112 protein-coding genes and 1 tRNA gene (2 of these 113 running past the window's edge) are annotated in these 111851 nt (G+C 70.8%); 64 read left to right on the top strand and 49 right to left on the bottom strand.

Going from position 1 to position 111851, the window contains the following annotated elements; translation table 11 throughout:
* Positions 1–1108 carry the 3' portion of an MFS transporter gene (locus FHS29_RS15205; RefSeq protein WP_184691283.1) on the top strand. Its footprint begins 179 nt before the window's first position, so only the last 1108 of its 1287 coding nucleotides appear in the window; the start codon falls outside the window, past its left edge; its stop codon occupies positions 1106–1108.
* On the opposite strand, the gene FHS29_RS15200 is transcribed toward FHS29_RS15205, so the two are convergent.
* From FHS29_RS15200 to FHS29_RS15190, 3 genes are read right to left on the bottom strand one after another with little or no spacing between them, the layout of a single operon-like run.
* Positions 1056–1295 carry a DUF397 domain-containing protein gene (locus tag FHS29_RS15200; RefSeq protein WP_221455990.1) on the bottom strand — a complete coding sequence of 80 codons (240 nt, stop codon included), beginning with the start codon at positions 1293–1295 and terminating at the stop codon, positions 1056–1058. The genes FHS29_RS15205 and FHS29_RS15200 overlap by 53 nt on opposite strands.
* Before the next feature lie 44 nt (positions 1296–1339).
* A complete protein-coding gene (locus tag FHS29_RS15195) occupies positions 1340–1504 on the bottom strand; it encodes a DUF397 domain-containing protein (protein WP_184691281.1) in 165 nt (54 codons plus the stop codon).
* Positions 1505–1516: 12 nt separating this feature from the next.
* Positions 1517–2359 (bottom strand): helix-turn-helix domain-containing protein, encoded by an 843-nt coding sequence (locus FHS29_RS15190; RefSeq protein WP_184691280.1) that lies wholly within the window; start codon positions 2357–2359, stop codon positions 1517–1519.
* A 93-nt stretch (positions 2360–2452) separates the two neighbouring features.
* Here FHS29_RS15190 and FHS29_RS15185 point away from each other — a divergent pair, with 93 nt between their 5' ends.
* Positions 2453–2695: a hypothetical protein gene (locus FHS29_RS15185; protein ID WP_184691279.1), complete on the top strand. Its 243-nt coding sequence runs from the start codon at positions 2453–2455 to the stop codon at positions 2693–2695.
* A gap of 91 nt (positions 2696–2786) precedes the next feature.
* A complete protein-coding gene (locus FHS29_RS15180) occupies positions 2787–4175 on the top strand; it encodes an APC family permease (protein ID WP_184691278.1) in 1389 nt (462 codons plus the stop codon).
* A gap of 32 nt (positions 4176–4207) precedes the next feature.
* Here the strand turns inward: FHS29_RS15180 and FHS29_RS15175 are convergent, their stop codons facing one another.
* Both FHS29_RS15175 and FHS29_RS15170 read right to left on the bottom strand, forming a co-directional pair.
* Entirely contained in the window at positions 4208–5008 is an 801-nt protein-coding gene (locus FHS29_RS15175) for an MBL fold metallo-hydrolase (RefSeq protein WP_184691277.1), read from the bottom strand.
* Entirely contained in the window at positions 5005–5643 is a 639-nt protein-coding gene (locus tag FHS29_RS15170; RefSeq protein WP_184691276.1) for a TetR/AcrR family transcriptional regulator, read from the bottom strand. Before FHS29_RS15170 ends, FHS29_RS15175 begins: the two co-directional genes overlap by 4 nt.
* A 132-nt stretch (positions 5644–5775) precedes the next feature.
* Between FHS29_RS15170 and FHS29_RS15165 the strand changes: the two genes are divergently transcribed.
* Positions 5776–6648, top strand: a complete 873-nt coding sequence (locus FHS29_RS15165) for an aldose 1-epimerase family protein (protein WP_184691275.1) — start codon at positions 5776–5778, stop codon at positions 6646–6648.
* Between the two features lie 18 nt (positions 6649–6666).
* Complete coding sequence (locus tag FHS29_RS15160; protein WP_184691274.1) at positions 6667–7860, top strand: amidohydrolase; 1194 nt, start codon at positions 6667–6669, stop codon at positions 7858–7860.
* 87 nt (positions 7861–7947) lie between these two features.
* Here FHS29_RS15160 and FHS29_RS15155 read toward each other — a convergent pair whose 3' ends face one another.
* Positions 7948–9090, bottom strand: a complete 1143-nt coding sequence (locus tag FHS29_RS15155; RefSeq protein ID WP_184691273.1) for an acyl-CoA dehydrogenase family protein — start codon at positions 9088–9090, stop codon at positions 7948–7950.
* Positions 9091–9198: 108 nt separating this feature from the next.
* Here FHS29_RS15155 and FHS29_RS15150 point away from each other — a divergent pair, with 108 nt between their 5' ends.
* From FHS29_RS15150 to FHS29_RS15135, 4 genes are all read left to right on the top strand, one after another.
* The gene (locus FHS29_RS15150; RefSeq protein ID WP_184691272.1) at positions 9199–9795 is read left to right on the top strand and encodes a TetR/AcrR family transcriptional regulator; all 597 of its coding nucleotides are present in this window, start codon (positions 9199–9201) and stop codon (positions 9793–9795) included.
* On the top strand, positions 9792–10730 hold the full coding sequence (locus tag FHS29_RS15145; RefSeq protein WP_184691271.1) for a carbohydrate kinase family protein: 939 nt from the start codon (positions 9792–9794) through the stop codon (positions 10728–10730). Before FHS29_RS15150 ends, FHS29_RS15145 begins: the two co-directional genes overlap by 4 nt.
* Positions 10731–10996: 266 nt before the next feature.
* Positions 10997–12310: a citrate synthase gene (locus FHS29_RS15140; protein WP_184691270.1), complete on the top strand. Its 1314-nt coding sequence runs from the start codon at positions 10997–10999 to the stop codon at positions 12308–12310.
* Positions 12311–12431: 121 nt separating this feature from the next.
* Positions 12432–13703: a cryptochrome/photolyase family protein gene (locus FHS29_RS15135; protein ID WP_184691269.1), complete on the top strand. Its 1272-nt coding sequence runs from the start codon at positions 12432–12434 to the stop codon at positions 13701–13703.
* A 598-nt stretch (positions 13704–14301) separates the two neighbouring features.
* On the opposite strand, the gene FHS29_RS15130 is transcribed toward FHS29_RS15135, so the two are convergent.
* Genes FHS29_RS15130 through FHS29_RS15120 form a run of 3 tightly spaced genes read right to left on the bottom strand, consistent with a single transcriptional unit; the run spans position 14302 to position 16678 of the window.
* On the bottom strand, positions 14302–15489 hold the full coding sequence (locus FHS29_RS15130; protein ID WP_184691268.1) for an ABC transporter permease: 1188 nt from the start codon (positions 15487–15489) through the stop codon (positions 14302–14304).
* Positions 15486–16397, bottom strand: a complete 912-nt coding sequence (locus FHS29_RS15125) for an ABC transporter ATP-binding protein (protein ID WP_184691267.1) — start codon at positions 16395–16397, stop codon at positions 15486–15488. Before FHS29_RS15125 ends, FHS29_RS15130 begins: the two co-directional genes overlap by 4 nt.
* 20 nt (positions 16398–16417) lie before the next feature.
* Positions 16418–16678 carry a helix-turn-helix transcriptional regulator gene (locus tag FHS29_RS15120; RefSeq protein WP_184691266.1) on the bottom strand — a complete coding sequence of 87 codons (261 nt, stop codon included), beginning with the start codon at positions 16676–16678 and terminating at the stop codon, positions 16418–16420.
* Positions 16679–16873: 195 nt separating this feature from the next.
* Between FHS29_RS15120 and FHS29_RS15115 the strand changes: the two genes are divergently transcribed.
* Genes FHS29_RS15115 through FHS29_RS15105 form a run of 3 tightly spaced genes read left to right on the top strand, consistent with a single transcriptional unit; the run spans position 16874 to position 19328 of the window.
* Positions 16874–17326 carry a YbaB/EbfC family nucleoid-associated protein gene (locus FHS29_RS15115; RefSeq protein ID WP_184691265.1) on the top strand — a complete coding sequence of 151 codons (453 nt, stop codon included), beginning with the start codon at positions 16874–16876 and terminating at the stop codon, positions 17324–17326.
* A gap of 11 nt (positions 17327–17337) precedes the next feature.
* A complete protein-coding gene (locus tag FHS29_RS15110) occupies positions 17338–17652 on the top strand; it encodes a type VII secretion target (protein WP_184691264.1) in 315 nt (104 codons plus the stop codon).
* Positions 17649–19328 carry a WXG100 family type VII secretion target gene (locus FHS29_RS15105; protein ID WP_184691263.1) on the top strand — a complete coding sequence of 560 codons (1680 nt, stop codon included), beginning with the start codon at positions 17649–17651 and terminating at the stop codon, positions 19326–19328. Before FHS29_RS15110 ends, FHS29_RS15105 begins: the two co-directional genes overlap by 4 nt.
* A 70-nt stretch (positions 19329–19398) precedes the next feature.
* On the opposite strand, the gene FHS29_RS15100 is transcribed toward FHS29_RS15105, so the two are convergent.
* Both FHS29_RS15100 and FHS29_RS15095 read right to left on the bottom strand, forming a co-directional pair.
* A complete protein-coding gene (locus tag FHS29_RS15100; RefSeq protein WP_184691262.1) occupies positions 19399–20868 on the bottom strand; it encodes a glycerol-3-phosphate dehydrogenase/oxidase in 1470 nt (489 codons plus the stop codon).
* Positions 20865–21440: a TetR/AcrR family transcriptional regulator gene (locus FHS29_RS15095; RefSeq protein ID WP_184691261.1), complete on the bottom strand. Its 576-nt coding sequence runs from the start codon at positions 21438–21440 to the stop codon at positions 20865–20867. The genes FHS29_RS15100 and FHS29_RS15095 overlap by 4 nt, the downstream gene beginning before the upstream one ends.
* A 16-nt stretch (positions 21441–21456) precedes the next feature.
* On the opposite strand from FHS29_RS15095, the gene FHS29_RS15090 reads away from it, so the two are divergent.
* Positions 21457–23073 carry an FAD-binding oxidoreductase gene (locus FHS29_RS15090; protein ID WP_184691260.1) on the top strand — a complete coding sequence of 539 codons (1617 nt, stop codon included), beginning with the start codon at positions 21457–21459 and terminating at the stop codon, positions 23071–23073.
* A complete protein-coding gene (locus tag FHS29_RS15085; RefSeq protein ID WP_184691259.1) occupies positions 23070–24269 on the top strand; it encodes an amidohydrolase in 1200 nt (399 codons plus the stop codon). The genes FHS29_RS15090 and FHS29_RS15085 overlap by 4 nt, the downstream gene beginning before the upstream one ends.
* Positions 24270–24668: 399 nt before the next feature.
* Here FHS29_RS15085 and FHS29_RS15080 read toward each other — a convergent pair whose 3' ends face one another.
* Positions 24669–25688, bottom strand: a complete 1020-nt coding sequence (locus FHS29_RS15080) for an NADP-dependent oxidoreductase (RefSeq protein WP_184691258.1) — start codon at positions 25686–25688, stop codon at positions 24669–24671.
* Between the two features lie 209 nt (positions 25689–25897).
* The gene (locus tag FHS29_RS15075) at positions 25898–26605 is read right to left on the bottom strand and encodes a GNAT family N-acetyltransferase (protein ID WP_184691257.1); all 708 of its coding nucleotides are present in this window, start codon (positions 26603–26605) and stop codon (positions 25898–25900) included.
* A 35-nt stretch (positions 26606–26640) separates the two neighbouring features.
* On the opposite strand from FHS29_RS15075, the gene FHS29_RS15070 reads away from it, so the two are divergent.
* Positions 26641–27045 carry a GNAT family N-acetyltransferase gene (locus tag FHS29_RS15070; protein ID WP_184691256.1) on the top strand — a complete coding sequence of 135 codons (405 nt, stop codon included), beginning with the start codon at positions 26641–26643 and terminating at the stop codon, positions 27043–27045.
* A gap of 70 nt (positions 27046–27115) precedes the next feature.
* On the opposite strand, the gene FHS29_RS15065 is transcribed toward FHS29_RS15070, so the two are convergent.
* The 5 genes from FHS29_RS15065 to FHS29_RS15045 all read right to left on the bottom strand — a co-directional run bounded on the left by FHS29_RS15065 (position 27116) and on the right by FHS29_RS15045 (position 31778).
* Positions 27116–27544 carry a hypothetical protein gene (locus tag FHS29_RS15065; RefSeq protein ID WP_184691255.1) on the bottom strand — a complete coding sequence of 143 codons (429 nt, stop codon included), beginning with the start codon at positions 27542–27544 and terminating at the stop codon, positions 27116–27118.
* Positions 27541–30306: an FtsK/SpoIIIE domain-containing protein gene (locus tag FHS29_RS38120; RefSeq protein ID WP_184691254.1), complete on the bottom strand. Its 2766-nt coding sequence runs from the start codon at positions 30304–30306 to the stop codon at positions 27541–27543. Before FHS29_RS38120 ends, FHS29_RS15065 begins: the two co-directional genes overlap by 4 nt.
* 1 nt (position 30307) lies before the next feature.
* Positions 30308–30559: a hypothetical protein gene (locus FHS29_RS15055; protein WP_184691253.1), complete on the bottom strand. Its 252-nt coding sequence runs from the start codon at positions 30557–30559 to the stop codon at positions 30308–30310.
* 16 nt (positions 30560–30575) lie between these two features.
* Positions 30576–30836, bottom strand: a complete 261-nt coding sequence (locus FHS29_RS15050) for a hypothetical protein (RefSeq protein ID WP_184691252.1) — start codon at positions 30834–30836, stop codon at positions 30576–30578.
* Between the two features lie 135 nt (positions 30837–30971).
* Positions 30972–31778, bottom strand: a complete 807-nt coding sequence (locus tag FHS29_RS15045; RefSeq protein WP_184691251.1) for a hypothetical protein — start codon at positions 31776–31778, stop codon at positions 30972–30974.
* 164 nt (positions 31779–31942) lie between these two features.
* Between FHS29_RS15045 and FHS29_RS15040 the strand changes: the two genes are divergently transcribed.
* Complete coding sequence (locus FHS29_RS15040) at positions 31943–32689, top strand: SDR family NAD(P)-dependent oxidoreductase (RefSeq protein WP_184691250.1); 747 nt, start codon at positions 31943–31945, stop codon at positions 32687–32689.
* A 63-nt stretch (positions 32690–32752) separates the two neighbouring features.
* On the opposite strand, the gene FHS29_RS15035 is transcribed toward FHS29_RS15040, so the two are convergent.
* From FHS29_RS15035 to FHS29_RS15015, 5 genes are all read right to left on the bottom strand, one after another.
* On the bottom strand, positions 32753–33598 hold the full coding sequence (locus FHS29_RS15035; protein WP_184691249.1) for a helix-turn-helix domain-containing protein: 846 nt from the start codon (positions 33596–33598) through the stop codon (positions 32753–32755).
* Between the two features lie 91 nt (positions 33599–33689).
* Positions 33690–34475: an alpha/beta hydrolase gene (locus FHS29_RS15030; protein WP_184691248.1), complete on the bottom strand. Its 786-nt coding sequence runs from the start codon at positions 34473–34475 to the stop codon at positions 33690–33692.
* Positions 34476–35084 (bottom strand): DUF4232 domain-containing protein, encoded by a 609-nt coding sequence (locus FHS29_RS15025; protein ID WP_184691247.1) that lies wholly within the window; start codon positions 35082–35084, stop codon positions 34476–34478. It abuts the gene before it with no gap.
* Between the two features lie 92 nt (positions 35085–35176).
* Positions 35177–36238: a gamma-glutamylcyclotransferase gene (locus FHS29_RS15020; protein WP_184691246.1), complete on the bottom strand. Its 1062-nt coding sequence runs from the start codon at positions 36236–36238 to the stop codon at positions 35177–35179.
* A 425-nt stretch (positions 36239–36663) separates the two neighbouring features.
* Positions 36664–37653: a LysR family transcriptional regulator gene (locus FHS29_RS15015; protein ID WP_184691245.1), complete on the bottom strand. Its 990-nt coding sequence runs from the start codon at positions 37651–37653 to the stop codon at positions 36664–36666.
* 341 nt (positions 37654–37994) lie between these two features.
* Between FHS29_RS15015 and FHS29_RS15010 the strand changes: the two genes are divergently transcribed.
* A complete protein-coding gene (locus FHS29_RS15010; protein ID WP_184691244.1) occupies positions 37995–38420 on the top strand; it encodes a nitroreductase family deazaflavin-dependent oxidoreductase in 426 nt (141 codons plus the stop codon).
* Here FHS29_RS15010 and FHS29_RS15005 read toward each other — a convergent pair.
* Positions 38417–39232: a PhzF family protein gene (locus FHS29_RS15005; protein ID WP_184691243.1), complete on the bottom strand. Its 816-nt coding sequence runs from the start codon at positions 39230–39232 to the stop codon at positions 38417–38419. The genes FHS29_RS15010 and FHS29_RS15005 overlap by 4 nt on opposite strands.
* Positions 39233–39307: 75 nt before the next feature.
* Between FHS29_RS15005 and FHS29_RS15000 the strand changes: the two genes are divergently transcribed.
* Positions 39308–40123, top strand: coding sequence for a LysR family transcriptional regulator (locus FHS29_RS15000; RefSeq protein ID WP_184691242.1), 816 nt, complete (start codon positions 39308–39310; stop codon positions 40121–40123).
* Here FHS29_RS15000 and FHS29_RS14995 read toward each other — a convergent pair.
* The 3 genes from FHS29_RS14995 to FHS29_RS14985 all read right to left on the bottom strand — a co-directional run bounded on the left by FHS29_RS14995 (position 40116) and on the right by FHS29_RS14985 (position 44365).
* Entirely contained in the window at positions 40116–41486 is a 1371-nt protein-coding gene (locus FHS29_RS14995) for a GTPase domain-containing protein (RefSeq protein WP_184691241.1), read from the bottom strand. The two genes, FHS29_RS15000 and FHS29_RS14995, sit on opposite strands and share 8 nt — an antisense overlap.
* Positions 41483–43276: a dynamin family protein gene (locus tag FHS29_RS14990; RefSeq protein ID WP_184691240.1), complete on the bottom strand. Its 1794-nt coding sequence runs from the start codon at positions 43274–43276 to the stop codon at positions 41483–41485. Before FHS29_RS14990 ends, FHS29_RS14995 begins: the two co-directional genes overlap by 4 nt.
* 96 nt (positions 43277–43372) lie before the next feature.
* Positions 43373–44365, bottom strand: a complete 993-nt coding sequence (locus FHS29_RS14985) for an IniB N-terminal domain-containing protein (RefSeq protein WP_184691239.1) — start codon at positions 44363–44365, stop codon at positions 43373–43375.
* 186 nt (positions 44366–44551) lie between these two features.
* Between FHS29_RS14985 and FHS29_RS14980 the strand changes: the two genes are divergently transcribed.
* A complete protein-coding gene (locus tag FHS29_RS14980) occupies positions 44552–45799 on the top strand; it encodes an Hsp70 family protein (protein ID WP_184691238.1) in 1248 nt (415 codons plus the stop codon).
* 8 nt (positions 45800–45807) lie between these two features.
* The gene (locus FHS29_RS14975; protein WP_184691237.1) at positions 45808–48180 is read left to right on the top strand and encodes a helix-turn-helix transcriptional regulator; all 2373 of its coding nucleotides are present in this window, start codon (positions 45808–45810) and stop codon (positions 48178–48180) included.
* Positions 48181–48241: 61 nt separating this feature from the next.
* Here FHS29_RS14975 and FHS29_RS14970 read toward each other — a convergent pair whose 3' ends face one another.
* Positions 48242–49135 carry a VOC family protein gene (locus FHS29_RS14970; protein WP_184691236.1) on the bottom strand — a complete coding sequence of 298 codons (894 nt, stop codon included), beginning with the start codon at positions 49133–49135 and terminating at the stop codon, positions 48242–48244.
* 713 nt (positions 49136–49848) lie between these two features.
* Complete coding sequence (locus FHS29_RS14965; RefSeq protein WP_184691235.1) at positions 49849–50361, bottom strand: RNA polymerase sigma factor; 513 nt, start codon at positions 50359–50361, stop codon at positions 49849–49851.
* Positions 50362–50433: 72 nt separating this feature from the next.
* Here FHS29_RS14965 and FHS29_RS14960 point away from each other — a divergent pair, with 72 nt between their 5' ends.
* Together FHS29_RS14960 and FHS29_RS14955 are read left to right on the top strand one after the other, a co-directional pair.
* A complete protein-coding gene (locus FHS29_RS14960; RefSeq protein WP_184691234.1) occupies positions 50434–51012 on the top strand; it encodes a TetR/AcrR family transcriptional regulator in 579 nt (192 codons plus the stop codon).
* A 100-nt stretch (positions 51013–51112) separates the two neighbouring features.
* Entirely contained in the window at positions 51113–52552 is a 1440-nt protein-coding gene (locus FHS29_RS14955) for a carboxylesterase/lipase family protein (protein ID WP_246440302.1), read from the top strand.
* A 22-nt stretch (positions 52553–52574) separates the two neighbouring features.
* Here the strand turns inward: FHS29_RS14955 and FHS29_RS14950 are convergent, their stop codons facing one another.
* Both FHS29_RS14950 and FHS29_RS14945 read right to left on the bottom strand, forming a co-directional pair.
* Positions 52575–53102 (bottom strand): DUF2165 domain-containing protein, encoded by a 528-nt coding sequence (locus tag FHS29_RS14950; RefSeq protein WP_184691232.1) that lies wholly within the window; start codon positions 53100–53102, stop codon positions 52575–52577.
* Between the two features lie 146 nt (positions 53103–53248).
* Entirely contained in the window at positions 53249–57304 is a 4056-nt protein-coding gene (locus FHS29_RS14945; RefSeq protein ID WP_184691231.1) for an nSTAND1 domain-containing NTPase, read from the bottom strand.
* Between the two features lie 293 nt (positions 57305–57597).
* Between FHS29_RS14945 and FHS29_RS14940 the strand changes: the two genes are divergently transcribed.
* From FHS29_RS14940 to FHS29_RS14930, 3 genes are all read left to right on the top strand, one after another.
* Positions 57598–57783 carry a hypothetical protein gene (locus FHS29_RS14940; RefSeq protein WP_184691230.1) on the top strand — a complete coding sequence of 62 codons (186 nt, stop codon included), beginning with the start codon at positions 57598–57600 and terminating at the stop codon, positions 57781–57783.
* A gap of 115 nt (positions 57784–57898) precedes the next feature.
* On the top strand, positions 57899–59470 hold the full coding sequence (locus tag FHS29_RS14935) for a DNA-3-methyladenine glycosylase 2 family protein (protein ID WP_184691229.1): 1572 nt from the start codon (positions 57899–57901) through the stop codon (positions 59468–59470).
* Positions 59471–59480: 10 nt separating this feature from the next.
* The gene (locus tag FHS29_RS14930; RefSeq protein WP_184691228.1) at positions 59481–59972 is read left to right on the top strand and encodes a methylated-DNA--[protein]-cysteine S-methyltransferase; all 492 of its coding nucleotides are present in this window, start codon (positions 59481–59483) and stop codon (positions 59970–59972) included.
* Here the strand turns inward: FHS29_RS14930 and FHS29_RS14925 are convergent.
* Positions 59942–60661: a DUF2306 domain-containing protein gene (locus tag FHS29_RS14925; RefSeq protein ID WP_184691227.1), complete on the bottom strand. Its 720-nt coding sequence runs from the start codon at positions 60659–60661 to the stop codon at positions 59942–59944. The genes FHS29_RS14930 and FHS29_RS14925 overlap by 31 nt on opposite strands.
* 118 nt (positions 60662–60779) lie before the next feature.
* Between FHS29_RS14925 and FHS29_RS14920 the strand changes: the two genes are divergently transcribed.
* From FHS29_RS14920 to FHS29_RS14905, 4 genes are read left to right on the top strand one after another with little or no spacing between them, the layout of a single operon-like run.
* On the top strand, positions 60780–61367 hold the full coding sequence (locus FHS29_RS14920; protein ID WP_184691226.1) for an ArsR/SmtB family transcription factor: 588 nt from the start codon (positions 60780–60782) through the stop codon (positions 61365–61367).
* Positions 61367–62083, top strand: a complete 717-nt coding sequence (locus FHS29_RS14915; protein ID WP_184691225.1) for an SRPBCC family protein — start codon at positions 61367–61369, stop codon at positions 62081–62083. The genes FHS29_RS14920 and FHS29_RS14915 overlap by 1 nt, the downstream gene beginning before the upstream one ends.
* The gene (locus FHS29_RS14910; protein WP_184691224.1) at positions 62080–62706 is read left to right on the top strand and encodes a DUF998 domain-containing protein; all 627 of its coding nucleotides are present in this window, start codon (positions 62080–62082) and stop codon (positions 62704–62706) included. The genes FHS29_RS14915 and FHS29_RS14910 overlap by 4 nt, the downstream gene beginning before the upstream one ends.
* 14 nt (positions 62707–62720) lie before the next feature.
* Complete coding sequence (locus FHS29_RS14905; RefSeq protein WP_184691223.1) at positions 62721–63515, top strand: alpha/beta fold hydrolase; 795 nt, start codon at positions 62721–62723, stop codon at positions 63513–63515.
* 116 nt (positions 63516–63631) lie between these two features.
* Here FHS29_RS14905 and FHS29_RS14900 read toward each other — a convergent pair whose 3' ends face one another.
* Complete coding sequence (locus tag FHS29_RS14900; RefSeq protein ID WP_184691222.1) at positions 63632–64465, bottom strand: SAM-dependent methyltransferase; 834 nt, start codon at positions 64463–64465, stop codon at positions 63632–63634.
* A 225-nt stretch (positions 64466–64690) separates the two neighbouring features.
* Here FHS29_RS14900 and FHS29_RS14895 point away from each other — a divergent pair, with 225 nt between their 5' ends.
* The 3 genes from FHS29_RS14895 to FHS29_RS14885 all read left to right on the top strand — a co-directional run bounded on the left by FHS29_RS14895 (position 64691) and on the right by FHS29_RS14885 (position 66238).
* Complete coding sequence (locus FHS29_RS14895; protein WP_184691221.1) at positions 64691–65575, top strand: Sco1979 family transcriptional regulator; 885 nt, start codon at positions 64691–64693, stop codon at positions 65573–65575.
* A 134-nt stretch (positions 65576–65709) separates the two neighbouring features.
* Positions 65710–65949 carry a DUF397 domain-containing protein gene (locus tag FHS29_RS14890; protein ID WP_246440301.1) on the top strand — a complete coding sequence of 80 codons (240 nt, stop codon included), beginning with the start codon at positions 65710–65712 and terminating at the stop codon, positions 65947–65949.
* A complete protein-coding gene (locus tag FHS29_RS14885) occupies positions 65933–66238 on the top strand; it encodes a hypothetical protein (RefSeq protein WP_184691219.1) in 306 nt (101 codons plus the stop codon). Before FHS29_RS14890 ends, FHS29_RS14885 begins: the two co-directional genes overlap by 17 nt.
* A gap of 179 nt (positions 66239–66417) precedes the next feature.
* Here the strand turns inward: FHS29_RS14885 and FHS29_RS14880 are convergent, their stop codons facing one another.
* Entirely contained in the window at positions 66418–67017 is a 600-nt protein-coding gene (locus tag FHS29_RS14880; RefSeq protein ID WP_184691218.1) for a TetR/AcrR family transcriptional regulator, read from the bottom strand.
* A 102-nt stretch (positions 67018–67119) separates the two neighbouring features.
* On the opposite strand from FHS29_RS14880, the gene FHS29_RS14875 reads away from it, so the two are divergent.
* Positions 67120–67641: a peroxiredoxin-like family protein gene (locus tag FHS29_RS14875; RefSeq protein WP_184691217.1), complete on the top strand. Its 522-nt coding sequence runs from the start codon at positions 67120–67122 to the stop codon at positions 67639–67641.
* A 234-nt stretch (positions 67642–67875) separates the two neighbouring features.
* Here the strand turns inward: FHS29_RS14875 and FHS29_RS14870 are convergent, their stop codons facing one another.
* The 5 genes from FHS29_RS14870 to FHS29_RS14850 form a co-directional block, all read right to left on the bottom strand.
* Positions 67876–68253, bottom strand: a complete 378-nt coding sequence (locus FHS29_RS14870; RefSeq protein ID WP_184691216.1) for a hypothetical protein — start codon at positions 68251–68253, stop codon at positions 67876–67878.
* 394 nt (positions 68254–68647) lie between these two features.
* On the bottom strand, positions 68648–69589 hold the full coding sequence (locus FHS29_RS14865; RefSeq protein ID WP_184691215.1) for a hypothetical protein: 942 nt from the start codon (positions 69587–69589) through the stop codon (positions 68648–68650).
* 159 nt (positions 69590–69748) lie between these two features.
* The gene (locus FHS29_RS14860; RefSeq protein ID WP_184691214.1) at positions 69749–72538 is read right to left on the bottom strand and encodes a helix-turn-helix transcriptional regulator; all 2790 of its coding nucleotides are present in this window, start codon (positions 72536–72538) and stop codon (positions 69749–69751) included.
* On the bottom strand, positions 72535–73164 hold the full coding sequence (locus tag FHS29_RS14855) for an MBL fold metallo-hydrolase (protein WP_184691213.1): 630 nt from the start codon (positions 73162–73164) through the stop codon (positions 72535–72537). The genes FHS29_RS14860 and FHS29_RS14855 overlap by 4 nt, the downstream gene beginning before the upstream one ends.
* Before the next feature lie 76 nt (positions 73165–73240).
* Entirely contained in the window at positions 73241–75502 is a 2262-nt protein-coding gene (locus tag FHS29_RS14850; RefSeq protein WP_184691212.1) for a PQQ-dependent sugar dehydrogenase, read from the bottom strand.
* 399 nt (positions 75503–75901) lie between these two features.
* Here FHS29_RS14850 and FHS29_RS37675 point away from each other — a divergent pair, with 399 nt between their 5' ends.
* On the top strand, positions 75902–77080 hold the full coding sequence (locus tag FHS29_RS37675; protein WP_184691211.1) for a Fic family protein: 1179 nt from the start codon (positions 75902–75904) through the stop codon (positions 77078–77080).
* A 147-nt stretch (positions 77081–77227) separates the two neighbouring features.
* Here the strand turns inward: FHS29_RS37675 and FHS29_RS14840 are convergent, their stop codons facing one another.
* Together FHS29_RS14840 and FHS29_RS14835 are read right to left on the bottom strand one after the other, a co-directional pair.
* On the bottom strand, positions 77228–78091 hold the full coding sequence (locus FHS29_RS14840; RefSeq protein WP_184691210.1) for a tetratricopeptide repeat protein: 864 nt from the start codon (positions 78089–78091) through the stop codon (positions 77228–77230).
* Between the two features lie 165 nt (positions 78092–78256).
* On the bottom strand, positions 78257–78496 hold the full coding sequence (locus tag FHS29_RS14835; protein WP_184691209.1) for a transcriptional regulator: 240 nt from the start codon (positions 78494–78496) through the stop codon (positions 78257–78259).
* Positions 78497–78654: 158 nt separating this feature from the next.
* On the opposite strand from FHS29_RS14835, the gene FHS29_RS14830 reads away from it, so the two are divergent.
* From FHS29_RS14830 to FHS29_RS14780, 11 genes are all read left to right on the top strand, one after another.
* Positions 78655–78978 (top strand): helix-turn-helix domain-containing protein, encoded by a 324-nt coding sequence (locus FHS29_RS14830; RefSeq protein ID WP_184691208.1) that lies wholly within the window; start codon positions 78655–78657, stop codon positions 78976–78978.
* A gap of 148 nt (positions 78979–79126) precedes the next feature.
* Positions 79127–80128 carry an AraC family transcriptional regulator gene (locus FHS29_RS14825; protein WP_184691207.1) on the top strand — a complete coding sequence of 334 codons (1002 nt, stop codon included), beginning with the start codon at positions 79127–79129 and terminating at the stop codon, positions 80126–80128.
* Between the two features lie 34 nt (positions 80129–80162).
* Entirely contained in the window at positions 80163–81053 is an 891-nt protein-coding gene (locus FHS29_RS14820; protein WP_184691206.1) for a dioxygenase family protein, read from the top strand.
* Positions 81054–81319: 266 nt separating this feature from the next.
* Positions 81320–82252, top strand: a complete 933-nt coding sequence (locus FHS29_RS14815) for a hypothetical protein (RefSeq protein WP_184691551.1) — start codon at positions 81320–81322, stop codon at positions 82250–82252.
* Positions 82253–82514: 262 nt separating this feature from the next.
* On the top strand, positions 82515–82745 hold the full coding sequence (locus FHS29_RS14810) for a hypothetical protein (RefSeq protein ID WP_184691205.1): 231 nt from the start codon (positions 82515–82517) through the stop codon (positions 82743–82745).
* 292 nt (positions 82746–83037) lie between these two features.
* Entirely contained in the window at positions 83038–83802 is a 765-nt protein-coding gene (locus FHS29_RS14805; RefSeq protein ID WP_184691204.1) for a DddA-like double-stranded DNA deaminase toxin, read from the top strand.
* 2 nt (positions 83803–83804) lie between these two features.
* Positions 83805–84206: an Imm1 family immunity protein gene (locus tag FHS29_RS14800; protein WP_184691203.1), complete on the top strand. Its 402-nt coding sequence runs from the start codon at positions 83805–83807 to the stop codon at positions 84204–84206.
* A gap of 3 nt (positions 84207–84209) precedes the next feature.
* On the top strand, positions 84210–85217 hold the full coding sequence (locus tag FHS29_RS36285; RefSeq protein ID WP_221455985.1) for a site-specific integrase: 1008 nt from the start codon (positions 84210–84212) through the stop codon (positions 85215–85217).
* Between the two features lie 230 nt (positions 85218–85447).
* On the top strand, positions 85448–86059 hold the full coding sequence (locus FHS29_RS14790; protein WP_184691202.1) for a hypothetical protein: 612 nt from the start codon (positions 85448–85450) through the stop codon (positions 86057–86059).
* Positions 86060–86547: 488 nt separating this feature from the next.
* Entirely contained in the window at positions 86548–87039 is a 492-nt protein-coding gene (locus FHS29_RS14785) for a hypothetical protein (RefSeq protein ID WP_184691201.1), read from the top strand.
* A 179-nt stretch (positions 87040–87218) separates the two neighbouring features.
* Positions 87219–87563 carry a hypothetical protein gene (locus tag FHS29_RS14780; RefSeq protein WP_184691200.1) on the top strand — a complete coding sequence of 115 codons (345 nt, stop codon included), beginning with the start codon at positions 87219–87221 and terminating at the stop codon, positions 87561–87563.
* 185 nt (positions 87564–87748) lie between these two features.
* Here FHS29_RS14780 and FHS29_RS14775 read toward each other — a convergent pair.
* Positions 87749–87821, bottom strand: a tRNA-Arg gene (locus tag FHS29_RS14775).
* Positions 87822–88043: 222 nt separating this feature from the next.
* Here FHS29_RS14775 and FHS29_RS14770 point away from each other — a divergent pair.
* Both FHS29_RS14770 and FHS29_RS14765 read left to right on the top strand, forming a co-directional pair.
* The gene (locus FHS29_RS14770; RefSeq protein ID WP_184691199.1) at positions 88044–88880 is read left to right on the top strand and encodes a hypothetical protein; all 837 of its coding nucleotides are present in this window, start codon (positions 88044–88046) and stop codon (positions 88878–88880) included.
* Between the two features lie 19 nt (positions 88881–88899).
* The gene (locus FHS29_RS14765; RefSeq protein WP_221455984.1) at positions 88900–89643 is read left to right on the top strand and encodes an FkbM family methyltransferase; all 744 of its coding nucleotides are present in this window, start codon (positions 88900–88902) and stop codon (positions 89641–89643) included.
* 58 nt (positions 89644–89701) lie between these two features.
* Here FHS29_RS14765 and FHS29_RS14760 read toward each other — a convergent pair whose 3' ends face one another.
* A complete protein-coding gene (locus FHS29_RS14760; RefSeq protein WP_184691197.1) occupies positions 89702–92881 on the bottom strand; it encodes a penicillin acylase family protein in 3180 nt (1059 codons plus the stop codon).
* Positions 92882–93051: 170 nt separating this feature from the next.
* Here FHS29_RS14760 and FHS29_RS14755 point away from each other — a divergent pair, with 170 nt between their 5' ends.
* Together FHS29_RS14755 and FHS29_RS14750 are read left to right on the top strand one after the other, a co-directional pair.
* Entirely contained in the window at positions 93052–93672 is a 621-nt protein-coding gene (locus tag FHS29_RS14755) for a peptidoglycan recognition protein family protein (protein ID WP_184691196.1), read from the top strand.
* Positions 93673–93813: 141 nt separating this feature from the next.
* On the top strand, positions 93814–94461 hold the full coding sequence (locus FHS29_RS14750) for a response regulator (protein WP_184691195.1): 648 nt from the start codon (positions 93814–93816) through the stop codon (positions 94459–94461).
* Between the two features lie 64 nt (positions 94462–94525).
* Here the strand turns inward: FHS29_RS14750 and FHS29_RS14745 are convergent, their stop codons facing one another.
* Both FHS29_RS14745 and bluB read right to left on the bottom strand, forming a co-directional pair.
* A complete protein-coding gene (locus FHS29_RS14745) occupies positions 94526–95992 on the bottom strand; it encodes a GGDEF domain-containing protein (protein ID WP_312864917.1) in 1467 nt (488 codons plus the stop codon).
* Between the two features lie 101 nt (positions 95993–96093).
* Positions 96094–96726, bottom strand: coding sequence for a 5,6-dimethylbenzimidazole synthase (bluB, locus tag FHS29_RS14740; RefSeq protein WP_184691193.1), 633 nt, complete (start codon positions 96724–96726; stop codon positions 96094–96096).
* Between the two features lie 84 nt (positions 96727–96810).
* On the opposite strand from bluB, the gene FHS29_RS14735 reads away from it, so the two are divergent.
* Positions 96811–97134 (top strand): hypothetical protein, encoded by a 324-nt coding sequence (locus FHS29_RS14735; protein ID WP_184691192.1) that lies wholly within the window; start codon positions 96811–96813, stop codon positions 97132–97134.
* On the opposite strand, the gene rpsR is transcribed toward FHS29_RS14735, so the two are convergent.
* Positions 97082–97348 carry a 30S ribosomal protein S18 gene (gene rpsR / locus FHS29_RS14730; RefSeq protein WP_184691191.1) on the bottom strand — a complete coding sequence of 89 codons (267 nt, stop codon included), beginning with the start codon at positions 97346–97348 and terminating at the stop codon, positions 97082–97084. The two genes, FHS29_RS14735 and rpsR, sit on opposite strands and share 53 nt — an antisense overlap.
* A gap of 291 nt (positions 97349–97639) precedes the next feature.
* On the opposite strand from rpsR, the gene FHS29_RS14720 reads away from it, so the two are divergent.
* Positions 97640–98467, top strand: coding sequence for a hypothetical protein (locus FHS29_RS14720; protein WP_184691189.1), 828 nt, complete (start codon positions 97640–97642; stop codon positions 98465–98467).
* Positions 98468–98536: 69 nt separating this feature from the next.
* Here the strand turns inward: FHS29_RS14720 and FHS29_RS14715 are convergent, their stop codons facing one another.
* Positions 98537–99181: a histidine phosphatase family protein gene (locus FHS29_RS14715; protein ID WP_184691188.1), complete on the bottom strand. Its 645-nt coding sequence runs from the start codon at positions 99179–99181 to the stop codon at positions 98537–98539.
* A 55-nt stretch (positions 99182–99236) separates the two neighbouring features.
* Here FHS29_RS14715 and FHS29_RS14710 point away from each other — a divergent pair, with 55 nt between their 5' ends.
* The 8 genes from FHS29_RS14710 to galT all read left to right on the top strand — a co-directional run bounded on the left by FHS29_RS14710 (position 99237) and on the right by galT (position 106458).
* The gene (locus FHS29_RS14710) at positions 99237–99557 is read left to right on the top strand and encodes an EthD family reductase (RefSeq protein ID WP_184691187.1); all 321 of its coding nucleotides are present in this window, start codon (positions 99237–99239) and stop codon (positions 99555–99557) included.
* Entirely contained in the window at positions 99554–100378 is an 825-nt protein-coding gene (locus tag FHS29_RS14705) for a 3-hydroxyacyl-CoA dehydrogenase family protein (protein WP_184691186.1), read from the top strand. Before FHS29_RS14710 ends, FHS29_RS14705 begins: the two co-directional genes overlap by 4 nt.
* Before the next feature lie 28 nt (positions 100379–100406).
* Positions 100407–101540: a GNAT family N-acetyltransferase gene (locus FHS29_RS14700; RefSeq protein ID WP_184691185.1), complete on the top strand. Its 1134-nt coding sequence runs from the start codon at positions 100407–100409 to the stop codon at positions 101538–101540.
* Between the two features lie 9 nt (positions 101541–101549).
* A complete protein-coding gene (locus FHS29_RS14695; protein WP_184691184.1) occupies positions 101550–102158 on the top strand; it encodes a trimeric intracellular cation channel family protein in 609 nt (202 codons plus the stop codon).
* Between the two features lie 52 nt (positions 102159–102210).
* Positions 102211–102900 (top strand): response regulator transcription factor, encoded by a 690-nt coding sequence (locus FHS29_RS14690; protein ID WP_184691183.1) that lies wholly within the window; start codon positions 102211–102213, stop codon positions 102898–102900.
* Positions 102897–104276, top strand: coding sequence for a HAMP domain-containing sensor histidine kinase (locus FHS29_RS14685; RefSeq protein WP_184691182.1), 1380 nt, complete (start codon positions 102897–102899; stop codon positions 104274–104276). The genes FHS29_RS14690 and FHS29_RS14685 overlap by 4 nt, the downstream gene beginning before the upstream one ends.
* 299 nt (positions 104277–104575) lie before the next feature.
* A complete protein-coding gene (locus FHS29_RS14680) occupies positions 104576–105376 on the top strand; it encodes a DeoR/GlpR family DNA-binding transcription regulator (RefSeq protein WP_184691529.1) in 801 nt (266 codons plus the stop codon).
* Positions 105373–106458: a galactose-1-phosphate uridylyltransferase gene (gene galT / locus FHS29_RS14675; RefSeq protein WP_184691181.1), complete on the top strand. Its 1086-nt coding sequence runs from the start codon at positions 105373–105375 to the stop codon at positions 106456–106458. The genes FHS29_RS14680 and galT overlap by 4 nt, the downstream gene beginning before the upstream one ends.
* A gap of 173 nt (positions 106459–106631) precedes the next feature.
* On the opposite strand, the gene FHS29_RS36805 is transcribed toward galT, so the two are convergent.
* On the bottom strand, positions 106632–106793 hold the full coding sequence (locus FHS29_RS36805) for a hypothetical protein (protein ID WP_246440300.1): 162 nt from the start codon (positions 106791–106793) through the stop codon (positions 106632–106634).
* Positions 106794–107252: 459 nt separating this feature from the next.
* On the opposite strand from FHS29_RS36805, the gene FHS29_RS36800 reads away from it, so the two are divergent.
* From FHS29_RS36800 to FHS29_RS14650, 5 genes are all read left to right on the top strand, one after another.
* Complete coding sequence (locus FHS29_RS36800) at positions 107253–108278, top strand: S1C family serine protease (protein WP_376774431.1); 1026 nt, start codon at positions 107253–107255, stop codon at positions 108276–108278.
* 223 nt (positions 108279–108501) lie between these two features.
* Positions 108502–109194, top strand: a complete 693-nt coding sequence (locus FHS29_RS14665) for a response regulator transcription factor (RefSeq protein ID WP_184691179.1) — start codon at positions 108502–108504, stop codon at positions 109192–109194.
* On the top strand, positions 109194–110213 hold the full coding sequence (locus FHS29_RS14660) for a sensor histidine kinase (RefSeq protein WP_184691178.1): 1020 nt from the start codon (positions 109194–109196) through the stop codon (positions 110211–110213). Before FHS29_RS14665 ends, FHS29_RS14660 begins: the two co-directional genes overlap by 1 nt.
* 108 nt (positions 110214–110321) lie before the next feature.
* Positions 110322–110822: a MogA/MoaB family molybdenum cofactor biosynthesis protein gene (locus tag FHS29_RS14655; protein WP_015098113.1), complete on the top strand. Its 501-nt coding sequence runs from the start codon at positions 110322–110324 to the stop codon at positions 110820–110822.
* Positions 110819–111007, top strand: a complete 189-nt coding sequence (locus FHS29_RS14650) for a hypothetical protein (protein ID WP_184691177.1) — start codon at positions 110819–110821, stop codon at positions 111005–111007. The genes FHS29_RS14655 and FHS29_RS14650 overlap by 4 nt, the downstream gene beginning before the upstream one ends.
* A 470-nt stretch (positions 111008–111477) precedes the next feature.
* Here the strand turns inward: FHS29_RS14650 and mscL are convergent, their stop codons facing one another.
* Positions 111478–111851, bottom strand: the 3' portion of a protein-coding gene (gene mscL, locus FHS29_RS14645) for a large-conductance mechanosensitive channel protein MscL (RefSeq protein WP_184691176.1). Its footprint extends 31 nt past the window's final position; 374 of the gene's 405 nt are visible here — the last part of the coding sequence; its start codon lies beyond the right edge, outside the window; its stop codon occupies positions 111478–111480.

Below are 111851 nucleotides of genomic sequence, written 5' to 3'. Positions count from 1 at the left end.
TGTCGCACTGGTGCCGCTGCTGGTGTTCGGGCTGTGGGGCGGCGCGGTCGCCGACGTCGTGGACCGGCGGAAGCTGTTGGTGGTGACCAACATCGGGATCGCGGTCACGTCGGTGCTGCTGTGGTTGCAGGCCGCCTTCGACGTGCGGTCGGTGTGGATCGTCATCGCGCTGCTCGGCCTGCAACAGGTGTTCTTCGCCGCCAACGCACCCGCGCGGTCGGCTTCGATCGCACGGTTGGTGCCCGCGGAGATGCTGCCCGCCGCGGTGGCGCTCGGGTCGACCGTGATGATGTTCGGCGGCGTGTTCGGCCCGATGCTGGCCGGTGCCCTGATGCCGGTGGTCGGGCTGTCGACGCTGTACCTGGTGGACGCGGTGGCGTTGACGCTGACCATCTGGGCGGTGTGGAAGCTGCCGCCGATGCCGCCGCTCGACGGGGTGTCGCGCAGGCCGGCGGTGGCCGATGTGCTTGCCGGGTTCAGGTACCTGGCGGTGCAGAAGATCCTGCTGGCCTCCTTCCTGCTGGACATCATCGCGATGGTCTTCGGCATGCCGCGCGCGCTGTTCCCGGAGATGGCCGAGAAGACGTTCGGCGACCCGGCCGGCGGCGGTCTGGCGCTCGGCTGGCTGTTCGCGGCGATCCCGTTGGGCGCGATGCTGTGCGGCCTGCTGTCCGGCTGGACGTCGCGGGTGTACCGGCACGGCGTGGGCGTGGTGGTCGCGATCGTGGCGTGGGGCCTGGCGATGGTCGGCTTCGGGATGTCGCACGCGCTGTGGCTGGCCGTGGTGTTCCTGGCGATCGGCGGCGCGGCGGACATGATCAGCATGGTGTTCCGCAGTGCGATCCTGCAGACGGCCGCGACCGATGAGATGCGCGGCCGGATGCAGGGGGTGTTCATCGTCGTGGTCGCCGGCGGGCCTCGCCTGGCCGACCTGCTGCACGGGACCACGGGAGCCGCCATCGGCCCCGGCGCCGCCACCGCTTGGGGCGGTGTCGCGGTGGTGGTCGCGACGGCCCTGGCGGCGGTGGCGATCCCGGCGGTCTGGCGTTACCGGTTCACCCCTGAGTCCGTCGGAGGAACCGCGTCCACGAGGTGGCCGGGAGGCTGATCGTCGGGCCGGGGTTCTTCGAGTCGCGGGCCAGCACCCGGTCGGAGCTGTGCCCGACCTCGACGCAGTTCGCGGTGCTGTTGCTGTAGGAACTCTTGCGCATCGGGCCGGAGTTTCCGGGGGCCCGCGCCACTTCGACGCAGTTGGCAGTGTCAGCGCTACGAGAACTCTTACGCCACAGGGTCATGGATTCATGGTTCCACGCGGTACGGATGACGGGGCGGCACCGGTTCACCCCTGAGTCTGTCGGAGGAACCGCGCCCACGAGGTGGCCGGGAGGCTGATCGTGGGGCCGGGGTTCTTCGAGTCGCGGGCCAGCACCCGGTCGGAGCTGTGCCCCACCTCGACGCAGTTGGCGGAGCTGGCACTGCGAGAACTCTTACGCCACAGGGTCATGGACCCATGATTTCACGCGAGACGCTTCAAGAACTCCACTGTCTCGACTGGTGTGTAGGCAAGTTCCCGGAGTGACGACCAGGTGGTTTCGAAGACCTCGATCTGTTCGGGCTCATCGAGGAACAGACTGGAGATCTTGTTCTCCAGAAGCACCAGGCTCGCCTCCTCGTCGTACTCCAGGATCACGAACGCGCCGGTCATCGCCGAGTGCACTTCGGCGTCGGCCGGCAACACCTGCACAGTGACATTCGGTAGTTCTGCGGTGTCCAGCAAGTGCCGTACCTGACGGGCATGTGCTCCGGGGCCTCCGAAGCGGCGTTCGATGGCGCTCTGCTCGATGATCGCGTGCAGTCTCAGCGGATCTGAGCGGCTGAGCATGCCTTGGCGCGCCTTCCTGCTGGCGACCAGGGCTTCGATCTCGTCGGCAGTGAGGTGGTGCCCGGTCGCCTTGATGATCGCGTTCGCGTACTCCGTGGTCTGGAGGAGGCCAGGGATCATCATCGGCTCGTAGAAGAGCAGGCCGTTGGCTTCCTCTTCGAAGTCGGCCCACGTCTGCCAGTCTGCTCCCGGCAGGTTGGCGTTGTTGATGCGCAGCAGGCCGCGCTGTTCGGCGTGCCGGGCGAGGTCCAGCAGGTACACCCGCTGCTTCTTGGTGACGCCGTAGAAGTCGAGCAGTTTTTCCACGTCATCGAGGTAGATGCCGCTGTCTGCGCTCTCCACCCGGCTGAGCTTGCTGCCCGACATGTCCACCGCCTTCGCCACGTCGGCCCCGGTCATGCCGGTGGCGCGGCGCAGCTTGCGGAGGGTGATCGCGAGGCGGCGAGAGCGGACCGACGGTCCGGGACGGCGTGCCATGGCTCCACCGTAAGACCGTGCCTGTTTCAACGAAAGTGTGGTCACTCGATCGTGTAGTTGAGTGAACCAACGCAAGCTTGCCATTATTCGGTCATGAACCAAGAGCGGATCATCAAGCTGGACGAGCCGAAGCGGGACTGGGTGTTGCGGTGCGAGGGGACCGCCAACAAGGTGTTCGAGCTGGGGGTGAGCCTGGGGACCGTCGAAGTCCACCTGCCCCTCGGGGTCGACTGCATCCGGCTGGAACTCCAGCAGATCGTCGACTTCCGGTCTGCCTTGGACGAAGCCATCGAACGGGCCGAGGCGGACCTGCAAGCCGGCTGCGGCCCGCGGTGAGGGCCGGCGGCCGGCGGCCAACATCAAGGTTTGCCCAAGCCTCAGCAGTTCGACTACCCGGCCCGCATGTGATCCGGCACACTCATCCGGCATGGCGGAAGCGACGAGCGCACCGGCGCAACCCGAACCGGAACTGAAGCGGGCCATCGGCCCGAAGCTCCTGTTGTTCTTCGTGGTCGGTGACATCCTCGGCACCGGCATCTACGCCCTCACCGGCAACGTCGCGGGCAAGATCGGCGGCGCGCTGTGGCTGCCGTTCCTGATCGCCTTCGTGGTGGCGTTCCTGACGGCGTTCAGCTACCTCGAACTCGTCGGCAAGTACCCCCGCGCGGCCGGCGCGGCGCTCTACACCAACCGGGCCTTCAAGATCCAGTTCCTGACGTTCATGGTCGCGTTCGCGGTCATGAGCTCGGGCATCACCTCCGCCTCGTCCGCCGCGCTGGCGTTCGGGAAGACCTACCTCCAATCCGTCATCCAGGAGTTCTTCTCCGACACGTTCACCGTCTCGGCGACGCTGGTCGCGATCCTGTTCATCGCCGGGCTCGCGGTCATCAACTTCCGGGGCGTGTCCGAGTCGGTCAAGGCCAACCTCGTCCTGACCTGCATCGAGCTGTCCGGCCTGGTGATCATCATCGCGATCGGCGTCTACGCCATCGCGTCCGGGGACGGCGACCCGAGCCGGCTGACCCAGGTGGACCCCGCGCCCGGTCAGTCGGCCCTGGTCGCCATCACCTCGGCCACCGCGCTGGCGTTCTTCGCGATGGTCGGGTTCGAGGACTCGGTCAACATGGCCGAGGAGTGCCGCGACCCGGTGCGGATCTTCCCGCGCGCGATGCTGTGGGGCATGGTCGTGGCGGCGATCATCTACGTGCTGGTGGCGATCACCTCGTCGCTGCTGATCCCGGCCGACGAACTGGCCACGGCCGGCAGCTCGGCGCTGCTGCGGGTGGTCCAGGTCGGCGCGCCCGGCTTCCCGCTGTGGGTGTTCTCGCTGATCGGCCTGTTCGCGGTCATCAACTCCGCGCTGATCAACATGCTGATGGCGAGCCGGCTCATCTACGGGATGTCGCGGGAGCGGATCATCCCGAAGGTGTTCGGGGCCGTGCACCCGTTCCGGCGGACGCCCTGGATCTCCATCATCTTCACCAGCGGTGTCGCGATCATCCTGGTGTCGACCACCGACATCGCGAAGCTCGGCGGCACGACCGCGTTGCTGCTGCTCATCGTGTTCACCATCGTCAACATCGCGGTTCTGGTGCTGCGCAGGGAGAAGGTGGACCACAAGCACTTCCGGGCACCGACCTGGGTGCCCGTGCTCGGCGCCATCACCTGCGCGTACCTGGCGAGCCCGCTGTCCGGGCGGCCCGCCGACGACTACAAGATCGCCGTCTACCTGCTCGCCGCCGGCCTCGTGCTGTGGGTGATCAACCGCTTCGTGCACGGCAAGGTCGAGTTCGACGCGGAGAAGCTGGCCAAGTGACCGCTACGCCATAGCCCGCTACGACGTAACCGCTACCCGGCGTGGTGGAGCTGGTGATGCCGCAGCTCCGCCACGTCGTGGGCGCAGAACACGTCCACCCGGTCGCCGTGGTCGCGCACGAGTTCGCGCAGTCGGTCCTGATTGGACAGTCGCAGCTCGCGGATCGTCTCCATCTTCTGCTGCATGAGTTTCAGGCCCGGCGTGACGGTGGGCGGGGTGTCCTTCTCACCGTGGAAGAAGTACGCGTCACCGGCGTGCAGCAACCACCGGTCACCGGTGTCGACGGCGACCCCGGTGTGCCCTCGGGTGTGGCCGATCAGCGGCACGAGCAGGATGTCCGGGCGCAGTTCGCGGACGCCGTCGAACCCGAACCACCGCTCGCCGGTCGGTTCGTGCGGGGCCCAGTCGGCGCCGTCGAACTGGGCACGGGAGTAGCGGGGGTTGTCGGCGTCGGCCAGTTCTTCCGCCAGGACGTGGACCTTGGCCCCGGGGAAGTCGCGCACACCGCCGGCGTGGTCGACGTCGAGGTGGGTCAGCACGACGTGCCGGACGTCCTCGGGCCGGTGACCCAGCTGTCGGACCTGGTGCCACGCGGTCTCCGTCTCGCTGAGGACCGGCTGGCACAGCCGGCGGAACCGGCTGGGCAGGGTGGCGGCCGGGTCGCGCACGTCGTGCAGGCCCATGCCGGTGTCGACCAGGACCAGTTCGTCGTCGGTCTCGACCAGCAGGCAGTGGCAGACGAGTTCGGCGCGGCGCAACACCGACGCCCGCCCGTCGACGAGCTTCCCGCTGAACGGCCGCATGGTGCCGCAGTTCAGGTGGTGGACCTTCATCCGGTTGGCCTTCCCAGGAGGGCACCGAGGCGTGCGCCCACGGCGTGGAGGGGGGACAGGTCGCGGCGGGTGCGGGCGAGCAGGACCGCGCCTTCGATGGCGGCCAGCACGACGGTGGCCAGTTCGTCGGTGGCGGCTTCGCCTGGCGCCGATTGGTGTGCGGCCGGTTCGTCCGTGCCCGCTTCGCCCGCGGCCGGTTCGTCCGCGACGTGCCGGTTCAGGTGTTCGGCGATGATCCGCTGCCACGAGTCGTAGACGTCCGCACAAGCTTCCCGGATCGGTTCGCTGTCGGCGCTCGCGTCCAAGGCGACGGTCGCGATGGGGCAGCCGTGCTTGAAGTCCGACCGCTCCAGGTTCTCGCCGAGCAGGGCCAGCGCCTGGTTGAGCCCTTCCACCGGGTCGTCGGTGCCGCTCAGGACGGCCTCGAGCGCGGTGCGGAGATCGTCGCCCGCCAACGCCACCGCTTCGACGGCCAGTTGCTCCTTGCCGCCGGGGAAGTGGAAGTAGAGCGACCCCTTCGGCGCTCCGCCTTCCGCCAGCACCTGGTTGAGACCGGTCGCGTGGTAGCCCTGCGCGTGGAACAGGTCGGCGGCGGTGCGGACCATGCGCTCACGGGTGTCGGTGCGGCGCGGCATGATCTTAATATACAGACTGGTCTACTACAGGCCAGGCACCTTCCCCGGAGGCCCGGTGCGTCCTTGTGGTGGCTGCGGACTCCGGTGATCGGCGCACTGCCCGGGCTTCCCGGCGGTGGAAGGATGGCGGCCATGCTGGAGATCGCCCACGGCGCGGCGCGCGCCGTCATCCGACCTGACGGTGCGGGACTGAAGTCTTTCGAGGTCGGTGGTGTGCCGTACCTGGAGACGTACGACGACGAGCCGCCGATGGGCAGTGGCGCGGTGCTGGTGCCGTGGCCGAACCGGACGGCCGGCGGGCGGTGGGTGCTGGACGGCGTCGAGCAGCAGTTGGAGATCACCGAACCCGACCGGAACAACGCGATCCACGGGTTGGTGCGGCGGGCGATGTGGAACGTGGTCGAGCACACCGGGTCGTTGGTGTCGCTGGAGGTGCCGGTCGCCGGGTTCGGGTGGCCGGTGGAGCTGAAGACCTCCATCACGTACGCGTTGGACGACAACGGGTTGACCGTGTCGCACGCGGTGCACAACGTGGGCTCGGCGCGGACGCCGTTCGGGGTCGGGACGCACCCGTACCCGCGTGCGGGGGCGTCCCTGACCGACGAGACGTCGCTGTCGTTGGCGGCCACGACGGTGCTCCCGCTGGACCCCGGGACGATGATCCCGTCGGGACCGGCCGTGCCGGTCGAAGGCGACTACGACTTCCGGGTCGCCAAGCTGCTCGCAGGCGTCGAACTCGACACGCCTTTCGGTGGCTGTGAGCCGGTGGACGGCCTGGTGCGGCACGTGTTGCGCGGCCCCGGTGGCGCGGTGGAGGTGTGGGGCGACCCGGACTTCAAGTGGGTGCAGGTGTACACGCCCGGCAACTACCCCGGTCGTGGCCGGGCGGTCGCGATCGAGCCGATGACGTGCCCGCCGGACGCGTTGAACTCGGGTGTCGACCTGTTGTGGCTCGATCCGGGCGACTCGTGGGCGGGCCGCTGGGGATTGCGCCCGCTGGACTAGGTGTTAGCGTCGCTGAGCATGAACGTCGCGATCACGGGTGGTTACGTCGTCCCGGTGTCCGGGGATCCCGTCGAGAACGGGACCGTCCTGATCCAGGACGGCAAGATCGTCGCGGTCGGCGCGGACGTCACCGTGCCGGACGGCGTGCCGGTCGTGTCCGCCGACGGCGGCTGGGTGCTGCCCGGGTTCGTGGAGGCCCACGGCCACCTCGGCGTGCACGAGGAGGGCGAGGGCTGGGCGGGGCAGGACACCAACGAGATGACCGACCCCAACGGGGCACGGCTGCGCGCGTTGGACGCCATCAACCCCGCCGACCTCGGTTTCGCGGACGCCCTCTCGGGTGGCGTCACCACGGCGGTGGTCAAGCCCGGCTCCGGCAACGTGATCGGCGGGCAGACCGTCGCGGTGAAGTGCTGGGGCCGCACCGTGGACGACATGCTCGTCCGCGAGCCGGTGAGCGTGAAGAGCGCGCTGGGCGAGAACCCGAAGCGGGTCTACGGGGACCAGAAGAAGCTCCCGTCGACCCGCCAGGGCGTCGCGGCCGTCATCCGGGACGCGTTCACCAAGGCGCAGGACTACGCGGCGAGGAAGGCGGCGGCCGAGGGGCCGTTCGACCGGGACACCACGCTGGAAGTGCTGTCGCGCGTGCTGGACGGCTCGCTGCCGTGGTCCCAGCACTGCCACCGCGCGGACGACATCGCCACCGCCCTGCGACTGGCCGAGGAGTTCGGCTACCGGCTCATCGTGAACCACGGCACCGAAGGTCACCTGATCGCGGACCTGTTGGCGGAACGGGAGGTCCCGGTGATCATCGGCCCGCTGTTCGCCACCCGCTCGAAGGTCGAACTGCGCGGCCGGTCCCTGCGCACGCCCGGTGTGCTGGCGCGGGCCGGCGTCGAGATCGCGATCACCACGGACCACCCGGTGGTGCCCATCCACTTCCTGGTGCACCAGGCGACGCTGGCGGTGAAGGAGGGGCTGGACCGTGCCGTGGCGCTGGCGTCGATCACCGTGAACCCGGCCCGGATCATGGGCTTGGACGACCGGGTCGGGTCGTTGCGGCCCGGCCTGGACGGCGACGTGGTGATCTGGTCCGGCGACCCGCTGGACGTGATGAGCCGGGCGCTGCGGGTGTTCGTGGACGGCCGCGAGGTCTACCGGTACGCCGACGGCGAGGGCGTGGTGGAGAGCCCGTTCCACCGGGAATCCTGAACGCCCGTGGACGTCGTCAGGTCACGATGACCGCGTTCGTGCGCCGGCTCGGACGAAGTCGGCGTCGCGCGGGCCGCCCCGGAGGTGTCAGCGGCGGAGTTCGCGGCCGATGACCAGGCGCTGGATCTGGTTGGTGCCCTCGAAGATCTGGAGCACCTTGGCCTCGCGCATGTAGCGCTCCACCGGGAAGTCACGGGTGTAGCCCGCCCCGCCGAGCACCTGCACGGCGTCCGTGGTGACCTTCATGGCCGCGTCGGTGCAGACGAGCTTCGCGATGGCCGCCTGCCGGGTGAACGGCAGGCCGCGGTCCCGTCGGCGGGCGGCGGACAGGTAGGTGGCGCGGGCCGACTCGACCGCCGCCGCCATGTCGGCCAGCATGAACTCCAAGCCCTGGAAGTCGATGATCGCCCGGCCGAACTGGGTGCGCTGCTTGGCGTACGCCACCGCCTCGTCCAGCGCCGCCTGCGCCAGCCCCACCGCGCACGCCGAGATGCCGAGCCGGCCGGAGTCCAGAGCGGACAGTGCGATCTTCAGGCCGTCGCCCTCGTCGCCGATCAGCCGGTCGCGGTCGATCCGCACGTCCTCGAACCGGAGTTGGGCGGTGATCGAGCCGGTGAGGCCCATCTTGCGCTCCGGCGCGGCGGCGGTCAGGCCCTCGGTGTGGCCGGGTGCGAGGAAGCAGCTGATGCCCTTGCCGCCGGTGTCCGCCGTGCGGGCCATGAGGGTGTAGAAGTCGGCCGCGCCCGCGTGCGTGATCCACGCCTTCGTCCCGTTGACGACGTAGTGGTCGCCGTTGAGCACCGCGCGGGTGGTCAGCGCGCCGGCGTCGGAGCCCGCCTGGGACTCGGACAGGGCGTAGCCGCCGAGTCGGTCGCCTTCCACGATCTCCGGGAGCCAGCGGTCCTTCTGGGCGTCCGTGCCGAACGTCGCCAGCGCGTAGCTCGACATCACGTGCACCGAGAGCCCCACGCCGACGGACATCCACGCGGACGCGATCTCCTCCAGCGCCTGCAGGTAGACCTCGTACGGCTGCTCGCCGCCGCCGAACCGCTCCGGGTACGGCAGCCCCAGCAGGCCGCTCTTGCCGAGCAGCCGGAACTCGTCCCTCGGGAAGCGCTCCTGCTCCTCGGCCTCGGCCGCGTGCGGGGCCAGCTCGTCGCGGGCGATCTCCCGGACCAGGGCCAGCAGGTCCTCGGCTTCGGTGGTGGGCAGCAGGCGCTCGGCGGGCATCGTCGACCTCCGGGACGGCTCGGGCTGCCGGTCAAGGGCAGCGTACTGACAGCAGTACTGTAGGACGTACGGCAGTACTGTCGCCAGGGTCTGTGACAGAGTCGTGCCATGACCTCGATCGCGCGCAGAACACTCACGCCCCGGCAGGTCGACCTGCTCGGCCGGCTGGAGGCGCTGGTGCTCGCCGAGGGGTTCGCGCACTTCACGCTGGACGACCTCGCGGCCCGCCTGCACTGCTCCAAGTCCACCCTGTACGCGCTCGCGGCGAGCAAGGAGCAGCTCGCGGTGCGCGTCGTCGGCCGGTACTTCAAGGGCGCGGCCGAACGCATCGAGCAGCGGGTGGCCGAGACGCACGACGTGCGCGCCCGCGTCGGCACGTACCTGGCGGCTGCGGCGGAGGAGCTGCGCCGGGCATCCGGGCAGTTCATCGCGGATGTGTCGGCCTTCGCGCCGACCCGGTCCACCTATGAGCGCAATGCCCGTGCCGCCGCCGAGCGGATCCGCTCGTTCATCCAGGAGGGCGTCAAGGACGGCGTGTTCCGCGAAGTCCATGCGACCCTCATCGCCGAGATGGCGGGGCTGCTCATCGAAGGCATCCAGACCGGTGTGCTGACGCGGCGCGCGGGAGTGTCCGACGCCGAGGCGTTCACCGCCCTGGGTGAACTACTGCTGGACGGGCTGCGCAGAGAACGGAGCCAGGCGTGATCGTCGTTGCCGGTGAGGCCCTGGTCGACCTCGTACCCACGGCGGAGGGCAACCTCGCGCCACGGCTCGGCGGCGGCCCGTACAACGTGGCCGTCGCCGCCGGGCGGCTGGGGGCGCCGGTGGGCTTCCTGTCCCGGGTGTCGACCGACCTGTTCGGCGACCGCCTGCTGGACCGGCTGCACACCGCGAACGTGCGCACCGACCTGGTGCAGCGCGGACCGGAGCCCACGACGCTGGCCGTGGTCGGCCTCGGCGAGGACGGCTCCGCGCGCTACTCGTTCTACGTGGAGGGCACCGCCGACCGGCAGGTGACCGATCCGGGACCGCTGCCCGCCGACGTGCGAGCGGTGTCCTTCGGCACGTTGTCACTGGTCCTGGAGCCGGGGGCGAGCACGTACGAGCGGGTGCTGTGGCGGGAGGCGGAACGGGGCGCGCTGACCGTGCTGGACCCGAACATCCGCGCCGGCCTGATCCACGACCCACCGGCCTACCGCGACCGGTACGACACGTGGCTCGCGCACGTCGGCCTGCTGAAGGTCTCCGTCGACGACGCCCGGTGGCTGGTCGACCTGCCCGGGGACGCGTCCGAGGACGAGGTGCTCGACGTCGTGCGCGACTGGCAGAGCGCCGGCCCGGCGGCCGTGGTGCTCACCCGCGGTGGTGACGGGCTGGCCGTGCTCACCGGTGGTGGCGAGGTGATCCGCGTCCCACCAACCCCGGTGGCGGTGGTCGACACCATCGGCGCGGGCGACACCGTGCAGGGCTCGCTGCTGGCGTGGCTGCACGAACACGACGCGCTGTCCACCGAGGCCGTCCGCGGCATGGACGGCGGGAAGTGGGCCGAGGCGCTGGCCTACGCCGGTGCGGCGGCGGCCATTACCTGCTCCCGGGCCGGAGCGGAACCGCCGTTCAAACGCGAGCTGGAGATGACCTAGCTCTCACCCGGCGTGAGGTGGAGAAACACGGCGAACGGGCTACGGTGGGGGATGCGCGCTAGCCACCGTGCATCCGAGTGATGCCGGTCCCACCTCGCAGAATCGGTTCACGCCGCGGCTGTGGAGCGGGTTGGCCGCCGACTAGCGTGGCACAACTGACAGGACCCCAACGGGGTGGTGCTGCGGTGCGGGACGCCTCACGTCCGCGCACGCGCGTGCGAGAACCCGCACGAGGCCACCCCGCCCTAGCGTGAGAGGGACTCTGAATGCCCGACGCGACGACTGCGCCGAACGACACCCGTACCGTCGCGCTGCGCCATCAGGGCGGAGAGCACGAGATGAAGGTAGTACCGGCCACCGAGGGTGCGCCCGGTATCGATCTCGGCAAGCTCCTGGCCACCACCGGCCTGGTCACCCTGGACAGCGGCTTCGTGAACACCGCGTCCTGCTCTTCCGAGATCACCTACATCGACGGTGACGCGGGGATCCTGCGCTACCGCGGCTACCCGATCGAACAGCTCGCCCAGCGCTCGAACTTCATCGAGGTCAGCTACCTGCTCATCTACGGCGAGCTGCCGACGCAGGCGCAACTGGACGAGTTCTCGTCCAAGATCAGCCGACACACCCTGCTGCACGAGGACCTGAAACGGTTCTTCGACGGCTTTCCGCGCGACGCGCACCCGATGCCGGTGCTGTCCTCCGCGGTGTCCGCGCTGTCCACGTTCTACCAGGACAGCCTGAGCCCGTTCGACGCCAACCAGGTGGAGATCTCCACCATCCGGCTGCTGGCCAAGGTGCCGACCATCGCGGCCTACGCGTACAAGAAGTCGGTCGGCCAGCCGTTCCTCTACCCGGACAACTCGCTGGGCCTGGTGGAGAACTTCCTGCGGATGACGTTCGGCTTCCCGGCCGAGCCCTACGACGTGGACCCGGACCTGGTCCGCGCGCTGGACCTGCTGTTCGTGCTGCACGCCGACCACGAGCAGAACTGCTCCACGTCGACGGTGCGGCTGGTGGGCTCGTCCGAGGCCAACCTGTTCGCCTCCATCTCGGCCGGCATCAACGCACTGTTCGGCCCGCTGCACGGCGGCGCGAACAGCGCGGTGCTGGAGATGCTGGAGAAGATCCGGGCCGAGGGCGGCGACGTCGACTCCTTCGTGCGCAAGGTGAAGAACAAGGAGGACGGCGTCCGCCTGATGGGCTTCGGCCACCGGGTCTACAAGAACTACGACCCGCGCGCGGCGATCATCAAGAAGACCGCGGACGAGATCCTCGGCAAGCTCGGCGCCGACGACCAGCTGCTGGACATCGCCAAGAAGCTCGAGGAGACGGCGCTCGCCGACGACTACTTCATCGAGCGCAAGCTGTACCCGAACGTGGACTTCTACACCGGTCTGATCTACCGGGCCATGGGCTTCCCGACGAAGTTCTTCACCGTCCTGTTCGCCCTGGGCCGGCTGCCCGGCTGGATCGCGCACTGGCGCGAGATGATCCAGGACCCGGCCACCAAGATCGGCCGCCCGCGGCAGATCTACGTCGGCTCCCCGGAACGCGACTTCGTGCCGCTCGACCAGCGCTGACGTCCACGACCCGAGCAAGGCCCGTGCCCCGGTTCCCGGGAGCGCGGGCCTTCGTCGTGGGCCTCCTCCGGTCGTGGGTTCCCGTCGTGCGAGGCGGTCCGGCGGCTCCTAGGGTCGGCTCGTGGACTCCTCTACCGTCGTCTGGTTCCGCCGCGACCTGCGGGTCGCCGACCACCCCGCGCTGCTGGCGGCGGCGGAACGGGCGCAGCGCGGCCTGGCCCTGTACGTTCTGGACCCCCGCCTGCTGAAGGTGGCCGGGCGGCCCCGCGTGGAGTTCATGTTCCGGTGCCTGCGGTCGTTGGACTCCAGGCTCGGCGGGCGGCTGATGGTGGTGTCCGGCGACCCGGTGGAGGTCGTGCCGTCGGTCGCGCGATCCGTCGGGGCCGCTTCGGTCCACGTCTCCGCCGACGCCGGTCCCTACGGGCGTGAACGGGACGCGGCCGTGGCGGAGAAGGTGGAACTGGTCCGGGTGGGATCGCCGTACGCGGTGGCGCCGGGTCGTGTGCTCAAGCCCGACGGGACGCCGTACCGCGTGTTCACGCCGTTCTACCGGGCGTGGCAGGAACACGGGTGGCGCGAGCCCGCCGACACCGACGAGTCCACTGTGGAGTGGATCGAGCCGGACAGGTCCGAGGAGCTGCCCGCGGGCGAACCGCTGCCCGACGTGGCCGCGCTGTGGGAGAGGTTCCGCGACGAGCGGCTGCCCGACTACGCCCGTGACCGCGACCGCCCCGACCTCGACGGCACGAGCCGGTTGTCGCCCTACCTCCGCTGGGGTGTGCTGCATCCCCGCACCCTGCTCGCCGACCTCGGCGGTGACGAGGGCTCGAAGACGTTCCGGTCCGAACTGGCCTGGCGGGACTTCTACGCCGACGTCCTGTGGCACCAGCCGGAGTCGGCGCGGCGCAACTACGACCAGAAGTTCGACCGCATGGAGCTGGATGCCGACCGGGAGCGGTTCGAGGCGTGGTGCGCGGGCCGTACCGGCTACCCGTTCGTGGACGCCGGGATGCGGCAGTTGCTCGCCGAGGGCTGGATGCACAACCGGATGCGGATGGTGGTGGCCAGCTTCCTCGTCAAGGACCTGCACCTGCCGTGGTGGTGGGGCGCCCGTCACTTCATGAAGCACCTGGTGGACGGGGACCTGGCGTCCAACCAGCACGGCTGGCAGTGGGCGGCGGGCACCGGTACCGATGCCGCGCCGTACTTCCGCGTGTTCAACCCCGTCACCCAGGGCGAGAAGTTCGACCCGAACGGCGACTACGTGCGCAAGTACGTGCCCGAGCTGCGCGGCATCCCAGGCAAGGCGGTGCACCAGCCGCGCGACCCGATCGTCGACCACGCGCACGAGCGTCAGGTGGCCCTCGCCCGCTACGGGGCGATCAAGAACTAGCACGCCTCTCACACCTCCACCAACGCCGCCACCTCCGCGCCCTTCACCCCGACGGCGCCTCGGCGCACACCTCTGCTCTCGTGTTCTCCCCGTATGGCCTGCGCGCAGCGAACCGCGCTTGTCCTTGGGGTGCAAGCACGCTTTTCGCTTGCGCCCCAAGGACAAGGGTGGTTGTCTTTGACCAGGCCATGCGGGGAGAACACGACGCCCTTCGTTTTTCCTCCCCGGAGGTCTGCCCAGCGGCGAGCGTCGCTTTTTCTTTGACCGGCAGCGATCCAGCACCAGGTCGCCGACCGCTCTGGGCCCGGAAGATCGAACCAGTCGGTGACCGCTCTGGCTCGAAGGACTTAAAAGAGTCCTCGCCGGACGGGCAGACCACCAAGGAGTGGGGAAGTGCTTCGTGCCCTCCCCGTACGGCCTGCCGGAGGCAACCACCCTTGGGTTGGTGGTGCAAGCGGTGAAGCGTGCTTGCACCACCAACCCAAGCGCGGTCGGGCTTCGCCCAGGCCGTACGGGGAGAACACGAAGCACACGTGTGCGCAGGAGCGCGGCCAAGGGCGCCGAAGCGCGGCCGTGAGGACCACTGAGCGCAGCGGTGCTAGCGCAGCACGTCCCGCAGCTTCACCCGGGCACCGGTTCGCAGCACGGCGTTCGCGTAGACCTTGCCGCCCAGCCAGGTGATCGCCGCCACCGCCGCGATCGCCAGCACGATCGCCACCAGCACCTGCCACGCCGGCGCGACGCCCATCGCCATCCGGCCCGGCATCAGGATCGGGGCGAACGGCGGCAGCATGGACAGCACCGCCACGAGGGTGTCCGACGCGTCCTGGATCATCAGGTTGATGCCGACCACGAACGCGACCACGATCGCCATGCTGATCGGCGTCAGCACCGACTGGAGTTCCTCCTGGCGCGACACCAACGACGCGGCGGCGGCGAAGACGGTGGCGTACAAGAAGAACCCGAGCAGGTACCACAGGACCCCGGTGGCCAGCGCGCCACCGGCCACGGCGGTCACGTCGATCACGCCGGACACCGACGACAGCACCAGCCCGATGCCGCCGATCAGCAGCAGTTGCAGCAGCCCGACCAGGCCGAGCCCGATCACCTTGCCCAGCAGCAACTGCCACGGCCGCAGCGTCGCCAGCAGGATCTCCACCACCCGGCTGGACTTCTCCTCCACCACGCCCTGCGCGACCATCGTCCCGTACACCAGCAGCGAGTAGTACAGCAGCGCCGCGATCACCAGGCCGATGGCGAGCCGTTGCCCCTGCTGGGAGTCCTCCGGCTGCAACGCCACCACGTCGACCTTCGCCCGGTCCAGGTCCCGCGCCGCCTCCACCGGGTCCACGCCGGCTTCGGCGAGCTGGGCGTCGAGCACCTGCTGCCGCACGATCAGGTCGATCGCGTTGCGCAGGTCGTCGTTCAGCCGGTCCTTGACCACCACGCGCAACGCGTCCGGCGCGCCGGACACCAGCGCGTCCACCTCACCCGCCCGGACGCGCTCCTCGGCCGCCGCCACGTCCGCCACGTCGACGGTGTCGACCTCCCGGCCGAACGACTTCGCGGTCTGCTTCAACGGTTCCGCGAGCACGGTCGCCTGGCCGTTCAACGCCACCGTGTCCCGGTCCGCGCGGTCCAGCAGGACCGTCTGGAGCAGCACGTAGCCCGCCAGCACGGCGACGATCACCAGCGTTCCCCACAGGAACGACCTGGTGCGCACCTTGGTCGTGAACTCCCGGCGGGCGACCAGGAACACCGCCCGGCTCGGGGTCAGCGTGCTCATGAGTCGCGCTCCTCGGTCACCACGCTGCGGAACAGTTCGGTCAGCGACGGCCGCTGCCGGGTGAACTCGCGGACCGGGCCGGTGGCCAGCGCCGCGTGCAGCACGGCCTGGTCGTCCGCGTCCGGCGCCAGCTCCAGCACGAACCGGCTGCCCCGCGCGGTCACCGCGTGCACGCCGGGCAGCGCGTCCGCCCAGGCCGGCGGCGCCTGCGGGGCGTCCACGACCAGCTCCACCGCGCCACCGGCGCGCAGCTCGTCCACCGTGCCGGACGCCACCAGCGAGCCGCTGCGCACGATGCCCACCCGGTCGCACAGGCGTTCCACCAGGTCGAGCTGGTGGCTGGAGAACACCACCGGGACACCGGCGGACGCCTTCTCCCGCAACACGTTGCTCATCACGTCCACGGCGACCGGGTCCAGCCCGGAGAACGGCTCGTCCAGCACCAGCACGTCCGGCTCGTGCACCAGCGCCGCCGCGAGCTGCACCCGCTGCTGGTTGCCCAGGCTCAGCTTCTGCACCTCGTCGCCGCGCCGGTCGCGCAGGCCCAGCCGGGCCACCCAGTTCTCCGCCGAGCGGTGCGCGTCGTTGGTCGACATGCCGTGCAGCTCCGCGAGGTACACCAGCTGGTCGAGCACCTTCATCTTCGGGTAGAGGCCGCGTTCCTCGGGCATGTAGCCGATCCGCCGCCGCGTCTCCAGCGTCACCGGCGCGCCGTTCCAGCGCACCTCGCCGGCGTCCGCCGCGAGCACGCCGAGAGCGATCCGCATGGTCGTGGTCTTGCCCGCCCCGTTGCTGCCGACGAACCCGAACAGCTCGCCCGCCCGGACGTCGAACGTCATGTCCCGCAACGCGACGACCTCGCCGTAGCGCTTGGAGACCCGGTCGATCTCCAGCACCCCCTGTGCCACGGTCGCTCTCCTCCTGTCGGTCAACTGCGGTAGACCTGGTCCGACAACGGCTGGAACGGCTCGCGGCTGAACACCGCCTCCACCGGCAGGCCGAACACCTCGCAGATCCGCATCGCCAGGTCCAGGCTGGGGTAGTGGTCGCCCCGTTCCAGCGCGCCGATCGTCTGGGGGTTGACCTCCACCGCCTGTGCCAGTCCCACTCTGGTCATACCCCGCTCGACCCGCAGCACCTGGATCCGGTTGTGGATCCGCTGCCCAGGGCCCCGGCGTACCGGACTCATGTTACGAAGTGTTGCGAAAACCCAACAGAACGGCAAGTAAACAATTCACACAATAGGCCGAACGGCGGTATCCAGGCCCGGCCGACCCGGAAATCACGATTCGGTGAAACGATACGGGGCCGGGAACCGAATCGAACGACGACCGGTCGAATGTGTCGTGGGCCGCAAAGCCCCGTTGCCTGGAGGGGTGACTCTATGGAGCCTATGGAGCCGGACCAGTGGCTCGCGCAGTACGGCCAGAAGATCGAGCAGGCCAAGCAGAACGCCGAGCAGGCGCAGAGCCAGCTGGGCGAGGTGGGTGGCAGCGCCACGTCCCCGGACGGCCTGATCACGGTGACGGTCAACGCGTCGGGCGCGCTGACCAACCTCATCCTGCGGCCCGCACTGCGCGGTGAGGACCCGGAGCGCGTCTCCGGGGCGATCATGACCGCGGTGGGCCAGGCGCAGCGCGCCGCCGCGGGGCAGGTCGTGCAGATCATGAACGACTTCGTCGGTGACGGCCCGGCGCTGGACTTCGTCAAGGCGAACATGCCCAACGGCTATTCGGGTGACGGCACCGACCCGGTGGAACCGGAACCGGAGATCCAGCGTCGAGACACCAGGCCCGACGACGACTACTTCACCAATCCACCAGACGTGATGGCCTGAGCAGGGGGTAGATGTCCATGTTCGTGTCGTTCAACGTGAGCCCGGAGGAGATCCGGGCGCACGCCGGCACGGTCGACCAGCTGACGCAGCGGATGCTCTCGGCCACCAAGACCGCCGACCCGTCGCTGTCGACCGACGCCTTCGGTGTCTTCGGTTCCTTCCTGGCCTCGTTCCTGCTGAAGACGGCTGGTGTGTCCCAGGACATCCTCGGCCAGGCGACCGAGACCGTCGCCGACATGTGCCAGGGCCTCAAGGAGGTCGCCGAGCTGTACGAGAACGTCGACCTCGACAACGCGTTCGGGTTCAGCGGGAAGGCACGCGGATGACCACCCAGGCCACCACGCAGGGGCGCGACCCGTCCCACCTGATCGGCGACGTGCAGGGCACCGTCGCGGCCGTGGAGCGCGGCGACTGGGTGCAGGCCGGCCTGGGCATGGCGAACACCGCCATGGGCATCGTCGGGCTGGCGTCCAACCCGCTGTCGGGCTTCCTGTCCGCCGGGTTCAGCTGGGCCATCCAGCACGTGGACTTCCTGCGCGAGCCGTTCGACGCGCTGCTGGGCAGCCCGCAGGCGATCCAGAAGATGTCGGACAGCTGGGCGTCCGCCGCGAAGCAGATCGACGGGATCGTCGCGGACTACCGGCGCACCTCGGTCGAGGAGACCCGAGGCTGGCGCGGCCGGTCCGCCGACGGCTACCGCGCGGCGAGCAAGAAGCACGCCAGCGGCCTGGAGACGCTCGCCAAGGCGGCGAAGGGCATCTCCGGCGCGGCCAAGGGCGCGGGCGAGCTGGTCGCGACCGTCCGCAAGACCATCATGGACCTGATCAGCCAGGCCGTGTCGGACATGGTCATGAAGATCATCCAGTGGCTGGCGGCGTCGTTCCTGACGTTCGGCGCGGCGATCGCGGCGGCCATCTCGGACATCGTGCAGATGGCGGTGAACTACGCCAAGAAGCTCGCGGACTTCCTCAAGAAGCTGGGCGACTCGCTCAAGAAGCTGATCGACCTGATCAAGTCGGTGCAGCAGATCGCGTCCACCGCCAAGCAGATCCTCCAGGCGATCACCGCCATGACGCACTCCAACAAGGGTGCCGGCGGCGGCGGTGCGGGACCGCGCAACTCGCAGGGCGGGCTCGGGCTCACCCAGGAACAGCTGGCGAACATGGACCGCAACGCGCGGGACCAGTACGCGCGCGGCGACAGCGGCGGTGGCGGGAACACCAACCCCAGCGGCTCGCACAACGCGGGCCCCGTGGTCAGCCGTCCGCCGTCGTTCGGCGGTCAGACGGGTGCGGACGGCGTCGGCGGCACGGGCGGCGGGACCTACCCCGGCGGCGTGTCGACCGGTGGCCCGCAGGTCGGCCGTCCGCCGCAGGTCGGCTCCGGTTCCGGCTCGGGCTCCGGTTCGGGCTCCGGCGGCGGCGCGACCGGCGGTGGCCACTGGGAGCCGGGCCGCTGGGTTCCGGCGGGCGGTTCGACGCCCGGATCCCGCGTCAACCCGATCACGTACCCGGCCGGGACGCGTGATGTGACGCACGCGACCAACACGACCACGCCCACCACCCCGTACGTGCCGACCGCGCGTCCGTTCTCCACGCCCGACCTGCCGAGCACGACCGGCGGTGGCGGTGGCGGCGGCGGGTTCTCCGGCGGTGGCGGTGGCGGCATCCCGGGCGGCGTCGGCGTCGGTGGCGGTGGCGGTGGCGTCGGTGGTGGCGGTGCCGGAGCCGGCGGCGTGGGCCAGACGTTGCAGGCCGGCGGCTCGTCCGGGGTCGGCCCCGCGGGCGCGCCCGCCGCGGCCGGTGCCCACGGCGGCGTCGGCGGCGGTGCCGGCGGCGGTCGTGGCGGTGCCGGCGGCGGCATGATGGGCGGCATGATGCCCCCGATGGCGGGCCAGCCCGGCCAGGGCGACGGCAAGGACCACCAGCGCAAGGTGCGGCTGGAAGGCGAGCCGCTGATCGAGGAGCCGCCGAAGGCGGCCAAGCCGATCATCGGCGAGTGAGACGAAGGGGGACCTCCTGGGCGGGAGGTCCCCCTTTGCCCTTCCCGGACTCCCGCGCGGGCCGGCCCCGTCACGCCAGCGCAGCCAGCTCCTCGGCGGTCCGTTGCCGCGCCTCGGGCTCCCGAGCCCGGCGGTCCGCCGGCACCAGCCCGATCCGCGTCCGGCGGTCCAGCACGTCGTCCACGTCCAACGCGCCCTCGTGCCGCACCGCCCAGGCGAACTCGCCGATCTCGGCGACCGCGCGCGCCTCGCTCCCGTACCGCCCGACCAACCGCGCCGCCTCCTGCGCCATCTCCTGCGCCGCCTCGTGCACCGGCTCATTCACCGGCCCGGAACCGACGAGCGGCAACGACTTCGTGCGTGACCTCACCGCCGTGAGACCGGTCGCGTCCACCGCATCGGCCGCCATCCGCCGGTACGTCGTGAGCTTGCCGCCGACCACCGTCGTGACACCGCCCTCGGTCAGCACGGCGTGCCGGCGGGACAGGTCGGCACTCGGCCCCTCACCCGTGTCCAGCAGCGGACGCAGACCCGCGAAGCTGCCCAGCACATCGGCGTGCGTCAGTTTCCTGTCCAGCACGGAAGAAGCGACGTCGAGCAGGAAGTCCACATCGGACGCCGGAACGTTCGGCACGTCCGGGATCGGCCCCTCCACCGGCTCATCCGTCAACCCCACGTACACCCGCCCGTCCTGCTGGGGCAGCACGAGCGCGAACCGGTTGCGCCGACCGGGGACCGGCACCGTCAGCGCGGTGTGGCTCAACCCCAGGGAGTCCGCGCGCAGCACGAGATGCGACCCGCGCGACGGCCGCAGCTTCACGTCGACCAACTGCCCCGCCCACACCCCGGCCGCGTTCACCACCGCTCTTGCCTTCACGACGAGGGATTCACCGGTCAGCCCGTCCCGCACGTGCGCTTCACGACCGTGCAGGCCCGTCACCTTCGCCCTGGTGATGATCCGCGCCCCGAACCCGGCCGCCGTACGGGCCAGAGCGACAACCAGCCGGGCGTCGTCGACCAACTGGCCGTCGAAGCTCAGCAGTCCGCCACGCAACCCGTCCCTCCGCAGCCCCGGCGCGAGCGCGAAAGCTTCGGCGGCCGGCACGTGACGCGGCCCCGGCAGCACGCGGGACGGCGTGCGGGCCAGTCGGCGCAGCACGTCGCCGGCCCGCAGGCCCGCCATCACCACCGGGTCGTTGCCCCTGCCGTGCAACGGGACGAGCTGCGGCAGGGCCCGTACGAGGTGCGGCGCGGTGCGGGTCATCAGCACGCCGCGCTCCACCGCGCTCTCGAACGCCAGCCCCACCTCTCCCTGCGCCAGGTACCGCAGACCGCCGTGCACCAGCTTGCTCGACCAGCGGGACGTGCCGAACGCCAGGTCGTGCGCCTCCACCAGGCAGACGTCCAAGCCCCGCGAGGCCGCGTCCAGCGCGACGCCCGCACCCGTGACGCCGCCCCCGACGACCAGCAGGTCGACCGTCCCGTCCGCGACCTCGTCCAGTTCACGCCGCCGGCGTGCGGCGTTGAGCGACGTGCTCACGACAGGGCCGCGTCGAGGAAGCCGGCCAGTTCGGCGAGCAGCGCGTCGAAGTCCAGGTCGGCGGTCGCCGGACGGATCGACAGCACCATCGACTGGGCGGTCAGCAGCACCAAGCGGGCCTGGGCGGCGGAGTCGCCGGGCCGGATCGAGCCGTCCGCGTGGCCCGCCTCGATCTGACCCAGCAGGAACTCCTCCACCAGCCGCTGCGTGCTGCCCAGCCGTTGCACGAGGTAGGGCAGCATCAGTTCGGCGTCCAGGTCGAGCACGCGGCGCATCAACGGGTCGGCGGCGAGCAGCCGGATGCCCGCGATGGTCCGGCCGACCAGGCACTCACGGGCGTTCGCCCCATCCGGCCCGGGTTCTTCGACCCGGCGCAGCAGCGCGCCGAACTCCCTGGTCATCAACGTCCTGACCAGGGTGCGAACGTCCGGGAACCGGCGGTAGAGGGTCATCCGGCTGACGCCGGCGCGCTTGGCGATGTCCGTCAGGGTGGTGCGGCGGACACCGACCTCGACCACGCAGTCGCGGGCCGCGTCCAGCAGGGCGTCATCACTGTGACGTTGAGACGTCATGTGTAACACTGTAGCGGTGACCGAGCGCATCGACCACACCCTCCGGGGCAGGTGGTCACCAACGACGGGAACGCTGCCGCCGCACGCCCTCAAGTGGCTCCGGCAGCGGACCGGGCTGTCGGACGTCAGGACCCCCGCCCGCACGCCGGACGTGCCCGCGTCGGCGTTGTCGGGCGCCGCGCACGCCGCACTGGATGCCGTGGTCGGGCCCGGTTTCGTGCGCGTCGACCGGGACTCGCGGCTGGGTCGGACAGGCGGCCTGTCCTACCTCGACCTGCTGGGGCAACGCGGGGAGGGGACGCCGGCCGTGCCCGACGCCGTAGTGCTGCCCGCGACGCCGGAGCAGGTCACCGATGTGCTGCGGACGTGCGCCGAACACGACGTGGCGGTCGTGCCGTTCGGGGGCGGCACGTCCGTGGTGGGTGGTGTGGCGGCGTTGCGCGGGGACAAGGCGGCCGTGATCACGCTCGACCTCGTCCGGCTGGACAAGCTGGTCTCCGTGGACCCGGTGTCCCGCATCGCGGTGCTCCAGGCCGGCCTGCCCGCACCGCAGGCCGAACGCCTGCTGGCCCCGCACGGCCTGACCATCGGGCACGTGCCGCAGTCCTACGAGCGGGCCACCATCGGCGGCTTCGCGGCCACCCGTTCCGCCGGCCAGGCGTCGTCCGGCTACGGCAGGTTCGAGGACATGGTCGAGGGCGTCCGCCTGGCCACCCCGGTCGGCGAGTGGCGACTCGGCACCGCGCCCGCCTCGGCCGCCGGGCCGGACCTCAAGCAGCTCGTGGTCGGCAGCGAAGGCGCCCTCGGCGTCATCACCGAAGTGTCGGTGCGCGTGCGGCCACGGCCCCGGGTCGAACGCTACGAAGGCTTCGTGGTCGACGGTTGGGAGCGCGGATCGGCCACCGTGCGCGCCCTCGCCCAAAGCCACCTGCCGGCCGACGTGACCCGTCTGTCGGATGTGGACGAAACCGAGGTGTCGCTGGCCCTCGCCGGAGGCTGGAAGACCGCCGCGCTGAAGGCGTACCTGCGGGCACGAGGCGTCGCCGAGCCGTGCCTGCTCATCCTCGGCTGGCACGGCCGATCCGAGGACGAGATCCGTCGTCGCCGCAAGGAAACCCTACGAGGCCTGAAGCTCCTGTCCCTGGGACGAGCCCTCGGCGAGGCCTGGCGACACGGCCGGTTCAACGGCCCCCGCCAACGCGACACGCTGATGGAACTAGGCGTGTGCGTGGAGACGTTGGAGACGGCCACACACTGGTCGCGTGTCTCCGAACTGCGCACGGCCGTCCGAGCGGCCTTGTCCGACGCACTGGGCAACTGCATCGTCATGTGCCACATCTCGCACGCATACGAAACCGGCGCATCCCTGTACTTCACGGTCCTCGCCGCACGTGACGCCGACGACCCAATAGGACAGTGGCAGGTCGCCAAGGCCGCCGCGAGCGAGGCGATCACCGGCACCGGCACGATCAGCCACCACCACGCGGTAGGGACCGATCACGCCCCGTACCTGGAGGCCGAGATCGGGGGGCTCGGCGTGGCGGTGCTGGCGTCCGTCAAGCGGACACTGGACCCGACCGGCGTGCTCAACCCTGGCAAGCTCCTGCCGACCGGTCTAGCTTCACCGGGGTGACCGGTGATCTGCTGATCCGCTCCGTGCGGCCGTGGCCCAACAGCCTTGACGTGCCGACGGTGGACGTGCTGTGTTCGAACGGGCTGGTGGCGTCCATCGGCACCGCGCTGGCAGCCCCGCCCGGCGTGCCCGTGGTGGACGGTGGGAACGGCGTGCTGCTGCCGTCGTTCACCGACGCCCACGCCCACCTGGACTCGACCCGCCTGGGCTTGCCATTCCGACCGCACACGGCCGGACCGAGCCTCCACGAGCTGATCGAGAACGACCGCCGCAACTGGCGCACAGCCGAGCAGACCGTCGCCCAACGAGCCACCCACACCCTCGGCCGGACCATCGCCGCCGGCACGACGCAGGTGCGCAGCCACGCGCAGGTGGACGTCGACTCCGGCCTGGAGAAGCTGGAGGGCGTCCTGGCGGCCCGCGAGGCGCACGCGGACCGAGCGTCGGTGGAGGTGGTGGCGTTCCCGCAATGCGGCATCCTGCGCGAGAAGGGCACCGCCGACCTGCTGGAGGCAGCACTGCGAGCAGGCGCGGACCTGGTCGGAGGCCTCGACCCGGCAGGCTACGACCGCGACCCCGTGCGACACCTGGACGTCGTGTTCGGCTTGGCGGAGAAGCACCAACGCGGCGTCGACATCCACCTGCACGACGCCGGGTCACTGGGCGCGTTCCAGGTCGAACTGATCTGCGAACGCGTCGCCGCACTCGACATGCGCGGCAAGGTGACCATAAGCCACGCGTTCGCACTGTCCACTGTAGACGCGGATCGTCAACGCGAGCTCATCGAACTACTGGCCGAACACGACGTAGCCGTGACCACCGTAGCCCCCGGCACCCGCGACCCGTTGCCGCTGCGCGAACTGCGCTGGGCCGGCGTCCGCTTGGGCTTGGGGCAGGACGGAATGCGCGACTACTGGTCCCCCTACGGCAACGCCGACATGCTCGACCGAACCTGGCAACTCGCGTACCGCAACGGCTTCCGCCAAGACGCCCTGATCGAGATGTGCGTGGACATAGCCACCCGCGGCGGCGCATCGGTGATCGGCCACCCCCACGGCCTGACCGAAGGCTCTCCCGCCAACCTGCTGGTCGTCCCCGGCGACACCGTAACCGCAGCCGTAATGGACCGAGCCCCACGAACCCTGGTAGTGCACAAGGGCCGAGCAGTAGCAGCCCACGGCAACCTAACCCCCTAACCCGCACACCCCCCGCACGGCCTGCGCCCCCGCGCACACCCCCGCCACGGCCTGCGCGCCCCGCACACACCTGCGGTTCGGCTGCGCCCCCGCGCACACTCCTGCCCTGCGTGTCATCCCCGTATGGCCTGCGCGCCAGCGAACCGCATGTGTCAAGGGCAGATCGGACACGCGACCACCGAACACACCTTCACGATCTGCCCTTGACACATGTGGTTGTCTCCGACCAGGCCATACGGGGAGGACACGCAGACCACCGCCCTTCAAAGCTCGAAGAGCTTTGAAGGGCTCTTGTAGGGATCCTTGGCGGCCAGCCCGTCCGGCGAGGACGCTTTTCGCCCTTCACCCCGCCCCTCACTCACCCCGCTTCACCCCGCGCGCACCCCCGCACCTCGCCCTCTACAACCTCACCAAGGCCTTCCCCAAGTTATCCCCCCGCAGCATCCCCAAGAACGCCTCCGGAGCCTTGCCCAACCCACCCTCCGTCACCGTCTCGCGATACCGCAGCTTCCCCTCCGCGATCCACCCACCGACCTCCCTGACGAACTCCTCCTGCAGGTGGTCGAAGTCCCACACCAGGAACCCGCGCAGCGTCAGTCGCTTCCCCACCGCCAGCCCCAGGTTCCGAGGCCCGGGCGGCAAGTCCGACGCCTTGGCGTTGTACACCGAGATCGCCCCGCACAACGCCGCCCGCCCGTAGTTGTTGAACGAAGCCACAGCGGCTTCCAGGTGCTCCCCGCCCACGTTGTCGAAGAACACGTCGATGCCCTCCGGCGCAGCCGCGGCCAACTGCTCCGCCACCGGCCCGTTCCGGTAGTTGAACGCCGCGTCGAACCCCAGTTCGTCGACCAGGTACGCCACCTTCTCGTCGGTCCCGGCCGATCCGATGACCCGCGCCGCACCCCGCAACTTGGCGACCTGCCCCACGACCTGTCCGACGGCCCCCGCCGCCCCGGACACGAACACCACGTCGCCCTCCTTGAACGACGCCACTTCCAGCAACCCCGCGTATGCCGTCAACCCGGGCATCCCCAACACACCCAGGTAAGCCCCCAACGGGGCCTTCTCCGGATCCACCTTCACCGCGCGAGCACCGTCCACGACCGCGTACTCACGCCAACCCGACCCGTGCAGCACCTTGTCACCGACCGCGAAGCCCTCGACGCCCGACACCACGACCTCGCCGATCGCGCCACCCTCCATCACCTTGCCGACCTCGTACGGCGCGACGTACGACTTGGCGTCGCTCATCCGCCCCCGCATGTACGGGTCCACGCTCATGATCAGGTTGCGCACCAACAACCGGCCCTCTCCGGGCTCGGGCACGGCCACGGAGACGAGTTCGAAGTTCTCCAACGTCGGGAAGCCCTCGGGGCGGGACGCGAGACGGATTTCCTGCGCGGTGCTGGGCACGGTCATGACGTCGTCAACCCCGCTCAACCGGCGCGGTGTTCCGTGCCCCCACCGTGACCTGCGTCTCTCAGCGCAGTCACCCCGACAGCGCAGTCACCCCGACAGCGCAGTCACCCCGACAGCGCAGTCACCCCGACAGCGCAGCCACCCCGACAGCGCAGCCACCCCGACAGTGCAGCCACTCCGAACACCACAGCCACCCCGAACAGCGGCAGTCACGCTCCCAGCAGCGCAGTCACGCTCCGATACCTGAATCCCAGCCTTTCGTACACCTTGATCGCGGTCGTGTTCGCCGCGTCCACCATCAACGCACACGCCCCCGACTCCGCCAACAACGCACTGGTCAGGAACGCGCAGATGCGGGTCGAAAGGCCACGCCCCCGGTGATCGGGATGCGTCGCCACTCCCGCGATGAACCCGACACCCGGCGCGGACCAGGCGTCCGCACCCACCGCGGCGAGCGCTCCGTCATCCCCGTGCACGCCGGCCCACCGGCGCGGTCCCGGCTCGTACGGCCACACGTACGAGTTCGGGCTCGCCTTGCGCAGCAACGCCTCCACGTCGTCCCACTCGTCCTCGTGCAGCCAACGAACGTCATCCGGCGCGTCCAGCGAGCCGGTGCGCTCCATCCACCCGAACGTGCCGACTCGCGGGAACTCCGACAGCTCGGTGGCCAGCTCCGTCGTGACCAACGGCCTCGTCCCCGGCCGCCGCCGGGTGCGCAGGATCACCGCCACATCCGCCGCCGGACCGGCGAGCACCAACCGGTCATGCCGGTTCAGGGCCGGCGCGAGCACGCCCACCGCATCGCCGTGGGACCACGCCACCCCGCCCCGACCGGGCAGCAGACACTGGGCCGCCCAACGGACCAGCAGGTCCGGGTTCGCCGCCGCCACCTCGTCCGGGGTCCGCAAAACACGCATGACCGCATCATCGCCGACGCCCTACCCTCACCGGCATGGAGATCCTGCGGGTGACCGAGCACGATGCCGTGTCCGCCGCGGCCCACCTCTTCGACGACCCGCCGCAGGACGAGGCGACCCGGCGCTTCCTCGCCGACGAGCGCCACCACCTGCTCATCGCGTACGTGGACGGCCGGCCCGCCGGATTCGTGTCGGGCGTGGAGGTCACCCACCCGGACAAGGGCACCGAGATGTTCGTCTACGAACTGGGGGTGGACGACTCGTTCCAACGCCAGGGCATCGGCACCGCACTGGTGGGCGCCCTGCTCGCGCTCGCCGAGGAACGCGGCTGCTTCGGCGCCTTCACCGCCACCGAGCCCGACAACACCGCCGCCCTCGCCACTTACGCCCGCACCAAGGCCGAAGCCGAGCCCACCACTTCGCTGTCCTGGACCTTCTGACGCGGGAACTCCGCCGCGCCAGAACGCTCCTCTCCTCCGCAGGACGATCCCGACAATCTCCCGGGCAGCGTCAGGAGGACTTCCGCCACAACAGCCCGCGCTTCTGCAACGTGTCCTCCAACGCCTGGTACGCCACATCCATCGCCATCAGGTACTCCCGCTGATCACGCGGCGGCACCGACTCGTCCGGCCGCGGAACGGGACTCAACTGCATCCACCGCTCCTCCCACAGCACCTCGCCGGCCGCCTCCCACAGCAGCCGCACGCCGGCCCGCGTCAGCACCTCCTGCTCGACCAGCTCCGCCACCCGGTCCTGGGACGCCGCCAGCCGCGCCAGCAGGTCGCGCACCCGCTCGCGGTCCGCCTCCCGCATCCTCTCGGCCGACTCGGCGGCCAGGCCGACGATCTCCTTGTACCGCTCCATCGCCGTGACCGCCGCCACCTCGGACACGCCGTCCCCGCTGCGCTGCGCGGGCACCACCGATGCGTGACTGATCATGATTCCTCCCCGGTGTCGAACGGAATGACCACCTGCGGACGGGAATGCTCGAACCGGTCGAAGAACAACCCCCGACGAGGCCGCGGCGACCACGCCATGACCTGTTCCGGCCCGAACGACAGCAGTTCCTTGCCCTGGACGTCGAAGGCCAGCCACGCGCCGATGTCGTCGTACACGCCCGGCGGCAGGCTGTTCTTCAGCCGCTGCACACCGCGCCACCAGCCGAGCAGGTGGGTGCGGTTCTCCGGGCCGTGCTTGAGCACCGTGCGCAGGCTGTCCACCCCGGACATCCGCGTAGTGGGATTCTTGTTCTCCAGCAGGGTGTGCGCCGCGTCGACGGCGTACACCACCAGGTAGTGGGGAGGGAGCGGCGCGCCGGTCTCGCCGGTGATGGACGCGGTGAGCCGGGCCGCCGTGGCGTCCAGCAGGGTGCGGATGCCGTCCAGCCCCAGCAGGTCCGCCGAATGACCCGCGTTGCGCAACTGCTTGCACAGCTTGTCCGCGTACGGCCACGCGTCCTCGGCCAGGCACGCCAGGCTGAACTGCGCCGCGCCGACTTCGTGTTGCCGCGCCAGGGAGAGCGTCGCACCGCCGAGCACCGCCGCCGCGTCCTCCGCGAGCGAGCCGATCACCGCGATGTTGCGCCCCGGCGTGCGCGCGAACCGCACCTTGGCGGCGCTGCCCGCCACGTCGATGACCTGGCCCAGCAGCACGGTCGGGTTGCCCTCGACCGGCCGCAGGGCCTGGAAGTCCGGCAGCGCCTGGAGGTTGGGCACCTTGCTGCCGTCGAACAGGATCGGCTCGGCCAGGTCCGCCGGGCGGCGGGCGTGCAGCTCGGCCTGGAGCTTGTCGAACGTGCCGCGCCCGGTCGCGTCCGGGATGCGGGCGATCGCGTTGCCCGGCCGCACACCGGACTCGTGGTTGACCACGGCGTGCCAGCGGGGCAGTTCCACGGCGGCGTCGTTCTGCGGCTCGGCGAGCACCCGGCGCGCCTTGGGCAGCGCGATGCGCACGGTGAACTGCTCGAAGATCGCCGACTTGCCCCAGAACCCCTCGATGCCGGACACGTCCTGGCTGGACAGCACCAGGTGGATGCCCTGCGACCGGCCGCGCCGGGCCACGTCCTCCAGCAGCTGGGTGGCCTGCGCGGTGACCTGGTCGCGTTCGCCGAACAGGTACTGGAACTCGTCGATCACCGCGACGATCCGGGGCCACCGGCCGTCCGGGTCCTCCTCGCGCAACTGCTCCAGCTTGGTGACCTCGTGCTGCTTCGCCGCGTCCGCCCGCCGGCGCATCTCGTCGGCCAGGAACCTCAGCAGCGCCACGCCGAACTCGCGGTCGGTGTTGACGTTCACGCCGACCAGCCGGGCGTGCGGCAGCCACGTCGGGTCCTTGCGGCCGGGCGCGAACTGCGCGAACGACACGCCCTCCTTGAAGTCCAGCAGGTACAGCTCGAGCTCTTCCGGGTGGTAGCGGGCGGCGAGGCTGCCCAGCATCGCGTACAGGAAGTTCGTCTTGCCCGAACCGCTCGGGCCGCCGATCAGCGCGTGCGGCGACGTGTCGCCCAGTCCCACGTGCACCGGCTCGCCCTCGTCGTACCCCACGGGCGCGACCACGCCGGCCGCCGAGCTGTCCTGCCAGAAGCTCTCCGGCAGCAGGTCGGCGAACGTGCTCAGCCGGGTTCGCCGCTCCTCCCGCTTCTCCGCGATGGTGGCGCACGCGCGCGGCACCTGGGTCTGCGGGAACTGCGGGTCCAGCGCGACCGTGACGTGCTTGCCGGTCATGGTGGTGGTCGCGCTCTGGTCCTCGGCGATCACCACCGTCTCGATCGGGGAGTTCACGCTGACCGGGATGTCCACGATGATCAGCTGCACGCCGCAGGCCAAACCGTTGCGCGCCACGCGTTGCAGCTGCTGCTGGTGCTCTTCCCTGAGCGCCTGGCGGTTGCCGAACAGCACGGCCACCCGCCACGGCTCGGTGCGCCGACCGCCGACCGACCGCACCGACTGGTGGCCTTCCACCAGCACGCCGGTGTGCACGCGGCGGATGTGGTCGGACAGCTCGTCCAGCAGCTCGTGCAGCCGCGCCGGGTCGTGCACGGTGAGCAGGCCCGCGCGGGTCAGCGGGTACAGCCCGGGCAGCGAACCGGTGAGCTGGTTGACGTCCCACACGTGGATGTTCACCAGGCCCGGCTGGAAGTAGCTGACCAGCCGCAACAACAGGTTCTCCACCAGGGCGTCGGCCACCATCCGGCTGTCCGGTGTGGACACCACGTGCAGGTGCGAGTGGTCGAGCAGCGGAACGGCCACCGGGAACGTCTGCGGCTCCGGCGCGCTGAGCACCATGCCGGTGCCGATGCGCCACAGCTCCGGCACGCCGTCGCTGCCGTCGGCCGTGCCGGGGCGGCCCAGCCACCTCTCCGGCGGCCACGACGCGGCACCGGGCGCCACGGCGTTCACCAAAGCGGTCAGCCGGCTCGGACCGCGTTCGGACCACTCCCGGAACGCCTCGACCCGGTCGATCATGGTCCTGGCGAGCTGCCGCTCGAACCGCTCGGCCTGCAACGCCTTCTTCAGCACCGGGTCGGCCATCGCCCGGTCGACGCCCTCACCGCGCAGCATCACCTCGAACATGTCGCGCGCGCGTTCGTCCACGAGTTGGCGGAGCTCGCGCGAGGCGTTGCCCAGGGCCGCCGCGACCGCCCGGCGGAACTCCTCGAACGAGGCCTCGATCCTCCTCCGACGCTCGTCGCGCCTGCTCACGTCACAGCTCCACGGCCAGCCGCTGGACCAGGTCCAGGCTGCGGACGATCAGGTCGAGTTCGTCGGCGAACCGCTCACCGGCCTTGACGAACCCGGCCGGGACCAGGGACTCGTGGTGGGTGGTGCTCGCCTGGGCGAGGACGTCGACCGCCTCGTCCAGCGCGGCCTGCGCCTCGCGGACGCTGCGGTAGGCATCCCGAAGCAGCTCGCAGCTCTGTTCGAGCGCGAGCCTGATCTCCCCGACCGAGGTCACGTCCCCGCCTTCACGGTCACAGCCGGCTGTTGATGCTCTCCGCCTGCGAAATGCCGGCGCCGAGGAATTTCTGGAGGTCGGTCACCCCGCTGACCACTTCGGCGAATTGCGCGTTGGCCTGCTCCACGTCGGCCTGCACGCTGCCCTGGGTCGCGGTGCTGAGCAGCGCCTGGGCGTCCTCTGCCAGGTCAGCGGCTTGTTGCAGGGCCTGGGCGCTCTGCCCGGCCTTGTCGACGGCCTGGTCGATCGCGGCGCGAACCTCTTCGATGCTGGCCATGTCGGATCCCGACCCCTCCCGTAAGGCTGGAGTTCCTATAGTTGAAAGTAGTACCGAAGATCGGACGTTTCACAAGCAAGATCGGCTGACCGGGTGGTAATGGAAATCCACTCGATTGGATTAGCACTACTGATGTCAGTCCGGCACCGTCCACACGAATGCCGAGGCCGGTGTCGCGGTGAGTTCCAACGCGGTGATCCCGGCCCCCGGGACGGGCACCGCTGACCAGCGCGTTGTCGCGGACTCGCCGGACCACTCCACGGGCGCCCACCCCGAACGGCCCAGCGACGACACCGCGTCGAGTAGCGCGACCGAGGGCGAATTGACACTCGATCCGAGATCGACGTGCACGCTCAGTAGATGCCCATGTGGAGCCACTCGGGTGATCTTGCCACTGCGCACGATCCGGCTGGCTACCGCCCGCGCCTGCCACTCCGCCCCCGCCGATCGGTCGGTCGCCACGTCGACCCGCAACAGCAGGCGGGTACCCGCTTCGGGCTCGGCTCGAACCTCCGCGTCGGCCGCGGCGGGCTCGGCTTCGGTGACCTCGCGCCGCTGCGGATCACCACCCGCCCACGCTTCGACGAGCAGCCGTTCCGCGCCCGGCACCAGCGCGTCCAGCTGGGGCTGGTCCTCCAGCACGGTCCACGCGGTGGGCGGCTCGCAGGCCACGCGCGGCACCGGGAACTCGTCCCCCAGCGAACGCACGAACGTGCGGACGGCCCTGGCCAGCGCCCCGGCGACGTTCTGCGTGGCGCGCTCGCCACTGGCCCGGCTGACCGTGACCGACCAGCAGCCGGGCTCCTCGTCGGAGCAGTCCCCGGTCTGCACGACCCGCCCGTCGACCCGTCGCACCAGCCCGGCGCAGGCCGCGCGGGCCTGCTGCTCGTCGTCGGCCGCGACCACCACGGTGATCAGCAGCTCCAGGTCTTCTCCCACCATCGCAGGTGAAATTGTCCACGAACGTGGTCGCGGAGTCTTCCCCGGCGTCACCTGGGGTGCGGCGCGGCCGGTGGGAGGGCCCGCGGACGGCTGTCGGTGTGAGGTTGTGCGGCGGGGCGTGTCCGGCTTGACCTGGAGCGCACTCCAGCGTGTTTGCTGGCCCCATGACGAACAACCTGCAAGGCAAGGTCGCGCTGGTCACCGGGGCGTCGTCGGGCATCGGGGAGGCCACGGCGGTCGCGCTGGGCCGGGCCGGGGCGTCCGTCGTCGTGGCCGCGCGGCGGGTGGAGCGGTTGACCGCGCTGGAGGAGCGGTTGGCGGGGGAGGGCGTCAAGGTGTCGGCCCTGGCGCTCGACGTGACCGACGAGGCGGCGTGCCGGGCCGCCGTGGAGCGCGCGGTCGAGGTGTTCGGCGGGTTGGACGTCCTGGTCAACAACGCCGGCGTGATGCTGCTGGGCAACATCGAGGGCGCGGACACCACCGACTGGACCCGGATGGTGTCGACGAACCTGCTCGGCGTCATGTTCCTGACGCACGCCGCTCTGCCGCACCTGCTCGACCGGCGCGGCGCGGTGGTGCAGGTGTCGTCCACCGCCGGGCGCGTGGTGCGGGCCGGGACCGGCGTCTACAACGCGACCAAGGCCGGGCTCAACGCGTTCAGCGAGTCGCTGCGCCAGGAGGTGACCGAGCGCGGCGTGCGGGTGGTCGTGGTGGAGCCGGGCGTGGTGGAGACCGAGCTGCGCGAGCACATCACCGACGCCGCCGCTCGGGCGAGCATCGACCAGCGGATCTCCGGCTTGCGGCAGCTCAAGCCCGAGGACGTCGCCGACGCCGTGCTCTACGCGGTGGCGCAGCCGGAGCACGTGGCGGTCAACGAGATCATGGTGCGCCCCACCGACCAGGTCTGGTGACCGGCCGGCGCGGGCTCGGCGTCGAACCGGACCCGCTCGCCCTGCGCCACCTCATGCGCCACCTCAGGTCCCGCCCTCCAGCTCGTCCGCTCGGGCCGTGACGAGCCGGAGGGACTCGGTCGCACCCAGTGCGACGGCCGCCACCCTCGCGGCCGTCGTCACGTAGGGCGCCACGTCACCGCGTTCGAGGAAGACGGCGGAGCGCTGGAGCCCGACGTGCGCGATCGGCTCGGCCACCGGGAATTCCACCAGCAGGAACGGCCCGGTCATGCCCGGGTGCACGGCGGTGGACGGCACGATCCCGATGCGCACGTTGGGCAGCCCGGCGGTCCGCAGCACGTCCCGCCACTGCTCCGCCATCACCCTTCGGCCGCCGACCGCCGTGTGGAGCGCGGCTTCACCGACCAGCGCCACGTACTCGACGTCGCCGCGCAGCACCTGCTGCCGCCGCAGCAGGGCCATCAGCCGGGGCTCGACGTCCCGCGGGTCCACGCCGCCGGCGGTCAGGAACGCACGGGTGTAGTCCACGGTCCGGAGCAGGTCGGGGACCAGCAGCGGCTCCCAGCACAGCAACCGGACCGCTTCGTTCTCGTAGCCCGCCAACGTGTTCGTCTCCGGCGGCACGCCGGGCAGGTTCCGCTCCCACAGGCCAGGCCCACGGCCGCCCTCGGCGCGTTCGACCAGGCGATCCCGTCGGTCCCCGGTGATCCCGTAGAGGTCCAGCAGCGCCGCGACCTCGTGCGCGGAGGTCTTCCGCTTGCCGTTCTCCAGGTTGGAGAGCATCGACTTGCTCCACCCGAGCCGCGAAGCCGCGGCGGTCACGGTGAGCTTGGGCCCGGTGGCCTGCCTGAGGGCGCGCAACTCCGCGCCGAGGGCACGTTCGTGAGGCCCGGCGGCCTTCCTCGGCATGGGACCAGCGTTCCACGTTGTGCGCGCGCGACAAAGGGTGCGCGCACACCCCGATCGGATGAATCGGGTGCCGGTGCGGAGAGCTGGAGGGCTACGGCAGGTCGAGCACCCGCCGCACGAACGCCACCACGTCGGACAGGACCTCGTCGCGGTTGGTCTCGTTGAAGACCTCGTGCCGTGCGCCGGGATACACGCGTTCCTCGAACAGCAGGCCGCGGATGCGGTCCGTGCCGGTCCTGGTGTCGGCCAACGGCACCAGGGTGTCCGCGTCGCCGTGCAGCCACAGGGTCGGCAGCTTCTCCAGCGTCGGGCCGTAGTTGACCTCGTCCAGGGCCCGTTCCAGCGACTCCAGCGTGGGCCGCTTGAACGGCCCGTGCCAGACCAGCGGGTCGGCGGCGTACTGCTTGCCGACCTCCGGGTCGCGGGACAGCGACTCCGGGTCGATGGGGGCGTCCGGGATCTCGTCCATCGCCAGCGCGTCCAGGCCCTGCCAGGTGCCGAGCACCGGCGCGGACAGGACCAGTGCGGAGACCGGGTGCAGCTGGGCGTAGCGGGTCGCGACCAGGCCGCCCACCGAGTGGCCGACCAGGACGGTGGGCAGGTCGGTCGCCGCCGAGCTGACGGCCGCGCCGAGGTCCTCCACCACGCCGTCGAAGGACGTGATCAGGGCGCGTTCGCCGTCCGAGCCGCCGTGGCCCACGTGGTCCGGGGCGACCACCAGCGCGCCCGCCGCCACCAGCCGGTCCGCCACGTGCCCATATCGCCCGCCGTGCTCGCCGTACCCGTGCACCAGGACCGCCAGCCAGTCGGCGTCCAGGTTCGGCCAGGTCCGCACCACGAGTTCCCCGGCGTGGCCGGGGACGTTCGACTCGATCACCTATGCAGCGTAGAACGCGCTGATCTCGATCTTCCCGCCGGCGCACACCGGGCCCAGGCCCCACGCGAGGCTCATCGGCCGGGTCTCGTCCGGCGGGATGGCGGCGGCGTTCGCCGCGTCCGGCCGGCACGGCTGGTCCACCGGCTCGTCACCGGCCGGCACGACGCTCCAGTGCAGCTTGGCCGCCGCCGACGCGCCGGGGGCCAGCGTGATCGGGGACGGGCCGGGGTCCTGCGTGCGCACCAGGTTCGTGGGCACCGGTTGGCCGTTCGCGTCGAGCAGCTGGAACCCGCTGTAGCCGTTGATCGTGCACTCGGCCGGGCCGGTGTTGGTCACGACGAACCTGCCGTAGCGGTTGCCCGCGCCGGCTTCGGTCGGCTCGACCTTGCCGGTCAGGCCGGCCGCCGTGCACCTGGTGGAAGCCGGGGCCGCCGGCGTGGACGGCGTGGTCTGCGCGGGCGGGACCGGTGCGGCGGGGGAACTGCTGCCAGTGGTGGTGGTGGTGGTGGGTGTTGTGCCGGTCGGAAGTGTCTGCTGCTGGGACGCCTGCTGAGGGCTTCCGCACGCGGTGAGCACCATCAGGGCGCCGCACACGACGAGTCGCCTCATGTCCACCTCCTGGGTCGTGGGCCTACCAGGAGGACGTACCCAACCGGCGGACGGTTGGGTCGGTTGGCAAGAAAATCACCGCATCGGGCGCATCACGGACGGTTTTCGACCCAACCGTCCGCGAGCACCGGCATGTCGTGCACCCCGACGGTCCACAGGTAGGTCCAGCACACCTGGCCGTCCGGCAGGGTCACCCGGATCCGCCGGTACTCGTCGCCCTCGTACTCGTCCAGCACGGGCAGGGCGTCCTCCGGCGACTCCAGCCGCAGCACGTGGCCGGGCACGCCGGGACCGTCGCCGGGGCGCAGCGCCGGGTAGCCCCGGCCGGTGTCGTGCAGGGTGCCGGGCAGCCTCGCGGGCTCCGGCTCGCCGGTCACGAACGGCGACACCAGGTGCCACGCCCGCAGGCCGGGCTGGAGGGTGCCGTAGACGAACAGGCGGTCCGGCCAGTCGTCCGCCGACGGGTCGCCGTGCACGGGGGTCACGTCCAGGCCGTCGCTCTCCGCCGGGCGTCCGCCCAGGGTGCGCGCGCCGCGCTGGTCGACGTCGGCGCAGCGCACCGGCCTGCCGGCGGCCAGCAGGGGCATCCTCCGCTGGCCCGCCCCGGTGTAGGCCAGCACGGAGTCGACCACGCCGCCGTCGAACAGGGTCACCCGGCCGGTGTGCACGCGGACCAGCCGGTAGCGCAGGCCGCGGCCCTCGCAGCGGTCCAGCACCCGGAGCTGCTCGGCGGTGGCGAACCACACCGCGTGCTCCTCCTCGACGCCGGGCGCGGCGGCCAGGGTCGCCGGGCGCTGCCCGTCCTTGGCGCGCAGCCCGGCCGCCCACACCGCGGCGAGTCCTTCGCAGCGGGCCCGGAGCACCACGGCGGGTCCGGTCAGGCCCAGCTCTTCGCGCAGCCAGGTGACCTTGGCGGGATTGGCGTTGGAGCCGTAGGCGAGCACCGGCATCCGGCCCGCCAGGGGTGGCTCACCGTGGTCGGCGAGCCAGTCGTCGAGATCTCGGCCGTCGGGCGCGACCCGCCACCCGGAGTCGGCCGCGGGGTCCGGGGTGACCGGCCAGCCCGCGCCGTCGAGGTGCACGAAGCAGTGTCCCGGCCGAGCGCCCGGGTAGGGCTCGGCCGGGTGGGTATCGTCCGTGAACGGCTCCGTCATGACTCCATTCTGGCGCAGCGCACACCGAATTCATGTCTCGTTCGGTTGCCTGTCACACGAGAGATCGGGCCTCTGTGTACTTCTAGGGGGTGCCCAACCCTGAGTCGGATCTGTTTGTACCGATACAGATCGGATGTCCGGCCGTGAGGTGTCACACTTCCTCGGCGCGTCGCACGGTGCGGGCGTCCTGACCGGCCGCTCGGCCGGCTTCGCGCTCGCCGCCGTGCGGTCGTCCACCACCGATGGGCCACGGGTTCAGCGCTTCGAACTCCGGCCCTGTGCCACGAGAACTCACGGTGGACCGGCCCGCGAAAAGAAACTCCGAGGTCCCGGAAAAGCGGACCTCGGAGTTTCCCGTGCCGGACGTGTCGGGTTCCGGTCGCCGGTTTCAGCCGGCGGTTTCAGTCGCTGGTTCAGTCGCTGGTTCAGTCGCCGCCCAGGATCAGCGCGGCGTCGATTTCCGGGTGGAGCTGCGGATTCTCCTGCCACCACTTGGCGTAGCCGGGGTTGCGGGGCAGCGCCGCCCGGTAGGCGCGGGCCGCGCAGGCGAACACGTCGTGCGCCCGGCCCGCCGCCGGCCCCTCCCGCCTGGTGGCCAGCATCAGGTCGACCATCAGCGGCGCCCCGCGGAGTGGTCGGATGACGATGCCGTCCCCGCTGCGGGACTGCGGCAGGGCGAACGACACCGCGCCGTTGGCGACCAGGCCGCGGGCCGTGGAAGCCTCGTTGACGTGGTGCGTCAGGCGCGGCGTGAAGCCCGCCTCGGCGCACACCGTGAAGATCTGCAGGCGGTTGCCGACCAGCTCATCCGGCGGGGACACCCAGTCCCGGTCCGCCAGCTGACCCAGCTCGACCTCCTCCTGCTCGCCCAGCGGATCCCAGTCCGGGAGGGCCACGAACTGCGGCTCGCTGATCAGCCTGCGGATCTCCAGGCCGCGCAGCTCGCGTCGCTCCATGCCCTCGAACCGGTCCAGCACGCCGAGGTGCACCTGGCCGTTGACCAGCAGTTCCAGCAGGTCCGAGCCGCCCGGCATGATCTCGGTGCGGACCTCCGAGCAGGGGATGTTGCGGCGCAGCTCCTCCACGAAGTGGCCGAAGAACAGGGTGGGCACACCGCCGACGATCAGCGGTCCGGGTGTTCCGTCGCGGGTCCTCTCCTTGGCCAGGCTGACCAGTTGTTCCACTTCGTCGAGCACCAGCCGGGCCGTGCCGACGACCTGTTTGCCCAGGTCGGTGGGGACACTGCCGCCCGGAGTGCGGTCGAACAGCTGTCCGCCCACGATGCGTTCGACCGTCCGCAGCTGGGCGCTCATCGCGGGTTGCGTCAGGCCGAGCCTGATCGCTGCCTTGGTGAGGCTGCCTTCTTCGGCGATCGCGCACACCGCGCGGAGGTGGCGGAGTTCAAGCTCGGGCATAACGCTCTTCTATCCCCCTTTTGAATGAGCCGCCACCCCTCACGGCCGCCATAGTTGGCGAAGTCCCCGTGAAGTGGAGAGGAAGAGATGCGCGCCAGCCAGATCTACTGAGCGTGGAGACCACGCAGCTGTGGCCGTCCCGTCCCACACCACGCCCCAACGCAGGCGTGGCCGAGCGACCCGAACACCGTTTACGCGGGCGGATGTGCCGGGATGCGCCGGGGAGCCGGAGACGAGCCGAGGGGGTGCGAGGCGGACGTCCCCACCCCGTTGCGGGCCGCCGGTCGTGACTGCGGAGTAGCGACCGGCGGCCTCGCCGCGTTCTCGGTAGCGTCGGGACCATGTCTGTAGTTGACAGTCCCGTCGGCTGGGTGAACAAGCACATCCGCAACTACATCGAGTCCGATGGCGAGAAGGGGCACGAGTGGCGCTCCGGCGTCTACACGCTGCTGCTCACGACGATCGGCCGCAAGTCCGGGCAACCGCGCCGGACCGCGTTGATCTACCAGCCCCACGGCGACGCGTACGTGGTCGTGGCGTCCAACGGCGGCTCGTCGGACCACCCGGCCTGGTACAAGAACCTGGTCGCGAACCCGACCGTGCAGGTGCGGGTCGGGTCCGAGGAGTTCACGGCCACGGCCCGCACGGCCTCCGGTGACGAGCGCGCCAAGCTGTGGAAGCTGATGAACGAGGTGTGGCCGGACTACGACGGGTACCAGCGCAAGACCGACCGGGAGATCCCCGTCGTGGTGCTCGACAAGGCCTAGAGCCGCACGGCCGCGCCCGTCACCCTCACCCGGTCCCGGTCGGGCCGCACAGCGACGCTGAGCACGCTGGGTCGGCCCATGTCGTCGCCCTGGTGGATGGTGAGCGTGCGCGGCCTCGGCACCCGGCCGATCGTCCGCAGGTAGCCGCCGAACGCCGCAGCCGCCGCGCCGGTGGCCGGGTCCTCCACGACGCCGCCGACCGGGAACGGGTCGCGGGCGTCGAACACGTCCTCGGAGCGCTCGTGGAACAGGTGCGCGGTGATGGCCTCGTTGGCGCGCAGCAGGTCGCCCAGCCCGTTGAAGTCGTAGTCGAGGTCTGCCAGTCGCTCCCGTGACTTCGCCGCCAGCATGAGGTGCCGCCCGCCACCGAACGCCCAGTGCGCCGGGTAGCGCGGGTCCAGCTCGTCCCGTTCCCAGCCGAGGGCGTCGAGAGCGGTGTCCAAGCCTTCCGCGCCCACCGGCTCGGACCAGGTCGGCACGCTGGTCAGCGTCGCGGTGGCGCCGTCGGTCTCGACCACCACCTTGCCCGCCGGGGTGTGGAAGGCGAGCGTGCCGGTGTGCTCCATGGCGACGGCCGTGGCCACCGTGGCGTGCCCGCAGAACGGGACTTCGACCTCGGGGCTGTAGTACCGGACGTGGAACGAGTCCGGCTCGCTGTGCGGGAAGACGAACGCCGTCTCGGAGTAGCCCACCTCGGCCGCGATCCCGAGCATCTCGCGGTCGCTCAGGCCGGTCGCGTCGAGCACGACCCCCGCCGGGTTGCCGCCCTCCGGGTCGGTCGAGAAGGCCGTGTAGCGAAGCACGTTTGTCATGAGGTCAGCTTCCATCACGCCGGCCATCGAATCCAACGATTCTCTCGGATGCTTCCGATCGGTATTGTCGATGGCATGGACACCCGTCTCCTGCGCACGCTGCTGGTGCTCGCGCGCTCGGGCAGCTTCACCGCCGCCGCGACCGAGCTGCACCTCGTGCAGTCGACGGTGACCAGCCAGGTCAAAGCCCTGGAACGGCACCTCGGGGCGCGGCTGTTCGACCGGCTGCCCGGCGGCGCGCGGCTGACCGAGGCGGGGCGTCGGGCGGTCGAGCACGCGCGGGAGGTGCTGTCCGCCGAACAGCGCCTGCGGGACGCCGTGCGGGGCGGCACGGCCGTCGAGGGCGACGTCCGGATCGGCGCGCCCGAGTCGGTGTGCGCGTACCGGCTGCCGCAGCGGATCGCCGACGTGGCGCTGCGCCGGCCGGGCATCACCGTGCACCTGTCGCCGGTCGGCACGCGGGACGCCATCGCGGGCGTGCGCACCGGCAGCCTGGACCTGGCGCTGGTGCTGGAGGACGCGCTGATGGCACCGGGCCTGAAGGTCGACGCCATCGCCGCGGAGCCGATCGAACTGGTCGCCGCGCCCGGTGTGCCGGTGGACGAGAGGTACTTCCTGCTGGAGGAGGGCTGCTCCTACACCGACCGGTTCGTCCGCGAGCTGACCGCGACGCCCAGCATCACCCGGTTCGGCAGCATCGAGGCCGTCCGGTCGTGCGTGGTGGCGGGGCTGGGCTGGACGGTGCTGCCGCGCGTCGCGGTCGCCGAGCAGCTCGACGCGGGCACGTTGGAGCGCGTGCGGGAACTGCCGGACAGCACGCTGTTCCTGGTCACGGACCCGCGCCGGACGCCCTCGGCCGCCGTCCGGGTGGTCGCCGAAGCGCTCAGCTGAGCCCGGCCAGCATCCCCTCGCAGCTGCGCACCACCACGGACGCCGCCCGCCGCTGACCGTGGTCCAGCGCGGGGTTCGCGGCCTGCTCGCGCCACCTGCCCAGGGTGTCCAGCACGACGTGCCGCAGCTCGCCCTCGGTCGGCTCGTACTCCATTCCCAGGCGTGCCAAGAGGTTCGTGCCCAGGCCGCCGACCAGCCGGGACGCCTCGGCGTCCAGCTCGCCGGGCAGCTTCGTGCGCCCGCCCTGCAACGCGGCGAGCAGCCTCAGCTCCCGGAAGTCGTGCCCGGTGGCCAGGATCCGCTCCAAGCCGACCGCCAGGCCGACCGACCCGGAACGGGGCTCGTTGCGCAGCACCACATCCAGGCCCAACAGCGCCGAACGCGCCTTGAGCACGTCGTGCCGTCCGGTGAAGTACAGGCCGATCGAGTCGCGCAGCTCACCCAGCCCGCTGCGCTGCACCAGCTGCCCGGTCAGCTTGACCTGGGTGTCGAAGCCCTGCCGGATCAGCGTCGTGGTCAGCCGCACGCCGAAGATCCCGAACCGCTCCACCAGGCCCTGGCGCACCGACGGGTCCAGCCGGATCGGGAAGTCCTCGCCGACGAACCGGTCGGCGGACAGCAGGTGGTCCTCCAGCTCGGTCCGGGGCAGCGACGCGAGCGACGCCAGCGCGGCGAACTCCTCCGCGCGCAGCGTCCGGGCCGCCACCGCGAGCAGGCCCGCGACCGCGATCACGTTCTGGCACAACGGCTTCACCTGCGCCTCACGCCGGTAGCGGCGGGCGATCTGCTTGGCCGAGGACAGCGCGTCGATCCGGCCGCCGCCGATCTCGTCCGCCCGTGCCAGCGCCAGCACGGTGTTCACCGGGGCGGCACGGGCCACCGGGTGGTCGTGCGCGGTGCGCAGGTAGCGCAGGTCGGTGCTGTGCACGTGCCGGGTCAGGTACAGCACGGCGTCCGCCTCGCCGTAGACCTGCTCGACCGGCGCGTCCGCCGGGGTGTCGATGAGCGTCATCTCCCGCAGCGACCGCGAAGGCCACTCGACGGTGACCCGGTCGGCGTCGACCGCGTCGACGAACGCCCGGCCGTCCCGTCGGGCGATCGGCACCTCGTGCGGGCCGACCGTGGCGCGGGGCCGCATCCCGTCCCGGTACCAGGTGAACGTGCCGGTGGGCACGAACTCCTCGCCGATCAGCGCACTGGCCACGGTCGACTTCCCGGTGCGCGGCGCACCCGCCACCGCCACCCGGACCGGTTCGGCGAACCGCGCCTGGTGGCCGCGCAGCCACGCCACCGCGCGCGGGCTGTCCCGGTAGACCGCGAGCGCCTCCTCCAGCAGCACCCAGACCTCGTCGGCGAGCGTCACGCGCTGATCCCCAGTGGCGGCGTCCGGCCGAGCGCCTGGACCCGTTGGTAGAGCTGGACGAGCCGGTCGAGCTCCAGCTTCGCCTCGCGGGCGCGGCGCTCGCGTTCGGTGTTGTCGTCCTGCACGGCCCGGCGGGCGCTGCGGGCGGACTCCAGCAGCGTCTCCTGGAGTTCGTCGGCCAACGTGCTGAAGTGGTTGCGCAGGCTGCGCTGGATGTGCCGGGCGGCGTCCCGGAAGTCCTTGCTGAACTTGATGAAGAAGTCGTCCACGTGCCGCTGCGCGGCGGCCCGGGCGGCGCCCTGCCTGCGCTTGAGCCGCTGGTCGCTCTCGTCCATGATCGACTTCCCACCGAACAGCGCGCCCGCGCCCAGCGAGATCACGTTGATCAGCGGCATCCCGGCCAGGCTGGTGACCAGGCCGAACATCAGCACACCGCCGTAGGAGCCGCGCAGACCGGTGAACAGCTTCTGGCTGACGCCGAACTTCTCGATCACCGGCTTGTCCATCTTGGACACCCGGGCCAGCACGTCGGCCGGGAACACCGACTCGGGCAGCAGGTCGTCGCGGTGCACCGGGAAGCTGCGCGCCACCTTCTCCGCCACCCATGCCGAGCGGTCCAGCAGCCAGGCGAAGTTGGTCGCGGCGGCCTCGGTGAGGTTGTCCTCCAGCCAGGTCTCGAACTCCTCCCAGCCCAGCGCCGGGTCGGCCGTCTCGAACGTCTTGTCCGCCTCGCGCAGGATCCGGCGGGTCCGGTCGCGCAGGTCGTACTCGATGTCGGACACCAGGTCGGCCATCTCGTCGGCCAGCACGGTCTGCCAGCGCGCGGAACGGCGGCGCAGCTCGTCGATGCGGCGCTGCGCCTCGTTGAGGTTGGCGATGGTCGCGTGCGCGCCCTGTGAACCGTGGCTCTGCAGCTCCTCGCGGACCGGCGTGACCAGTTGCTTGATCGCCGACGCGGCGGTCACCGCGACCGTGCGGCGGGCCAGCTCGTCGGCGGCGGCCACGATGTCGCGCTGCACGCAGGCCAGCAGCTCGGGGAACCCGGACTCGGCGTTGAGGGCCTTGTCGCCGGTCTTCGCGGCGCGCAGCCGCAGCGCGGCCGAGACCGGGATCAGCTTGGCCGTCACGCCGGCCCGCGCGAGGTGCGCGCGGTTGCGCTCGACCACCCGCCGCCACTGCGCCGCGATGTCGATCTTGGTGAGCACCACGATCACGTTCGGGCAGGACGTCATGACCTGCTTGAGCAGCTCCAGCTCGGAGGCGGTGAGCTCGGCGGTCGCGTCGGACACCATCAGCACGGCGTCGGCCTGGAGCAGCGCGGCGAACGTGCTCGCGGTGTGCGCCGGGCGCAGGTCGCCGACGCCCGGCGTGTCGATCAGCACCAGGCCGGAGGTGAGCAGGGCGCGCGGGATGCCGACCTCGGCCCGCACCAGCTCACCGGTGTGCGCCGCGCCGACCTGGCTGGCGAGTTGGTCGAGCGGGACCGGGATGCGCTCGGTGGGCGTGTTCGCGATGGTGCGGACCAGCGCCGCGTTGGGCGTCTCGGCGTGCTGCACGAACGTGGGGACGGTGGTGGTGACGTCGTCGCCGACCGCGCACACCGGGGCGTTGACCATGGCGTTGACCAGCTGGCTCTTGCCCTGCTTGGGCTCGCCCAGGACGAGCACCCGCAGCTTCGGGTCGAGCTGCCGGGCGCGCTTCTCGCGGAGTCGCTCGGCCAGGTCCGGCCGGTTGTGGGCGGCGCAGGACCGGATCGTGTCGTCGAGCACGTCGAGCCAGGGTGCGGACATCACCCGGAAGAGTGTGCCGTGTTCACCCGGTGAGGTGAAAGAGAGGGCCGGTCCCGTCCACTGGACAGAACCGGCCCCCGGGTACTCGACCAGGCTTTAGAACAGCGCGTCGCTGATGTCCTCGCCACCGACGATCGGCAGGTCGTTGAGGCCGATGCCGAGGCCGGGGACGTTGATCGCGCCCACGTGGTCGGTGACGTCGCTCACGCCCGTGCCGTTGGACAGCCGGCCGGCGGTGTCCTCGACCGTGTCGACCACGGTCTCCGGGGTCAGGTCGCGATCGGGCAGCGCGGACAGGCCGTCCACGTTCAGCGTCTTGCCCAGGTGGCCGGTGTCGAGCGCGCCGGTCAGGTCGCCCGGCAGGTGGCCGGCGAGGCCACCGGTCACGCCGTCGACCACGCCGGAGAGCGTGTCGACCGCGCCGAACACGGGGCTGGTCAGGCCGTCCGTGCCCGGCAGCGCGCCGGTGACCCCGCCCGCGACGGCGCCGTCGAAGGAACCGGTCGCCGTGCCGGCCAGGTCGGTGACCGGGCCGGTGGCGGTGGGCAACGTGGCGTCCAGGGTGTTCGTCACGTCGCCCACCGCGGAGAAGTCACCCGACACGGACGCGTCGACGGACCCGACGGCGTCGGCCAGACCCCAGGCGGAGAGGCCGCCGAAGATCTCCAGGCCGTTGGCGTCGGCGCTCAGCGCGCCCGCCGCAGCCAGGTTCACGTCGGACGTGCCGGACACGCCCGAGAGGGACAACTGCTGGGCCACGGCCTGCAGCTGGCCGATGGCGCCCAGGGCGTCCGTCGAGTCCAGCGGCAGGTCGTTGATCAGCGCGACGTCGAGAGCGGGCAGGCTCCCGGCCGGCACGTAGTCGAGGACCAGCGGGAGGACCTCCTGCACGTCCAGAGCGCTGATGTCGCTCAGGCCCGCGTCGGCCAAGGTCCCCTCGGCGTCGGCCTGGAAGTCGGCCAGCGCGGCGGGGTTGCTCAGCAGGTCGAGGACGAAGTCGTGCAGCGTGTTGGGGCTGGTGCCCATGATGGATGCTCCTGGTCGGATGAGTTCGCGGGGAAGCAGGACCGGCAGGGGAGGTCCAGCCATGTGATCAAGGTATTGATCGGGGGATTCGGAGCCATCGGGGATTACTCCCAGTAGATGCCGCAACCACGATGGGGTGGTTCTCGTTCACTCCCTAGGGGGTTAGGGGATGGGGTTGTGACCGCTCGGTAGCCCCGTGTACGAACTTGGACCCGTTACCCCGACCAGGTGAGGCGAGGAGGCTCCGAGTTGCCGTACGTCCTCGGGGTCGACGTGGGCACCACCCGCACCGCCGCCGCCGTGTGCCGGCTCGGCGGGGCCGGCCGGGCCGAACCGGAACTGGTCGGCCTCGGCGGACCGGGCGGCGGTGTCGCGTCGTCCCTGCAGCTCACCGCCGACGGCGCGTTCGCGGTGGGAGAACCCGGCGACCCGCGCTGGACGGCGGTCGGGTTCGCCCGGCGGGTCGGCGACGACGTGCCGATCGTGCTCGGGTCCGAGCGGTGCGCGGCCGAGGAGCTCACCGCGCTGATGGTGATGTGGGTCGCGGGGCAGGTCGCCGAACGTGAAGGCGAAACGGCTGCACAGATCGTGCTCGCCCATCCGCCGGGGTGGGGCCCGCACGCCAAGGGCCTGATGCACCAGGCGCTCCGGGCCGTGGGGCTGGAGAACGTCACGCTGCTCGCCGAACCCCTTGCCGCCGCGGCGAACCACTCCTTCGGGCGTGGACCGGTCGGGGTCTTCAGCCTCGGCAGCCACGCGTTCAGCGCGGCGGTCGTGCGGCCGTTCGAGCTGGTGGCGTGGGCGGACGGAATCGACCAGGCGGCCGGTGCGGACTTCGACGACCTGGTGTTCGGCCACGTGCGGGCGACGCTGGGACGGGAGTTCGGCTCGCTCGACGCGGAGGACCCGCGCACCCGCGGGCTGTACGGGCGGCTGCGACGGGACTGCGAGGCGGCGAAACGCGTGCTGTCCGGGACGTTCGAGACGGCGATCCCGGTGCACCTGCCGAGCGGCCCGGTGGAGGTGCCGCTCAGCCGGGCCCGGTTCGAGGAGCTGATCCGGCCGTCCGTCGAGCAGGCCGTGTCCGTGTTCGAACGGGTCGTGCGCGGGATGTCCCTGGAAGCGACGGTGTTGGTCGGCGGCAGCGCGCGGATCCCGTTGATCTCGTCCCTGCTGCCCGGTCGGGTGGTGTTCGAAGCCGCGCCGGAGACGTCCGTGGTGAAGGGAGCCGCGTCGGCCGGGCGGCAGCTGCTGCTCGGGCCCGACGACCCGGAACCCATCGAGACGTCCGTGCTGGTGCGGGACGACGACCCGTTGCTGCGGTTCCCCGTGGGGTCGTCCCTCTCCGACGACGAGTTCACCGCGCCGCCACCGCGTCCGCCGATCGACATCACCCCGCTGGACCTGCCGGAACGGCGCTCGGTGAAGCGCGTCGTGCGCGGCCTGGCGCCGACCGGGCGGTCCCGTGCCCGAAACTCCTCAGAGGACGGCCGTTGAGCCTGCGCATGACTTCGGAACGCCCGTTGCTGGACCCGTCCGCCCGCCAGGTCCTGGCGGAGATCGCCGACGCGCCGGAAGCCGTGCTGCGGCTGGGTGTGCTCGCGCCCGGCGGGTACGGCAAGACGACCGTGCTGCGCGAGGTCGAGCGGGCCTACCGGGAGGCCGGGGTCGAAGCCACCACCGTCGACGACGCCCACCTGCTGGGGGACGCGGAGCTGCGGTCCCTTCGTTCCCTGGTCGAGCAGGGGGACGCCCGGATCGTGGTCGCCTATCGGCCCTGGCCGCGGTCGCGGGCGTTGGCGGCGTTGGCCGAGTCGCTGGGGCGGGTCCGGCCGCCGTTGATGCCCTCGGCGTTCACGCGGGAGCAGGTTCGTGCCGTGCTGCCCGCCGCCGGGCGGGGACTGGCGGACTTCGTGCACCAGCAGACCGGGGGAGTGCCCCGGTTCGTGTCGAGGCTGGCCGGGCTGACGTCGCAGGACGTGCCCGCCGAGGTGGTCGCCTCGTTCCGGGCGGACCTGGACTGGCTGGAGCCGGACGTGCAGAAGTTCCTGCTTGCCGCCGAAGCCGGCGCGGCGCTGCGGCTGGACCTGCTGGGCGCGTTGCTGGACAAGGACTCCGACGCGGTCGGCGAGGTGATCGAGGCCGGCCGCGCCACCGGGCTGCTGGCTCCGGACGGGACTCTGCTGCCGATCGCGCGGACCGCCGTGGCGGCGTTGAGCCGGACCGATCGGCGGATCGCGGTGCGGCAGCGGTTGGCGGAGTTGCAGTTGCGGTCCGGTGGACCGGTGCTGGACCTGGTGCGGCCGTTGCTCGGGACCGGGGTCGGCGGTCCTGCCGTGGCGGCGGCTTTCCAGGCCGCGGCAAGGGAAGCGCTGCCCACCGACCCGGCGTTGTCGGCGCGGTTGCTGGCGGCCGTGGGGACGCCAACCGCCTCCCTCGTCGTGCGGCAGGCCGCGGCGTCGGCGATGTCGGGCGATCTGGACGCGGCGCTGCGGTTGGCCGACCAGGTGATCTCCAGCGGAGACCCGGAGCATCGCGGTGCGGCGGCCGAGGTCGCGGCGATCGCACTGGCGCACCGGGGACAGTTGGCCAGGAGCACCGAGCTGCACCGGTGGTCGTCCAGCGCCACGTCCACGGCGTTCGCGATGGTCGGTCAGGTGGGGACGGGGCGGTTGCCCACCGGGACCTTGCCGGTCGCGCCGCCGACCATGCTCGACGGTGGCGCTTCGCTGATGGCGCAGGGAGTTCTGGAGTCACTCGGCGGGTCTTCTACCGCCGCACTGTCCACTTTGGTCCGTGCGTGCGGGTTGTTGGAGCCCGCGGGGCAGGCCGTGCTGCTGCCCGACTCGCCGGCTGCTCTGGCCGCGTTGGTGGCGTTGCACAGCGGTGAGCTGTCGGTGGCCGAGTCGGTGCTGGACCGGGCATTGGCCACGTCGATGGGCGGCGCGCTGATGACCGTGCGGCACCGGTTGCTGCGGGCGTGGATCGCGATGGTGCACGGGAACCTGGTGCAGGCGCGGGAGACGCTGGTGGCGTTGCGGAAGGTGGGACGCCCGCTGGAGCCGCGTGACTGGATCTTCGCGGTGGCGCTGGAGGTCGGCGTCGCGCGGCGCAACAGTGACCTGGCGACCTTGAAGCGGACCTGGGAGCAGGCTTGCGAGGCGGTCCTCCGGCATCCGGTGGACCTGTACACGTTCCTGCCGCTGGGGGAGTTCGCGGCTGCGGCGGCCCGGTTGCGCGATCAGCACCGGCTCGCGCCGCACCTCGTGACGGCCCGGAACCTGTTGCGACAGTTGGGAGATCCGCCGCTGTGGGCCGTCCCGCTGCACTGGAGCGGGTTCCACGCGGCGATCATCGCCGAGGAGACGTCGGTCGCGGAGGAGCACGCGGCGGCGTTGGCGGCGTGCCGCGAGCGCAGTCGTTACAGCGCCTTGGTGTCATCGGCCGCGGAGAGCTGGCTGGACGTGTTGGCGGGCAAGGTCGACGCGGACCAGGTGGAGGCCGCCGCGCGCGGGCTGCACGCGGCCGGGCAGTGGTGGGACGCGGCCCGCCTCGCCGGGCAGGCCGCGATCCGGACGTCGGACCGGCAGGCGATGGTGCGGCTGCTGGACTGCGCGCGGTTGCTGCAGGGCCGTCCGGTGGGGGCGGCGCGCAAGCCCGCCGAACCGGTGGCCGAGTCCGTGGAGACGGGGAAGCTGAGCGACCGTGAACGCGAGGTCGCGCAACTGGTCGTCGGGGGCCTGACGTACAAGCAGGTGGGCGACCGGCTGTTCATCTCCGCGAAGACGGTGGAGCACCACATGGCCCGGATGCGGCAACGGCTCGGCTGCACGAGCAGGGCGGAGCTGCTGGACCAGCTCCGCCAGATCCTCGGCTAGATGATCACCCATTCGTGATCTTGCATTTGTCGAACGTCAGTTCGAGCATGGATGCATGACCTCACTGCTCCCAGAGCCAGAACTCGACACCCTGGTTGTCCACGCACTCCGCCGAGCGGCCGTAGGGCTGCTGCTCGGGTTCCTCGGCGGTGCCTCCTTGCTCGCGCACCCGCGCCATCGCCGAGGCCAGGTCGTCGACGGCGTACATCAGCTTCCAGCCGGTCCACCGCCGGCCGCCCCACAACCCGGACATGGGCAGGCCGGCGCCCTCGATCCCCCAGCCCTGCCCGACCCCTCCGGGCGGGAAGCGCCAGCCGAGCACGGCCCCGTAGAACCGCTTGGCGGCTTCGTCGTCGGGCACCGCCAGCGTGTGGTAGCCGACGTGTCCGTGCGGCACCCGAGGGGTGCCCTGCTCCGTCGGCGCGTCGGCGCGCGGGCTCCGTGCGGCCACCATCCACCGGTACCCGAACGGGTCAACGATCGTGCCGCTGTACCCGTGCCCGGTGTCGGCGGCGGGCCGCAACACCTCGGCACCCCGTTCCACCGCGCGGTCCACCACCGCGTCCACGTCGGACACCTCGACTCGGTGCATCGGCTGCACCCCGGTGGCGGACGGCGCGACGTGGTCGTACTCGACCGACTCGTCGGCCAGCATCAGCACCGAGTCACCGATGGCGATCTCGGCGTGCCCGACCGACCCGTCGGGCATCACCACCGGCTCACCTCGCCGGACGGCCCCGAACACCCCTTCGTAGAACTCGACGGCCGCTCGGGAGTCCCGAAAAGCCAGATAAGGAGTGATTGCCGAGTACTCCACCTCAACCACCTCGGACGTAGTCACATCGCCTCCAAGAAGGACCAGTCGTTCCAGCCGTTCCCGAAGCCGGTCCGCGAACCCCTGCTCGGGTTCGACCGGCCGCAGCGGCAGATGAAGGGCATCGAACGGGTCAGCCATCACAACCCCCCACCACGCTCAACCCCGCCTCACCGCTCAACCACGCACACCAACCCGACCCGCCACGTGCCCCCACCCCTCGACCAGGGCACGCGCCACACCGAGGAGACCGCCCATACGACGTCCCGCCTGAGGCTGCCCGCCCGCACGACGCCTCGCCCGAGGGGGGCCGCTTGCACGATGCCTCGCCTGAGGCTGGCCGCCCGCACGACGCCCCACTCCCAGCAGTCCACCCGCACCACGGCTCGACACGACGCGCCCCGGCAACACCGCCACTGCTTCCGACGCCGGTGCCTTCAATGCCACTGCCTCCAACGCCGGTACCTCCAAGGCCAGTGCCTCCGATGCCAGGGCCGACGCCGCCACGATCGCCAAGGCCAACGGCACCATGAATGCCGAAGCGAACGGGGAGGCCGCCGTCACAGCGGTTCCGCGCTATATCGAGGTCGGCGGCATCGCCAGGTAGTGGGCTGCCCCGTTCCGCCCCACCGAGCCCGCCGGCTCGGACACCGCGTGCGATGCCGCCGTGGCAGGCCATCGTCGGCTGAGGCGCCCGCAGGGCGGCAACCCACGTCGTCGCGACAACTGCTGTCGGCGGGATGGCTCCGGTCAGTGGGGCAGCCTCCGCCCGTGAGGTCGGCTCACACCGCAGCTTCAGCACCTTCGGCGGGGTCGGGGGCTTGAGCGGGGTCGGTGTGGTTCGTCCCGTCAGCTCAGTCATCGCAGCCTCCGGGGTAGGCGCGGCGGAAGGCGGCGCGGGCCCTCACCAACAGGGCTTCCGTCGCGTGGACGGTTCGGCCCAGGAGCTTGGCCACCTCCGGCACGGGTAGGCCGTCCAGGTAGCGCAAGGTCAGGGCGCACCGGTGGTTCGGGCTCAAGGTCGCCAGGACCTCGCGGGCCTGGAAGGCGTCCAGGTGCTCGTCCCACGGGTCCTCGATGTCCGGGTCCGCGTGAATCAGGCGCAGGCCTCGTTCCTCCCGCTCGCGGCGGCGCCAGTGGTCGACGAGTTTGTGCCTGGCTATCCCGATCAGCCACGCCGGGCCGACGGGGCCGCCGCCGTTGCGGGCGGACTGCACGGCCGCCAGGAACGTCTCCGACGTCAGCTCCTCCGCCTGCGCCCGGCTGCCGCACCTGGCCAGCAGGTACCCGTACACCTGCGGCAGCGCTGCCTCGTAGACCTCCAGCAGCGCGAACGCCGGGTCCGGACGGGCTCGCGGTTCGCTCACACCCTCATCGTCGTTCGGGAGGGACCATCTCCGACGGGTGACATGCTTGCTCGTTCGTGCTAACTTTTGCTCGTGCGAGCAAAGTCGGTGACGGAGCAGGCCAGGCGAGCCCAGATCGTCGGGGCGGCCATCGAGACGGTGGCCGAGCTGGGGTACGCGGCGACCTCGTTCAAGCAGATCGCCGCGCGTGCCGGGCTGAGCAGCACCGGGCTGATCTCGTACCACTTCAAGGGCAAGCAGGAGCTGGTCGACGAGGTGTACGCGGAGGTGCTCCGCCGGTTCGCGGAGTTCGTCATGGGCTTCCTGGACCGGTCCGAGACGGCGGCCGGTGAACTCCGGGCGTTCTTCACGGCGAACCTGCGCTTCATGCGACTCCACCGCGCGCCGATGGTCGCCCTGATGCAGGTCCGGCCGCACGTGTCCGCCCGAGGCCAGGACGGCGACCACGGCAAGATGGCCGACCTGCTGCGGGACGGTCAGCGGGCGGGCGAATTCCGGGCGTTCGACGCGGACACCATGGCGGTCTTCCTGCTCGCCCTCCGCAACGGGGTGCTGGCCCAGGCCGCCGAGGACGCCGCGTTCGATCTCGACCTCTGCGAGCGCGAACTGCTGGCGATGGTGGAGCTCGCCACGGGAGCGGACAACACGTAACAGGCAACGACACGGGGGTGCACCGATGCGTCGGGGGACGTTGGCATTGGTCAGTGCGGTGCTGATGGCGGCACCGGTGGCGGCGTGTGGGGGGAGCACGATGCAGAACGACGCAGCACGCGACACAGCACGGTCCGACACGGTCCGGACCGCCACGGGGGACGTGCGAGGGGTCGCCAAGGGCGATCACGTCCTCTTCCAGGGCATCCCGTACGCGGCCCCGCCCAAGGGGGAGTTGCGGTGGAGCGCACCGCAACGGCCGGAGAAGTGGGACGGCGTGCGGGATGCCACCAAGCCGGGCAACCCGTGCCCCCAGGTCGGGTCGTCCTACTCGGAGACCAAGGCGACCGACGAGGACTGCCTGTTCCTCAACGTCACGACACCCACCGGGACGAGCAAGCCCAAGCCGGTGATGGTCTGGGTGCACGGTGACGGCGCGGTCGGCGCGGGGCACTTCTTCGACGGCTCACGGCTGGCCGTGCAGGGCGACGTCGTGGTCGTGACGTTCAACTACCGCATGGGCGTGTTCGGCGGCTTCGGCCTCCCCGGGCTGCCCGGCTCCGGCACGTTCGGGCTGCAGGACCAGCGGGCGGCCCTGGAATGGGTGCGGCGCAACGCCGAGGCGTTCGGCGGCGACCTGGGCAACGTGACGCTGTTCGGCGTCTCGTACGGCGCGACCTCCGTGGCGGCGCACCTGGTCTCGCCGGCGTCGGAAGGCCTGTTCGACAAGGCGATCATGCACAGCGGGTTCGCCCTGGTCGACCTGCCCGCCGAGAGCTGGTACCCGGGCCTGGGCGCGCTGCCGTGGCTGGGGTGGCGCGAGCGCACCGAGATCGAGGGCATCGGCCACACCGTCGCGGGCGAGCTCGGCTGCAACGACCTCGCCTGCCTCCGCGCCCTGCCCAGCGAGAAGCTGCTGGACCACCCGCAGGTGATGAACATCTTCCAGCCCATCGGCTACGACGAACTGCCACCGGACCTCCTGGCGGCGGGCCGGTTCGCCCGCGTGCCGGTGATGTCCGGGGCCACCAAGGACGAACACCGGGGCATCGTGGACATCTTCCGGGGCGCGGTCACCGCCGACGACTACCCGCGCCTGCTCGCGTCGGCGTTCGGCGACCGTGCCGCCGAGGTGGCGGCCGAGTACCCGCTCACCGACTTCGCGACGCCCAACCTGGCGTGGGCGCAGGTGCTGACCGACCGGGTGTGGGCACGTGCCACGTTCCGGCAGCACCGACTGCTGTGCGCGCACACCCCGACCTACGCGTTCGAGTTCGCCGACCCGGATGCCACCGGGAACGGGGCCACGCACAGCTCCGACATCGGCTACCTGTTCCCGGGCAACGGCGAACACCGGCCACTGGGCGACCGGATGATCCGCTACTGGACCAACTTCGCCCGCTCCGGCAACCCGAACGGCGAGGGCCTGCCCACCTGGCCGACCTTCCGCGAGGGGCACGTGCAGTCACTCGCCCCGGACGCCATCGGCAACGTCGACTACGCCAAGACCCACCGCCTCGAGTTCTGGGCGGACAAGTAGGGAGGTCACCACCTCGGCGGTGTTACGGAGTCCGGTCCTCCTGGACGGGCGCTACGGGAACTCGGTCCACTGTGGACCCGTGGACCAGGATCAGGCCGGCGGCGGCGATCACGAAGTTCTGGAACGCCGCCGTCAGCCCGTTCCAGTCTTTCGACTGCCACATCAGGAACCACTCGCCCCCGATGGCGATGAACCCGCCACCGAACAGCAGCACCTGCATGATCCACCCCAGCGCCGACAGCCGGCGGGCCACGACCCGACCTCGCACCCAGGCGACCAGCGCGGCCAGCAGGACGAGCGCGGTCACCGCCTCCCACGCGATGATCAGCACGTACGCCACCGTGACCACGGTCTGGTCGGTGATGGCGCGGTACATGGTGTTGGGCGACTGGAACGTGGTGTCCATCGCGAACACGTGCTGGACGAACGCGCGGTTGGTCTCGTAGTCGGTGATGTTCCCGAACACCACCAGACCCATGTAAACACCGGTGATCGCGGTGAGCACCGCGACCGCCACCTGCGGGATCCCCGCCCGGCCGAGTAGACGCATGCGCTGGAACCTAGCCACAATCTGTGCGAAGTCCATGACGACAAGTGTCTGCCGGAGCTGTGAGCTGCGATTTTCGGCTCGTGGCAGTTCGGGTTCGCGCGCGCACGCCGTCTCGGCCGGCGCGGTCGGGTGCGGTACCGGGTGAGTCAGGGGCAGGGGGGTTCGTAGTCCAGTTGCGGCAGGTGTTTGCGCCACAGCTCCTCGGGCAGCACGCCCTTCGTCTTGGCGCAGACCCGGGTGATGGTCTGGTGCTGGTCGAGGTCCCACAGGCGGATGGTGCTGTCCAGGCTGGACGAGACGATCATCCGGCCGTCCGGCGAGAACCGCAGGTCCTGCAAGCCCGAGTCGTGGCCGGTCAGGGCTTGGCCGAGGGCCTCGGGGCGCAGCGGGTCGTGCACGTCCCACAGCCGGATGTTCCGGTCGTCGCCGCCGCTGGCCAGGGTCTTGCCGTCCGGGCTGAACGCGACCGCGACGGCCGCCTCCACGTGCCCGGCCAGCGGAGCGCCGATCTGCCGGACCCGGGACGGCGTCGCCAGGTCCCACAGCCGGATCGTCTTGTCGTCCCCGGCGGTCGCCAGGGTCTTGCCGTCACGGCTGATCGCGCCCGCCCGGACCGCCCCCGCGTGCCCGGTCAACGGCTGCCCCAACGGCTGCGCCGCCATCGGGTCGGTCACGTTCCACAGGCGCACGGTCTGGTCGGCGCTGCCGGTGATCAAGGACTTCCCGTCCGGGGTGAACGACGCGAAGTGCACGTACCCGCTGTGCCCTACCAGGGGCTTGCCGAACTTGCGCGGGTTGCTCCGGTCGCCGATGTCCCACAGCTGCACCGAATCGTCGTTGGACCCGGTGAGCAGCACCTTCCCGTCCGGGCTGAACGCGACCGGTGAGCTGTACCTGGTGTGCAGCTCCAGCGGCGGGCCCAGCGACCGGATCTGCCCGGGGGTCGACAGGTCCCACAGCTGCACCGTCTTGTCGCTGACGGCGGCCAGGGTCTTGCCGTCGGGGCTGAGCGCGAGACCCCACACGCCCGCCTTGTCCGCGTTCACCGCCTGGCTCTCGCTGCGCGGGTCGCGCGGGTTCTCCAGGTCCCACACCCGGATCGTCCGGTCGCGGCTGCCGGTGACCAGGTGCTTGCCGTCAGGGCTGAAGACCGGGCCGACCGTGCGGGCCGAGTGGCCGATCAGGACGGTGCGCGGCAACGACCACAGGCGCACGGCGGTGTCCTGGCTGCCGGTGGCGAGGCTGTACCCGTCCGGGCTGAACGCCACCGCGTAGATGGTGCCGTTGCGGCCGGTCAGGGGTTGGCCGATGGCCAGCGGGTGTTCCGGGTCGGTGATGTTCCACAGGCGCGCGGTGCCGTCGCCGCCCGCCGAGGCGAGCACGCGGCCGTCCCGGTTGAACGCCACCGACCACACGGCCCCGGTGTGGTCGGTCAGCGGGCGGCCCAACGGCTTGGCGCCAGCCGGGTCGGACACGTCCCACAGCCGGATGGTGCGGTCCTCGCTGCCGGTGGCCAGCAGGCGGCTGTCCGGGCTGAACGCCACCGAGCGCACGATGCCGTCGAACCCGGTCAACGCGCTGCCGATCGGCCGGGGGTGGGTGCGGTCCTCCACGTTCCACAGGACCACCGTCCGGTCGTCGCCGCCGACCGCGAGCAGCCTGCCGTCGGGGCTGAACGCGACCGAGCGCACCTGACCGGAGTGCAGGCCGAGCGGCTCACCCAGCGGTTGCGGCATGGACGGGGTGCTGACGTCCCACAGCCGGGCGGTGTGGTCCTCGTTGGCGGTGACCAGGGTCCGGCTGTCCGGGGTGAACGCGACCAGGTAGATGGTGCCGTTGTCGCCGTCCAGCGGCTGGCCGAGCGCGCGCGGCCGGCTCGGGTCGCCGACGTCCCACAGCCGGACCGTGCCGTCGTCGCCGGCGGTGGCCAGGGTGCGGCCGTCGGGGCTGAACACCGCCGAGCTGACCCAGCTCTTGTGCCCGCGCAGCGGTGGACCGAGCGGCTTGGGGTTGTCGCGGTCGCGCAGGTCCCACAGCCGCACGGTGGCGTCGTAGGAGGCGGTGGCCAGGGTGTTGCCGTCGCGGGAGAACGACGTCAGGTAGACCGCGCCCTCGTGCCCGACGAGCTGGGTGGCCAGCGGGGTGCCCTGGGTGGACAGGATGCGGGTGTAGACCTCCTTGTCCTGGGGGCGCATCCGGTGCGCGACGAGGTAGAGCTGGGCGGACAGCGACGGGTCGCTCTCCAGCAGCCGGTCGGCTTCCGCGACGACCTGGCGGAACACCGCGTCGTCGCGTTGCCGCACGGCGAGCACGGCGGCGGTGACCGCGATGATCGCCAGCACCACCACGACCGCCACCGCGCTGCGCCTGCCCCACAGCGCGCGCCTGCGGTACTGGGTGGATACGGCCAGGAAGTCCTGCGCCACGCCGGTCAGGCCACCCGGTCCGGCGGCGTCGGCCCAGTGCCGGGCCGTCTCCAGCCGCGCGCCCCGGTACAGCAGGGACGCGTCGCGGTCCTGGTGGGCCCAGGTCGCCGCGTCCTCTTCGAGCCGCTGCCGCAGCAACTGGCCCTCGCGGTCCTGGTCGATCCAGCTGCGCAGCCGGGGCCACGCCTGGAGCAGGGCCTCGTGGGTGATCTCCACCGACCCGGAGTCCAGCGTCACCAGCCGCGCGCGGGCGAGCACCTCCAGGGCCTCCTCGCCGGCGGCGCGGTTCGCGGCCTGGTCGACCAGTTCGTGCCGGGTGGAGCGGCGGCGGGTGTCCTGGGTGTCCTCGCCGACCCGGACCAGGCGCAGCAGCAGGGGGCGGGCGGCGAGTTGGGCGTCCGGCGCGAGGTCGGCCCAGGCGCGTTCGGCGGTGGCGGCGACCGCGCCCTGGATGCCGCCCGCCGCGCGGTAGCCGGAGATGGTGAGCTTGCCCGCCGTGCGGCGCTGCCAGGTGGCCAGCAGGGCGTGCGAGAGCAGCGGCAACGCGCCCGCGTCGTACGCGCCCTGGCCCGCCCGTCCCTGCGCGCGCCCGCTGCGCACACCCAGGTCGCGCAGCATGAGTTCGATCAGGCCCGGTTCCAGCTGCAAGCCGGCGGCCTTGGCCGGGCGCGACACGGCTTCGCGCAGTTCCGCGGAGGTCATCGGGCCGAGCACCATCTGGCGGTCCTGCAACGCGTCGGCCAGCTCCGGGAACGCCAGGCAGCGGCCGTAGAAGTCGGCCCGCACGCCCAGCACGCCCAGGGCCGGCGCCACGCCGCCCGGCACCGCCGGCGTGCACGCCACGTGCAGGACCTGCACGAAGGTCTGCACGAGGTTCTCGTCCCCGCACAGCGTGAACGCCTCTTCGAACTGGTCCACGACGACGACCACCCGCTCGCCGCCGTGCCGGGCCGCGTAGCCGGCGAAGGCCGCCCGGATTTGCGGCGCGAACCGCATCACGCCGACCGGGGTCTGCCCCGGGAACGACTCCGGACCGTGGCCGTCGGGCGCCTGTTCCGCTTCCTGGCCGGCCAACGCCTCCAGCAGGTCGGTCAATTCGGGAATCTGCCGCACCAGTTCTTTCACCGGGTCGACACCGGGGGTGAGCACAACGGCCGGCCAGTTCTCCGACCCGTCCACCGCCAAGGCGCCGGCGCGAATGGCCGGGATCATTCCGGCGCGCACGAGGGACGATTTACCGGCACCCGACGCGCCGACCAGCATGACGATTCCGCCGGTTTCCACCGCGGCGCCGAGTCGGGATACCAGGGCGGCCGTGCTGCGTTCCCGGCCGAAGAACCAGGAGGAATCCTCGGCCTGGAAAGCGGCCAATCCGCGATAGGGGCACACGCCGATCTCGTCGGAGCTCGGCGGCTCCTCGTCCTCGGGTGCGGTCGCCGGGCTGGCGAGGGCCTCCTCCCACAGCGCGCGCCACGCGTCCAGGTCGTACAGCCCGGCGGCCGGCGGCTGGGGTCGGGACTTGCGGGCTTCGCCGATGAGGACTTCCAGGACTACCGAGAGTGCCGAGAACCGGGCGGGCACGTTGCGGCCGCGGCGCCAGTCGCTGACCCGCTGGGCGGTGGCCCGGACCGGGCGGCCCCGTTCGTCGGTGCGCCGGGCGCGGCCGACCGACTCGGTGACCCGCTTCAGGGGCGGGTCGCCGGCCTCGGCGTAGAGCAGCGCGAACCGCTCCGCGAAAACGGCACGGGGCCCCGACCCCTGACCAGAACCAGCCATCCGCGGCTGACCTCCTCGGGTCCGGTCTTCCGGACCGGAAAACCGGATGTGAGCGCGTGAACAGGTCGTTTGTGGACCGGTGTGGCACCCGGCAGTCCACCCTAACGACTTGCGCTGCCAAGCTGCCCATGACGTTGCGCTTACGTCGTCAGGTTGTTCGAAGGGACCGGTCAAAGTGGTTTCGCAGGCAACTACCGCGAGTGGCAGATCGTTCATCGCTGAGAGGTCCTGGGGGTCTTCTCAGCGATGTGCACCGAGCCGGCCGGGCCGGTGGAACGGCGCGGCGACGTGCCATGCCGACCGTGGTTGAGCCGGGCGCGACCGACCGGCTTCCGGTCACGGCCCGTGAGGACCGGGGTATCCCCGGTGAAGCACGGGTCTGCCCGATCCTGCGGACCGTGCTCGACGCGCACGGCCGGGATCGGGCCGAGGTGCGGCTGGTGCTGCTCGCCAGGCTCGCGGCTCCACTGCCCGCCTAGGAACGGGCCGGTGACGATGACGGGCACGCACCGCGCGATGCGATCCGGTCCGCCGTGTTCCTTGATGTCGTATTTCCGCCGGCCAGTGGCCTGGTGCTGACCGATGCTGGGTGGCGTGCACGAAGACGCGGAACGTTGTGTTCGGGCCGTGCGGTCCAAGGACGCGCGGTTCGACGGGTGGTTCTTCACCGCGGTGCTGACCACCCGCATCTATTGTCGGCCGAGTTGTCCGGTGGTGCCGCCCAAGGTCGAGAACATGCGGTTCTACCCGAGTGCGGCGGCAGCGCAACAAGCGGGATTCCGCGCGTGCAAACGGTGCCGGCCCGATGCCAGTCCCGGTTCGCCGTTGTGGAACCACCGCGCGGACTCGGTCGCGAAAGCCATGCGGTTGATCGCGGACGGCGTGGTGGACCGCGAAGGTGTGCCGGGGCTGGCCGCGCGGCTGGGCTACAGCGTGCGGCAGGTCGAGCGGCAGCTGCTCGCCGAACTCGGTGCGGGACCGCTCGCGCTGGCGCGTGCGCAGCGGGCGCAGACCGCGCGGCTGCTGATCGAGACGACGTCGCTGCCGATGGCCGAGGTGGCGATGGCGGCCGGGTTCGCCAGCATCCGGGCTTTCAACGAGACGGTGCGGTCCGTGTTCGCGTTCTCCCCCACGGATCTGCGGGCGTGGCGGGGCGCGGTGGGTGGCGTGCGGGGCGGGGCGCGGGGTTCGGCCGGGCGCGGGGTGGCTGGGTGGGGCGTGGTCGGGCCGGGCGTGGTCGGGCCGGGTGCGAGCGGGGAAGGGGCGGGCGGGGCGAAGGCGTTGGGGACGGCGATCTCGTTGCGGTTGCCGTTCCGGGCTCCGCTGTGCCCGGACAACCTGTTCGGCCACTTGGCGGCGACGGCGGTGCCGGGCGTGGAAGAGTGGCGGGATGGGGCGTACCGGCGGACTCTGCGGCTGCCGCACGGTCATGCCGTGGTGTCGTTGCAGCCGCAGCCCGATCACGTGGCGTGCCGGTTGTCGCTGACGGACCTGAGGGACCTGTCGATCGCCATCGCGCGGTGCCGGCGGCTGCTGGACCTGGACGCCGACCCGATGGCGGTGGACGAGCAGCTGCGGACCGATTCGGACCTGAGACCGCTGGTGGACAAGGACCCCGGACGTCGCGTGCCGGGGACCGTGGACGCCGCGGAGTTCGCCGTGCGGGCCGTGCTGGGGCAGCAGGTGTCGACGGCCGCCGCCCGCACCCACGCGGGTCGGATCGTGGCGGCGGCGGGCACGCCGATCAGCGACCACGGGTTGACGCACCTGTTCCCGACGGCCGCCGAGCTGGCCGAGCTGGACCCGTCCGTGCTGGCGATGCCGCAGGCCCGGAAGGTCGCGTTCACCGCGCTGGTCCGGGCGTTGGCCTCCGGGGCGTTGGACCTGGGGGTCGGTGCGGACTGGGCGAAGGCTCGGGCGGACCTGTCGGCGCTGCCCGGGTTCGGCCCGTGGACCGTCGAGGTGATCGCGATGCGGGCGCTGGGGGATCCGGACGCGTTCATCCCCGGCGACCTCGGCGTCCGGGTCGCCGCCCGTGCCCTCGGCATGCCGGACACCCCTGGCGCGCTGGTGCAGCGCGCCCGCGCGTGGCGCCCTTGGCGCGCCTACGCCGTCCAACACCTCTGGGCGACCGGTGACCACGCGGTCAACCGGATGCCCGCCTGAAAGGAACTGCATGGCACACACCACGGTCGACAGTCCGGTCGGACCGTTGACGCTCGTGGCCACGGACGGCGTGCTGTCCGGGCTGTACATGACGGACCAGCGGTACCGACCGGCGCAGGACAGCTTCGGGCCGGTCGACGCTTCGCTGTTCGGTGACGTGGTCGTCCAGCTGGAGGAGTACTTCGCGGGCACGCGCACCCAGTTCGACCTGCCGCTGGACCTGCTGGGCACGCCGTTCCAGCGGGCGGTGTGGACGGCGTTGTGCTCGATCCCTTACGGGGAAACGGTTTCGTACGGCGAGCTGGCGGCGGCGCTGGGCCGGCCGACCGCCGCGCGGGCGGTCGGCATGGCCAACGGGCGCAATCCGATCGGGATCATCGTGCCGTGCCACCGGGTGGTCGGGTCGTCGGGCGGCCTGACCGGGTACGGCGGCGGGATCGACCGGAAGCGGCAGTTGCTGGACTTCGAGGCTCAGACGCTGACCTTGGGCCTCTCGACGTGAGCCCGGGAGCGGGAGCGGCGCTTCTTCGCGTCGCCCCGCTCCAGCCACCACTCGGCGACCAGCAGCGGGAGCACCCAGCCCAGCCACGCGGACGTGCCGGCGATGGTCTGCACCAGGGCGAGTTCGCTGCCGCCGAACGTGGTGTCCAGTTGCGGTGACAGCGTGACGGCCGCGACGGCCCCCCAGATCCGGTTGGTGATGATGGACAGGGTGAGGGCGAAGCTCCGGATCATCCAGCGGCGGTGGTCCACGAACCGCTTCTGGCGGGCCATCCGGAAACCCGCGATCGTGGTGCCCAGCCAGAGCAGGCTGAGCAGGACGTTGCCCACCTGGAGGGACGGCCCGAAGGGGCTGACGATGCCGATCGCGAACGCCATGAGGCCGGCGGGCAGGACCCCGGCGAACACGTAGACGCGGCCGGTGCGGCGGTGCCAGAGCGGGTGCTCCTGGCGGAACCACGGCCAGATCTGGAGCACGCAGGTCAGGATGGCGATCGAGCCGAAGATGACGTGTGCGACCAGGACCGGGTAGTGCCAGGCGTGGTTGCCCGGTTGCGGGACCAGGGACTGCGCGCGATCCAGGGTCAGGTAGCGCGGAAGTGAGAAGGCTACGAACGCGACTACCAGGAATCCCAGCGGTAGCACCCAGGGGCGTCGCCACCAGCTCACGCGGACTTGTGTCTCGACCATGGGGGGACTGTGGGGTGAGGGGCTGACGAAGTGCGCACGGAAGGCTGACAGAGGAGCGAGAGCTACCGACAAGATTTGTTGTCTTGACAAATCGTATTGTCGGTGTGAGGGTTGCCCCATGCTTGAAGTGGCGGTGATCGAAGACGCGGCGACTGCCGAGGTCTCGTTGGACCCGGTGCGGGCGCGGTTGTTGGCCGAGTTGGCCGAGCCGAGCTCGGCGACGATGTTGGCGGCGAAGGTGGGGTTGCCTCGGCAGAAGGTGAACTACCACCTGCGGACGCTGGAGCAGTACGGGCTGGTCGAGTTGGCCGAGGAGCGGCGCAAGGGGAACATGACCGAGCGGGTCATGCGGGCCACGGCTGCTTCCTACGTCATCTCGCCGATGGCGTTGGCGGCGGTGCAGCCCGATCCGGAGAGGTCGCCCGATCGGTTGTCCGCGCGGTGGTTGTTGGCCGTGGCGGCCCGGTTGGTGCGTGATGTGGGGAACCTGCTGACGGGGGCCGCCACCGCGGGCAAGCGGGTGGCCACGTTCGCCGTCGACGGTGAGGTGCGGTTCGCCACGGCGCGGGACCGGGCCGCGTTCGCCGAGGAGTTGGCGGTGGCGGTGACCGGGTTGGTGGCCAAGTACCACGACGAGACGACGGCGGGTGGGCGGGCGCATCGGGTCGTCGTCGCCGTGCACCCCAGCATTCCGAAGGAGTCCTGATGGGCCACGCGTTCGAAGAGGTCAACGAGATCGAGCTGGCCGGCGTCACGCCCGAGCAGGTGTGGGACGCGATCGCCACCGGACCCGGTATCGACTCGTGGTTCATGGGGCGCAACGAGGTCGAGCCCGGTGCGGCGGTCAAGGGTGCGTTCGGCGGGTACGAGCCCCGGCACGGGGTCACGGCGTGGGAGCCGGGCAAGCGCCTGGCTTACGGCGGGGAGCAGGCGCCGGACGGGCGGTTCATGGCCTACGAGTTCCTGATCGAGGGACGGGACCAGGGCAGCACCGTGCTGCGCATGGTGGCCGGCGGCTTCCTGCCCGGTGACGACTGGCACGACGAGTTCGAGGCGATGGTCGCGGGCGGCACGATGTTCTGGCGGACGTTGGCCGAGTACCTGCGGCACTTCGCGGGGCGGGTCGCCGAGCCGGTGACGGTGTTCGGCCCGGAGGTCGCCGACTGGCCCGCGTTGTGGGCCGCGCTGCACCGCAAGCTCGGGCTCGACCGGTCGCCGTCGGCGGGTGACGAGGTCGACGTGGACGGGATGCGCGGCGTCGTCTACTACGCCAACTCGCAGACCGTCGGGATCCGCACCCCTGACGCCATGTACCGGTTCTTCCAAGGGAACACCGGTGTCCTGATCGCCATGCACCACGTCTTCGCGGACGACCAGCGCGACGAGAGCACGTGGGCCTCCTGGATGGGTGACCTGACATGACCGTCGTCGAGACTCGTTCCGATGTGACGAAGTTGCTGCTGGGCTGCGGCGTCCTGGCCGGGCCGCTGTACCTGGTCACCGGGTTCGCGCAGGCCTTCACCCGGGAAGGGTTCGATCTGAAGAAGCACCCGATGAGCTTCCTCTCGCTGGGCGAGGGCGGCTGGGTGCAGATCGCGAACTTCGTCCTCAGTGGACTGCTGTTCCTGGCCATGGCCTTCGGTGTCCGCGAAGCGATCAAGGGCCGGCGGGGCGGTACCTGGGGACCGGTCCTGCTGGGGATCTTCGCGGTCGGGATGATCGCCGGGGGGGTGTTCGTGGCGGACCCGGCGTTCGGGTTCCCGGTCGGCGCGCCCGAGGGGCAGCCGGAAGTCCTGTCGTGGCACGGGACCCTGCACGGCGTCGCGTTCTTCGCGTCCTTCCCGGCGCTGATCGCCTCGTGCTTCGTGTTCGCCCGGCGGTTCAGCGGTGGGTGGTCCTGGTTCTGCGTGGTGGCCGGTCTGGTGTCGGTCGCGCCCATGGCGTTCATGGGTTCCGAGTGGGGCACCGTGGTGTTGTACGGCGTCGCGGTGGTCAGCTGGCTCTGGGTGTCCGCGGTCGCGGCGAAGCTGCGCGCCGAAGTCTGAGTGGAGTGGTGGGAATGGGTCAGGTCACGTCGAACGACGGCACGAAGATCGCTTACAGCAAGATCGGCTCGGGGCCCGCGCTGATCATCGTGGACGGCGCGCTGTGCTCCCGCTCGTTCGGTCCGGCCGGGAAACTGGCCGAGGCGCTCGCACCGCACTTCACGGTCTACACCTACGACCGCCGGGGACGCGGCGAGAGCGGCAACACCGCGCCCTACGACGTGGCGCGCGAGGTGGAGGACATCGCCGCGCTCATCGAGGAGGCGGGCGGTCGGGCGCACCTGTTCGGCATGTCGTCCGGCGGCACTTTGGTCGCGGAGGCGGTGCACCGGGGCGTCCCCGTGAACCGGTTCGCCATCTACGAGTCGCCGATGGTGGTGGACGGCACCCGCGAACCGATGAGCGCCGACCTCCCGGCGGAGGTGAGCCGGGCGGTGGCCGAGGACCGGCGCGGCGACGCGGTGAAGCTGTTCATGGACTACGTCGGCACGCCGAAGGTCGTCACCGCGCTGATGCGGATCATGCCGCCGTGGAAGAAGCTCAAGGCCGTCGCGCACACCCTGCCGCACGACTTCGCGCTGGTGGGGGAGTTCCAGCGCGGGGTGCAGCCACCCGCCGACCGCTGGGCCGGGGCGAAGGCGCCGGGCCTGGTCATCGCCGGCGGCAAGAGCCCCGAGTACATGCGCAACGCACAGGCGAGCCTGGCCCGTGCGCTGCCGGACGCGGAGCTGAAGGTGCTGGACGGGCAGACGCACATGGTCAAGGCGCAGGTGACGGCGCCTGTGCTGGTCGACTTCCTCGATCGTTGAGGGTCCGTGCCAGGGCATCTCGAATCCGTTGTGGACTGTGCTGCCCCAGCGAAAAGCGCCGTGCCATCCGCACATGGCACGGCGCTCGACGGCGGAACCGAGCCTCCGTGGCGACCCTACGGCTTGCGCGCGACAGCGCCCGCGATGCAGTGGGACACCGCGTCGAGCTTCCGCAGTCGAGGCCCGTCCGGCCACCACTCGGCGCAGATCACCAGCCCCGGCTCCACCAGCTCCAGGCCGTCGAACAGGGCCAGCAGCTCGGAGTAGGTGGCGAACCGGCCGGAGCCCATGGGGGAGTGCAGGAACGTCTCCTCCATCCGGCGCGCGATCGCCGAGTGCTCCTCGGTTTCCGGGTCGAAGAAGTGGCTGATCGCCACGTAGGAGCCGGCCGGCAGCGCCTCGATGTACTCGGCCATGATCTCGGCCGTGGTCGGGGAGTCGCCGTTGTAGTGGTGCAGCGTGCCGAGCTGGAACAGCGCGAGCGGCTGGTCGAAGTCGATGTGCTTCCGCACGACCTCGTCGTTCAGGATCTGGCGGGGGTTGAAGATGTCGGCGGCGGAGAAGTGCGTCTGGTCGTTCTCCTCCAGCAGCGCGCGGCCGTGGGCCAGCACCACAGGGTCATTGTCCACGTAGACGACTCGTGCATCCGGCTGAATGCGTTGCGCCACTTGGTGAGTGTTCTCGGCGGTGGGCAGACCCGAGCCGCAGTCCAGGAACTGGGTGATCCCCGTCTGGCTGGCGACGAACCGGGTGGCGCGGATCAGGAACGACCGGTTGTCCACCGCCAGGGTGGCGGCTTCCGGTGCGACCTGCTGGACGCTGCGCAACACTTCCCGGTCGATCTCGTAGTTGTCCTTGCCGTTGAGGAAAGCGTCGTAGACCCTGGCAATACTGGCCTTCGTAGTGTCGATGTAGACGGGGGCGGCGGCGTCCGAGGACGTGCTCGGCATTGGTGACCTCGCAGTAGGGGATCAAGGGAGGGCGGTGGTCGTGCACCACGTCACAGTCCACTCAGCGTAAGCGTATGGGCCCAACGCGTGAGTGAGCAGTGTGCGGCGGACGGAGGAAGATCTTGGGTGTACGTTCAGTGACGATGCGAGTTCGCGCCGTTCGGGCACAACCGCTGTTCGGGTGGACAGGCTTCGCACGAGTGAGAACGGTCGGGAGGATCAGCGATGGCCACTGGTGACCCCGAGGGTTCGGCCGCCGAGCGGGAGAGCGGGCCCACCGCCCTCCGCATCGTGCTCGGCTCGCAGCTGCGCAGGCTGCGCGAGCAGGTGGAGATCAGCCGCGCGGACGCCGGCTACGCGATCCGCGGCTCGGAGTCCAAGATCAGCCGGATGGAGCTGGGCCGGGTCGGCCTGAAGGAACGCGACGTCTCGGACCTGCTGACCATGTACGGGATGACGGACGCGGACGCGCGGGACAAGTTCCTGGCGATGGTCCGGCGGTCGAACGAGCCCGGCTGGTGGCACCGGTACACCGACCTGATGCCCGACTGGTTCCAGGACTACGTCGGCCTGGAGGAGGCGGCGTCCCGGATCCTGACCTACGAGACGCAGTTCGTGCCCGGTCTGCTGCAGACCGAGGAGTACGCGATGGCGATCTCCAGCCACGGCAGGCCCGAACTGGCCACCCCGGCGGTCAAGCGCCGGGTCGCGCTGCGGATGCAGCGGCAGAAGATCATGTTCCGCGCGGACAGCCCGAGGTTGTGGGCCGTCATCGACGAATCGGTGCTGCATCGCCCCATCGGCGGACGTCAGGTGCTGCTGAACCAGATCGAGCACTTGCTCTCGGTCACCAAGAACGCGCCGATCACCCTTCAGATCGTGCCGTACCAATTGAGCGGCTACGCAGCGGAAGGCCCGTTCACGATGTTGCGGTTCGGTGAGCCCGACCTGCCGGACATCGTGTACCTGGAACACCTGGCCGGTGCCCTCTACCTGGACAAACTCGAAGAGCTGGAGATCTACAGCCGGGTTTTCGACCGGCTGACGGTGGACGCGGAGACGCCGGACAGAAGTCGACAGATGCTCATAAAGCGCCGAGCGGACCTGTAGCGCTCCTCCGTCCGGGGGAGATTGGCACTCTGCATCTGCACGTGCATTTACCCGTGCTGCACGCAGTGCTACGGTCCGTGCACAGCCAGATGCACGTGCAGATGCATCCCCGTCGCGATGGGTAGGTGATGTCGATGGCCATCGGGGCCCACAACGGCATGTCCGCGGCCGAGTTGCCGAACGTGACGTGGCGGAAGAGCTCCCGCAGCGGCGCGCTCGGCAACTGCGTGGAACTCGCTGTCCTGAACGGCGACGAGATCGCGATGCGCAATTCCCGGTTCCCGGACGGTCCCGCTCTGGTCTACACGCGAGCGGAGATTGCGGCCTTCGTGGCCGGTGCCAGGGACGGGGAATTCGATGACCTCGTCGACTGAGCACGCTTCCAAGACGACCGTCCAGCTTCGGCAGCTGATCGCGCGCGGGTTCCAGTTCCTCCACCCGCGCGACGCGCGCGGCGAGCTGGCCGCTGTGGTCGGGGTGCGCGCGCACGACGCCGTGATCGACGTCGTGCGCCTGCACACGGAGGACGACGTGGTGGCCATGCGGATGCCCGCCGACGAGGTGAACGTGTTGTCCCCCAGCAAGTTTTGCTGGCGTCGGCGCGGGCCGGCCACGAGCGTGCTGGACGAGCTGCTCGAACTGCCCGACGACCGGACCGCCTGAACAGACTGCCCGTTCGCGGTGAACGGGGAGGGGTCGCGTACACCCCTCACGACGAACCTGACCTGGAGACGCAGCGGGAACCGACTCCGCGCCCTTGTCGGTTCCGTGACGCTCAAAGCGGAACTCCGTGTTCGTCGCCACTGGCGCGGAGGTCGGCCGCACCCGACCTCCGCGCTGGGTCAACTCCCTTCCAGGCCCCGCACCACCACCGCCAGGCCGTGGTGGAACTCGTCGCCCAGGCTCCGCGCGGCGGTGGCGGTCTCCGCGAGCAGCGGGAACTCCGTCCGTCCCGCCATGACGGCGGTCCCGGTGCCGGACAGCGGGCCGAGGTGCTCCAGCTGCATCGCGCCGATCAGGTAGCCGATCAGGCAGCGCAGCGCGACCACCCGTCGCGCGCCGGTGAAACCGTTGGCAGACAGCACTTCCAGCACGGATTCGGACCAGCGCAGCAACGCGGGTGAGCGGTGGCGGTGTGCCATGGTCAGCGGGATGACGTTCGGGTGCCGTGCCACGGCGTCCCGGACCCGTTCCACCAGTGCCACGATCTGGTTCTGCCAGCTGGATTCCGGTGGGCGTATGTCCACTGTGGACAGCACGAGGTCCAGTACCAGCGCTTCCAGCTCGGTCCGTTCGGAGACGTACCGGTAGAGCGACATGGTGCCCATGCCGAGTTCCTGCGCGACCGCGCGCATGGACAGGCCGGGCAGACCTTCGCGGTCGATCACCGCGAGCGCGGCGGCGGCGAGGTCTTCGGGGGTGAGGGACTTGGGTCGTGGCATGGCGCTTGACAGCGTACGGCATACGCTCATACCTTGGCGTAGGCGTACAGCGCACGCCTACAGGGCACGCCGACCTACAGGGCACACCAAAAGGGGGTCCGAGTGATCGAGGCGCGTGAGTGGGAGACGGTTCAGGGCGGGCGGGTCCGGGTGCCCGACGCGGACCGGCTGGTGCACTTGCAGTTCCGCCGGTTCGCCGGCTGCCCGGTGTGCAACCTGCACCTCCGGTCGATCGTGCTGCGGCACGACGAGATCGTCGCGCGGGGGATCGCCGAGGTCGTCGTGTTCCACTCGTCGGCCCAGGAGTTGCGGCCTCACGTGGCTGGCTTGCCGTTCCCCGTGGTGGGTGATCCGGAGAAGCGTCTGTACGTCGAGTTCGGCGTCGAATCGGCGCCGCGCGCGCTGCTCGATCCACGGGCCTGGGGATCGATCGTGCGGGGGATCGCGCGCGACCTGGGGCCGGTGCTCCGGGGCCGCCGCCCGCTGCCGAGGCCGACCGGCGGACGGCTGGGTCTGCCTGCGGATTTCCTCATCGCACCGGACGGCCGCGTGATCGCCGAGAAGCGCGGTGCACATGCCTACGACCAGTGGTCCGTGGACGACTTGCTGGCCGCTGCGGGGTGAGTTGTCCACAGGGTTGTCCACAGCTGTGGATGAATCGAACATACGTTCGAAGTTCCTGCGTTTGCGAGGTTTAGCCCGCGTTCGGTCGAGACGTGGGTGTCCGGACGTCCGTACCGGGCCGGCGGCCGGGCCGATCTGTTCGCAGTTCATTCTGTTCCGGCCGGAACAGAATGAACTGCGAATAGCTGCGGCAGTGCCCCGGACACGCGTGGCGTCCGGGGCACCTGCCTATTGTCAGTTGCTGACCAGCAGGCTGTAACCGGCGATGCCCAGGCGGCACTCGTAGTCGGCCCACACGCCGCCGTTGACGCCGTTGGTACCGGCCTGGTTGCACGTCGCCAGGTTTTGCACGGTGAGGTACAAGTCGGTGAACGAGTTGAACGTCGGCTCCACCCGCACGCTGTAGCCCGCGATGCCGGACACGCACTCGTAGTCGGAGAACGCGCCACCGGCGATGCCGTTGTCGCCGGTGGAGGTGCAGTCCGCCAGAGTGGTCGTGTACAGGTACACCAGCGCGTCGTCCGGCGTTGCCTGGGCGGCGCCCGCGGTGAAGGCGAAGGAGGCCGCGAGGGCGGCCAGGGTGGTGGTAAGAACACGCGCGAGCTTCTTCATGTCGGTTCTCCCAGAATGTCGGATTCGACCGGTCAGGGCCATGTCGTCGGCACCTGGAACGACGTTAACAGCCGATTACCGGCGGATCGCCGTGACTTCTTCTCGACTGTGAACAGCCACCTTCGGAATCCGCTCCGGTAAATCTCGAATGCCCTGGTCCCAGTCATACCCAGAGGTATTGTGTGATATGCGTCACGCAGTGCTGTAACAGTTTAAAGTACTGCGGAACCATTCGGAAAAGCTGTTCCAAAGAACGGGTCGCACCTAGCCGTCCTGTCAGTTCGCCCGGTCGGCCGGCTGCCCGGCCCGCTCCTGCCGGACCTGCGGCGGCGCACCCGGCCGCGGCGAACAGGCGAAGGCCCCGCCGCACGGGCGGGGCCTCCGGGTGATGGGGTCAGTGACCCTGGTAGCCGCCGGGGGCGTCCATGGTGAACCAGTTGAACGTCTCCACCATCTGGCGCGTGGTGCCGATGTACTGCGGTCCGGTCAGCTCCCAGCGCGTCACGGTCCGGTAGGTGCCCCGCTGGAGGCTCTCGTCGACCGCGGTGTCCTCGTTGTCCGCCACCGGCACGTACTCGTTGATGGCCCGCTTGGTCAGCGTCACGTCCAGCAGCTGGTAGGCCGACTGCGTGGACAGGTAGCCGGCGTCGCCGTGGTCGTCCGCGCGGCCGGGGTCGGACAGCTTGAGCTGCACGGTGCTGCCGTTGAACGAGCCCTTCGCCGCGACCACCGTGACGATGTGCCCACCGCCCCGCTGGAGGCTGCCCGCCTGCGGTCCCGCCGAGTACCGGCCGTACACCAGCTGAACCGGACCCTCGTTGAGCTTCTTGGCCAGGTCGCCGGAGAAGTCGGGCGAGCTGTTGGAGCTGATGTTGGCGACCTCGGTCTTCCAGCCGGCGTCGCGGGCGGGCTTGGTGGCGATGTTCCACGCGGTCTGGAGGTTGCCCATGGTGGTCTTGCCGTCGTACTTGGCGTCCACCCCGATGCGCCCGATGGAGTTGGTGATGACGTTGTAGTCCGCCGGGTCCTTGGGATCGAGGTTCTTGACCTTGGTGGTCAGCCAGCCGACCGGCGCGCCTTTCACGTGACCCCAGTAGTGCAGCACGTTGTACAGCGACGTGGGGCCGCAATAGGCGTTGCCGTTGTTCTCCAGGCCCGCGCGGAACTGGTCGACGTCGCTCACGCCGCACAGCTTCACGTCGAAGTCCGCGCCGGAGACGTCGCCGGCGCGGACGCACGGCGGGGGCGTGCCGATGATGTCGGCGGACGCGACGCCGGAGAACGCGAGGGCGCCGGCGGCGGTGGCGACGGTGAGGGCGACTGCCTTGCGGATCATGGTCCTACCTCCTGTGAGTAGCCCCTGTGGAGAGCTGCCGTGGTTCGGTAGGACAAGACTGACCTGCGGAAACGCCTGGGGCATGAGGGGTCTCCCCTCAACCTCGGGGGCTGCCGAAGATGGGTGTATCAGGCACCCCCCAAGCCGGATCCGTATCTCTCAGGCGAGTACGCGGGCCAGTTCGCGACGTCCGCTGATGCCGAGCTTGGTGTAGATCCGGCCCAGGTGGTTCTCCACCGTCTTGGGCGTCACGAACAGCTCCTGAGCGATCTCCCGGTTGGGTCGGCCCAGCGCGGCGAGGTCCGCGACCCGCCGTTCGCTCGCAGTCAGCGCCTCCGCACCGGCGACCGTCAACCGGCGCGGCCGGTCGCCCAACGCCTCCAGGGCTTCCACGGCCCGGGTGCGCAGTGCGACCGAGCCGCATTCCGCCGCCAGGTCGATGCCGCGGTGCAGCGGCGCACGGGCGTCCGTGCGCCGACGTGCCACCCGCAGCGCCTCGCCCAGGTCCACGAGTGACCGCGCCAGGTGCAGCCGGGCGGGCGAGGTCTCCAGCACCGCAACGGATTCGGTCAGCAGCTCCACGCGGCGGGTGGCGTCGGCGTGCGCGAGCAACCGGAGGGCGGCTCCCACTTCCGTTGCCGCGCCCCACTTCTGCGCGATGACGAGCTGCTCCTCGGCCAGTACCAGCGCTTCCGCCTCGTCGCCGAGCAGCATCGCCGCCCGCACGGCCGGATCGCGCCACGGGACGGTCGGCGGGTCGACGCCGGCGGCCAGCATCTCGTCCCGCTGTTCGAAAGCCTCCGCCTTGGCCTGCAACGGTTTCCCGTTCGCCAACGCGATCAGCGCACGCGGTTCGTGCAGCCACAGCGTCGGCATCATCCTGGGCGCGTCGGGGTGCTCGGCGTCGAACCGGGCCAACGCGCGGGCCGCACCGGCGATGTCGTTGCGCTCCAACGCGGCGTACGTGGTGAAGTGCGTCGCCGTCGCCCGCAAAGCGACGACGTGCTGCACCGGTTCCTCGTCCCGCACGGCCTCCAGCGCGCCTTCGGACTCGGCTTCCACGAGGCTCACGTTGCCCAGCCGCCAGTTGAGGAACAGCGCGGCGTTGGCGACCATCGCGAACTCGACCGGCGAACCGTGCTGCCGGACGCGCAGCCGTGCCCGGTCGACCTCCTTGCGCGCCTCGTCCACGCCGTCCGCCGACACCAGCGCCAGCAGTGCCACGACCCACGCGACCATCGCGTCCGTGCTGCCGGTGGCGTCGTCGAAGTACGCGCCGTTGGACAGCGCGCGCAACGCCGTGTCGGCGACCTGCCGCGCGGGCCACACCTCGTAGCGGCCCATCTGCGCGAGCAGCCCGAGTAGGGTGCGCTCGTCGGGCGTGTTGCCGCGCAGCGACGCGTACCGGCCGAGGTGGTCGGACGCGACGTGCCGCTGGTCCCGCAGGAACGACCGGGTCACCGCCAGCCGCGCCTCCAGGTGCAGCCGGCCGTCCCCGCTGGGCAGCGCGCGGATCGCCCGGGACAGCTCGGCGATCGCGGCCTCCGGGCCGTCCACGACGGCGGTCGCGGACGCGGCGGCGGCGACCAGTTCGGCGTTCGGCAGGCCCGTGGCGGCGGCCCGGAGCTGGCGCTGGGCTTCGGCGGCGTCGCCGGTGCGCAACAGGGCACGACCGAACTCGGCCCGCAGCCCGGCGTCGTCGGGGGCTTCGTCCACGGCACGGGCCAGGTGCGCGGCGGCGGTCTCGGCGTCGCCGGCGGCCAGCAGCACGACGGCGGCCTGGCGCAGCACTTCGGCGGCGTCCGCGAGGGTGCCCTTGGGCGCGTGCGCCAGGTGCGCGGCAACGCGGTCGGCGGGCGCTTTCACCGACCACAGGTGGGTCGCGGCCTTGGCGTGCAGGGCGGAGCGCGCCACCGGCCCGAGATCGGCCAGCACGGCTTCGCGCACCACCGGGTGCACGAACACCAGGTGGTCGTCCTCGCTGTGCAGGACGTTCGCGCCGACCAGCGAGTCCACGGCGGCGGGCAGCGCGGACGGGTCGAGCCCGGCCACCGCGCCCACCTGCCACGGATCACTGCCGACACCCAGCACGGCCGCCGCGCCCGCGAGCCGGACCGCGCCCTCGGGCAGCCGGCCCAGCACCGCCCGGAACACCGTCGTGGGACCGAGCCCGGCCACCCGGTCGGCGGTCGGCGGGGCGTCCAGCGGCAGGCCGAGCGCGTCCAGCTCGTCCACCAGGACCCCGGCCAGGAACGGGTTCCCCGCGCTCGCCTCGTGCAGCGCGCCGACCACCCGGTCCGCCGGCCGCACGCCCCGGTTCGAGATCAGGTCGGCCAGGGCGGCCGGGCTGAGCGGGCGGGGCAGCAGGCGCTCGGCCCGGCGGGCGTCGCTGAGCTGGGCCAGTGGGCCGGTGTTCGCGGCCGGCGGGCGGGTCGCGACCACCAGCGCGATCGGCAGGTCGGCGATCCGGCGGGACAGGTAGACCAGGAAGTGCAGCGACGACAGGTCCGCCCAGTGCGCGTCGTCCACGGTGATCAGCAGCGGCCGGGTGGACGACAGGTCGACCGCCACCCACCACAGCGAGTGCAGGGTGCGGGCCAGTTCCGCCTCGCCCGGGTCGGCGGCGGCCGTGTCGAGCGCCCGCAACGCGTCCCCGGACGGTCCGGCGAGGATGGCCGCCCGGACCTCACCGCGGTATCGGGACACCGAGCGCTCCACCATCTGCCGGACCACGCCCCAGGCCATCGCGCTCTCCAGCGCGTCGCCCACCGCCTGCAGGCGGCCGAAACCGCGTGCCTTCGCCAGCTCGCGGGTGGCCTCGACGAGTCGGGTCTTGCCGATGCCCGCGCGTCCCTCGACCACCACGACCCTGCCCTCGCCGGCCGCCGCCGCGTCCAGCGCCCGCGCGATCCGGGTCAGCTCCCCGTCCCGCTCCAGGGTGGCGCTCATCCGACGAGGCGCCGGAGGCGGTCGGGGTCGCGCAGCGGCCGGCCGTGGCCGAACAGCACCAGCTTCGGCCGCAGTTCGGCCAGCCGGCGCATGGACGCGCGGTTCTGCTCCCGGTCCCAGGTCAGGAAGTCCGGCGGGCCGCTCGGCCACAGCAGGTTGAAGAACACGTCACCGCAGATCAGCACGCCGTCGTGGTCCCGCCACAGCGCGATGTGGCCGGGGGAGTGGCCGGGCACCTCCAGCACGGTGAACCCGGCGACCTCGTCGCCTTCCCGCAGGCCGCGCGCGACCGGGTGCGCGTCGGGCATCTTCATGCGCGACATGAGCTTCGGGATGCGACCCGGTGCCGGGACGGGCGTGGACGTCTCGATCGCGTCGGCGTCCTTCTGCCCGGCCCACAGCGGCACGTCGTAGCGCTCGCACACGGCGTGGCTGGAGCCGTAGTGGTCGGGGTGGGCGTGGGTGACCACGTGGGCGCTGAGCCGGCGGCCGTCGAGCCCCCGGGCGAGCCGTTTGCGCGCGGCGGGCGTGCCCGCGTCGACCAGCACGTCCTCCACCAGGTAGGCGTTGATCATGTGGGGTGGCCGGCCGAGCAGCTGGTGCACTCCGGGTGCCAGTGGTCGCACCCGATGATCGTAGCGTCCGCGCTGGTCACGGCGGTCGAGCCGGATGCGTCCGATCGGACGCACCCGGCTTCCCCGGTCAGCAGACGAGGCAGAAGGAGTAGGTGGCGGTGTAGGTGGCGGCCGTCGGCGGAGCGATGATGTTGTGCGCCTGCGCGCCGCCGTCGGACCAGCTCCGGTAGCGGTAGCGGAGGTTCAGCGGCGGCAGGTTCTGCGGGCTCGGTGCGCTGACCGAGTTGTTCGACCCGACGATCACCGTGCGGGAGAACGGGGTCCGCTGCGTCGTGCCGCCGACCGCGAGCTGCGCGCCGGCCGGGCTGGACGTGAAGTTCAGCGTGACGGTCAACGGGTCCAGCCGCAGCTTCCGGGTGCCGGTGCGACCGCTGGAGTCGGTGGCCGACAGCGTCAGCTCCAGGTACGACGGGTACTCGTGGTCCGGCGCGACGAACGAGCCGGACGCGCCGGTAGAGTCCTGCACGACGTGTTCGTGGCACGAGCCGGTGGTCGCGCAGTGCTGGATGCTCAGCCGCCAGCGCAGGGCGGACGCGGGCAGCGCGCCGTCCTGCGGATCGGTGGCGTGGCCGGAGAACGGCACGGTCTGGCCGACCCGCCAGCGCAGGGCCGCGGTCGGGGCGTCGATCACCGGTACCGGGTCCTGACCGGTGACCGTGACGGCGACCGTGGTGGTCCCGGACGCCCCCGCCGGGTCGGTGACCTTGAGGCCGACCGTGGTGGAGGCGCTGTACGAGCGGGTCGGCGTGGCGGACGTCGAGTCGTCGTGCGCCCCGTCGCCGTCCAGGTCCCAGGCGTAGCTCAGCGCGTCGCCGTCCGGGTCGCTCGAACCCGTGCCGCTGAACTGCACGGCGAGCGGTGCCGTGCCGGTGTTCGGGGTGGCCGTGGCGACGGCCGTGGGCGCGCGGTTGCCGCCGGACGGGTAACTCACGCGCCGCAGCTGGCCCGCGCCCAGGGCGATGTAGAACAGGTCGCCGCCGGGTCCGGTGAGCAGCTGCACGGGCACGTTCACGCCCGTCACGAACGGTACGATCTTCGCCGGGTCGGGTTGCCCGCCGGTGGTCTGCATGGCCCAGATGCAGCCGCGCGAGCTGTCCGCGAAGAACAGCGCGCCGTCGTAGGCGGCCGGGTAGTTGCCGGTGCTCTCGAACGCGATGCCCGAGATCGACGAGCCGCCCGTGGGGCACGGGTCGGTCGACACGACCTTGGCGCTGTGGTTGTAGGCGTAGAACGGCGCGGTCTGGCCGGTGGTGTAGAGCGATTCGCAGAGCGTCAGGTTCGCGTTGTCGTACCCGGACTGCCGGGCCGCGCCCTCGTAGCAGGGCCAGCCGAAGTTCTCCGCGGTGCCGTCGTCGGCGTCGGTGATCCGGTTGATCTCCTCCCACGTGCCCCAGCCGACGTCGCCGGCCCAGATCTCGTCGGTGCCGGGGCGGAACCCGAACCGGAACTGGTTGCGCAGGCCGTGCGCGACGATCCGGCGGGCGTTCGGGTCGGCGTGGCCGGCGAACGGGCCGCCGGGCAGCGCCGCGCCGGTGTCCGGGTCGACGCGGGCGATCGTGCCGTCCAGCGAGACCGGCTCACCGGCGGGCCGCCGCACCGACTGCGACCGCACAGCGCCACCGCGCGCGTCCGGGGCGGTGAGATTCGCGCCGGCGGGTCCGGGCGGGTCCGCGCACGGATTCCCGACCTGTCCGTAGTCGGCGAAGTTGAAACTGGCACCGTCGCCGCCGCCGACGTAGAGCGCGCCGTCCGGGCCGAACGCGACGGTGCCGATGGAATGGCTCGGGTACTGCTGGCACCAGTCGGTGATCAGCGGCTGTTCGCCGGTCGACGTGCCGCCGGGGCCCATGGTCAGCTTGGACACCCGTCCGGTGACCACGCACCCCTGGTCGGTCGCGCCGGGAGGGGTCGGACAGGTGTCACCCCATCGTGGCGACGTGCCGCCGGGCACGGCGTCGTAGGTGTAGGAGACGTAGACGTACGGCCGGGCGGGGAACTGCGGGTCGACGGCCAGCCCGAGCAGGCCCCGGTCCCAGAAGTCCTGGGTCTGCGGCCGGAGGTCGGCGAAAACGGTTGCGGTGGTGTCCGCGAGCGAGTCGAAGACCTTGACGATGCCGCTCTTCTCGGCGACGAACACCTTGCCGTCCGGCGCGAACGCGGCGGCGGTGGGCGAGGTCAGGCCGCCGATGGCCAGGCTGTCGGTGAACCCGGTCGGCACGGCGGCGACGGCGGTCGGCGGCAGCGCGACGAGCGTGCCCGCGCCGAGCAGCAGGGCGAGGGTGAGCGGTCTGAGCCGGGGAGGGGGAGGTCTGCGGCGGTGGAAACCCATGGTGACGGCCCTTCTCTACGTGGCACTTTCGAGCGAACACGAAAGAGTTACACACTGGGGGCGTCACTTCGGAGCGTCGAGTGCGGTTCGAGACCCGCTACCGGCCAGTCTCATCCTCCTGGCCTAGTGGCGGCCTCCGCCGGGCCGTGCTCCATTGGGTGGAATAGCCCGGAAAAGTATCTACCGGGTGGAATCGGAGCAGCTCCGAAAGGACTTCCGCAGAACTGCGGAATGTTCACCGTCGGTACGCCCGGGTGGCCGACGGTGCTATAACCGGGGTGGCCGAGGAATGCGCTCCGCCGGACCCCGCGAGCGAATGGGCCAATTCCTTCATTGATCTGTCTGGTGCAGAGTTGAAGTGTATTGCGCATTTACTTCACTTGGTGGATGCTGCTCCCCATGAACGTCCCTCCCCTGCCGTCAGGGCAGTGGGCACCGGTCCGCGAACTCCCCGGCATTCCCGAGACCCGCCTGCGTGAAGGCGCGTACCTCCCGCCGCCGCTGCCGTCGGACCTGCCGCTGCCGGTGGCCACCTACCGGCTGGTCGCCGAGGCCGAGCACGCCCTCGGCAGGCTCGACGAGGCCGCCGAACGGCTGCGCGTGCGGTCCGGGCTGGTCCGGGCCACGCAGGTGCGGGACGCGCAGAGCTCGGCCGGCCTCTCCGGCACGCCGGTCGGGCTGCGCGAGGCGCTCGCCGCCGACCTGCTGGCGTCCCGGGGCGACCCGCCGTCGGACCGTTCCGCGCCCGAGCAGCTGCTGGCGCCCTACCTGTCGGCGTACGACCACGGCATCGAGCGCGTCCGGCACGGCTCGGCGGTGGACGCCGAACTCCTCGGCGAGCTCACCGCGATCATGACCGGCCGGCCGGGGCTCGGCCTGCGCGACCTGCTGCGCCGCGAACCGGGCTGGCTCGGCATCACGCCCGAGCGCGCCTACCTGCTGACCGCGACCGGGGCGCACCTCGTGGCCCAGCTGGAGCAGTGGTCGACGTGGGTGCGGGAGGAGGCCGAACAGCCCCGGATCGCCAAGATCGCGCTCGCCCACTACCAACTCGAAGTGCTGCAACCGTTCCCGGCCGCGAACGGGCACGTGGCGCGCGGGTTCTCCATGCTGGAGATGGTGCACTGCGGCCTGTTGCGCGACCAGATCCTGCCGCTGTCGGTCTGGCTCGACGACACGCTGCCGGAGTACCAGGAGGAGATCCGCGCGGTGGTCGACACCGGGCGGATCCACCACTGGGTCGAGTTCTTCGCCGCCGCCGTCCGGGACCAGGCGCTCGCCCAGCTGCGGCTGATCGGGCACCTGGAGAACCTGGCCGAGGAGTACGCCCGGCTGCTGCCGCGGACCGGGAACCTGCCCGAGGTCGCCGCCTCGCTGATCGGCTTCCCGGTGGTCGACCACCGGGCGCTGTGCGAGCGGTACGCGGTGACCGTCAAGGCCGCCACCGACCTCACCCGGCGGCTGGTGGAGCGCCGCATCCTCGTCCCGTGGGACTTCCGCGACTACCGCCGGGTGTTCGTGTGCCGGGACGTGCTGCGCCTGCTGGCCGACCACCCGGACACCACCGCCCTGCCCTGACCACCCCCAGCCGGACCATTCCCAGCCGGACCACCCGGGAGAACGCGCATGAGCACCCCACCCCGCACGCCCCGGCCCCGCCGCACCCCGCCCCACCGCGGCCGGCACCGCCGTCAGACCCGGCCGAGGTTCGTCCCCTGGGCGAAGCTAGCCGTCGGACTGCTGATCCAGCTCGTCCTGACGCTGCTGCGCGCCTGAACCCGGTGTCGACCCGGTCGGCAGGTCGAGCAGTTCCCGTGCCTGGCGGGCGTCCTCGCCGGTCAGGTCCGGCAGCACGCGGTGCAGTCGGCGGCGTGCGGCGGCCTCGTCGCCGGACAGCCAGAGCGCGCGTGCGAACACCACCTGCGTCCGGGCCCGGTCGGGTGTCGGCGGCAGGCCGTCGAACACCTTGTCGGCGCGGGTCAGGTAGTTCACCGCGGTGGTCAGCCGGCCAGCTTCGATCATCAGCGCGCCGAGGTGGGCCAGCGCGCGGGCGATGCCCTCGGGCTGCTCGTGCACGATGCGCAGCTCCAGCACCTCGTCCGCGCAGCCGATGACCCGGTGCAGCCGGCCCTGCGCGCGGTAGGCGGCGGCCAGCGAGGTCAGCGCGTCCACGGTCGGCTCCGGGTCGTCGAGCAGCCGGTGGACGGCCAGCTCGCGCATGCCCAGCGCAGCCGCCAGCCGGTGCAGGCCCCGTTCCCGCAGCACCTCCGCCCCGGCCCGGAACGCGGCCGCGAGCGGCCGGGAGCGGGGCAGCGCGGCGGCCAGTGGTGTCGCGCAGTCGTAGAGCCGCCGGCACCAGGCCTCGTCGGCGTCGGGTGGCAGCGCCCGCCACACGTGCGCCAGCAGGGCGACGGACGTCTCGTCGCCCTCCAGCACCGCCGCGACCACGTCGTCGCGTCGTTCGTCGAACCAGTGGCGCACGCCGTCGGCGTCCTCCAGCGCGGACGGGCCGGGGTCCTCGACGTCGTGGCCGAGGATGCGGCGCGCGCGCAGCGCGTCCCGCAGCAACTGCCTGGCCTGGTCGCTCACCTGCCGCCGTCCTTCCCGGTCCGCTGTGCCGGCTTCGATCGGCCGTCGTGCGTGGGCCACTGGTCACATCGGGTCAAGCCGCCCGTCCGTCTCGATGATCTTTCAAGTGTCAACCAATCGTGTGGATTCGGGACACCGCCATAATGTCGGTCTGCCGGGTGAAGTTCAGCCGTTCCCGGTGCTCGCCGGGACGACCTCGAAGAGGTCCTCGAACTGCATGGGCGCCAGCGCGGTGAGCGCGCCGCCGATGAACGCGGGCCCCGGGTGGAGGTGGCCGCTCAGCACGCGGGCCACCGTGGACCGGTTCACCTCCATGGCTTTGGCCAGCGCGTAGTCCGAGGTGTAGCCGGCCAGCAGGGCGGCCTTGGCGAAGGCCTTGGTGCGGAGCCTGATCGTCTTCGGCATCGCCACCTCGTGTCGTGTTGCGTGCACCCAACATCCAGTTTGTACGCAGAACAGTAGCTTGGTTGTGTGGACACAACACAGGTTGTTGCCGAACAACGAGGCAGGGTTGTTGGGGGCGCATTGCGAACGTTGCGTGTACGCGACTAACATTCGTGGGCGTGACCGATGACGAGAACACCTCCTCGACGTGGTGGGACTTCCTCATGGACAACCTGAGGAGCAGGGGCCTGTCCACCGGCGACCTGGCGCGCGGCGCGGGCGTCGACCGCAGCCGCCTCAGCGACTGGAAGCGCGGCGGCAAGGCCTCCGTGGAGTCCGCGCGGGCCATCGCCGTGCTGTTCGACGCGAGCCCGCTGGAGGTGATGGTCGCCGCCGGGCTGATCACCCCGAACGAGGCCGCGCTGCGCCAGGCGCGGCCGGACCCGGCGCGGTTGACAGATGACGAACTGGTCGCCGAACTCCGGAAACGCCTGGGTGGATGAGCCGCTGAGTCCCCGCCGCCGTCCGGCGGCCGAACACCGCGTCACCTGATGGCCACGTTCTGTTCCCACCGGGGCTCGGCCGTGCCATCGTGTTTTCACCAAATGATTGGTCTGGACCTCCGGACCGGTGGCGAAAGGACGAGGGATGATGCGTGGCACTACCGTGTTACCGGGCACGCCCTGCCAGACACCACGCGTGGGAGAACTGCCGATGCACCGGCTGGAGGTGCCGGTCCCCAACGCGCTGCCGTTCGCGATCGGCACGTTCGAGACGGTCGGTCCGATGTCCCGCGCGGACTTCCCGCACCGGCACACGTTCCACGAGATCGTGTACGTCACGGGCGGCACCGGCACCCATGTGGTCGACCTCGCCCGCTGGGAACTGCGCCCGCCGCACCTGTGCGTGATCGCGCCGGGTCAGGTGCACCACTGGGTCGACACCCGCGACCTGGAGGGGTTCGTGGTCCTGTTCACCGACGACTTCCTGATCGACCACCCGGCCGACCGGGAGCTGCTCCGCCGGTTGAGCGAACGGCCCTGGCTCACCCTGGACGAGCGCACCCACCGGAGCATGTCCGGCTTGATCGCCGAACTGGACGAGGAGTACCGGAACCGGGCCGAAGGCGTGGAATCCGTGCTGCGCTCCCTGCTGCACGTGCTGATCGTGCGGGCGGCCAGGCTGCCGGAGACCCCGGCCGCACCGCCGCCCGCCCGGACCGGCGCGGTGGCCGAGGAGTTCGCCCGGCTGGCCGGCAGGCCCGACGTGGACCTGTGGTCGGTGCGCGCCTACGCGGAGCGGATCGGCGTCACCCCCGGCTACCTGACCGAGGCGGTCAAGGCCGCCACCGGGCGCACGCCGTCCGAGCTGGTGCGGGAGGCGAGGGCGAGCGAGGCCAAGCGGCTGCTGGCCCGGACGGATCTGACCGTGCGGCAGATTGCCGGACGGGTCGGATTCGCCGATCCGGCGTACTTCTGCCGGTTCTTCCGCCGCGAAACCGGGGTCAGCCCAGGGGACTTCCGCCGGTCGGGTGATCTGCGGCGAACAGCATCGGGTGACGGCGTTCACAGTTATGACCGACCACGAGATTCACCACGACCAACCGGTCCAGTCCATCGTCCGCGCCGGGGCGTCTCCATAGGTTCGTTATGAATTCCCGAGACAGCCACCCCCACGAGGAGCAGTCATGGACACGCCCATGGACGGCGACCGCAGCACCACCGAGGAGTCGTCCGAAACCCGCAACATCAGCCGCAGGCCGGTCCTGCGCGCGGCCCTGGTCGCGGGCGTGGCGGTGCCCGCCGCGCTGATGGGTGTGCCGGCGCTGGCCCGCACCGTGCCCAGCACCGGGGGAACGCTCGAACTGACCCCGGAGTGCGACGACGGCGACGACCCGACGCCGGCGCAGACCGAAGGCCCGTACTTCAAGCCGAACTCGCCCCGGCGCTCGTCGCTGGTCGACGCGGGGACCGTGGGCACCCGCCTCACCGTCACCGGCTACGTGTTCGGCCTGGCGTGCCAGCCGATCGCGAACGCGCTGCTGGACTTCTGGCAGGCGGACAACAACGGTGTCTACGACAACACCGGCTTCAAGTTCCGCGGGCACCAGTTCACCGACGCCCAGGGCAAGTTCACGCTGAGCACGATCGTGCCGGGCCTGTACCCCGGCCGCACGCGGCACATCCACGTGAAGGTCCAGGCCCCCGGTGGCCGGATCCTCACCACGCAGCTCTACTTCCCGAACGAGCCGCGCAACAACACCGACACCATCTACGACCCGCGTCTGCTGATGACGATGTCGAACAGCGGGACGACCCGCGTCGGCGAGTACGACTTCGTGCTCAACGTGCGGCAGACCCCGACCTCGACCAGCAGCAGCACCACGCGGCCGACCGACCCGACCGGTCCCACCACCACGACCACCGGGGTTCCCGGCGGCACGTGGGCGGCCGGCGCGCAGTACAGCCCGGGCACGGCCGTGACCTACGGCGGCGTCAGCTACGTCTGCCAGCAGGCCCACACCGCCCAGCCCGGCTGGGAGCCGCCGAACGTGCCCGCGCTGTGGCGCGTCGGCTGATCTGACCCGCGTCCCGCGGCCCGGTTACCGATCGCGCCCACCCTGCCTTCGGCAGCAGTCCCGGCGCCGCGCACACGGGCAGATCCCGTGCCAAGTCCCGGAGAAGGCCCCCGAACCTCGTGTTCGGGGGCCTTTCCGCGTTGAGCCGCCGGGAGCGCGACGCCGGAAGATCCACAGTGGACTGTTGGCGGGCACGACCGGTAACGCACGTCCGGGGTCGCGCCGATTGACGGGTCAAAGGCCGCCGCAGCCCTTTGGAGCACACCGTGATCGAGAACTCGTCCGCAGGCCTGGTGATGCTGAGCGCGGAAGCAACCGTCACGGTGACCCGCGAGGAAGACCACCAACACGTGCTGTCCCGCTACCCGTTGGTGCCGGGCATGCAGCGCCACGTGGCGGTCGAACTCGCTTGGTGCACCATCACGAACGGGAAGTACCAGGGCGAACGGGCCATCGAAGTCCGCTTGGACGGTCACCGGGTCGGCGAACTTACCCACCTGATGTCCCAGCGCTACGCGCCCTTGCTCGTCCAGTTGGGAGCACGCGGCGAGCGGGCGGGTTGCGAAGCCGTGTTGCAGGCAGGCGTCCGAGGCACCGAGGTCACCCTCCGCCTGCCCCGCGAAGGCAACCTCACCATTCCGTTCGCCGGCCCGGAGCCCGCCGTCACCACGTTGCTCACCGCCCCGGCCGCACCACGACCGAAACCCCGCATCCGTCCGGCATGGGCGGTCGCCGCCGTCGCCGTGCTGATCGTCTTCTTCGTCGCAGGCGTACTCAAAAACCCGCCCACCACCAAAACACCCCAGTCTGCTCTCAACGTAGGCACCGCGACTACGCCGCCGACCACAACAACCACCGCCACCCCCACGACCACTACAACGACGACCACCACGACCACCACGACCACCACGACGACGACCACCACCACAGCGGCCCCTGCCCCGCCGCCTCCAGTCACCCAACCCCCGGTCCCACAACCCACCAGGCAGACGACGCAGGCTCCGCCACCACCGCCCCCGGCACCCGCCCAGCAGTCCGGTTGCGACGAGAACTACAGCGGTTGCGTACCCATCGCGAGCGACGTCGACTGCCAGGGCGGCAGCGGCAACGGTCCCGCATACGTGGCCGGCCCGATCCGCGTCATCGGCACCGACATCTACGACCTGGACCGGGACGGCAACGGCATCGCCTGCGAGTGATCCGGCCGGTGTTCACCCTCCGCTTGGCCGACGACAGCACGATCGAGGTCGTCGTCCACCCGAGCGAAGACCTCCGCTGGTTCAGCCTGACCGAGTACGACGGCACGTGACCGGTGCAGCGGGCGTGCTCGCGGGCACCGGTGCCGCTCTGAGCCCCGTGGACCGCCCGACGTAAATCCCGCGCGGCTCCCGGTGCGGCTGCGTAGGCTTGTTTCGCCTCGGCGATCCGAGGGCGGGGGTCGCTCATCGGACAGGCGGTGCGATGTCGGAGGAACGCGGGGTCCAGGAGATCAGGATCGGCGTCTACGCGACCGAAGAGCAGGCCCGTGAGCTGATCGAGCAGGTGAAACTGCTGCTGTGCCCCGACCCGGACCACACCGGCCCCTGTCGGGTGCCGTGGAGCATCGGGTTGGTGCCGCAGGAAGCGCTTTCCGAGGAGTACGGCTACCCGGAACTGGAAGAGCAGTTCCGGATCGAACAGGGCCACGCCTAGCTCGTCACTAGGGATGCCGAGGCACAGGCGGCCCACGCGACCGGTGGTGCCGCGCCGCGGACAGGCCCGGCTCCCGGCTGCCGACGACTGACGGAAAAGATCAGCCCCCGCCGCGTTTCAGCTGGCCAGGGCCTGATTCACCCGGCGAAAGGTGAGTGCCCCCGGCGCGGCTCGTACAGCATCCACACGAACCCATAGCCGTCGTGAACTGCGGGTTTCTGCCAGGATGGGCGTTGTGCGTCGCCGTCGTGGTGGCGGGGGCGGTGGCTGACCGTCGCCGTACGATGACGGAGTGTCGATCAAGGACGTAGCCGCGCTACTTGACGCGGTGTTGGACAAGATCGACGCCGCGCGGGAGTCGCTGGACGTGGCGGCGGACCTGATCGACGACGCAACCTCGCTGCTGGGGTCGGCCGTGTCCGGCACGGCCGACCCTGACGCGCTACAGGCGTTGACGTGGTTCGGTGAGGCGCAGCAGGGCACACGCTCCCCGTTCGCGGCGCTGAAAGCCGCTGAGGACGCCATACGGGCCTACCGGGCGACGCTGGTAGGCGACTCGACCGCGACCGGTTCCACGGCGGGCGCTACCAGTCCGCAGGGGGACCGGTCGTCGTCGTCCGGGGCACCTCGGAACCTCCCGGTTCCCGTGACGCCCGACCGGATCGAGGAACTACGGCGGGAACTGCCACCCTCGGTGGTGTCCGGCGTCGGGCAGAAGACACACGGGCAGTGGATCGACCCGAGTGGCAGGGTTCATGAGGAAGTGAGCGGCAAGGACGAGAAGTCGGAGGAAGCTCTCCGATTCTTCGAGGAGATCAAGTCTCGCCGTATCCCGGTCACCGTGGTGGACGTGGAGATCAAGCTTGCGGCACACATGCGGAAGAACGAGATTCCGTCTGCCACGTTGGTATTGAACAACTTCCCGTGTCGCGGTCCGATGGGGTGTGACGCGCTGGTACCGGTGGTTCTCCCACCGGGTTACACGATGACGGTCTACGGTCCTGACGGGTTCAGGCAGGAATACAAGGGAGGCGGGACCTCGAAGTGGGTGCCCTAGACGTGTACTACCTGTACGAGCACGGCGACACCCCCGTCACCGTGTCCACAGTGGACGAAGTGGACGCCTTGATTGACCGCGTTCGCGCCGAGTCCCCGCCAGCAGCGCCCATCCTGATGGACGTTCACCTGTCCGGCGATCCGTACGCGCAAGGGATAGACGTCGGTATTGCGGTTGATCACGGCGTGATCCGATATTCCGGACGGGAATGGCCGCGCGGTGTCGTCAGCGCCGGCGACGGGCCGATGGGCGGCGAAACGCGTTCGTACTTCTACATGGGTCACGGGCGCGAGTTTCCTTCCAACTCGGAAGTGCCGATCGACATTGTCCGGCAGGCAGTGAAGGAATTCATGGAGTCAAACGGAGCGCGCCCCACGTGCGTTCGATGGCAGGATGCGCCGTAGCTGATGCAGGCGCTTCGGCGGGTTGAGCCGTTCGACGTGGAAACCGGGTTGCCGGTGTCGGAGCTGAAGCGGCAAAACTCGTTGTCGTTCCTTGAGTTCTCGCAGTCCTACATGGATATGAAGTGGCCGGATGCGGTGGCTACGACTCGGGGAAGCACCGTGGAGGCGCTGGCTACGGCTGGTGCGGCGTTCGTCCGGGATGGAGTTGGACGGCCGGACGTGGGGGAGCTACGCGGTGTGCTGACGCGCTACCTGCTGCCTCCGACTACTCGGGACGCTGAGCTGCCGCCGGCCACCCAAGAGGCGGCTGACTGGCTCGTCCGCAACTCGCGTCCGCTGGTGGACCTCATTGACGCGCTGGCGGTTCGTGAGGTGTTGGACGCGCTGGCGGCGAAGCTGGACGGCAAGGCGGCGGCTGCGACCGTCTACCAGCGGAAACGGGCAGTGCTGTGCAACCTCCTGGCCTACGCGGTCGAGCGGGAGTCGATCCCGGACAACCCGCTGACCAGGGTGAAGCGCAAGGTAGCGAAGGTAGTCGAGCAGGTTGATCCTCGGGTAGTGGCCAACCCGGGGCAGGTCGCTCGGCTGCTGACGGCGGTGACCTACGTCGGGCAGCGGAACCAGGAGCGGGGCGCGCACCTGGCGGCGTTCTTCGCCACGGGCTACTACGCGGCTGCTCGGCCTGCTGAGGGCCTGGCGCTCCGAGAGGATGACTGCACCCTGCCTGAGGAGGGCTGGGGCCTCCTGATGCTCGGTGAGTCGCGGCCGGCGGCTGGGAAGCGGTGGACGGACTCCGGAGAGGTCCACGACCGGCGTGGGCTGAAGCGCACTGGGGGCGGAAGGAGGTGCGGCCGGTGCCGATCCCACCGGTTCTCGTCCGCATCCTGCGTGATCACCTCGGCCGATATGGGGTCGGCCCGGACGGGCGGCTGTTCCGGTCACTGGGTGGCGGGGTGGTGTCGTCGTCCACCTACTACCGGGTCTGGGAGGAGGCTCGTCAGTACGCGCTGACGCCTGCTCAGGTGGCGTCTCCGCTGGCTGCCCGGCCCGTACGACCTTCGGCACGCCGCAGTGTCGCTATGGCTGAACGGGGGCGTGCCAGCTACCGAGGTCGCGGAGCGTGCTGGCCACTCAGTGGACGTCCTGCTGAAGGTCTACGCGAAGTGCATCGATGGGCAGCCAGAGGTTGTAAACAGTACCATCGAACGTCTTTACGGCTAACTAAGCTTGGATGGGGCGCGATGGCAGGAACGCTCAACGTAAGCAGCGCATGGTTCGACATCACTTGCCTGCCATCGCGGTCTGCCTATCTGATTCGTGCTGGCAGCCGTTCTGGATTTCGGCGGGCTATCCAAGAAGCGTCCGGTCGTTGGGGCGGGATGGCAGAACCGGTCATTGCTGTCCGAGTCGGCGGAAAAATCGACCCTTGGTATGAGCAACTTCTGGAGGTCAGTGACGTCGCGGTGCTCGTCGCTGTGGACATTTCGGCGGAGGAAGCTGGCACAGTCGGTAAACGCGTCGGCCTCCCCTGCGTGGAATTGGAGCATATCGATCGAGTTCCAGTGTCGGCATCGACTATGCACCCGCTGGCCCTCTTGACGGACGAACCAGCGCAGATTCCGGTAATTGCGGGTGAGAGGTCGCCGTTGTGGCACGCTGTTGCAGCCGGGGATCTCGCCGATGACCACCTTAAGATGCTCCAGCAAGAGCAGATTGAAGTTGTGAAGCTGAGTGGTGACGGGCAGATTGCGCATTCCGCATTGCGTGGCACCACGATGCTCGAGCGCACCGTTGTCCAGTTTGGTGAGGATCGTACGGAAGGTGGTTTGGGCTCTACTCCTGCGGTTATCTAGGTGACTAAGAGCGGCGACCTTCTGGACTGTCTATTCTTTTGGAATCTTCGCGCTCTTCGCCCCTACTGTTTCGTCGATCTCCCGATGTTTATACTCGGTGATGTTGCCACGGGACAATGGTCGGGGTTCAAGGAAGCGTTGCACGAAAGGTTGTCTCGTCGCGACGAATTCTCCCCGGATGTAATATTGTGGAGCCGGAACGTGCCAGAGTCGCACCTTCTCGAAATTGCAGAAGACTTCGACCTTCGACCTTCAAAAGAAGGGGTCCGTGTCGGGCACAGGTGGCCGGCAGATATTCGCTCAGCTCCGTTCACCTTCAAGGTTAATCCGCCATATGACCCTCGCGCTTGGGTATCGTTTCATCGTACTTACGGTCAGAAGGTGCGGGTACGGGGCACGCCACGGCTCTCGGCTACTCGCTACGCGCGGAAACCCCTATGAAGCTCGCGTCGTATGGGCACAGGAGTCTGATTCGAATTCGTAGTGCAGTGCTTGACTCACTGCCCAAACGTGACGAGGTTGCGCAGAAAATCTTGGCAAACGCCGACTGGTCTAACGGCATGTTGCAAGTCAGAACTTCGGTTAACAGATTCTTCGACTTCGACCTCAAGGTGCCAAGCCTCGGTGAAGCGCTTGACCTTGTACTCAGAAGCGCAGGGCTGGAATACTCTTTGTCCGATAAGGGCAGGATAGGTGCCGCTCTGTCCGCAAAGTCTTCTGTACTTGTCGAGGACGGAGTGTTCGAGGCTGTTGCGGAACTTACTACTCCACGCTCCAAGGAGTTGGTAAAGCAACTCCGCTCCATGCGTGAGCGTGGTGATGAGGACGCTGAGATGATGGAATTGGCGGCGCGGTGGGGAGGCCGCGCTGAACGGCGGTATAGGACTGCTGCGGACGTTAAGGGGCTCGCCGGATATACTGCAATGCTTGCGCTTGAAGCGCTATGTAATTTGAATGGGCGGAGCGTGGTCTCGAGATAGATTGCTCTCGATGTGGTGTGGCAAGCTTTCTGCCGATGTCGTCTGTATCCGGGCCAGCACGGTGCCCTGCTTGTGGGGATGGACAGAAGTTTGCGGGAACGAAGAACGGTCTTACTGCCTACTACCGGCTGAACTCCTTCTTGGATCGAGCTAGCGACCAAGGAGTCTTGCCGCATCTTATGGCCATTGAGGCGCTGAAGAAGAACGACCCATCAGTATTTGCGCTTCCCGGTGTCGATGTTACATTTCGCGACGGTTCCGCCAATGAAGTCGATATCATCGCCTTGTATGCCGGCAAGGTATTGATCGGCGAAGTTAAAACGAGCCCGCGCGAGTTTGATGAAAACCAGATTTCTCGGGTCGTCGCTTGTAGTTCAAGGATGAATGCAGATGTGCATTTGATGGCATCTGTTGGGGAGATCCCTGTGTCTGCGGTAGATTTTGCGCGCACGAAAAGCAACCAGGTGGGCCTGGAGCTTCTGGTCCTCGGACGTTCGGAGCTGCGCCCGTCGGCCTCGGCATGACTGCTGAAGGCGTGCCACCTGACGCTTGCCGTGCTCTCATCGAGTCGGACGGGTCGTCAGTCCGTGGTGAGTCCGTGGAGGGCGGCAGACGGCGGCCGATTTCAGCCGATGGCGACTGACGGAAAAGATCAGGCCCCGAGCGCGTTGCCGCTGCTCAGGGCCTGATTCACCCGGCGAAAGGTGAGTGCCCCCGGCAGGATTCGAACCTGCGACACACGGTTTAGGAAACCGATGCTCTATCCCCTGAGCTACGAGGGCGCAACGGGCAGAGTACCGGGTGTGGTGGTGGGGGCTGAGGGGTGGGGCGGGTGTCCGGTGGGTCACTCGGGTGGACGTCGGGGGTTGCTCGGTGTGGTGGTCCGGGTGGTCTGCGGGTTTCTTGTGTCCGCTGTTGGGGGGAAGTGGGGTAGGCCACCTTCTCTGCGGGTGGCGGGTCCGGTAGAGACGGAGGCATCTTCGACCTTCGGCGAGAGACACTCCATGAGCGGCAGACCTTGGCCTGACTTCCGGCCCGGACCCCTGGGTGCGGTGGGGGCCTGGTGGCGGCGGCGGTGGAACCGGGAGGTGGAGGAGTTCACGTTCGAACCTCCTTCCTCCTCGCACCAGCACGCCTTCGAGACCCCGTTGCCCAGCGCCGTCTACGGGCTGGACTTCCGGGCTCGGTTCACCGTGCACTGGCGGCTGGACCTGACCACCGGGGCTCGGCACAACGCGCCTCGCAGCGCCGCCATCAACGACATCGTGCGGCGCGCCAGAACCGTCACCGAGCGGGCCATGCTGGTGCACCACGCCCCCCTCCAGCACCAGCTGGGCGACGAGCTGGCGGCCGAACGGCAGGTCGACGGCACGCACGTGTGGGCGCGGGCGGAAGGGGTCGAGTTGTCGGTGGACGACGCGGACCTCGAAATGGCCCGCAAGCACATCGAGCTGTTGCAGACCACCACCGTCCGGCAGGCCGAGCGGGACGCCGAACGCGCCGAGATCCGGTACCTGCGCGACGAGGTGCTGACCGACCTGTCCACCGCGGTGATCTGGTGGCTGCACCGCAACGGGTACCAGGTGGAGCAGGCCGTCGCGTTGGCCGACAAGCTCGGTGAACTCGTGCGGATCGCGTCGCAGCGCGGGGACGGGCACTGGGCGGACACCTTGGTGACCAGCTTCGAGAGCGCTCTGCCGCGGCTGACCGACGGGCACCGGCAGGACCTCCGGTTGCACCTGGCCAAGGCTCTCGGCATCTACGGCGGGGCCTCGGTCGCCACCGAGTTCGCCGAGCAGGTCGGCCTCCCGCACCAGAACGGGGCGAAGCCGTTGAACTGATTTCTCTACTGTGGGCGGTGTGAACCAGAACCTGACCGAGGTGCGCGGTGCGGCGGTGGCGGGCGCGTTGCGCGTGCTGGCCCGCGTGACGCCGTTCATCGAACCCGAGTTGATCGGCCTGCGCGATGTCGTGCGGCCCGGTGACGTCTGCGTCGACATCGGCGCGGCACTGGGTCTCTACACCGTGTCGTTGTCCCGGCTGGTCGGTCCACACGGGAGGGTGCACAGCGTCGAACCCCTGGTGTTCGCGCATCCCGCGCTGTCCTACCTGCTGCGGCCACGGGAAGGGCGCAACGTCGTGCGGCACTGCGTGGCCCTCGGCACGCGGGAGGGCCAGGACGTGATGAGCGTCCCCGTGCGGCACGGGTTGCCGGTCACCGGCCGGTCGTTCCTCACCGCCGGCGCGGACGGGCTGGGGTCCAACGTGGAGTTCGACCAGCACCTGGAAGTCCTGGTGCGCACGGACACCCTGGACCGGTTCTGCGCGGCCAACGGGATCGAGCGGCTGGACTTCGTGAAGGCCGATGTGGAAGGCGCGGAACTCCGTGTCCTGCAAGGCGGCGCGGACACCATTGAGAGGTTTCGACCGAAACTCCTCCTGGAGGTCGAGGAACGTCACGTGCGGCGGTTCGGATACCGCTCCCAGGACCTCGTGGAGTGGCTCGCCGAGCGCGGCTACCGGATGCACGCGTGGCAGCGCAACGCCTGGCAGCAGGTCGACCGGATCCGGCCCGACGTGCGCAACTACCTGTTCCGGCCTTAGCGGGAAGGCGGAAGACCCCGGTCCCTGGGGGTGGACCGGGGTCTTCCTGCGGACCGGCCTACGTCACGTAGACCTCAAGCTCGTACAGCGAGTATCCGTAACTCGTGGCCCGTTGGGTACCGGTCATTCGTACGAATCGTGTCGCGGTCGGCGGGAACGCGACCAGGTCCTGCCCGCCATCGCCCGCCTTCGTCGCGAAGACCTCCCGCCACCGGGTGCCGTCGGTCGACACCTCGATCCGGTACGACTTGGCATAAGCCGCTTCCCAGCTGAGCACGACCCGGCCGACCGTGCGTGACGCCCTTAGGTCGACCTGGAGCCACTGGTGGTCGCTCCAGTCGCTGGCCCAGCGGGTGTTCGCCCTGCCGTCCACGGCGTTCCCGGGCGGCGAGCGGTACCAGCCGCGCTCGTAGCTGCCGGCAGACGCCGCGGCACCGAACGCCAGGTTCGTGAGGTCCGTGCCGCGCCGGGACGGGAACTGCACCACCTGCTGGTAGGTGGGCCGGTTCTGCCAGTGGATCTTGTCGTGCGTGATGCCACCCATCGCCCGGTGGATGACGGTGTCCGCGCACCACTGGTCGCCCGCCGCGCAGCTCGCGTCACCGGGGTAGACCGTGGTTGTCGGGACGGCTGCCGCCTGCGCCAGGCTGTCCAGCAGGACCTGGCGGCACGACGCGACATCCCCGCCGCCGCAGTACTCGGCGCCCAGCGGCCCGGCGACGGAGTCCCCGAGCACGGTCCGCAGATCCTTGTCCACGTAGCTCCACCAGCCGTGCTGGAACGAGGAGCCCTTGTGCGGCGCGGTTCCGTGGGCGTCCGAGGGTGCCTCGTCCACCTGCAAGGCGTGCGTCAGCTGGGTGTACAGGGCGTCGCCGAGTCCGGGCCGGAATTGCGCACGGACCAGGATCGGCCACCACGCGTCGAGCACGCGGATCGCGTCGGCGTGCGCGTAAGCCTTGCTGCCACGCGAGGTCTCCTTGCGCAGCGAACCGGATCGCTGCCAGTCACGCAGCTTGCCCACGGTCGCGGCCAGCGCCGGATCGGCGACAGCGGCCGTGTCGATGACCCGCAACAGATCCGGCAGCACCTGCTCGGCCCGCAGGTCTGCCACGCCCGCCTCGGCCATCGCCTGGGTCAACGACGTCCGGGTCACCTTGCGGCCACCGGAGATCAGCGCGCGCATCCGGTCGTCGAGCAGGTCTCCCCGGTGCACGGAGCCGTTGCCGTAGCCGGAAGCCGCGTAGCCCAGGGCTTGCCTGTTGTTCCACGAGATGTAGTAGTCCTGGTTGATCGAGTTCGGGTGCTGGTCGAACGGGGTGTAGGACGCCGTGTTGCGGTCCGGGTTCCAGCCTTCCCACTCGTTGGCCTGCTCCGCCTTGATCGGGAGGTTCGGGTCCACGTGGGGCTTGCGCACCGGGTTCGCGCCGGAGTTGAAGTACGCGGTGTCCTTCGAGTCGACGTAGAACCAGTTGAACGCGTAGCCGATGTGCTCCGCGGCGCGCTGGAAGTCCTGTGGGGACTTGATCGCCTCCGGGTCGTTGAACTCCTGGAACCCGATGATCGAGTCCACTTCGTGCAGGTACGTCGAGCGCAGGGAGGTGTACGCCACGTGCTTGCCGCCGACCTGCGCGCGGCTCTGCACCAGGCCGTACTTCGTCCGGTACATGACGAGTGCGTACGACCCGGCGGGTGTCGGGTCGGCGACCGTCGGCCGCCACGCGTTCTTGCGCTCGATCCGTTCCATGGGAAGGCATTCCGACCGGAACCGGTAGTGCACGGACGCGGCGCCGGCGGGACGGCCGTCCGGCTCGCACAGCTCCACGGCGTACGTGTCGGTGATGTCCTGCCCGGCCGAAGTCGCACTCCACGAGTAGTCGATGCCGCGACCCAGCTGCACGTACATGCTCACGCCCGCGAACGAGACGCCGCGGGCCCGGATGCCGGGGCCGTTGAGTTCTTGCAGCATCAGGAGTTGCGGTGCGAAGTAGCCGGTCTGCGGTCCCCACACGGCGATCGGGTTGCCGGTGTCGGTGTGCGCGCCGGACACGGCCAGTGCGTTCGACATGCCGTGCTTCTTGGTCAGCAGGTCGGCCGGCAGCACACCGTCGGCGAAGATCCCTTGTACGGCCTTGAGATCGTCCGGAACGTCCACTGTAGACGGTGCTGCCGAGGTCTGGTCGTAGACCATGCGCTCGGGCGTCACGGCCCCGTCGGGCAGCGCCACGCCCTGCGGGTCGGCGGGTGTCGTCGCATACGGGAAGCGCCGGCCGTCGTGCACGGTCAGCACGGCCTCGGGGTCGTCCTGCTGCCGGAACGACCGCCACACCCGCTCGCCGACCGTTGCCCCGTAACGGTTCTGCGCGGCCAGCTTGACCAGCGCGTTCTGCACCTCGCCACCACCGCCCGCACCGAACAGCCCACCGACGACGGCGGCGATCGCGACCAGGTCGGTGGTCTTGAACGGCTGGATGTCGTTGCGGTTGGTGATCGCGTCGGCGTGCCCGGTGAGGACGTACTCGCCGGGGAAGTACCGGCCGTTCACCGACGCCGTGAGGTAGGCGTTGATGCCGGCGACGTAGTCCGTCACGTCCTGCACGGCCTGCTGCCCGCGTGGGCCTCGGGTGGCCACCTGGTCGATCTGCCGTTGCAGGTCCGCCTCGGTGTACGGGATCTGGTTGAAGAAGCTCTGCTCCAGCACCCGGTTCCCCTCGGCGCCACCGGCGAAGCCGGTGAGCTGCCCGCGCCCGAGGTGGCGGAACAGGTCCATCAGCCACAGCCGGTCCTGCGCCGCGGCGTAGCCCGCGCCGAACTCGGTGCCGGACCTGGTGGTGCCGTAGATGTGCGGCATGCCGAGGGTCTTGTCGCGGATGATGGTGACGTCCGCGCGCGGCTTGACGGTGCTCTCGACCTGGCCGGCGGGCACCCCGAAGGAGGCGTCGTCGAAGAACTCGCCGAGCTGGTCGTTGGTCAGCCCGGAATAGCCGGAGACCAGGGCGTCGTACTTGCCGAGCCGGTCGGCGGAGTGCGCGGGACGGGTGCCCAGCGCCTTGTGCGCCAGGATCTCGGCGAGCGTGGCGTTGCCGTTCTGGCCGGGCGGCAGCACGTCGTGGCACTGGCCCAGGCAGTGGTCGTCAGGGGTGAACGCGGTCGTCTCCGGTGCCGCTTCGGCGGCCGGGACGGTGATGGCGGCGGTGGCGAGGAGTGCGACCACGGCCAGGGATCGGGCGGCTCTCCGCATGACGCGAAGCTCCTTCCAAGCGGGGCTCGGTGACGCTCGGGAAGCAGTCGTGTGACGGACGTTACTGACAGGTAGTGATTCGCGAAAGAGCTTCGTGTTCTCTCGGGCGTCCACCGATCGGGTGTTGACCCTTGACCGTGTACGCGAGAGTTGGGAAAACACCTCACGTGATGCGTCGCCGAACCCTGCTGACCGGTGTGGTCGCGACCGGTTTCCTGGCCGCCCCCGCGGCGCACGCCTCACCCGTCCCGCCCATCCGCACGTGTGCCGACTGGTCGGCACGGCCGCCCGCCCAACCGCCGCCGGTCGTACGGCAGCGCCCGGTGCGGATCCTGGTGCACCACACCGCGTCGGAGAACTCCATGGACTTCGGCCAGGAGCACGCGTACGCCCACGCGCGGTGGATCCAGGACCTCCACATGGACAAGAACGGCTGGATCGACTCCGGCCAGCACTTCACCAACAGCCGCGGCGGATTCCTCATGGAGGGGCGGCACGGCAGCCTCGACGCGCTCCGGGCCGCCGATCGAATCGTCGTCGGCGCGCACTGCCCGGGGCAGAACGTCGAAGCCGTCGGGATCGAGAACGAGGGCACCTACCTCACCGTCGAACCGCCGGCCGGTCAGTGGGACTCGCTGGTGTCGTTCTGCGCGTTCACGTGTGAGCAGTACGGCATCCCGCCACGTGAGATCTTCGGCCACCGCGACTACCACGACACGCTCTGCCCCGGCGACAAGCTCTACGCCCTGTTGCCGCGTCTGCGCCAGGAAGTCGCGCGCGTCCTCGGCTGACCTCGGACATTTCCTGGCAACTGTGAACAGGCGGTTCCGTTGCCATTCCGTGGTGAGATAACGGTGCATTAACGTCAGCTTGCGTGTTCGTGCGCGATGCTGGGCGGGTACGAACACGAAACGCCAAAGCGGGGAGGCGTCGTGATCAAGGTGATGCTGGCCGATGACGAAGACCTCGTCCGGTCCGGCCTTCGCATGATCCTCAACAGCTCCGGCGACATCGAGGTCGTGGCCGAGTGCGACGACGGGCACCTGGTGGCCGACCTGGCCCGCCAGCACCGCCCGCACGTGGTGCTGCTGGACATCCGGATGCGGTCCTCGGACGGGCTCATGGCGCTGCGCCGGCTGCGCGCCATACCCGACCCGCCGAAGATCGCCATGCTCACCACGTTCGACGTGGACGAGTACGTGTCCGAGGCGCTGCGCCTGGGCGCGTCGGGCTTCCTGCTCAAGGACACCGAACCCGAGCAGCTGGTGCGGGCGGTCCGGGACCTCGCCCTGGGCGGGGCCGTGCTCGACCCCGGGGTGGCCGCCCGCGTGCTGGCCGCCGTCGCCGACGGTGAACGGGCCGCCGAGCCCGCGCGCCGGTTGCTCGCGTCGCTGTCCGAACGGGAGCGCGAGGTGCTGGTCCTGATCGGACAGGGCATGTCGAACGCGGAGATCGGCGGGACGCTGCACCTGTCGGAGGCCACCGTCAAGGGTTACGTGTCGTCGGTGCTGGGCAAGATCGGCGCGGTGAACCGGGTGCAGGCGGCGCTGGTCGCGTTCCGCGGCGGGCTGATCGCCTGACCGCAGCCGCTCGCGCGCCGCGGTCGGTCGCGTGACGGGAGCCGGTCGCGTGACGGGAGTCCGGCTAACCGCCGCTGACGATCTCCGGGATCTCGACCGTCGGTTCCACTTCCACCCGGTTGCGGCCGTGCCGCTTGGCGCGGTAGAGCGCCATGTCGGCGGCTGCGAACAGCTGGTCCAACTTGGCCGGTCCCGCCGCCACCCCGATGCTGACGGTGGGGCGGCGGATGGTGCCCAGGACCATCGTCCAGTCGTGCCCGGCCACCGCCGCGCGGATCCGTTCGGCCACGGTCGGTCCCACGTCGTGCGAGTTGCCTCCGGAGTCGCCGAGCAGCACCACGAACTCGTCGCCCGCCCAACGGGCCACCAGGTCGCCCGCCCGGCACTCGCGGCGCAGCAGCTGCGCTATCTCGCGCAGCGCCGCGTCGCCCGCCGCGTGGCCCGCGTCGTCGTTGACGCCCTTGAACCAGTCGACGTCGACCAGCACCAGCCACGGCACCCGGCCGCGGGCGGCGGTGCTCTCCAGCAGGCCCGCCGCGGCGCGTTCCAGGCCGAGCCGGTTCGCCAGGCCGGTCAACGGGTCGCGGGCGGCGGCTTCCTGCGCCGCCACGGCCAGCCGCTGCGCCTGCACGGCCACCCGGCGCTGCTCCAGGGCCTGCGCGAGTCCTTCCTGGAGCGTCTCGGCGGCGGTCTTGCCGGCGGCCACCGAGCAGCGCAGCGCGGCCGACTCGCCGACCGGGTCGTTCATCCGGGCGCAGATGTCCGCCAGGTCCAACGAGAACCTGAGCAGCAGGGACGGGTCGTTGATCGCCTCGGCCGCCGCCACCGCGCGGCTGGCCAGCGTGCGGGCCTCGGTCAGCGCGTCCTGGTCCCGCCGCACCACCGCGAGCACCCAGTTGGCCACCGCCTGCGCCCACTTGTCGCTCGCCTTGGTGGCCTGGCGCAAGGTCTCGTCGGCGGCCTCCTCGGCCGCCTCCAGGTCGCCCACGCCCGCCAGCGAACGGCTGTAGGCGCCCAGCAGGGCGCGCCGCATCTGCTCGTCCTGCGCCAGCTCCAGGCCTTCCCGCAGGAGGTCGCGGGCCTCGGCGAAGATGCCCGGCGCGAGCGACGGCGGGGACGAGATGGCGCGGAAGTTCAGCGTGCCGCCCAGGCCCTGGAGGCAGTGGCCGAGCACCTCGGGCACGTTCGCGCGCCGGGCGACCTGCACGGACAGCCGCAGCATGTCCACCGCGGCCCGCCGGTTGCCGATGCCCTCCAGCAGGTAGGCCAGGGCGAGCATGGCCTGGGCGGCGGCCGGGCTGTCGGCGTGCTCGGCGTCCAGGTCGGTCCAGCCCTCGGCGGCCAGTTCCAGCGCGAGCGGGATGCGGCCCAGCCGCCAGGCCAGCTTGGCCCGGTTGACCAGCACCGCGGAGCGCGTCCACCGGTCCACGCCGGGCGGCACCCGGCTCACCACCTGGTCGAACAGCGTGTTCGCCTCCGGCAGGCGCCCAGCGTTCAGCAACGCCTTGACCTCAAGGTCCTGTTGGGGCACCGCTACCAGCGGATCTCGCTGCTCCACTCGTGCTCGACACTCCATTCCGACTCGGCGGACGGGTACGCGGGCCCGCCCGCCAGCGGCACGGCCCCAACAGGCTACCGGGATGAACGCCGTGTGTACCGCTCCTCGTGCAGCACGGCCTCAAGGGGCAGCCGGTTGCGCCAGCCGTGGCGCTCCAGGTCGGGGGTGTCCGGCAGGGCGTCGACCGGCCCCACGCACAGCCAGGCCACCGGCCGCACGGTCGACGGGATGCCCAGCAGCCGGCGCAGCGCGTCCTCCCGGTAGAAGCTCACCCAGCCGACGCCCAGGCCCTCGGCGGTGGCCGCCAGCCACAGGTTCTGGATGGCCAGGCACACCGAGTACAGCCCCGCGTCGGCGATGGCGTGCCTGCCCAGCACGGCGGGCGCGCCGCGGTCCGGGTCGTAGGTGACGACCACGCCCAGGGTGGACTCCAGGATGCCCTCCACCTTGATCCGGGCGAACGTCCCGGCGCGCTCGCCGTCCAGTCCGGAGGCGAACACGCTGCGCTCGGCCTGCACGTGGTCGCGGAACGCGCGCCGGGTGTGCTCGTCGCGCACGAGGATGAAGTCCCACGGCTGGGACAGGCCCACGCTGGGGGCCGCGTGCGCGGCGTCGAGCACTCGGCGCAGCACGTCCGGCGGGATGGGGGCGCCGGTGAACTCACCCCTGGTGTCCCGGCGGCGGTGCACGACGTCGTAGAAGCTCATTCGGACGATCGTGCCTCACGCGATCCGGTGAACTTCGCGTCCGCACGGTGGCGTCCGTCTCAACCGGGCGTTGAATGGTCCGCCATGTCGGAAGTCGGCGGTGTGCACGGGTCCGCGTTGGGTTTCGCGGGCGGGGTGGTGGCGACCGTGGTCGCCGGTAACTGGTCGTCGGCGGCGTTGGTGCTGCTCACCGCGGTGGTGCTGGCGGTGTCGCTGATCACCACACCGGTCGGCGCGGCGCTCACCGCGGTGCAGTGCTGGGGCCTGTACGGCAGTTTCGTGATCGGGTCGGCGGGGCACTTCGTGCCGGACTGGTCCGCGTTGGCGGTGCTGGCGGTGGCCGGCACCGCCTCGCTCAGCGGCCTTGCGAGGGATAGGGCAGCAGCGCCATCTCCCGTGCGTTCTTGATCGCGGTCGCGACCTGGCGCTGCTGCTGCGGCGTCAGGCCGGTCACCCGGCGGGAGCGGATCTTGCCCCGGTCGGAGATGAACTTGCGCAGCAGGTTGGTGTCCTTCCAGTCCACAGTGGTCACGCCCTCCCTGCGCAGGAGGTTGACCCGCTTCTTCGGCGGGCGTTCGATCTTCGGCACGTGGGCTCTCCTACCGGTTCGAGTTGTCGGCATTGGGTCAGCTCACCGTCGCGGGCCATCTCGCGCAACCGCAGGCGGCACAGGCCCGACACCTGGTAGTACGCGCGCGGGTGAACCGCCTTTCCTTCCGGCGCCGGGTGTTCCGCGGACCGCCGAGGTGTTCGGTGCGCCGCTCGGGAAGGTGCGGCGGTTCGACCGGTTCTCCGGTCGGGGACGGGACGTGGGAGGCGCGCGGGACCGGGCGATCCCGACAGCCGCAAGGCGACAGGTCTTGTAGCCGGCAGCCGTTGTGCCGCACGTCCCCGTTGCGCCAGAGTCACCGGGGTGGCGATCAAGCGTCGTAAGGCCCCCGGTGCGCCGGTGTCCTCCCGCATCCGGCACGTGTGGGAGGCCGTCACCACCGCCCTGGCCCTGCTCACCGGGATCTACCTCATCCTCACCACGATCGAGCCCACCCGGGTGGTGCTCGAGCGCTACGTCGGCAAGCTCGACCAGCAGGGCCTGGTGGCGCTGGTCGCGGTGATGCTGGAGGTCGCCACGATCGCCGTGTACCAACTCGGGCGGGAGGTGCGGTCGCTGCGCGCGGCGGTCACCACCCGTGCCGGGGAGGAGGTCACGCACTCCATCAACGACGTGCTGTCCGGAGCGCGGTGGGGTGCCGTCGGGCGGCGTCGGCGGCGGGTGGAGGTGCTGGGGCTGACGCTGAACACCACGTGGCCGATGCTGGCGAACCTGCTGATGTCGCACGATCGGCCCTCCGGCTGGCGGGTGACCCTGTACTGCCTGGACCCGGCGTTCATCGAGCGGTCCGGTGAGCTGCCGTCCGAGTGGGCCGGGGAGGCGCGGCGCAGCCAGGAGCGGATCCGGACGTTCCTCGCCGAGGAGGGCGACGAGCTGCGCCGGCGCGGGATCGCGGTCGAGCTGAAGTCCTACGCCTGCGTGCCGATCGCGCACGGCTTCCGGTTCGGCGACGGCACGGTCTTCCTCTCGTACCTGCAATGGGCGGACAACGGGCGGATCCGGCCGTTCGAGTTCTACGACCGGGTCGCGCCGGACGACCCGTCGCCGCGGGCGGGGCACTACCGGGACCTGTACGACAGCTGGCTGGCCCGCGCCGACGCGAAGGCCGTCCCGGGCACGTCGGCGGCCTAGTCTGCGCGGCCTGGTCCCAGGCGGCCTGGTCTGCGCGGCCTGGTCCCAGGCGGCCTGGTCCTGGGCGGCCTAGTCCTGGGTCTCGCCGTCCGGGGACGCGCGCCACTGGACGAACGGGCGGTCCAGGTGCCACCTCGTGCCGTCGTGGGCCAGCACCCGGTGCTCGCAGGTCTCCAGGTTGGACAGGGACTCGAACAGTTCGATGCTCCAGCCGAACAGCCGGCGGCACAGCAGGCGGATGGTGAGGCCGTGGGAGACCACCAGGGCCGTGTCCGGGTGGTCCGGGTGGGCCATCCTGGTCTCCAGGTCGGTGAGGAACGCCGCCAGGCGGTCGTCCACGTCGGCGCCGGACTCGCCGTTCGGCAGCCGGAAGAAGAAGTGGCCGAAGGCGTGCCGCTGGTGCTTGAGCACCTCCTGTTGCACCGGGTCCTGGAGGTTGCCCCAGTCCTGTTCGCGCAGGCGCGGCTCGGCGACCACGCGCTCGGCCTGCGCGCCGAGGTCCAGACCGCGCAGGGTGGCGCGGGTGCGGACGTAGGGGCTCACGTAGACGGCCACCGGGGCGTCGCCCAGCAGGGCTTTGACGCGGGGACCGGCCGCGATGGCCTCTTGTTCGCCCGACGGCGTGAGGGGCAGGGTGTGGTCGGGTATACGGCAGTACGCCAGTTCGTCGATGTTGCCCAGGCTCTGTCCGTGGCGCAGCAGGATGATCCGCACCCTGCCATCGTGCCGATGTTACAGTCCGGCGGCGAAACCGGACGGAAGGTGTCACATGATCAAGTACATCGCGCTGTACCGGAAACCCGAGAACGTCGACGAGTTCGACGAGGCCTACTTCGCCACCCACCTGCCCCTGGTCGCCAAGACCCCCGGTCTGGTCCGCGCCGAGGTGGCCAAGGTGAGCCGGGTCCTCGTGCCCGGTTTCTTCGGCGAGCACGAACCGCACCTGGTGGCCGAGATGTACTTCGCGTCCGAGGCCGACATGAAGACCGCGTTCGACTCCCCGGAGTGGCAGGCGGCCGGCGCGAACCTCGGCGAGATCGGCGGCATGGAGCTGGTCGCGATGTTCGCGGCGGAGGTCGTCGGAGCATGATCGCGGTGGTGATCGGCGGCGGCACGATGGGCGCGGGCATCGCGCACCTGCTGCTCGCCGGCGGGCACGAGGTGGTGCTGGCCGAGTCGGGCGCGGAACGGGTCGCCGCCGCGCGCGACGCCGTCGAGACGTCCCTGGCCAAGGCGGTCGAACGGGGCAGGCTGGACCGGAGCCCCGAAGAGCTGCTGCGGAACCTGACCGTGGTCGAGCACCTGGCCGACGTGCCCGCCGAGCTGGTCATCGAGGCCGTGCCGGAGGACATCGAGCTCAAGCGCCGCGTGCTCGGCACGGCCGCAAGCGCTTGCCCGGACGCCGTGCTGGCGTCCAACACCTCGTCGCTGTCCATCGGCGAGCTGGCCGAGGGGTTGCCCGGCGAACGGGTCGTCGGCATGCACTTCTTCAACCCCGTGCCGGTGCAGAAGCTGGTCGAGCTGGTCCACCACGACGGCTCGTCGCCCGCCGTCCTGGCGAAGACCCGGAAGTGGGCCGAGCAACTCGGCAAGACCGTGATCGAAGTGCGGGACGCGCCCGGTTTCGCCACCTCGCGGCTCGGCGTCGCGGTCGGCATGGAGGCGATCCGGATGCTGGAGGAGGGCGTCGCCACCGCCGACGACATCGACACCGGCATGAGGCTGGGCTACGGCTGGCCGATGGGTCCGCTGCGGCTCACCGACCTGGTCGGCCTGGACGTCCGGCTGGCCATCGCCGAGCACCTGGCCGCCGAGCTGGGGCCCCGGTTCGAGCCGCCGCGGCTGCTGCGGGACAAGGTCGCCCGCGGTGAGCTCGGCCGCAAGACCGGGCGGGGTTTCTTCACCTGGTGACCGGGGCGCTCCTGGTAAGCAGGACGTCGTGCTGATCAGGGAACTGGACGAGAACGACACCGACGACGTCCGCAGGCTGCGCAAGGTCGCCTTCGGCAGCACCTCCGAGGACCCACCGCTGCGACCGGGCCGCCGAGGCCTGGTCGCCGAGCTGGACGGGCGTCCGGCGGCGGTGCTCTCGATCAGCGAGTTCCACCAGTTCTACGGTGGCGCGCCGGTGCCGATGGCGGGCATCGGCGGCGTCGCCGTCGACCCGTACGCGCGGGGTCGGGGCCTGGCCACCGGCCTGCTCGACCGGTCGCTGGCGGACCTGCGCGAGCACGGGCAGCCGCTGTCGGCGCTGTACGCGACGGTGCCCGCGCTGTACCGGTCGCGGGGCTGGGAGCGGGCCGGGGTGTTCGAGTGGCTGGACGTGTCGATCGACCGGCTGCCCACCGCGCCGAAGGTGCTCGCCCGACCTGCCGGCGAAGGCGACCTGGACGCCCTGCACGCCTGCTACACCGACCTGGCGTCCACGGTGAACGGGCTGCTCGACCGCACCAAGCCGGCGATCGACGTGGCCGAGGTGCTCAAGCTCGACATCGTCTCCGTGGTGCCCGGCCACGACGGCGAGGTGCGCGGCTACCTCACCGCCGAGCGCAGCCGCGAGGGCCTGCGGGTGTTCGACCTGGTCGGGCGGGACGCGGCGACCCAGCTGGGGCTGCTGCGCGAGCTGACCAGCTGGGCGGGGCTGCTGGACCAGGTGTCGCTGCGGGTGACCGACCCGGCGGTGACCGGGCTGCTGACCAACCAGGGCATCCGGCACACCGTGAACACGTCGGTGTGGCAGTTGCGGGTGGTGGACCTGCCGGCGGCGGTCGCGGCCCGCGGCTGGCCCGCGGCGGAGGCCTTGAAGCCCGCCGCGGTGGACCTGGAGGTGGTCGACGAGCACGCGCCGTGGCACGCGGGCAGGCAGCGGCTGGTCGTGGAGGACGGGTCGGTGCGGGTCGAGCCGGGCGGCGACGGGGCGGTGCGGCTGCACGCGCGGGCGCTCGGGCCGTGGTTCAGCGGCATGCAGGACAGCCACGCGCTGCGCCGGGCCGGGCTGCTGGACGGCGACGCGGCCCTGCTCGACCGGCTGGTCGGCGCGCCCGGCGTGCCCCGATTGGCGGACTTCTTCTAGCCTCCCTGGGTGCTCACCGCGCTGGAACTGATCGGGATCGCCGCGTTCGCCGCCTCCGGGGCGGTGGCGGCGGTGCGGGCCCGGCTCGACGTGTTCGGCGTGACCGTGCTGGCCCTGACCACCGCGCTGGGCGGCGGGATCATGCGGGACATCCTGCTCGGGGTGCGCCCGCCCACCGCCCTGGTGACCTGGCCGTACCTGGCCGTGGCGGGCGGCACCGGGCTGATCGTGTTCTGGTTTCACCCGACCGTGGAGAAGCTTCGCCGGGCGGTGCTGCTGTTGGACGCGATCGGGCTCGGGCTGTTCGTCACGGCGGGCACGTCCACCGCCCTGGCGCTGGGTGCGCCGCCGTACGCCGCGTGCCTGGTCGGGATGACGACGGGCATCGGCGGCGGCGCCCTGCGCGACGTGCTGCTGCGCGAGATCCCGCTGGTGCTGCGCAAGGAGATCTACGCGGTGGCGGCGCTGGGCGGTGCGGTGACCGTCGCGCTGGGCGACCGGCTGCACCTGCCCGCCGACGTGGTGGCGGTCGCCGGGTCGGTGCTGATCATCACCGTCCGGGTGCTCGCGCTGTGGCGGGGCTGGAACGCCCCCGTCGCCAGGAAACTTGACGGCTAGCTCACACCGCCTTCTCAGGCGGCTCTCAGGACGAAGGGCAAGACTGACCCCCATGCGCATCCTCGTTGTCGACGACGACCGGGCCGTGCGTGAGTCGCTCCGCCGCTCACTGCAGTTCAACGGCTACCAGGTGGACCTGGCCGGTGATGGCCGACAGGCCCTCGAATCGGTTGTCGCACAACGTCCGGACGCGATGGTCCTGGACGTCATGATGCCCCGCCTGGACGGGCTGGAGGTGTGCCGCCGGCTGCGCAGCACCGGCGACGACCTGCCGATCCTGGTGCTCACCGCGCGGGACGCGGTGTCCGACCGGGTGTCCGGGCTGGACGCGGGGGCGGACGACTACCTGCCCAAGCCGTTCGCCCTGGAGGAGCTGCTGGCCAGGCTGCGGGCGCTGCTGCGGCGGGCCGCCGCGGACGCCGAGGAGCCGACCGGGGCGGTGCTGCGGTTCGCCGACCTGGAACTGGACCCCGGCACCCGGGACGTGCGGCGCGGCGAGCGGCCGATCAGCCTCACCCGGACCGAGTTCGCGCTGCTGGAGCTGTTCCTGACGCACCCCAAGCAGGTGCTCACCCGCGGCCGGATCCTGGAGGACGTCTGGGGTTACGACTTCCCCACCTCCGGCAACGCGCTGGAGGTCTACGTCGGCTACCTGCGCCGCAAGACCGAGGCGGAGGGCGAGCCGCGCCTGCTGCACACCGTGCGCGGCGTCGGGTACGTGCTGCGGGAGACCCCTCCGTGATCAATACCGCCAACGGGCGGTTCCAGCGGGTCTCCCTGCGCGCACGGGTCACGCTGCTGGCCGCGTTCTGCGTGGCCGGCGTGGTGGGTGTGGTCTCGCTGGGCGCGTACATGACCGTCAGCAGCAACCTGGACGAGCAGCTGAACCTGAGCCTGCGCGAGCGCGCGCGGTCCGCGGTGATCGCGCCCCGGGTGAACAACAACGTCACCGAGATCCCCGGCGCGTTCCTCGCGGCGGGCGACGTGCGGATCGGCCTGCTCAACGTGGACCGCGAGATGCTCTACCCGAAGGGCACCACCGCGCCGCCGTGGCAGGAGGGCGACCTGGAGGTGGCGGCCGGCACCAAGCTGGAGAACCTGTGGGACGACCCGCGCAGCGGGTTCCGGGTGATCTCCGTGCCCTACGACGACGACCGGGCGATGGTGATCGCCCAGTCCATGGGTCCGCTGAACACCACGTTGGGCAAGCTGTCCGTGGTGCTGTTCGTGATCAGCGGGCTCGGGGTGCTGGTCGCGGCGGTGGCGGGCACGGCGGTGGCGCGCACCGGGCTGCGGCCCGTGCAGCGGCTGACCGAGGCGACCGAGCGGGTGGCGATGACCGGCGACCTGCGGCCGATCCCGGTGACCGGTGACGACGAGCTGGCCCGGCTGACCCAGCGGTTCAACGCGATGCTGGTCGCGGTCGCGGACTCGCAGGAGCGGCAACGCCGGCTGGTCGCCGACGCGGGCCACGAGCTGCGCACCCCGTTGACCTCCATGCGCACCAACCTGGAGCTGCTGCTGGCCTCCGAGCGGCCGGACGCGCCGACCTTGTCCGACCAGGACAAGGCCGAGATCAACGCCGACGTGCGGGCGCAGCTGGACGAGCTGACCACGCTGATCGGCGACCTGGTGGAACTGGCCCGCGAGGACGCGCCGCAGGTCGTGCACGAGCCGGTGGACCTGGTCGAAGTGGTCGAACGGGCCCAGGACCGGGCGCGCCGGCGGGCTCCGGCGGACGTGCGGTTCGACGTGCGGCTGCAGCCGTGGTCGCTGCTGGGCGACTCCAGCGCGCTGGAACGGGCCGTGCTGAACCTGCTGGACAACGCGGTGAAGTTCAGCCCGCCCGGCGGTGTGGTGCGGCTGGAGCTCCGGCAGGTGGGCGACGGCAGCGTCGCGCTGGAAGTGGCGGATTCGGGGCCCGGTATCGCGGACGCCGACCTGCCGCACGTGTTCGAGCGGTTCTACCGCTCCTCGGAAGCCCGCACCCTGCCCGGCTCGGGGCTCGGGCTGGCGATCGTGAAGCAGGCGGCCGAACGGCACGGCGGCGCGGCCTACGCGGGTCGTGCGCCGGAGGGCGGGGCGCTGTTCACCCTGCGGCTGCCCGGACGTCCCTGATCGGCGACGCAGCGGCACCGGCGCGACACCCCGACCGGCGTGACGCCCCCAGGTGCCGGCGGCCCGGGGCGGAGTCCCGCTCCTACGGGTGAACACGTTCGAACAGGGAATCCGACGGATTGCCCACAGCGCGGCGTGAACCACGCCTGGGAGGTCAGGCCCGGGTCCCCCGGCCGCTCGCGCCACCGGGGTGGAGTGGGTGGAACGCCCGTATCGTGGTCCGTCGTGATCAACCACGCCGTCGACGACGTCGAGCGGCCCGCCACCGGCGTGGTCGTCATGGAGGGATGAGGTGTGACGTGCTGGCGCGGCAGAGACAAGCGCTGATCCTGGAAGAGGTCCGGCGCACCGGCGCGGTGCGGGTCGGCGACCTGGTGGTGCGGCTGGGCGTCTCCGACATGACGGTGCGCCGCGACCTGGACGTGCTGGCGGCCCGCGGCCTGCTGGAGAAGGTGTACGGCGGGGCCACGTCCGTGGTCGGGCGCAGCACCGACGAGCCCGGGTTCGAGGCCAAGTCGGTCCGCCAGCTGCCGGAGAAGGAGGCCATCGCGGAGCAGGCCGCCGGGCTGGTCCGGCCGGGTACCGCGATCGGGCTGTCCGCCGGCACCACGACGTGGACGCTGGCCCGGTTCCTGGACGACATCCCGGACCTGACCGTGGTCACCAACTCGATCCGGGTCGCCGACGTGTTGCAGCAGGGCGGGCGCACCGACCGGACCGTGGTGCTCACCGGCGGGGTGCGCACGCCGTCGGACGCGCTGGTCGGGCCGGTGGCCGTGCAGGCGTTGCGGTCGCTGCACCTGGACGTGGTGTTCCTGGGCGTGCACGGCATGGCCGAGCGCTCCGGCTTCACCACCCCCAACCTGGACGAGGGCGAGACCGACCGGGCGCTGGTGGACGCGGCGGGCCGGGTGGTCGTGGTCGCCGACCACACCAAGTGGGGCACGGTCGGCATCTCGACCATCGCGGGCCTGGACGAGGCGGACGTGCTGGTGACCGACGAAGGCCTGGCCGAGCAGGCGCGAGCGGTGCTCGGGGAACGGGTCGGGGAGCTGGTCCTGGCGCACGTGCCGGGACGGGAAGAGGAGGAGCTCGGGTGAAGCGCACGGCGGGGAAGCTCGCGGACGGCCGGGAGATCATCTACTTCGACGACACCCCGGAGGCGCCGCCGCGGTCCGCGGTGGACACCAGGGACCTGCCGCGGTCGCACCCCCTGTCCGAGGTCCGTCGCGACCCGCTGACCGGCGAGTGGGTGGCGATGGCCGCCCACCGGCAGACCCGCACCTACAAACCGCCGGCGGACCTGTGCCCGCTGTGCCCGTCGACGCCGGGCAGGCCGACCGAGATCCCCGAGTCCGACTACGACGTGGTGGTGTTCGAGAACCGGTTCCCGTCGTTCGCGCAGGGCGTGCCGGAACTGCCCTCCACTGTGGACGGCATGCCGATGGTGGCGCGGGCGGCCGGGCGCGGCTACTGCGAGGTGGTCTGCTTCACCTCCGACCACGACAAGTCGTTCGGGGCTCTCGCGCCCTCGCGCGTGCGGACCGTGGTGGACGTCTGGGCGGACCGCACCGCGGCGTTGAACGCGCTGCCGGGAGTGGCGCAGGTCTTCCCGTTCGAGAACCGGGGCGAGGAGATCGGCGTCACCCTGCACCACCCGCACGGCCAGGTCTACGGCTACCCGTTCGTCACGCCGAAGACCGAGCGGATGCTGGCCGTGGCCGCCGAGTACCGGGACGAGCACGGCCGTCCGCTGATGGGTGACGTGCTGGCCGCCGAACGCGCCGCCGGCACCCGCGTCGTCGGCACGTCCGAGCACTGGACGGCGTTCGTGCCCGCCGCCGCCCGCTGGCCGGTCGAGGTGCACGTCGTGCCGCACCGCCAGGTGCCCGACCTGCCCGCGCTGACCGACGCCGAACGCGACGACTTCGCCCACTTCTACCTGGAAGTGCTGCACCGGCTCGACGCGCTGTACCAGCGACCGCTGCCCTACATCGCGGCGTGGCACCAGGCGCCGGTGGCGGTCGGGCGCGACCTGTCGTGGTTGCACCTGGAGGTGTTCTCGGTGCTGCGCGCTCCGGACAAGCTGAAGTACCTGGCCGGCTCCGAGTCCGGTATGGGCGTGTGGATTAACGACGCGACACCCGAGCAGATCGCGGAACGGCTTCGTGCGACCGCGTGAGCGCGCCACCCGGTGCGCGCCGCTTCGTGAGCGTCAGAGGCACGAGCGTCAGGGGGCAGGAGCGTCAGGGGGCAGGAACGTCAGGGGGCATGAGTGTCAGGGGGCATGAGTGTCACTCCACTTCGTGAGATCGCATTCTCACAACTGATGCCCAGGTCCGTTTAAGGCTCCTCTCAGGCGTACACCCCAGAGTGGTGGACATGACCGAGAACGAGCCGCAGCCGCAGCCGCAGCCGCAGCAGCCGCAGTCGAGCCCGTGGGCGCGTACCGGCTCCGGTCAGCAGGACGCCGGTTCCCAGCAGCAGGGTGCTGGGCAGCCGGGCAGCGGTGGGCACGGGACTGTGCAGGGCAGCCCCGTTCCGCCGACAGGTGCGCAGGGCGTTTCGCAGGGAGACGCCGTGCCGCCGCACACGGGTGCCGTGGGCGTTCCGCAGGGGAACCCCGTGGCACCGGCCGCCGGTGCGTCGAGTGCTCCGCAGGGGGGCGCCGCCACATCGGACCAAGGTGCGCCGGGTGCTGTGCAGGGCAGCCCCGTGCCACCGCAATCCGGCCCGTCGGGTGCCTGGCAGGGTGGCCCCACGACGTCGGAGGCCGGCCCGTCGGGTGCCTGGCAACCAGGTCCGGCGACGCCGGCGACCGACTGGCGGAGTGCCCAGTCGGACTTTCCCGGTCAGCCAGGCGCTCAGCAGGGGGCGCCTGGCGGGCCGGGTCCTTACTACGCGCCTCCCGGGCCCGCGGTCGGCGCGCCGCGGAACCGGGGTCGCGGGAAGGTCGTCGCGGGGGTCGCCGCGCTCGTGCTCGCCGTCGGGGGTGTCGCGGGCGGTGTCGGCGGTTACCTCGGCTACCAGGCGGCCGACACGTCCGGGCCGGTCACCAACGCGCTGAACGCCCCGCTGCCCGCCCAGCAGACCGGCAACGCGCCGGAGGGCTCCACCGAGCAGGTGGCCCAGAAGGTGCTGCCCACGGTGGTCCAGGTGCAGGTCGGCGGCGGTGCCGGGTCCGGCATCGTGATCGGCTCGGACGGTCTCGTGCTGACCAACAACCACGTGGTCGAGTCGGCCGCGGGCGGTGGTCCGCTCAAGGTCCAGTTCCAGGACGGCAAGTCCGCCGACGCGAAGATCGTCGGCCGCGACCCGTCGTCCGACCTGGCCGTGGTCAAGGCGTCCGGGGTGTCCGGCCTGGCCACCGCCGAGATCGGCAACTCCGGCGACCTGCGGATCGGCCAGCAGGTGGTGGCCGTGGGCTCGCCGTTCGACCTGAACGGCACGGTGACCTCGGGCATCGTCAGCTCGCTCAACCGCCCGGTGCGGGCCGGCGGCGAGAACGGCAACCAGGCGACCGTGCTCAACGCCATCCAGACCGACGCGGCGATCAACCCCGGCAACTCCGGCGGACCGCTGGTGAACATGCGCGGCCAGGTCGTCGGCGTCAACTCCGCCATCTACAGCCCCAACCGCACCCAGTCGTCGCAGGGCGGCTCGGTGGGCATCGGCTTCGCCATCCCCATCGACCAGGCCCGGCGCACCGCCAAGGAGCTCAGCGAGACCGGCAAGGCGACCCAGACCGTGCTCGGCGTCCAGGTGCTGGACGGCGCGAACGGCGGCGCACAGGTCCGCGAGGTGACCGCGGGCGGCGCGGCCGAGCAGGCGGGCCTCAAGGCCGGTGACGTGATCACCAAGTTCGGCGACCGGACGATCGACAGCTCGGACGCCCTGGTGGCGGCGGTCCGGTCGCGCGCTCCGGGCGAGAAGGTGCAGCTCACCGTCGACGGCCGCACGGTCGACGTGACGCTGGGCAGCCAACCCGTCGAGGTGAAGTAGCCCTCCCACCCCCCCAGAGACCCCGGCTCGCGTGCCCCGAGCCGGTGCTGAGGCCGCATTCCGGTAGGCCGCCCCTCACCTGCCGGTGTGCGGCTTCACTTCGTCCACGACCGCTCGCACCGGCGTGCTCATCCGGCGCCGCCGGTGGGCCGGGTCTGGCTACCGTGTGGCTCGTGGACCGCGCTCGCGGTCGACCGCCTCCCCGCTGACGGACTGGTGAGCGATGAACGAGACCGGACGGGTGCTCGTCGTGGACGACGACGTGACGGTGCGCGACGTGGTGCGCCGGTACCTGGAGCTGGCCGGGCACCAGGTGGAGCTGGCCGGGGACGGTGAGCAGGCGTTGCGCCGGATCGCCGAGCAGGAGCCGGACCTGGTGGTGCTGGACCTGATGCTGCCCGGTGTCGACGGGCTGGAGGTGTGCCGCCGGCTGCGGGCGCGCAGCGCGGTGCCGGTGGTGATGCTGACCGCGCTGGGCGAGGAGGAGGACCGCATCGCGGGGCTCCGGCTCGGCGCGGACGACTACGTGACCAAGCCGTTCAGTCCGCGTGAGCTGGCGTTGCGGGTGACCTCCGTGCTGCGGCGCTCCCGGGTGCCCGCCGAGCGGACCGGGGCGGAACTGGTGGACGGCGACCTGAGGGTCGACGTCGGCGCGCGTGCGGTGTGGCTGGGCGGGCGCGAGCTGCCGTTGACGGCGCGCGAGTTCGACCTGCTGGTGTTCTTCCTGTCCCACCGGGGCAAGGCGTTCAGCCGGACCGAGCTGCTCTCACGGGTGTGGGGCTGGGAGTTCGGCGACCAGTCGACGGTGACCGTCCACGTGCGACGGTTGCGGGAGAAGGTGGAGGTCGACTCGGCCCGTCCGGTGCGGATCGCCACCGTGTGGGGCGTCGGCTACCGGTACGACGGCGGCTCGTGATGCTGGTCGAGATATCGCACATCTTCCCGTACGCGGTGCTGTTCTCGTTGCCGCTCGCGGTCGCGGGCGCGCTCGTGGTGCGACGGCTGGTCGGCGGGTCGTTGGCCACCGCGCTGACCGTGCTGGCGATCGTGCCGGTGCTGGCGACCATCGGCGGGGTGCTGGCGGTCAGCGGGTTCATGTTCAGCTCGATCCTGGTCACCACGCTGCTGGTGTGCCTGCTGGTGGCGGTGGTGACCGTGCCCACGGCGGTGTTCCTGGGGCGGTCCATCGCGCGGCGGAGCGTGTGGGAGCGGGAGGCGCGGGCGCGGGAACGCGCGGCCGAGGCGTCCCGGCGCGAGCTGGTCGCCTGGATCAGCCACGACCTGCGCACGCCGTTGGCCGGGATCCGGGCGATGGCGGAGGCGTTGGCGGACGGGGTGGTCGTGCGGCCCGCCGAGGTCGCCGACTACGCGGGGCGGATCTCGGGGGAGGCGGCCAAGCTGTCGGAGATGGTGGACGACCTGTTCGAGCTGTCCCGGATCACGGCCGGCGCGCTGCGGCTGACGTTGTCCGAGGTGCCGTTGGCGGACGTGGTCAGCGATGTGGTCGCGGCGGAGCGGGCGGTGGCGTCGCGCAAGGGCGTGGAGCTGCGGGCGGACGCGGCGACGTGGCCGGTGGTGCTCGGCTCGGACCCCGAGTTGGCGCGGGTGGTGCGCAACCTGCTGTCCAACGCGATCCGCCACACACCGCCGGACGGGACGGTGGCGGTGCGGGTGGACGTGGAGGGCTCGCACGCGCTGCTGCGGGTGGACGACGCCTGCGGCGGCATCCCCGAGGCCGAGCTGCCGAGGGTGTTCGAGGTCGCATTTCGCGGGACGCCGAGCCGGCGGCCGGTCGGCGGCGGGCTCGGGTTGGCCATCGCGCGCGGCCTGGTGGAGGCCCACCGGGGCACCATCGACGCGCGCAACCACGGACCGGGATGCCGCTTCGAGGTCCGGTTGCCGCTCAGCGCGCCGGGTCCGATGCGGACTGGTTGACCGATCCGGCGCAGAACCCGCATGTCACCGGCGTCAGGGGTGGTCGCCGAGGCCGGCAGCACGACGTCCCGGAACCGCGGTATCCGTTGATTGGCTACGGTGATCCGCATGGAACGAAGCGCTCAGCGCCTGGGACGCGCCCTTGTCGTGATCGTGGACGACCGGGTGGCGCACGGTGAGCACGACGACAGCACGGGACCGCTGGTCACCGAGCTGCTGGAGGAAGCCGGATTCATCGTCGACGGCACCGTCGCGGTGGAGGGTGAGGTCGTGGGCATCCGCGCCGCACTCAACACCGCGGTCATCGGTGGCGTGGACCTGGTGGTCACCGTCGGGGGTACCGGCGTGTCGCCACGCGACGTCACGCCGGACGCCACACAGGGCGTGCTGGACCGTCCGATCGCGGGTATCGCCGAGGCTCTTCGCGCCTCGGGACTGGCCGCCGGTGCGGTCGACGCGGGCATCTCGCGCGGCCTCGTCGGCGTGTCCGGCAGCACGCTGGTGGTGAACCTCGCCGGCTCACGGTCGGCGGTGCGAGACGGCATGGCCACGCTGTCGGCCCTCGTGCCGTACGTGATCGAACAGCTGTCCGGGCTCGACGAGGCATGAGCGAGCCCGTTGACGACGCCGCTGCCGCCTCGGCGGCTGCCTCTGCGGCCGCGGAAGAGGCGGCACGGCGTCGTCGGCTGGTCGAGGTGTTCGGTGACGTGCTGCCGGAGGCGGACGACGAGCCCACCGCCCAGAACCGCAACGACCAGTGGTACCTGGAGAACCGCCCACCACACCACGAATGAGCCCGCCCCCACCGCCAACACGATTGCCCTGCACACCTGCACGCCTGCACGTAGGAGTCCGGCACGACTGCCCACCTCGGCGTGCGTGAGCGGCCCCTGCCCGGCCGGTGATTGCCGCCTCGGCGTGGACGGCCGCCGCTACCTTGTGGGCGAGGACCGGTTTCGTCGTGGGTGGCGTGGCGTTCGCCTCTGTGGCGCTGGTGGTGCGGGCGGTGGACGTGCGGGTGGTCGAGGCGCCGGTGACCGCCGATCTGTCGCGCAGGTACCCGGTAGCCGTGGGAACCCGCGTGGCCACGATGCCAGCGCCCTCAGCGCGATGGGCAAGCGCCCATGTCGCGCCGCGCGCGTACCCGACCAGGTGCCGCCTGGTTGAGGGCAGGGCGGCACCCGGTTGTGCGCGAACGGCGTCGGGCGCGGTCAGGCGCTGAACCCGGTTGGTGGATCGGCCCTCCTGGTGTCGCTCTTCCGGGTCAGGGCCTGGTGCCGTTCTGCTGCTGGGCGGCGAGCAGGTCGCGGATCTCCTTGAGCAGTTCGACGTCCGTCGGCTCGGACGGGCCGGCTTCCTTGCCCTTCTCTCGGCGTTCCTTGATCTTGTTCATGGGCATCACGAAGATGAAGTAGACGACCGCCGCCACGATGACGAAGTTGATCGCCGCCGTGATGATCGCGCCGAAGTCCATGATGGTCTTGTCGCTCTTGCCGAGCTGGACCGCGAGGCCGTTGACGTTGTTGCCGCCGAACAGCGCCACGAGCGGGTTGATCAGGTTGTTCGTGAACGCGGTGACGACCGAGCCGAACGCCGCGCCGATGACCACGGCCACCGCGAGGTCGACCACGTTGCCGC

Source organism: Saccharothrix tamanrassetensis (genome assembly GCF_014203665.1).
GTDB classification, from domain to species: Bacteria; Actinomycetota; Actinomycetes; order Mycobacteriales; family Pseudonocardiaceae; genus Actinosynnema; species Actinosynnema tamanrassetense.
This window is presented reverse-complemented; position numbering and strand designations above follow the sequence as displayed.

Coding starts and splice junctions, on each gene's coding strand:
- FHS29_RS15200 (WP_221455990.1), bottom strand. CDS start 1,295: ATGACCCTGTGGCGTAAGAGTTCTCGTAGCGCTGACACTGCCAACTGC.
- FHS29_RS15195 (WP_184691281.1), bottom strand. CDS start 1,504: ATGACCCTGTGGCGTAAGAGTTCTCGCAGTGCCAGCTCCGCCAACTGC.
- FHS29_RS15190 (WP_184691280.1), bottom strand. CDS start 2,359: ATGGCACGCCGTCCCGGACCGTCGGTCCGCTCTCGCCGCCTCGCGATC.
- FHS29_RS15185 (WP_184691279.1), top strand. CDS start 2,453: ATGAACCAAGAGCGGATCATCAAGCTGGACGAGCCGAAGCGGGACTGG.
- FHS29_RS15180 (WP_184691278.1), top strand. CDS start 2,787: ATGGCGGAAGCGACGAGCGCACCGGCGCAACCCGAACCGGAACTGAAG.
- FHS29_RS15175 (WP_184691277.1), bottom strand. CDS start 5,008: ATGAAGGTCCACCACCTGAACTGCGGCACCATGCGGCCGTTCAGCGGG.
- FHS29_RS15170 (WP_184691276.1), bottom strand. CDS start 5,643: ATGCCGCGCCGCACCGACACCCGTGAGCGCATGGTCCGCACCGCCGCC.
- FHS29_RS15165 (WP_184691275.1), top strand. CDS start 5,776: ATGCTGGAGATCGCCCACGGCGCGGCGCGCGCCGTCATCCGACCTGAC.
- FHS29_RS15160 (WP_184691274.1), top strand. CDS start 6,667: ATGAACGTCGCGATCACGGGTGGTTACGTCGTCCCGGTGTCCGGGGAT.
- FHS29_RS15155 (WP_184691273.1), bottom strand. CDS start 9,090: ATGCCCGCCGAGCGCCTGCTGCCCACCACCGAAGCCGAGGACCTGCTG.
- FHS29_RS15150 (WP_184691272.1), top strand. CDS start 9,199: ATGACCTCGATCGCGCGCAGAACACTCACGCCCCGGCAGGTCGACCTG.
- FHS29_RS15140 (WP_184691270.1), top strand. CDS start 10,997: ATGCCCGACGCGACGACTGCGCCGAACGACACCCGTACCGTCGCGCTG.
- FHS29_RS15130 (WP_184691268.1), bottom strand. CDS start 15,489: ATGAGCACGCTGACCCCGAGCCGGGCGGTGTTCCTGGTCGCCCGCCGG.
- FHS29_RS15120 (WP_184691266.1), bottom strand. CDS start 16,678: ATGAGTCCGGTACGCCGGGGCCCTGGGCAGCGGATCCACAACCGGATC.
- FHS29_RS15115 (WP_184691265.1), top strand. CDS start 16,874: ATGGAGCCTATGGAGCCGGACCAGTGGCTCGCGCAGTACGGCCAGAAG.
- FHS29_RS15110 (WP_184691264.1), top strand. CDS start 17,338: ATGTCCATGTTCGTGTCGTTCAACGTGAGCCCGGAGGAGATCCGGGCG.
- FHS29_RS15105 (WP_184691263.1), top strand. CDS start 17,649: ATGACCACCCAGGCCACCACGCAGGGGCGCGACCCGTCCCACCTGATC.
- FHS29_RS15095 (WP_184691261.1), bottom strand. CDS start 21,440: ATGACGTCTCAACGTCACAGTGATGACGCCCTGCTGGACGCGGCCCGC.
- FHS29_RS15080 (WP_184691258.1), bottom strand. CDS start 25,688: ATGACCGTGCCCAGCACCGCGCAGGAAATCCGTCTCGCGTCCCGCCCC.
- FHS29_RS15075 (WP_184691257.1), bottom strand. CDS start 26,605: ATGCGTGTTTTGCGGACCCCGGACGAGGTGGCGGCGGCGAACCCGGAC.
- FHS29_RS15070 (WP_184691256.1), top strand. CDS start 26,641: ATGGAGATCCTGCGGGTGACCGAGCACGATGCCGTGTCCGCCGCGGCC.
- FHS29_RS15065 (WP_184691255.1), bottom strand. CDS start 27,544: ATGATCAGTCACGCATCGGTGGTGCCCGCGCAGCGCAGCGGGGACGGC.
- FHS29_RS15050 (WP_184691252.1), bottom strand. CDS start 30,836: ATGGCCAGCATCGAAGAGGTTCGCGCCGCGATCGACCAGGCCGTCGAC.
- FHS29_RS15045 (WP_184691251.1), bottom strand. CDS start 31,778: ATGGTGGGAGAAGACCTGGAGCTGCTGATCACCGTGGTGGTCGCGGCC.
- FHS29_RS15040 (WP_184691250.1), top strand. CDS start 31,943: ATGACGAACAACCTGCAAGGCAAGGTCGCGCTGGTCACCGGGGCGTCG.
- FHS29_RS15035 (WP_184691249.1), bottom strand. CDS start 33,598: ATGCCGAGGAAGGCCGCCGGGCCTCACGAACGTGCCCTCGGCGCGGAG.
- FHS29_RS15025 (WP_184691247.1), bottom strand. CDS start 35,084: ATGAGGCGACTCGTCGTGTGCGGCGCCCTGATGGTGCTCACCGCGTGC.
- FHS29_RS15020 (WP_184691246.1), bottom strand. CDS start 36,238: ATGACGGAGCCGTTCACGGACGATACCCACCCGGCCGAGCCCTACCCG.
- FHS29_RS15015 (WP_184691245.1), bottom strand. CDS start 37,653: ATGCCCGAGCTTGAACTCCGCCACCTCCGCGCGGTGTGCGCGATCGCC.
- FHS29_RS15010 (WP_184691244.1), top strand. CDS start 37,995: ATGTCTGTAGTTGACAGTCCCGTCGGCTGGGTGAACAAGCACATCCGC.
- FHS29_RS15005 (WP_184691243.1), bottom strand. CDS start 39,232: ATGACAAACGTGCTTCGCTACACGGCCTTCTCGACCGACCCGGAGGGC.
- FHS29_RS15000 (WP_184691242.1), top strand. CDS start 39,308: ATGGACACCCGTCTCCTGCGCACGCTGCTGGTGCTCGCGCGCTCGGGC.
- FHS29_RS14990 (WP_184691240.1), bottom strand. CDS start 43,276: ATGTCCGCACCCTGGCTCGACGTGCTCGACGACACGATCCGGTCCTGC.
- FHS29_RS14985 (WP_184691239.1), bottom strand. CDS start 44,365: ATGGCTGGACCTCCCCTGCCGGTCCTGCTTCCCCGCGAACTCATCCGA.
- FHS29_RS14975 (WP_184691237.1), top strand. CDS start 45,808: ATGACTTCGGAACGCCCGTTGCTGGACCCGTCCGCCCGCCAGGTCCTG.
- FHS29_RS14970 (WP_184691236.1), bottom strand. CDS start 49,135: ATGGCTGACCCGTTCGATGCCCTTCATCTGCCGCTGCGGCCGGTCGAA.
- FHS29_RS14955 (WP_246440302.1), top strand. CDS start 51,113: ATGCAGAACGACGCAGCACGCGACACAGCACGGTCCGACACGGTCCGG.
- FHS29_RS14950 (WP_184691232.1), bottom strand. CDS start 53,102: ATGCGTCTACTCGGCCGGGCGGGGATCCCGCAGGTGGCGGTCGCGGTG.
- FHS29_RS14945 (WP_184691231.1), bottom strand. CDS start 57,304: ATGGCTGGTTCTGGTCAGGGGTCGGGGCCCCGTGCCGTTTTCGCGGAG.
- FHS29_RS14940 (WP_184691230.1), top strand. CDS start 57,598: ATGCCGACCGTGGTTGAGCCGGGCGCGACCGACCGGCTTCCGGTCACG.
- FHS29_RS14930 (WP_184691228.1), top strand. CDS start 59,481: ATGGCACACACCACGGTCGACAGTCCGGTCGGACCGTTGACGCTCGTG.
- FHS29_RS14925 (WP_184691227.1), bottom strand. CDS start 60,661: ATGGTCGAGACACAAGTCCGCGTGAGCTGGTGGCGACGCCCCTGGGTG.
- FHS29_RS14920 (WP_184691226.1), top strand. CDS start 60,780: ATGCTTGAAGTGGCGGTGATCGAAGACGCGGCGACTGCCGAGGTCTCG.
- FHS29_RS14915 (WP_184691225.1), top strand. CDS start 61,367: ATGGGCCACGCGTTCGAAGAGGTCAACGAGATCGAGCTGGCCGGCGTC.
- FHS29_RS14910 (WP_184691224.1), top strand. CDS start 62,080: ATGACCGTCGTCGAGACTCGTTCCGATGTGACGAAGTTGCTGCTGGGC.
- FHS29_RS14905 (WP_184691223.1), top strand. CDS start 62,721: ATGGGTCAGGTCACGTCGAACGACGGCACGAAGATCGCTTACAGCAAG.
- FHS29_RS14900 (WP_184691222.1), bottom strand. CDS start 64,465: ATGCCGAGCACGTCCTCGGACGCCGCCGCCCCCGTCTACATCGACACT.
- FHS29_RS14895 (WP_184691221.1), top strand. CDS start 64,691: ATGGCCACTGGTGACCCCGAGGGTTCGGCCGCCGAGCGGGAGAGCGGG.
- FHS29_RS14890 (WP_246440301.1), top strand. CDS start 65,710: ATGGCCATCGGGGCCCACAACGGCATGTCCGCGGCCGAGTTGCCGAAC.
- FHS29_RS14885 (WP_184691219.1), top strand. CDS start 65,933: ATGACCTCGTCGACTGAGCACGCTTCCAAGACGACCGTCCAGCTTCGG.
- FHS29_RS14880 (WP_184691218.1), bottom strand. CDS start 67,017: ATGCCACGACCCAAGTCCCTCACCCCCGAAGACCTCGCCGCCGCCGCG.
- FHS29_RS14870 (WP_184691216.1), bottom strand. CDS start 68,253: ATGAAGAAGCTCGCGCGTGTTCTTACCACCACCCTGGCCGCCCTCGCG.
- FHS29_RS14865 (WP_184691215.1), bottom strand. CDS start 69,589: ATGATCCGCAAGGCAGTCGCCCTCACCGTCGCCACCGCCGCCGGCGCC.
- FHS29_RS14860 (WP_184691214.1), bottom strand. CDS start 72,538: ATGAGCGCCACCCTGGAGCGGGACGGGGAGCTGACCCGGATCGCGCGG.
- FHS29_RS14850 (WP_184691212.1), bottom strand. CDS start 75,502: ATGGGTTTCCACCGCCGCAGACCTCCCCCTCCCCGGCTCAGACCGCTC.
- FHS29_RS37675 (WP_184691211.1), top strand. CDS start 75,902: ATGAACGTCCCTCCCCTGCCGTCAGGGCAGTGGGCACCGGTCCGCGAA.
- FHS29_RS14835 (WP_184691209.1), bottom strand. CDS start 78,496: ATGCCGAAGACGATCAGGCTCCGCACCAAGGCCTTCGCCAAGGCCGCC.
- FHS29_RS14825 (WP_184691207.1), top strand. CDS start 79,127: ATGCGTGGCACTACCGTGTTACCGGGCACGCCCTGCCAGACACCACGC.
- FHS29_RS14820 (WP_184691206.1), top strand. CDS start 80,163: ATGGACACGCCCATGGACGGCGACCGCAGCACCACCGAGGAGTCGTCC.
- FHS29_RS14810 (WP_184691205.1), top strand. CDS start 82,515: ATGTCGGAGGAACGCGGGGTCCAGGAGATCAGGATCGGCGTCTACGCG.
- FHS29_RS36285 (WP_221455985.1), top strand. CDS start 84,210: ATGCAGGCGCTTCGGCGGGTTGAGCCGTTCGACGTGGAAACCGGGTTG.
- FHS29_RS14790 (WP_184691202.1), top strand. CDS start 85,448: ATGGCAGGAACGCTCAACGTAAGCAGCGCATGGTTCGACATCACTTGC.
- FHS29_RS14780 (WP_184691200.1), top strand. CDS start 87,219: ATGGCCATTGAGGCGCTGAAGAAGAACGACCCATCAGTATTTGCGCTT.
- FHS29_RS14770 (WP_184691199.1), top strand. CDS start 88,044: ATGAGCGGCAGACCTTGGCCTGACTTCCGGCCCGGACCCCTGGGTGCG.
- FHS29_RS14760 (WP_184691197.1), bottom strand. CDS start 92,881: ATGCGGAGAGCCGCCCGATCCCTGGCCGTGGTCGCACTCCTCGCCACC.
- FHS29_RS14755 (WP_184691196.1), top strand. CDS start 93,052: ATGCGTCGCCGAACCCTGCTGACCGGTGTGGTCGCGACCGGTTTCCTG.
- bluB (WP_184691193.1), bottom strand. CDS start 96,726: ATGAGCTTCTACGACGTCGTGCACCGCCGCCGGGACACCAGGGGTGAG.
- FHS29_RS14735 (WP_184691192.1), top strand. CDS start 96,811: ATGTCGGAAGTCGGCGGTGTGCACGGGTCCGCGTTGGGTTTCGCGGGC.
- rpsR (WP_184691191.1), bottom strand. CDS start 97,348: ATGCCGACAACTCGAACCGGTAGGAGAGCCCACGTGCCGAAGATCGAA.
- FHS29_RS14710 (WP_184691187.1), top strand. CDS start 99,237: ATGATCAAGTACATCGCGCTGTACCGGAAACCCGAGAACGTCGACGAG.
- FHS29_RS14705 (WP_184691186.1), top strand. CDS start 99,554: ATGATCGCGGTGGTGATCGGCGGCGGCACGATGGGCGCGGGCATCGCG.
- FHS29_RS14690 (WP_184691183.1), top strand. CDS start 102,211: ATGCGCATCCTCGTTGTCGACGACGACCGGGCCGTGCGTGAGTCGCTC.
- FHS29_RS14665 (WP_184691179.1), top strand. CDS start 108,502: ATGAACGAGACCGGACGGGTGCTCGTCGTGGACGACGACGTGACGGTG.
- FHS29_RS14660 (WP_184691178.1), top strand. CDS start 109,194: ATGCTGGTCGAGATATCGCACATCTTCCCGTACGCGGTGCTGTTCTCG.
- FHS29_RS14655 (WP_015098113.1), top strand. CDS start 110,322: ATGGAACGAAGCGCTCAGCGCCTGGGACGCGCCCTTGTCGTGATCGTG.
- FHS29_RS14650 (WP_184691177.1), top strand. CDS start 110,819: ATGAGCGAGCCCGTTGACGACGCCGCTGCCGCCTCGGCGGCTGCCTCT.